109 protein-coding genes (1 of these 109 only partly in view) are annotated in these 115,343 nt (G+C 38.8%); 52 read left to right on the top strand and 57 right to left on the bottom strand.

Features of this window, described 5'->3' with window-relative positions:
* The 3 genes from IEE83_RS14985 to IEE83_RS14975 all read right to left on the bottom strand — a co-directional run.
* Nucleotides 1–591, bottom strand: partial view of an oxidoreductase gene (locus IEE83_RS14985; protein ID WP_194121354.1) — the 5' portion only. The gene continues 258 nt to the left of window position 1, outside the view; 591 of the gene's 849 nt are visible here — the first part of the coding sequence; the start codon lies at nucleotides 589–591; the stop codon falls past the left edge of the window.
* A 139-nt stretch (nucleotides 592–730) separates the two neighbouring features.
* Nucleotides 731–1,291 carry a flavin reductase family protein gene (locus IEE83_RS14980; protein ID WP_194121353.1) on the bottom strand — a complete coding sequence of 187 codons (561 nt, stop codon included), beginning with the start codon at nucleotides 1,289–1,291 and terminating at the stop codon, nucleotides 731–733.
* Nucleotides 1,292–1,385: 94 nt separating this feature from the next.
* Nucleotides 1,386–2,288 (bottom strand): helix-turn-helix domain-containing protein, encoded by a 903-nt coding sequence (locus IEE83_RS14975; protein WP_228101821.1) that lies wholly within the window; start codon nucleotides 2,286–2,288, stop codon nucleotides 1,386–1,388.
* A gap of 186 nt (nucleotides 2,289–2,474) precedes the next feature.
* Between IEE83_RS14975 and IEE83_RS14970 the strand changes: the two genes are divergently transcribed.
* Nucleotides 2,475–4,406, top strand: coding sequence for an AAA domain-containing protein (locus IEE83_RS14970; RefSeq protein WP_194121352.1), 1,932 nt, complete (start codon nucleotides 2,475–2,477; stop codon nucleotides 4,404–4,406).
* Here the strand turns inward: IEE83_RS14970 and IEE83_RS14965 are convergent.
* From IEE83_RS14965 to adhP, 3 genes are all read right to left on the bottom strand, one after another.
* Nucleotides 4,401–5,204 carry a TspO-related membrane protein gene (locus IEE83_RS14965; RefSeq protein ID WP_194121351.1) on the bottom strand — a complete coding sequence of 268 codons (804 nt, stop codon included), beginning with the start codon at nucleotides 5,202–5,204 and terminating at the stop codon, nucleotides 4,401–4,403. The two genes, IEE83_RS14970 and IEE83_RS14965, sit on opposite strands and share 6 nt — an antisense overlap.
* A gap of 103 nt (nucleotides 5,205–5,307) precedes the next feature.
* Nucleotides 5,308–5,916 (bottom strand): 2,3-bisphosphoglycerate-dependent phosphoglycerate mutase, encoded by a 609-nt coding sequence (locus IEE83_RS14960; protein WP_194121350.1) that lies wholly within the window; start codon nucleotides 5,914–5,916, stop codon nucleotides 5,308–5,310.
* Between the two features lie 197 nt (nucleotides 5,917–6,113).
* Nucleotides 6,114–7,148 carry an alcohol dehydrogenase AdhP gene (gene adhP / locus IEE83_RS14955; RefSeq protein WP_194121349.1) on the bottom strand — a complete coding sequence of 345 codons (1,035 nt, stop codon included), beginning with the start codon at nucleotides 7,146–7,148 and terminating at the stop codon, nucleotides 6,114–6,116.
* A 207-nt stretch (nucleotides 7,149–7,355) separates the two neighbouring features.
* Between adhP and IEE83_RS14950 the strand changes: the two genes are divergently transcribed.
* The 10 genes from IEE83_RS14950 to IEE83_RS14910 all read left to right on the top strand — a co-directional run bounded on the left by IEE83_RS14950 (nucleotide 7,356) and on the right by IEE83_RS14910 (nucleotide 16,575).
* On the top strand, nucleotides 7,356–8,261 hold the full coding sequence (locus tag IEE83_RS14950; protein WP_194121348.1) for a magnesium transporter CorA family protein: 906 nt from the start codon (nucleotides 7,356–7,358) through the stop codon (nucleotides 8,259–8,261).
* Nucleotides 8,262–8,415: 154 nt separating this feature from the next.
* Nucleotides 8,416–9,261, top strand: coding sequence for a ThuA domain-containing protein (locus IEE83_RS14945; RefSeq protein WP_194121347.1), 846 nt, complete (start codon nucleotides 8,416–8,418; stop codon nucleotides 9,259–9,261).
* Between the two features lie 63 nt (nucleotides 9,262–9,324).
* Nucleotides 9,325–10,002, top strand: coding sequence for a response regulator transcription factor (locus IEE83_RS14940; protein ID WP_194121346.1), 678 nt, complete (start codon nucleotides 9,325–9,327; stop codon nucleotides 10,000–10,002).
* Entirely contained in the window at nucleotides 9,999–11,252 is a 1,254-nt protein-coding gene (locus IEE83_RS14935) for a sensor histidine kinase (RefSeq protein WP_194121345.1), read from the top strand. The genes IEE83_RS14940 and IEE83_RS14935 overlap by 4 nt, the downstream gene beginning before the upstream one ends.
* Before the next feature lie 169 nt (nucleotides 11,253–11,421).
* Nucleotides 11,422–11,796 (top strand): hypothetical protein, encoded by a 375-nt coding sequence (locus tag IEE83_RS14930; protein WP_194121344.1) that lies wholly within the window; start codon nucleotides 11,422–11,424, stop codon nucleotides 11,794–11,796.
* A 6-nt stretch (nucleotides 11,797–11,802) separates the two neighbouring features.
* Nucleotides 11,803–12,033: a hypothetical protein gene (locus tag IEE83_RS32950; RefSeq protein ID WP_228101820.1), complete on the top strand. Its 231-nt coding sequence runs from the start codon at nucleotides 11,803–11,805 to the stop codon at nucleotides 12,031–12,033.
* Nucleotides 12,034–12,054: 21 nt separating this feature from the next.
* Entirely contained in the window at nucleotides 12,055–12,423 is a 369-nt protein-coding gene (locus IEE83_RS14925) for a hypothetical protein (RefSeq protein WP_194121343.1), read from the top strand.
* Between the two features lie 182 nt (nucleotides 12,424–12,605).
* Nucleotides 12,606–14,120: a Do family serine endopeptidase gene (locus IEE83_RS14920; RefSeq protein WP_228101819.1), complete on the top strand. Its 1,515-nt coding sequence runs from the start codon at nucleotides 12,606–12,608 to the stop codon at nucleotides 14,118–14,120.
* Nucleotides 14,121–14,323: 203 nt separating this feature from the next.
* Nucleotides 14,324–14,899 carry a DUF4136 domain-containing protein gene (locus IEE83_RS14915; RefSeq protein WP_194121342.1) on the top strand — a complete coding sequence of 192 codons (576 nt, stop codon included), beginning with the start codon at nucleotides 14,324–14,326 and terminating at the stop codon, nucleotides 14,897–14,899.
* Nucleotides 14,900–15,072: 173 nt separating this feature from the next.
* A complete protein-coding gene (locus IEE83_RS14910) occupies nucleotides 15,073–16,575 on the top strand; it encodes a hypothetical protein (RefSeq protein ID WP_194121341.1) in 1,503 nt (500 codons plus the stop codon).
* Between the two features lie 73 nt (nucleotides 16,576–16,648).
* Here the strand turns inward: IEE83_RS14910 and IEE83_RS14905 are convergent, their stop codons facing one another.
* The 4 genes from IEE83_RS14905 to IEE83_RS14890 are packed head-to-tail and all read right to left on the bottom strand — an operon-like array spanning nucleotide 16,649 to nucleotide 22,857.
* Nucleotides 16,649–17,353: a hypothetical protein gene (locus tag IEE83_RS14905; RefSeq protein WP_194121340.1), complete on the bottom strand. Its 705-nt coding sequence runs from the start codon at nucleotides 17,351–17,353 to the stop codon at nucleotides 16,649–16,651.
* Nucleotides 17,354–17,375: 22 nt separating this feature from the next.
* The gene (locus IEE83_RS14900) at nucleotides 17,376–20,486 is read right to left on the bottom strand and encodes an efflux RND transporter permease subunit (protein ID WP_194121339.1); all 3,111 of its coding nucleotides are present in this window, start codon (nucleotides 20,484–20,486) and stop codon (nucleotides 17,376–17,378) included.
* A 4-nt stretch (nucleotides 20,487–20,490) separates the two neighbouring features.
* Nucleotides 20,491–21,573, bottom strand: coding sequence for an efflux RND transporter periplasmic adaptor subunit (locus IEE83_RS14895; protein ID WP_194121338.1), 1,083 nt, complete (start codon nucleotides 21,571–21,573; stop codon nucleotides 20,491–20,493).
* Between the two features lie 12 nt (nucleotides 21,574–21,585).
* Nucleotides 21,586–22,857 (bottom strand): TolC family protein, encoded by a 1,272-nt coding sequence (locus IEE83_RS14890; RefSeq protein WP_194121337.1) that lies wholly within the window; start codon nucleotides 22,855–22,857, stop codon nucleotides 21,586–21,588.
* Between the two features lie 458 nt (nucleotides 22,858–23,315).
* On the opposite strand from IEE83_RS14890, the gene IEE83_RS14885 reads away from it, so the two are divergent.
* The 5 genes from IEE83_RS14885 to IEE83_RS14865 all read left to right on the top strand — a co-directional run bounded on the left by IEE83_RS14885 (nucleotide 23,316) and on the right by IEE83_RS14865 (nucleotide 27,564).
* The gene (locus tag IEE83_RS14885) at nucleotides 23,316–23,993 is read left to right on the top strand and encodes a response regulator transcription factor (protein WP_194121336.1); all 678 of its coding nucleotides are present in this window, start codon (nucleotides 23,316–23,318) and stop codon (nucleotides 23,991–23,993) included.
* Nucleotides 23,990–25,255, top strand: coding sequence for a sensor histidine kinase (locus IEE83_RS14880; protein ID WP_194121335.1), 1,266 nt, complete (start codon nucleotides 23,990–23,992; stop codon nucleotides 25,253–25,255). The genes IEE83_RS14885 and IEE83_RS14880 overlap by 4 nt, the downstream gene beginning before the upstream one ends.
* A 71-nt stretch (nucleotides 25,256–25,326) precedes the next feature.
* Nucleotides 25,327–26,157 carry an HAEPLYID family protein gene (locus tag IEE83_RS14875; protein WP_194121334.1) on the top strand — a complete coding sequence of 277 codons (831 nt, stop codon included), beginning with the start codon at nucleotides 25,327–25,329 and terminating at the stop codon, nucleotides 26,155–26,157.
* 62 nt (nucleotides 26,158–26,219) lie between these two features.
* The gene (locus IEE83_RS14870; protein WP_194121333.1) at nucleotides 26,220–26,660 is read left to right on the top strand and encodes a PepSY-like domain-containing protein; all 441 of its coding nucleotides are present in this window, start codon (nucleotides 26,220–26,222) and stop codon (nucleotides 26,658–26,660) included.
* 262 nt (nucleotides 26,661–26,922) lie between these two features.
* Nucleotides 26,923–27,564: an HD domain-containing protein gene (locus tag IEE83_RS14865; RefSeq protein ID WP_194121332.1), complete on the top strand. Its 642-nt coding sequence runs from the start codon at nucleotides 26,923–26,925 to the stop codon at nucleotides 27,562–27,564.
* Between the two features lie 84 nt (nucleotides 27,565–27,648).
* Here the strand turns inward: IEE83_RS14865 and zwf are convergent, their stop codons facing one another.
* The 5 genes from zwf to tkt form a co-directional block, all read right to left on the bottom strand.
* Complete coding sequence (zwf, locus tag IEE83_RS14860; RefSeq protein ID WP_194121331.1) at nucleotides 27,649–29,163, bottom strand: glucose-6-phosphate dehydrogenase; 1,515 nt, start codon at nucleotides 29,161–29,163, stop codon at nucleotides 27,649–27,651.
* Between the two features lie 39 nt (nucleotides 29,164–29,202).
* The gene (gene gnd / locus IEE83_RS14855) at nucleotides 29,203–30,627 is read right to left on the bottom strand and encodes an NADP-dependent phosphogluconate dehydrogenase (RefSeq protein ID WP_194121330.1); all 1,425 of its coding nucleotides are present in this window, start codon (nucleotides 30,625–30,627) and stop codon (nucleotides 29,203–29,205) included.
* A complete protein-coding gene (locus IEE83_RS14850; RefSeq protein ID WP_194121329.1) occupies nucleotides 30,624–31,253 on the bottom strand; it encodes an HAD family hydrolase in 630 nt (209 codons plus the stop codon). Before IEE83_RS14850 ends, gnd begins: the two co-directional genes overlap by 4 nt.
* Nucleotides 31,254–31,263: 10 nt before the next feature.
* Nucleotides 31,264–32,367: a transaldolase gene (gene tal, locus IEE83_RS14845; RefSeq protein ID WP_194121328.1), complete on the bottom strand. Its 1,104-nt coding sequence runs from the start codon at nucleotides 32,365–32,367 to the stop codon at nucleotides 31,264–31,266.
* Between the two features lie 85 nt (nucleotides 32,368–32,452).
* Complete coding sequence (tkt, locus tag IEE83_RS14840; protein WP_194121327.1) at nucleotides 32,453–34,465, bottom strand: transketolase; 2,013 nt, start codon at nucleotides 34,463–34,465, stop codon at nucleotides 32,453–32,455.
* Nucleotides 34,466–35,044: 579 nt separating this feature from the next.
* Between tkt and IEE83_RS14835 the strand changes: the two genes are divergently transcribed.
* Nucleotides 35,045–35,470, top strand: coding sequence for a response regulator (locus IEE83_RS14835; RefSeq protein WP_194121326.1), 426 nt, complete (start codon nucleotides 35,045–35,047; stop codon nucleotides 35,468–35,470).
* 59 nt (nucleotides 35,471–35,529) lie between these two features.
* Here IEE83_RS14835 and IEE83_RS14830 read toward each other — a convergent pair whose 3' ends face one another.
* The 3 genes from IEE83_RS14830 to IEE83_RS14820 all read right to left on the bottom strand — a co-directional run bounded on the left by IEE83_RS14830 (nucleotide 35,530) and on the right by IEE83_RS14820 (nucleotide 37,441).
* A complete protein-coding gene (locus IEE83_RS14830) occupies nucleotides 35,530–36,378 on the bottom strand; it encodes an aldo/keto reductase (protein ID WP_194121325.1) in 849 nt (282 codons plus the stop codon).
* Nucleotides 36,379–36,556: 178 nt separating this feature from the next.
* Nucleotides 36,557–36,895 carry an NIPSNAP family protein gene (locus IEE83_RS14825; RefSeq protein WP_194121324.1) on the bottom strand — a complete coding sequence of 113 codons (339 nt, stop codon included), beginning with the start codon at nucleotides 36,893–36,895 and terminating at the stop codon, nucleotides 36,557–36,559.
* 234 nt (nucleotides 36,896–37,129) lie between these two features.
* A complete protein-coding gene (locus tag IEE83_RS14820) occupies nucleotides 37,130–37,441 on the bottom strand; it encodes a hypothetical protein (protein WP_194121323.1) in 312 nt (103 codons plus the stop codon).
* A 221-nt stretch (nucleotides 37,442–37,662) separates the two neighbouring features.
* Here IEE83_RS14820 and ku point away from each other — a divergent pair, with 221 nt between their 5' ends.
* Nucleotides 37,663–38,436, top strand: coding sequence for a non-homologous end joining protein Ku (gene ku, locus IEE83_RS14815; RefSeq protein ID WP_194121322.1), 774 nt, complete (start codon nucleotides 37,663–37,665; stop codon nucleotides 38,434–38,436).
* A 2-nt stretch (nucleotides 38,437–38,438) separates the two neighbouring features.
* On the opposite strand, the gene IEE83_RS14810 is transcribed toward ku, so the two are convergent.
* Complete coding sequence (locus IEE83_RS14810) at nucleotides 38,439–38,927, bottom strand: DinB family protein (RefSeq protein ID WP_194121321.1); 489 nt, start codon at nucleotides 38,925–38,927, stop codon at nucleotides 38,439–38,441.
* A gap of 204 nt (nucleotides 38,928–39,131) precedes the next feature.
* On the opposite strand from IEE83_RS14810, the gene IEE83_RS14805 reads away from it, so the two are divergent.
* The 3 genes from IEE83_RS14805 to IEE83_RS14795 all read left to right on the top strand — a co-directional run bounded on the left by IEE83_RS14805 (nucleotide 39,132) and on the right by IEE83_RS14795 (nucleotide 41,382).
* Nucleotides 39,132–40,511: a Gfo/Idh/MocA family protein gene (locus IEE83_RS14805; protein ID WP_194121320.1), complete on the top strand. Its 1,380-nt coding sequence runs from the start codon at nucleotides 39,132–39,134 to the stop codon at nucleotides 40,509–40,511.
* A 144-nt stretch (nucleotides 40,512–40,655) separates the two neighbouring features.
* Nucleotides 40,656–41,129, top strand: coding sequence for a Dps family protein (locus IEE83_RS14800; protein WP_194121319.1), 474 nt, complete (start codon nucleotides 40,656–40,658; stop codon nucleotides 41,127–41,129).
* A 67-nt stretch (nucleotides 41,130–41,196) separates the two neighbouring features.
* Nucleotides 41,197–41,382, top strand: coding sequence for a hypothetical protein (locus IEE83_RS14795; RefSeq protein WP_194121318.1), 186 nt, complete (start codon nucleotides 41,197–41,199; stop codon nucleotides 41,380–41,382).
* Between the two features lie 141 nt (nucleotides 41,383–41,523).
* Here IEE83_RS14795 and IEE83_RS14790 read toward each other — a convergent pair whose 3' ends face one another.
* The 4 genes from IEE83_RS14790 to IEE83_RS14775 all read right to left on the bottom strand — a co-directional run bounded on the left by IEE83_RS14790 (nucleotide 41,524) and on the right by IEE83_RS14775 (nucleotide 48,887).
* On the bottom strand, nucleotides 41,524–41,883 hold the full coding sequence (locus IEE83_RS14790) for a DUF488 domain-containing protein (protein ID WP_194121317.1): 360 nt from the start codon (nucleotides 41,881–41,883) through the stop codon (nucleotides 41,524–41,526).
* Nucleotides 41,884–42,200: 317 nt separating this feature from the next.
* Complete coding sequence (locus tag IEE83_RS14785) at nucleotides 42,201–42,593, bottom strand: glyoxalase (protein WP_194121316.1); 393 nt, start codon at nucleotides 42,591–42,593, stop codon at nucleotides 42,201–42,203.
* A 112-nt stretch (nucleotides 42,594–42,705) separates the two neighbouring features.
* Nucleotides 42,706–43,314, bottom strand: a complete 609-nt coding sequence (locus IEE83_RS14780; RefSeq protein ID WP_194121315.1) for a hypothetical protein — start codon at nucleotides 43,312–43,314, stop codon at nucleotides 42,706–42,708.
* 191 nt (nucleotides 43,315–43,505) lie between these two features.
* Entirely contained in the window at nucleotides 43,506–48,887 is a 5,382-nt protein-coding gene (locus tag IEE83_RS14775; RefSeq protein ID WP_194121314.1) for a S8 family serine peptidase, read from the bottom strand.
* 243 nt (nucleotides 48,888–49,130) lie between these two features.
* On the opposite strand from IEE83_RS14775, the gene IEE83_RS14770 reads away from it, so the two are divergent.
* Together IEE83_RS14770 and IEE83_RS14765 are read left to right on the top strand one after the other, a co-directional pair.
* Nucleotides 49,131–49,436: a hypothetical protein gene (locus IEE83_RS14770; protein WP_194121313.1), complete on the top strand. Its 306-nt coding sequence runs from the start codon at nucleotides 49,131–49,133 to the stop codon at nucleotides 49,434–49,436.
* Between the two features lie 199 nt (nucleotides 49,437–49,635).
* Nucleotides 49,636–51,375 carry a PQQ-dependent sugar dehydrogenase gene (locus tag IEE83_RS14765; RefSeq protein WP_194121312.1) on the top strand — a complete coding sequence of 580 codons (1,740 nt, stop codon included), beginning with the start codon at nucleotides 49,636–49,638 and terminating at the stop codon, nucleotides 51,373–51,375.
* Nucleotides 51,376–51,452: 77 nt separating this feature from the next.
* Here IEE83_RS14765 and IEE83_RS14760 read toward each other — a convergent pair whose 3' ends face one another.
* A complete protein-coding gene (locus IEE83_RS14760) occupies nucleotides 51,453–52,712 on the bottom strand; it encodes an Hsp70 family protein (RefSeq protein WP_194121311.1) in 1,260 nt (419 codons plus the stop codon).
* Nucleotides 52,713–52,955: 243 nt separating this feature from the next.
* Here IEE83_RS14760 and IEE83_RS14755 point away from each other — a divergent pair, with 243 nt between their 5' ends.
* Nucleotides 52,956–54,134 carry a Gfo/Idh/MocA family protein gene (locus IEE83_RS14755; RefSeq protein ID WP_194121310.1) on the top strand — a complete coding sequence of 393 codons (1,179 nt, stop codon included), beginning with the start codon at nucleotides 52,956–52,958 and terminating at the stop codon, nucleotides 54,132–54,134.
* A gap of 61 nt (nucleotides 54,135–54,195) precedes the next feature.
* Here the strand turns inward: IEE83_RS14755 and IEE83_RS14750 are convergent, their stop codons facing one another.
* The 6 genes from IEE83_RS14750 to IEE83_RS14725 all read right to left on the bottom strand — a co-directional run bounded on the left by IEE83_RS14750 (nucleotide 54,196) and on the right by IEE83_RS14725 (nucleotide 58,351).
* A complete protein-coding gene (locus IEE83_RS14750; RefSeq protein WP_194121309.1) occupies nucleotides 54,196–54,792 on the bottom strand; it encodes a TetR/AcrR family transcriptional regulator in 597 nt (198 codons plus the stop codon).
* 213 nt (nucleotides 54,793–55,005) lie between these two features.
* Nucleotides 55,006–55,209 carry a hypothetical protein gene (locus IEE83_RS14745; RefSeq protein WP_194121308.1) on the bottom strand — a complete coding sequence of 68 codons (204 nt, stop codon included), beginning with the start codon at nucleotides 55,207–55,209 and terminating at the stop codon, nucleotides 55,006–55,008.
* 49 nt (nucleotides 55,210–55,258) lie between these two features.
* Nucleotides 55,259–55,552 (bottom strand): hypothetical protein, encoded by a 294-nt coding sequence (locus IEE83_RS14740; protein ID WP_194121307.1) that lies wholly within the window; start codon nucleotides 55,550–55,552, stop codon nucleotides 55,259–55,261.
* A gap of 58 nt (nucleotides 55,553–55,610) precedes the next feature.
* Entirely contained in the window at nucleotides 55,611–55,883 is a 273-nt protein-coding gene (locus tag IEE83_RS14735) for a hypothetical protein (RefSeq protein WP_194121306.1), read from the bottom strand.
* 498 nt (nucleotides 55,884–56,381) lie between these two features.
* Nucleotides 56,382–57,680 carry a sensor histidine kinase gene (locus tag IEE83_RS14730; protein ID WP_194121305.1) on the bottom strand — a complete coding sequence of 433 codons (1,299 nt, stop codon included), beginning with the start codon at nucleotides 57,678–57,680 and terminating at the stop codon, nucleotides 56,382–56,384.
* Complete coding sequence (locus IEE83_RS14725; protein ID WP_194121304.1) at nucleotides 57,677–58,351, bottom strand: response regulator transcription factor; 675 nt, start codon at nucleotides 58,349–58,351, stop codon at nucleotides 57,677–57,679. Before IEE83_RS14725 ends, IEE83_RS14730 begins: the two co-directional genes overlap by 4 nt.
* Before the next feature lie 137 nt (nucleotides 58,352–58,488).
* Between IEE83_RS14725 and IEE83_RS14720 the strand changes: the two genes are divergently transcribed.
* From IEE83_RS14720 to fabF, 4 genes are all read left to right on the top strand, one after another.
* Entirely contained in the window at nucleotides 58,489–58,872 is a 384-nt protein-coding gene (locus tag IEE83_RS14720) for a hypothetical protein (protein ID WP_194121303.1), read from the top strand.
* A 227-nt stretch (nucleotides 58,873–59,099) separates the two neighbouring features.
* Nucleotides 59,100–60,335: an alkaline phosphatase family protein gene (locus IEE83_RS14715; RefSeq protein WP_194121302.1), complete on the top strand. Its 1,236-nt coding sequence runs from the start codon at nucleotides 59,100–59,102 to the stop codon at nucleotides 60,333–60,335.
* 42 nt (nucleotides 60,336–60,377) lie between these two features.
* Nucleotides 60,378–60,959: a TetR/AcrR family transcriptional regulator gene (locus IEE83_RS14710; RefSeq protein ID WP_194121301.1), complete on the top strand. Its 582-nt coding sequence runs from the start codon at nucleotides 60,378–60,380 to the stop codon at nucleotides 60,957–60,959.
* 148 nt (nucleotides 60,960–61,107) lie between these two features.
* Nucleotides 61,108–62,370: a beta-ketoacyl-ACP synthase II gene (gene fabF, locus IEE83_RS14705; protein ID WP_194121300.1), complete on the top strand. Its 1,263-nt coding sequence runs from the start codon at nucleotides 61,108–61,110 to the stop codon at nucleotides 62,368–62,370.
* A 182-nt stretch (nucleotides 62,371–62,552) separates the two neighbouring features.
* Here the strand turns inward: fabF and IEE83_RS14700 are convergent, their stop codons facing one another.
* The gene (locus IEE83_RS14700) at nucleotides 62,553–62,891 is read right to left on the bottom strand and encodes a hypothetical protein (RefSeq protein WP_194121299.1); all 339 of its coding nucleotides are present in this window, start codon (nucleotides 62,889–62,891) and stop codon (nucleotides 62,553–62,555) included.
* 303 nt (nucleotides 62,892–63,194) lie between these two features.
* Here IEE83_RS14700 and IEE83_RS14695 point away from each other — a divergent pair, with 303 nt between their 5' ends.
* The 6 genes from IEE83_RS14695 to IEE83_RS14670 all read left to right on the top strand — a co-directional run bounded on the left by IEE83_RS14695 (nucleotide 63,195) and on the right by IEE83_RS14670 (nucleotide 69,500).
* Entirely contained in the window at nucleotides 63,195–63,776 is a 582-nt protein-coding gene (locus tag IEE83_RS14695; protein WP_194121298.1) for a porin family protein, read from the top strand.
* 493 nt (nucleotides 63,777–64,269) lie between these two features.
* Complete coding sequence (locus IEE83_RS14690; RefSeq protein WP_228101818.1) at nucleotides 64,270–64,530, top strand: hypothetical protein; 261 nt, start codon at nucleotides 64,270–64,272, stop codon at nucleotides 64,528–64,530.
* Nucleotides 64,531–64,622: 92 nt separating this feature from the next.
* The gene (locus tag IEE83_RS14685) at nucleotides 64,623–65,738 is read left to right on the top strand and encodes a redoxin domain-containing protein (protein ID WP_228101817.1); all 1,116 of its coding nucleotides are present in this window, start codon (nucleotides 64,623–64,625) and stop codon (nucleotides 65,736–65,738) included.
* A 146-nt stretch (nucleotides 65,739–65,884) separates the two neighbouring features.
* Nucleotides 65,885–66,247: a BlaI/MecI/CopY family transcriptional regulator gene (locus tag IEE83_RS14680; protein WP_194121296.1), complete on the top strand. Its 363-nt coding sequence runs from the start codon at nucleotides 65,885–65,887 to the stop codon at nucleotides 66,245–66,247.
* Nucleotides 66,248–66,278: 31 nt separating this feature from the next.
* On the top strand, nucleotides 66,279–68,207 hold the full coding sequence (locus IEE83_RS14675; RefSeq protein ID WP_194121295.1) for a M56 family metallopeptidase: 1,929 nt from the start codon (nucleotides 66,279–66,281) through the stop codon (nucleotides 68,205–68,207).
* 159 nt (nucleotides 68,208–68,366) lie between these two features.
* Complete coding sequence (locus IEE83_RS14670) at nucleotides 68,367–69,500, top strand: glycoside hydrolase family 5 protein (RefSeq protein WP_194121294.1); 1,134 nt, start codon at nucleotides 68,367–68,369, stop codon at nucleotides 69,498–69,500.
* An 83-nt stretch (nucleotides 69,501–69,583) separates the two neighbouring features.
* On the opposite strand, the gene IEE83_RS14665 is transcribed toward IEE83_RS14670, so the two are convergent.
* Together IEE83_RS14665 and IEE83_RS14660 are read right to left on the bottom strand one after the other, a co-directional pair.
* Nucleotides 69,584–69,961, bottom strand: a complete 378-nt coding sequence (locus IEE83_RS14665; RefSeq protein WP_194121293.1) for a nuclear transport factor 2 family protein — start codon at nucleotides 69,959–69,961, stop codon at nucleotides 69,584–69,586.
* A 241-nt stretch (nucleotides 69,962–70,202) separates the two neighbouring features.
* Complete coding sequence (locus tag IEE83_RS14660; protein ID WP_194121292.1) at nucleotides 70,203–71,675, bottom strand: aminotransferase-like domain-containing protein; 1,473 nt, start codon at nucleotides 71,673–71,675, stop codon at nucleotides 70,203–70,205.
* 77 nt (nucleotides 71,676–71,752) lie between these two features.
* Between IEE83_RS14660 and IEE83_RS14655 the strand changes: the two genes are divergently transcribed.
* From IEE83_RS14655 to IEE83_RS14615, 9 genes are all read left to right on the top strand, one after another.
* Nucleotides 71,753–72,382 (top strand): pyridoxamine 5'-phosphate oxidase family protein, encoded by a 630-nt coding sequence (locus tag IEE83_RS14655; RefSeq protein WP_194121291.1) that lies wholly within the window; start codon nucleotides 71,753–71,755, stop codon nucleotides 72,380–72,382.
* Between the two features lie 171 nt (nucleotides 72,383–72,553).
* Nucleotides 72,554–73,138: a DUF4202 domain-containing protein gene (locus tag IEE83_RS14650; protein WP_194121290.1), complete on the top strand. Its 585-nt coding sequence runs from the start codon at nucleotides 72,554–72,556 to the stop codon at nucleotides 73,136–73,138.
* 36 nt (nucleotides 73,139–73,174) lie between these two features.
* Complete coding sequence (locus IEE83_RS14645; RefSeq protein WP_194121289.1) at nucleotides 73,175–75,523, top strand: PAS domain-containing protein; 2,349 nt, start codon at nucleotides 73,175–73,177, stop codon at nucleotides 75,521–75,523.
* Between the two features lie 510 nt (nucleotides 75,524–76,033).
* Nucleotides 76,034–76,423 (top strand): response regulator transcription factor, encoded by a 390-nt coding sequence (locus tag IEE83_RS14640; RefSeq protein ID WP_194121288.1) that lies wholly within the window; start codon nucleotides 76,034–76,036, stop codon nucleotides 76,421–76,423.
* A gap of 20 nt (nucleotides 76,424–76,443) precedes the next feature.
* Entirely contained in the window at nucleotides 76,444–77,667 is a 1,224-nt protein-coding gene (locus tag IEE83_RS14635; protein ID WP_228101816.1) for a sugar transferase, read from the top strand.
* A gap of 108 nt (nucleotides 77,668–77,775) precedes the next feature.
* Nucleotides 77,776–78,447, top strand: a complete 672-nt coding sequence (locus tag IEE83_RS14630) for a TolC family protein (protein ID WP_194121287.1) — start codon at nucleotides 77,776–77,778, stop codon at nucleotides 78,445–78,447.
* A complete protein-coding gene (locus tag IEE83_RS14625) occupies nucleotides 78,444–80,630 on the top strand; it encodes a GumC family protein (RefSeq protein WP_194121286.1) in 2,187 nt (728 codons plus the stop codon). The genes IEE83_RS14630 and IEE83_RS14625 overlap by 4 nt, the downstream gene beginning before the upstream one ends.
* Nucleotides 80,627–81,790 carry a glycosyltransferase gene (locus tag IEE83_RS14620; RefSeq protein WP_194121285.1) on the top strand — a complete coding sequence of 388 codons (1,164 nt, stop codon included), beginning with the start codon at nucleotides 80,627–80,629 and terminating at the stop codon, nucleotides 81,788–81,790. Before IEE83_RS14625 ends, IEE83_RS14620 begins: the two co-directional genes overlap by 4 nt.
* 172 nt (nucleotides 81,791–81,962) lie before the next feature.
* Nucleotides 81,963–83,435 carry an O-antigen ligase family protein gene (locus IEE83_RS14615; RefSeq protein WP_194121284.1) on the top strand — a complete coding sequence of 491 codons (1,473 nt, stop codon included), beginning with the start codon at nucleotides 81,963–81,965 and terminating at the stop codon, nucleotides 83,433–83,435.
* On the opposite strand, the gene IEE83_RS14610 is transcribed toward IEE83_RS14615, so the two are convergent.
* The 4 genes from IEE83_RS14610 to IEE83_RS14595 are packed head-to-tail and all read right to left on the bottom strand — an operon-like array spanning nucleotide 83,422 to nucleotide 87,139.
* Entirely contained in the window at nucleotides 83,422–84,540 is a 1,119-nt protein-coding gene (locus IEE83_RS14610) for an acyltransferase family protein (RefSeq protein ID WP_194121283.1), read from the bottom strand. The two genes, IEE83_RS14615 and IEE83_RS14610, sit on opposite strands and share 14 nt — an antisense overlap.
* A gap of 21 nt (nucleotides 84,541–84,561) precedes the next feature.
* A complete protein-coding gene (locus tag IEE83_RS14605; RefSeq protein ID WP_194121282.1) occupies nucleotides 84,562–85,320 on the bottom strand; it encodes a glycosyltransferase in 759 nt (252 codons plus the stop codon).
* Between the two features lie 6 nt (nucleotides 85,321–85,326).
* Complete coding sequence (locus tag IEE83_RS14600) at nucleotides 85,327–86,217, bottom strand: glycosyltransferase family 8 protein (RefSeq protein WP_194121281.1); 891 nt, start codon at nucleotides 86,215–86,217, stop codon at nucleotides 85,327–85,329.
* A 58-nt stretch (nucleotides 86,218–86,275) separates the two neighbouring features.
* Entirely contained in the window at nucleotides 86,276–87,139 is an 864-nt protein-coding gene (locus IEE83_RS14595) for a glycosyltransferase family 2 protein (protein WP_194121280.1), read from the bottom strand.
* Nucleotides 87,140–87,434: 295 nt separating this feature from the next.
* Here IEE83_RS14595 and IEE83_RS14590 point away from each other — a divergent pair, with 295 nt between their 5' ends.
* The 3 genes from IEE83_RS14590 to IEE83_RS14580 are packed head-to-tail and all read left to right on the top strand — an operon-like array spanning nucleotide 87,435 to nucleotide 90,512.
* Nucleotides 87,435–88,319, top strand: coding sequence for a hypothetical protein (locus tag IEE83_RS14590; protein WP_228101815.1), 885 nt, complete (start codon nucleotides 87,435–87,437; stop codon nucleotides 88,317–88,319).
* A 4-nt stretch (nucleotides 88,320–88,323) separates the two neighbouring features.
* A complete protein-coding gene (locus IEE83_RS14585; protein ID WP_194121278.1) occupies nucleotides 88,324–89,694 on the top strand; it encodes a flippase in 1,371 nt (456 codons plus the stop codon).
* A 5-nt stretch (nucleotides 89,695–89,699) separates the two neighbouring features.
* The gene (locus IEE83_RS14580; RefSeq protein WP_194121277.1) at nucleotides 89,700–90,512 is read left to right on the top strand and encodes an alpha-1,2-fucosyltransferase; all 813 of its coding nucleotides are present in this window, start codon (nucleotides 89,700–89,702) and stop codon (nucleotides 90,510–90,512) included.
* Nucleotides 90,513–90,516: 4 nt separating this feature from the next.
* Here the strand turns inward: IEE83_RS14580 and IEE83_RS14575 are convergent, their stop codons facing one another.
* Together IEE83_RS14575 and IEE83_RS14570 are read right to left on the bottom strand one after the other, a co-directional pair.
* Nucleotides 90,517–91,617 carry a glycosyltransferase family 4 protein gene (locus tag IEE83_RS14575; protein ID WP_194121276.1) on the bottom strand — a complete coding sequence of 367 codons (1,101 nt, stop codon included), beginning with the start codon at nucleotides 91,615–91,617 and terminating at the stop codon, nucleotides 90,517–90,519.
* Between the two features lie 38 nt (nucleotides 91,618–91,655).
* On the bottom strand, nucleotides 91,656–92,642 hold the full coding sequence (locus tag IEE83_RS14570; protein WP_194121275.1) for a WaaS/CpsH family glycosyltransferase: 987 nt from the start codon (nucleotides 92,640–92,642) through the stop codon (nucleotides 91,656–91,658).
* A gap of 248 nt (nucleotides 92,643–92,890) precedes the next feature.
* On the opposite strand from IEE83_RS14570, the gene IEE83_RS14565 reads away from it, so the two are divergent.
* Nucleotides 92,891–94,108, top strand: coding sequence for a glycosyltransferase (locus tag IEE83_RS14565; protein WP_194121274.1), 1,218 nt, complete (start codon nucleotides 92,891–92,893; stop codon nucleotides 94,106–94,108).
* Between the two features lie 2 nt (nucleotides 94,109–94,110).
* On the opposite strand, the gene IEE83_RS14560 is transcribed toward IEE83_RS14565, so the two are convergent.
* From IEE83_RS14560 to IEE83_RS14545, 4 genes are read right to left on the bottom strand one after another with little or no spacing between them, the layout of a single operon-like run.
* Nucleotides 94,111–94,680: an anti-sigma regulatory factor gene (locus tag IEE83_RS14560; RefSeq protein WP_194121273.1), complete on the bottom strand. Its 570-nt coding sequence runs from the start codon at nucleotides 94,678–94,680 to the stop codon at nucleotides 94,111–94,113.
* Entirely contained in the window at nucleotides 94,681–95,022 is a 342-nt protein-coding gene (locus IEE83_RS14555) for an STAS domain-containing protein (RefSeq protein ID WP_194121272.1), read from the bottom strand.
* Nucleotides 95,023–95,027: 5 nt separating this feature from the next.
* Entirely contained in the window at nucleotides 95,028–96,185 is a 1,158-nt protein-coding gene (locus IEE83_RS14550; RefSeq protein ID WP_194121271.1) for a response regulator, read from the bottom strand.
* Nucleotides 96,182–96,733 carry a hypothetical protein gene (locus tag IEE83_RS14545; RefSeq protein WP_194121270.1) on the bottom strand — a complete coding sequence of 184 codons (552 nt, stop codon included), beginning with the start codon at nucleotides 96,731–96,733 and terminating at the stop codon, nucleotides 96,182–96,184. Before IEE83_RS14545 ends, IEE83_RS14550 begins: the two co-directional genes overlap by 4 nt.
* Nucleotides 96,734–96,914: 181 nt before the next feature.
* Here IEE83_RS14545 and IEE83_RS14540 point away from each other — a divergent pair, with 181 nt between their 5' ends.
* Both IEE83_RS14540 and IEE83_RS14535 read left to right on the top strand, forming a co-directional pair.
* On the top strand, nucleotides 96,915–97,835 hold the full coding sequence (locus IEE83_RS14540) for a glycosyltransferase family 2 protein (protein ID WP_228101814.1): 921 nt from the start codon (nucleotides 96,915–96,917) through the stop codon (nucleotides 97,833–97,835).
* Between the two features lie 3 nt (nucleotides 97,836–97,838).
* Entirely contained in the window at nucleotides 97,839–99,011 is a 1,173-nt protein-coding gene (locus IEE83_RS14535) for a glycosyltransferase family 2 protein (protein WP_194121269.1), read from the top strand.
* 73 nt (nucleotides 99,012–99,084) lie between these two features.
* Here IEE83_RS14535 and IEE83_RS14530 read toward each other — a convergent pair whose 3' ends face one another.
* From IEE83_RS14530 to IEE83_RS14500, 7 genes are all read right to left on the bottom strand, one after another.
* Nucleotides 99,085–99,453, bottom strand: coding sequence for an Hpt domain-containing protein (locus IEE83_RS14530; RefSeq protein ID WP_194121268.1), 369 nt, complete (start codon nucleotides 99,451–99,453; stop codon nucleotides 99,085–99,087).
* Nucleotides 99,454–99,662: 209 nt separating this feature from the next.
* Nucleotides 99,663–100,691, bottom strand: coding sequence for an MlaD family protein (locus IEE83_RS14525; RefSeq protein WP_194121267.1), 1,029 nt, complete (start codon nucleotides 100,689–100,691; stop codon nucleotides 99,663–99,665).
* Nucleotides 100,691–101,455: an ABC transporter ATP-binding protein gene (locus IEE83_RS14520; protein ID WP_194121266.1), complete on the bottom strand. Its 765-nt coding sequence runs from the start codon at nucleotides 101,453–101,455 to the stop codon at nucleotides 100,691–100,693. Before IEE83_RS14520 ends, IEE83_RS14525 begins: the two co-directional genes overlap by 1 nt.
* 6 nt (nucleotides 101,456–101,461) lie before the next feature.
* The gene (locus IEE83_RS14515) at nucleotides 101,462–102,250 is read right to left on the bottom strand and encodes an MlaE family ABC transporter permease (RefSeq protein ID WP_194121265.1); all 789 of its coding nucleotides are present in this window, start codon (nucleotides 102,248–102,250) and stop codon (nucleotides 101,462–101,464) included.
* 440 nt (nucleotides 102,251–102,690) lie between these two features.
* Nucleotides 102,691–103,683, bottom strand: a complete 993-nt coding sequence (locus IEE83_RS14510; protein ID WP_194121264.1) for a glycoside hydrolase family 43 protein — start codon at nucleotides 103,681–103,683, stop codon at nucleotides 102,691–102,693.
* A gap of 58 nt (nucleotides 103,684–103,741) precedes the next feature.
* Complete coding sequence (locus IEE83_RS14505; protein ID WP_194121263.1) at nucleotides 103,742–104,884, bottom strand: hypothetical protein; 1,143 nt, start codon at nucleotides 104,882–104,884, stop codon at nucleotides 103,742–103,744.
* The gene (locus IEE83_RS14500; RefSeq protein WP_194121262.1) at nucleotides 104,881–105,849 is read right to left on the bottom strand and encodes a DUF2157 domain-containing protein; all 969 of its coding nucleotides are present in this window, start codon (nucleotides 105,847–105,849) and stop codon (nucleotides 104,881–104,883) included. The genes IEE83_RS14505 and IEE83_RS14500 overlap by 4 nt, the downstream gene beginning before the upstream one ends.
* Before the next feature lie 91 nt (nucleotides 105,850–105,940).
* On the opposite strand from IEE83_RS14500, the gene IEE83_RS14495 reads away from it, so the two are divergent.
* Nucleotides 105,941–107,026, top strand: coding sequence for a zinc-binding metallopeptidase family protein (locus IEE83_RS14495; protein WP_194121261.1), 1,086 nt, complete (start codon nucleotides 105,941–105,943; stop codon nucleotides 107,024–107,026).
* Nucleotides 107,027–107,037: 11 nt separating this feature from the next.
* Here the strand turns inward: IEE83_RS14495 and IEE83_RS14490 are convergent, their stop codons facing one another.
* Nucleotides 107,038–107,814: an O-methyltransferase gene (locus IEE83_RS14490; protein WP_194121260.1), complete on the bottom strand. Its 777-nt coding sequence runs from the start codon at nucleotides 107,812–107,814 to the stop codon at nucleotides 107,038–107,040.
* A gap of 56 nt (nucleotides 107,815–107,870) precedes the next feature.
* Nucleotides 107,871–108,257, bottom strand: coding sequence for a Co2+/Mg2+ efflux facilitator ApaG/CorD (apaG, locus tag IEE83_RS14485; RefSeq protein ID WP_194121259.1), 387 nt, complete (start codon nucleotides 108,255–108,257; stop codon nucleotides 107,871–107,873).
* 149 nt (nucleotides 108,258–108,406) lie between these two features.
* On the opposite strand from apaG, the gene ung reads away from it, so the two are divergent.
* Nucleotides 108,407–109,072 carry a uracil-DNA glycosylase gene (gene ung / locus IEE83_RS14480; RefSeq protein WP_194121258.1) on the top strand — a complete coding sequence of 222 codons (666 nt, stop codon included), beginning with the start codon at nucleotides 108,407–108,409 and terminating at the stop codon, nucleotides 109,070–109,072.
* 72 nt (nucleotides 109,073–109,144) lie between these two features.
* On the opposite strand, the gene IEE83_RS14475 is transcribed toward ung, so the two are convergent.
* A complete protein-coding gene (locus tag IEE83_RS14475) occupies nucleotides 109,145–109,549 on the bottom strand; it encodes a Dabb family protein (RefSeq protein WP_228101813.1) in 405 nt (134 codons plus the stop codon).
* A 313-nt stretch (nucleotides 109,550–109,862) separates the two neighbouring features.
* Between IEE83_RS14475 and IEE83_RS14470 the strand changes: the two genes are divergently transcribed.
* On the top strand, nucleotides 109,863–110,927 hold the full coding sequence (locus tag IEE83_RS14470) for a zinc dependent phospholipase C family protein (protein WP_194121257.1): 1,065 nt from the start codon (nucleotides 109,863–109,865) through the stop codon (nucleotides 110,925–110,927).
* Nucleotides 110,928–110,932: 5 nt separating this feature from the next.
* Here the strand turns inward: IEE83_RS14470 and IEE83_RS14465 are convergent, their stop codons facing one another.
* The 4 genes from IEE83_RS14465 to IEE83_RS14450 form a co-directional block, all read right to left on the bottom strand.
* On the bottom strand, nucleotides 110,933–111,844 hold the full coding sequence (locus IEE83_RS14465) for a sugar phosphate isomerase/epimerase family protein (protein WP_194121256.1): 912 nt from the start codon (nucleotides 111,842–111,844) through the stop codon (nucleotides 110,933–110,935).
* Between the two features lie 65 nt (nucleotides 111,845–111,909).
* Complete coding sequence (locus tag IEE83_RS14460) at nucleotides 111,910–112,755, bottom strand: sugar phosphate isomerase/epimerase family protein (protein WP_194121255.1); 846 nt, start codon at nucleotides 112,753–112,755, stop codon at nucleotides 111,910–111,912.
* A gap of 105 nt (nucleotides 112,756–112,860) precedes the next feature.
* A complete protein-coding gene (locus IEE83_RS14455) occupies nucleotides 112,861–113,397 on the bottom strand; it encodes a DinB family protein (protein WP_194121254.1) in 537 nt (178 codons plus the stop codon).
* A 75-nt stretch (nucleotides 113,398–113,472) separates the two neighbouring features.
* Complete coding sequence (locus tag IEE83_RS14450; RefSeq protein ID WP_194121253.1) at nucleotides 113,473–115,293, bottom strand: DEAD/DEAH box helicase; 1,821 nt, start codon at nucleotides 115,291–115,293, stop codon at nucleotides 113,473–113,475.
* Nucleotides 115,294–115,343 lie beyond the last annotated feature (50 nt).

Here is a 115,343-nt window from a genome sequence, read left to right as displayed (position 1 = left end):
AACCACCATAGACTCACTTGATAAAAAATCTGTACGGAAATAACCAGGGTACACAACAGTTGCCGAAATACCTAATTCTTTAACTTCTGATGCCAATCCCTCGGTGAAGCCTGCGACTGCAAATTTGGTTGAACAATAAATTCCTGCGCCGGGAAAATCTGCCCTAAAACCTCCGACCGAAGATATGTTAAAGATTTTTCCTGAACGTTTGGCCCTCATATAGGGAAGTGTTTGGCGAATTACATTTAATGAACCAAATACATTGATGTCGAAATTTTGCCGAGATTCTTCGTCGCTCAATTCTTCCACAGAACCAAATAATCCATATCCTGCATTGTTTACCAAAACATCAATCGTACCAAATTTTTCAATTGTTTTTGAAACTGCGTCTTTTACACTTTGCTCGGAAGTAATGCTAACTTCCAGTGGCAGAAAGTTTTCAGATTCTTCCGACTCCACAGCTTTACTAAGTGAATCCACGGTTCTGGACGTTGCTGCTACGTTATATCCAGCTGATAATAATTGTTTTACAAGTGAAAGTCCAAGGCCTTTTGAAGCGCCAGTAACGAACCAAACTTTTTTATTATCCATTGTTTTCATGTTTTAAGTTGATGAAACAAAGGTAGGGCAACTGGGAAAGGGCAGTCTTGCGGAAGACAAACCAATGATTGCGAAATTCAAACAATTGGTTTTAATGAAGAGTGGATTATTTGAATACCGAAGTTAAAACTTATAAATTTTCAGGCTTAAACTTTTCCGGGAATGCTATGTGACGACCGGACACCATAAAAATTCCTTCACCCAGATAATGTACTGTTTTGGGATATTTTGAAGAAGTGGCTACATGCGCTTTTACCACCTCGAAGATAAAAAAGTTGTATTTAGATAAAAGTTGTTTGTCAACCAGTTTGCATTCGTAATTGGCAAAACATTCCTTTATTAATGGTGCTTTTATGATACTCGCTTTTTCAGCCGTCAAACCGAATTTATTGAATTTGTCAGTATCGGCACCTGAGCTGTTTCCGATGCCAATAATTTCGTCGATCAGATCAACCGTTGGAATATTGATGACACATTCACCACTTTTTTCGATCATATCAAAACTGTGATTTTCTGCGGTGATCATGCATCCGACCAATGAAGGAGAAAATTCGAGGACGGTATGCCAGCCCATGGTCATGATATTTTCCTTTCCTTCCCAACGAGAACTTACCAATACAATTGGGCCAGGTTCAAGGAATTTTCTGATTTTTTCTGTTGGGAAGTCAACTTTCTTATATGCCTTTTTCATATCTATATCTTTTGTTTAACAGGTTAAAAAAGAAATGCCAGCCTGACACATCAGACCGGCATTCAATAATTTATCATAAAAACATTCACCTGTTTTAGATCGAACGATAAGCGGTTGGCGTGATTTCAGTTTGTTTTTTGAAAAAGTTATTAAAATGCGCTGCTTCCTCAAAACCAAGGCAATAACTGATTTCTGAAATATTCCAGTTAGAATGTTTTAACAACGCTTTCGCCTCATTTGTAATTCTTTCTGCAATATGGTGTGAAGTGGTTTTTCCTGTCGTGGCTTTTAACGCCCTGTTCAAATGGTTGACGTGGACCGAAAGTTTTTCGGCATAATCCTGCGCTGAGCGCATGGTGAAACGCTGTGATGGTGATTCGATAGGGAACTGTCTTTCAAGTAATTCTGCAAAAATGGAAGTAATTCTTGCATTGGCGTCTGCGTGTTCATAAAGTCTTTCTGTCGGTTCCATTTTCATGGCGTAATGAATCAGTTCCGTTACGTAATTGCGGATCAGATCGTATTTGAATCGGTAGTCGGAGTCCAGTTCTTGCTGCATTTTCTCAAAAATCTGGGTAATATATGTATCCTGTTCAGGCGTAAGCGAATATGACGGTTTGTTGCCCGGTGCAAACATGGGAAGGTCACCAATACTGCCTCTCATTTTTTCGGTAAAAAAGAATTCTTTAAAAATGCAGAAGTAGCCGGTCAGGTGTTCGGGTGTGTTTTCAGAAAGTAACGTATAAGGTATCTTTGGATTGAAAAAGATCAACGTACTTCCATCTATTTCAACACTTTTATCGGCATAATGATAAACATTTTTTCCTCTGACAAGTGTGATTTTGTAGAAATCGCGTCGGCTGTATTTCACCGGATGCGCTATACAGTCTTCAAGACGAAAAACATTAAAATGGCCGGCTTCATGTTGCAGATTATCGGGTAAATAATTGAATTTACCTTTATAAAATTCTTCTATTGATTCAGTGTTCGATATCATGGCCAAATTAGTTTAACAGGCAGATTTTAGAATTGACCTTTTAAGTCATTTCATCATTACAAAAGTAACAGGTAGAAAGACGAATGAGTTGCTAAAATCAAACGGAAGATTGCGAAATTCAAACAATTGCAGGGTCATTGGTTTAAAATCACTAACAATACTTTTACGATTGTTTACCTTTACGGCATGGAGTATTTTAAAAAGCTGCTTGATTTACTGAAAATCGAAAGAGAGGAAGACCGCCAATCTTATCTCAAACTTACTGAATCGACTTCCGTTTCCGAACGCAGGGCAAACGGACTTGCATGGTATCCAATTGCAATTCGCGGACAGGAAATGAGTCGGGGTGATTATGTTACGGTTGAAGTGGAGCGCACAACGCATCAGGATATCTCACATCAGCTCCGTTTTGGAATGCCGGCTGTTTTGTTTTCTAATCATGATCCTAAAAAAGACAGGGTTGAAGGCACGGTAACGTATCAAAGCGGGAATCGTCTGAAAATTACCTTGCGAACCGACGAATTGCCGGACTGGTCCCGCGACGGGAAATTGGGAATAGACCTGCTTTTTGATGACAACAGTTATGACGAAATGCAAAATGCGCTTAAAAATGCATCTGCTGTCTACGAAAAGACGGATGAAGGGCGTCTGGTGAAAATACTGATCGGTGAAAAAGAGCCGACTTTTAAAACAGAAATTTCTCCTTATGTTTTTTCTAAATTAAATAATTCCCAGCAATCTGCGGTTAACAAAATACTGGCGGCAAATGAACTTGCTGTTGTCCACGGTCCTCCAGGAACCGGAAAAACGACAACATTGGTAGAGGCAATCAAGGCGCTGATCAAGCAGGATAAAAAGCAGATTCTGGTTGTTGCGCCGAGTAATACTGCTGTTGATTTGTTAAGTGAGAAACTTTCAGATCAGGGTTTGAACGTGCTTCGTGTTGGAAATCCGGCTCGTGTTTCGGAGCGACTAATGTCTCTGACACTGGATAGCAAAATGTCTGCACATCCAGGCATGAAGGAAATGAAGACGCTGAAAAAACAGGCGAATGAGTATAAAAATATGGCTCATAAGTACAAGCGAAGTTTTGGAAAAGCGGAACGTGAGCAGCGCAAAGCCTTATTTGATGAAGCGCACAGAATAATGAAAGATGTCGGTAAATCCGAGCAATATATCATTGATGATCTGGTTGCGAAAGCGCAGGTAATTACGGCCACACTTGTCGGATCAAATCATTACACGGTGCGTAATTTGAAATATAATACTGTTGTAATTGATGAAGCCGGACAAGCATTGGAGCCCGCATGCTGGGTGCCGATTTTAAAAGCGCAAAAGGTGGTTTTAGCCGGTGATCATTGTCAGCTTTCACCAACTATTAAATCAAATGAGGCTGCGAAAAAGGGTTTGGCCACAACCTTACTGGAAAAATGCGTATCACTGCATCCGGAATCAGTCACTCTTTTGGAAGAGCAATACCGTATGAATGAGCAGATTATGGGTTACTCTTCAAAAGTTTTTTACGAAGATAAACTGAAAGCCAATAGTGCTGTTGCTCACCATGTTCTGTTTCCTGAATCCACTCCGCTTAATTTTATTGATACGGCTGGTTGTGGTTTTGATGAAAAACTGGAAGGAACAAGCTCTACAAATCCTGAGGAAGCGGCTTTTGTTTTCAAACATTTAAGCCAGCTGGTTTCTGAACTTGCTTCTCAAAAAGGTGATGATGGTAACCTGTTGTACACAATAGAAAATTTTCCAAGCATCGCCGTAATTTCACCTTACAAACAACAAATTTATATTTTGAAGGATCAGTTGCTTCATCATCCGGCGCTCCAAATTTACGGTGACAAAATCTCAGTCAACACCATTGACAGTTTTCAGGGCCAGGAGCGTGATGTTGTGTATATCAGCATGACCAGAAGTAACGCGGAAGGAGACATTGGATTTCTTTCGGATATCCGGAGAATGAATGTGGCGATGACCCGCGCCAGAAAAAAACTGGTTATAATAGGGGATAGTGCCACCTTATCTTCTTTGCCTTTCTATTCGGATTTTATCAACTATGCAGAAAAACTGGATGCTTATCAAAGTGCTTGGGAATTTGCAGATTTATGAAAGAGCAACTTCGACGTTGTCCGTGATAAGCTGCTCTTTCAATTTATTACCAACAATACCCAAAAGATAGGTTGCTAATGTGCTGGCCAAAATGCTGATTTCTTTATTGGTATCTTTTTGTTTGACGGCAATTCCGGTCAGCGCAGCGATGATTGTAACCAGATAATAAGGATCATTCAATCGGTTTGATATCACAACGCCAAGGCCGGTGGTAACAGGGAGAAGTCCCAGTGTCCAGTGTTTTGCATCATCCGGTTTTATCATATAACCTGCTTCCTGGACCAGCGTTGTGGCGCTCACAGCCGCTGCCGCAGTCAGCCAGCCAGTATATAAACTAATTGATTTCCGGATTATATTTTCAGCTCCGTTTACTTCCGTTTGACCGATTTCCAGTGCGCGATGAAGAGCAATGGCAGCCGGCAGCATACTGATCGTTGTTACCGCCGCCCCGATTCTACTTGTTTTATCAGATTTTGAAAAGAAATAGCCAAATAAACCGGTCAATAAATAACTGATTCTAAGCCACGGCTGTGCTTTTTGATAACGAGGATTTATAATTTGCGATGGTAAAGCCTGGTGAATTGCTAACGCCAAAGTTCCAATATATATCGTTGACCAAACAATGCCAAAAGTCTCATTTGCAGGCGTTACCAGATTTCTGTCAACCTTGTCCTGACGTTTTTTATCAAAGGGTGTATCAATTACTTTTTTTCGCGGACGGCTGAAAAAGTAAGTTCCTAAGATGCCACCAATAACAATGGCTGCTGTAATGTAACGTCCAGTTTTAATGTCTTTCATCTTGCAAAGTGTGTAAAATCATGGATTACTAACAAGCTTACTTTTCTGAAATAAGTCTTCCAAAAAATAAAATTATTGTGCCACAATTTTAACGCGATGCGGGTTAATGAATGTAAGAAACCTGTGAAAGTCCCAAGCCCGAATCAAATTCATACAATCTTGGAACTCCAGTTGCGAGGTTAACATCTGAGATTTTCGCCTCGCTAATTTTTTCAAGATACATCATGAGTGCGCGTAGGCTGTTACCGTGTGCTACAATAATAATGTTTTTGTTGGCTCTTAATTTAGGTTCAATTTCTTTGATGTAATATGGCACTACGCGGTCATACGTATTTTTCAAACTTTCACCGTTCGGTGGTACCACATCATAACTTCTTCTCCAAGTCTGAACCTGAGCAGGGCCATATTTTTTAGTCATTTCAAGCTTATCCAGCCCCTGCAAATCGCCGTAACTTCTTTCGTTAAATGCGGCCGTTTTTGTAACAGGCATTGAGGTTTTGTCAATTTCCTGGAGAATGATGGTAAGTGTGTGAATGGCTCTGACCAAAACCGATGTATAAGCCTCATCAAGCGGGTATTTTTTTATTAATCTGCCGGCGTTTCTAGCCTCCATTTCACCGGTTGAAGTCAACTCAATATCGGTACTGCCTGTAAATCTGTTTTGTAAATTCCATTCGGATTGGCCATGTCTGACGATTATTAAATTCGGCATAAATTAAAATTAGGGTTGCAGAAATCATTTACAAAGTCGTCTCATTAAATCTTTTACAGAATAATGTAGGGCTCCTTGTAAATGTAACGCAAAAGCCCGGCTTCCGGTGCTCCAATTTTGTGGTTTGTATTTCGTTTTGGTCTAAAAATGAGAAAAGTAAAGTCTTTTCACCGGAAAATATCAAGCTTACGAAAGGTTCAGGGATTTGCGATTGTCATAACCACTCTTCCGTCAACCTTTCCTGCTTTCATTTTGTCAAAAACAGAATTGATGTCTTCCAGCTTGGCGGTATGTACGGTCGCTTTTACTTTTCCATCCAAAGCAAATTCCACGGCTTCCTGAAGATCTTTTCGGGTTCCTACAATGGAACCTCTTACCGTATACCGGTTTAAAACGGTTTCAAAAATCGGTAAGTCAAAACTTCCCGGAGGCAATCCGTTCAAAGCAATTGTTCCTTTCCTTCTCAGCGCTGCAATTCCTTGTTTAAACGCAATAGGAGATACAGCTGTTACCAGAACTCCGTGCATGCCGCCGGTTTCTTTTTTCAAATATTCTCCCGGATCAGTCTCCAAAGCATTTACAATTAAATCTGCACCCAGACTTTTTGCGAGATCCAGTTTGTCCTGACTGATATCGATTGCGGCCACATGCATTCCCATCGCTTTTGCATATTGCACAGCCAAATGTCCCAGTCCGCCAATTCCCGAAATTGCAACCCATTCACCAGCTTTGGTTTCTGTTTCTTTTAAGCCTTTGTAAACAGTTACGCCTGCGCAAAGAATCGGCGCCATTTCGATCATGTTGGTGTTGGCCGGCAAATGTGCCACATATCTTGCATCCGCAATAACATATTCGGCGTAACTGCCATCCACGCTATAACCACCATTTTGTTGGGTTTCGCACAAAGTTTCCCAGCCGGTTATACAATATTCACAACATCCGCAGGCACTGTAAAGCCATGGCACTCCAACTATATCTCCTTCTTTAACCTGATTAACATCCGGTCCAAGGGCAACCACATAACCAATTCCTTCATGTCCGGGAATCAGCGGCATCTTTGGTTTTACCGGCCAGTCGCCTTCGGTTGCATGCAAATCGGTATGACAAACACCGCTGGCAATTACTTTGACTAAAATCTGATTTCTTCCCGGCTCTTTAACTGGCATTTCTTCAATTTGTAGCGGTTTTCCAAATTCACGGACAACGGCTGCTTTCATCTTCTTTGGTAACATAACGTAGGCGTTTAAGGATTTTTTGAATATCGAATCGTAAAGTTCGGCTTACAAAAACGCTGTTCTTATGACCATTGTCATTTATGGTTATGATCTTCGGACATTCAATTCTTGGTTTTATTACGCTCTGGAACAAAAGTTGTATGAGATGGGCAGGAAAGGTATTTCTTCCAAAATCCTCTTTTTTATTTGAAACTGATTTAGTTTATGATCAAAACATTTGCAGATAAGTCCGAACATCCTTTTGAGTGGCTGGACGTTACCGACCCAAGTATGGACGAGTTGCATGAAATTGCTAAAAAATACAACCTTCATGAATCTTCGGTGAACGATTGCCTTCAACCGGACCATCTCCCGAAATATGAAATTGTTGGTAATGAAGGCGATGTCTTTATTATTTTACGTTTGCATACCAGCGAAGTAGCAAACCAGGCAGATACAGTCAGAGAACTGACGGACAAGATTGCAATTTTTATGAAAGAGGAACGCGTAATCACAATTCATAAAAAACCATGGCCGGAATCTGAAAAGATCAAAGATGAATATATCAAATCGGATTACTGTAAATCAGCTCATCATATTCTCAATGAAATCGTAAAAACCGGATTGGCAACTTACGATCAACACGCAGCTCGCCTGAACAGGGAAATAGAATTTTTTGAAACCAATATGTTTTTAAAAAATAGAAAACGTTCGCTTCTGGAAGGTTTGTACTATTTAAAAAGAAAGGTTGACGTAACGCGCAGAATCCTGATTCTTACTTTTGAAATCGTAGATAAAATTGATAACCAGCCGGGTAATACCTACACGCGTGACACACGAGATCTTTATGTGAAATTGCACAATATCTACGATACACTTTTTGAAAACACAAATCATTTATTAACAATCTATTTCTCACTTTCTTCTCAAAGAACCAATGAAATTATCCGGGTCCTGACTATTTTTTCAGTCTTTTTCATGCCGCTCACATTCATTGTTGGCATTTATGGGATGAATTTTGAGCATATGCCGGAACTGAAAATGAGGTTCGGCTATCCGGGTGTTATGCTGTTGATGGGTGTAGTGACGGGTTGTATATATTATTGGTTTAAAAAACGGGAATGGCTTTAATTCTGATAAATTCATTGAAATAGATCTATCGTGTACTATATGCCAAAGTAATATAATGGTGCAGAAATTTGTAAGATTGTTAATTTGGGAAACTTGAATCATATTTGTTTTTCCATGCGAATATTTTCGATTCCTAAACCTTCAATTCTGTAATATGGTAGATTTTTTTAAAAGGGCGTTAAGTATCTTTTTGTGTTCAGTGTCTCTACTTTTTGTTGTGCCATCTGTACAAGCACAAAATAAAAAGCCAAAATTTAAGGTCATCGCCTTCTATACAGGCAAAAATGATCAGGCACATATCAGTTATATGCATGAGGCGAATAAATTTTTTCCAAAGATCGCTGCTCAGTATAATTTCACCTACGATTCTACGACCGATTGGAGTAAACTGAATGCTGAATTTCTTTCAAATTATCAGGTCGTTCTTTTCCTGGACACACGTCCCGAAAAACCTGAACAAAGAGCCGCATTTCAAAAGTACATGGAAAACGGGGGAGCCTGGATAGGCTTTCATTTTGCAGCATTTGCATTGACTCCGTCTGCTTTTAACCAGGATTGGGATTGGTATCATGAAAAGTTTTTGGGTTCAGGACAATATGCCAGTAATACCTGGCGGCCAACTTCTGCTGTTTTGAGAGTTGAGGATAGAAAACATCCGGCCACAAAAAACCTTCCTGAAACATTTAACTCTTCACCAAATGAATGGTATCGCTGGGAGCATGATCTTCGTAAAAATCCGGATATCAAAATTCTTCTATCAATTGATTCCACCAGTTTTCCATTAGGAACTGGTCCCAAGCAGCACGAGATTTGGCACAGCGGATATTATCCTGTGGTTTGGACAAATAAAAATTTCAAAATGCTTTATCTGAATATGGGGCATAACGATATTGACTATGAAAATAAAACCAATAAAACATTGTCATACACATTTGCCAATAAAACTCAGAATCAGTTGATTATTGACGGTCTTTTGTGGCTGGGATCTGGGAAAAAGTAATTTTAAGCGCAAGTACAGAATTGCAACAAAATTCATGCTTTCATTTGTACAAAATATCAGGCTATGAAACTATTACTCATAGAAGACGAGAAGGCGCTGGCAACGAGTATTCAGAATTATTTCCAACGCGAAAATTTCATTTGCGAGTGGGCATCTGATTATGAATCGGCCATTGAAAAAATAAATATATATAAGTACGATTGTGTGCTTGTTGATATAATGCTTCCGGATGGTGATGGACTGAATGCTGTTCGTGAACTGAAACGCAAGAATCCGGAAACGGGTATCATTATCATTTCTGCAAAAAATTCACTTGATGACAGAATTGAAGGTTTGAATTTGGGTTCTGATGATTATTTAACCAAGCCATTCCATCTCTCCGAGCTTAATGCAAGAGTGCAGGCTGTGATCCGCAGACGGAATTTTCAGGGAAATCAGCAGATACGTTTTGGTAAAATAAATATAGAGCCTCAAGAGCATTTTGTAGCTGTGGAAGGCCAGGAGATAATTTTGACAAGAAAGGAATATGACTTGTTGATTTATCTGATCGCTAACAAAAACCGGGTTTTAACCAAGGAATCCATCGCTGAGCATTTATGGGGAGACGATGCGGATTTGATGGATAATTTTGATTTTATCTATACGCATATTAAAAACCTGAGGAAAAAACTGATGGATAAGGGTTGTCCGGATTATCTGAGATCAATTTACGGAGTAGGATATAAGTTTAGCGAGCAATGAGATTATTACTCCGGATACTTCGCTACCAATTGGTAACATCGATGATCGTTCTATTTTTGGGAGCGGGGTTATTTTATGTTTCAGTAAGGTATCTGATTGACAGGGAGGCTAATAAAGAATTATTTCAAAGTCAGGTGAAAGTGCGATGGCAGTTGAGGCATCTGGATACTTTGCCGGTGTATATTTTACAGTTGGGTGATAGTTTACAGCTTCAACCAGTTCAGTATCCGGGAAGACCTTTTATGCGGGAGACTTCGATGTTGAATCTTGCTGAAAATGAGTATCAGCCTTACCGCCAATTGGTTTTTTATGAGAGATCATTGGGGCAATGGTATAAAATAACAATCAGTAAAATGCTTTTACAACGGCAGCGGTTACTGGAAACGGTTGTAATGACGATTACATTTATTGTTGCGTTGTTATTGGTTTCTTTGCTGTTGTTAAATAGTTGGTTGTCAGAGCGTTTGTGGAAACCTTTCTACAAAACTTTAGGAAAACTGGATCAATACCAGATTCAGCAGCACGAAACTCTGGAGTTTAAGAAAGAGGAAACTTTGGAATTTGATCAGCTCAATCTGGCTGTTACGCAGCTTACGGAAAGAATTGCTGCGGCGTATCAAAATCTCAAAGAATTCACTGAAAATGCATCGCATGAAATACAAACGCCTCTGGCAGTGATCCTTTCAAAAATTGAAGGATTGTTTCAGGATGAAACTTTAACGGAATCACAACTTGTTACATTGTCAAGTGTCAGTGAAGCTGCTAATAGATTGGGGCGTTTGAATCAGGCATTATTATTGCTGACAAAGATAGAGAACAGACAATTCCTGGCAGGAACGGATCCGGTGAATCTGGTTCCTATTATAAATGGGAAGTTGCAGGATCTGGAAGATTTGATTGTCCAACGAAAAATATCGATTCAGACAGACATGGAATCTGTTGGTTTGGTAATACATCCGGCGCTCGCAGAAATATTGGTTAATAATTTATTGACAAATGCGATCCGCCATAACGTTGAAAACGGAAAGATTATTATTACCTTACGTGAAAGATTTTTTTCGGTTAAAAATACAGGAAAAATGCTGAATTTGAACCCGGAGCAGTTGTTTGAACGTTTTAGAAAAGAAAGCACAGTTTCTGCCTCACTTGGACTTGGTCTTGCGCTGGTTAAAACCATTTGTGAAGTGAACGGACAAAATTTAAAATATGAGATAGACCACGAATGGCATACTTTGACCGTTAGTTGGTGATATAAAGATTTTTCATGGCTAATAAAAAGAGAAAGGGGGAGGTTTATGACCTTCCTTTTTTTATGTTTTAAGCTGATTTTGAATATCTTAATCAAATATGTGTTAGGATTTGGGTATCGAATAATATTGTTGTAGTTTTTGGCATTATTAAAATTTAATGCTGTAAACTATGAGCAAAGAACTAAAAGAAGATGGTGTTTTTTACCATCAATCTTCACCAAAATCGATTTCTACAAGAAACAGAAAAACATCGGTTGTAATTTACAAAGCACCTGTTTTAACAAAGCTGGATTCGTTTGGAAGTACTATGAAATTAGGGAAAGGTGTAAATTTTTCGCAAACCAGAAATATTAACACGGGGCATTGGATTAAAAGGGATGAAATTTCTGGTGAGCTGACCGTTGGTATTGGAACGAAATCTTTCCCTGGAGTTCCGGTACGCAGGAAATTTAGAGCAGCGGCCAATCCTTCAATTAGCAAGGAAACTGCGGAAATGGCTGAAAAGGCGGTTTTGGCAACTTTAAACAGGTCTTTGAAAAAGTAAGTTTCTGTGGTAGTTAGTCAAAATAAAATAATTAAAAGTCCTGTTTTTGAAGAAAGTGTTTTTATAAATTGTCCGTTCGATGAGCAGTTTAAAAAGATCTTTCATGCAATCATTTTTACAATTCATGCCTGTGACTTTACACCCAGATGTACGCTGGAATTTGAAGGTGATGAAAACCGATTACAACGAATAACCAACCTGATTCAGGAATGTCAGTTTGGTATTCATGACGTTTAGCATAAAGATGGCAGGCTCAACATGCCGCTTGAACTTGATTTATTTATTGGTTGTCAAAAATATGGAAATGGTAAACAAAAAAAGAAAAGCTATTTATTTCTTGAAGGAAACAGATATTCTTCTAAAATATATCTTTCTGACTTAGCTAGTCAGGATCCTATGGCGCATGAATTTAAGGTCATGTCGGTAATAGGTTGTGTCAGAGATTGGCTTACTTCCAGATCCAAAGAGCCTGATCAGATTGCTCATCTTCCTTTCCTGATGTCTAAATACCGCCAATTTCAGCAGGAACTTCCCAATATGTGTGCTTATAATAACTGGTCGGTAAAGCGTTTACTATTTCCCAAGTTTTCCAGTTTGGCGTCTTCATTTATTTGCGTCAATTTTTAATTTGAGGTAATTTTTAAAACTTCAAAATCTCTTCAGAATTCCCACAAGATTACAACAGGATCATGTTGCAATTTTGAATTAACAAACGAGGCAAAGTAGCTGATAAGGTTTTCAGCTGGTCTTAATTCAGGCACTTTAATCGTCGGTTAATCCATCGTTCAACTTAATCATCTTTTATAGTCATGTTTCAAAAACAAAATATCAAAAAACTTGCTCCTGTTGCTTTGGCGTTTGCTTTTTTGGGAGGTTCTTCTTTTGCTGCATATGAACATTTTAGCAAGCCTGATACCATTTCAAGCTGGGTTGAAAACAACATGCCTGTTGTTAAAGCCCGTTTGGATGAAAAAAATACAGGCGCCAATGTAGCCATGATTCCAGCCGATTTTTCTTTTGCCTCACAAAAAGCCACAGCGGCGGTAGTCCATATAAAATCAACACTAAAACCAGAAAGAAATGTTAGCCAAATGCAGGTTCCGGATGAACTGAGGGACTTTTTTGGTGGTCGCAGTCCATTTGGTCAGGAGGGGCCGCAGGGACAGGGAAGAGGTGAAAAAGCACAAGCTTCCGGTTCAGGCGTTATTATCAATCCGGATGGATATATCGTCACAAACAACCACGTAATCCAAGGGGCAGAATCTTTGGAAGTGACTTTGGCCGACAAAAGGGTTTTCAAAGCAAAAGTTATTGGCTCTGACCCAAACACGGATATTGCCCTGATACAAATTGATGCTAAAAACCTGCCTGCATTATCTTTTGGTAGTTCGGAAAATGTAAAAGTAGGACAGTGGGTTTTGGCAGTTGGTAATCCTTTTAATCTTACTTCAACCGTTACAGCCGGGATAGTAAGTGCAAAAGGTCGTAGTATCAATATTTTAGGAGAAAATTCAAAAGCGCCGGTCGAATCATTTATTCAGACGGATGCAGCTGTAAATCCAGGTAATTCAGGCGGCGCACTGGTTGATTTAAATGGAAATCTGATTGGTATCAATACAGCGATCGCGAGTCAGACGGGACAATTTGCAGGATATTCATTTGCTGTTCCTTCAAGTATCGCCCATAAAGTTGTAGAAGATATTTCAAAATTTGGTTCAGTTCAGCGTGGTTACCTGGGTGTAGGAATCAGTGAGGTGGATGGCACAAAAGTGAAGTCTTACGATTTGAAAGTGAATGAAGGCGTCCGTGTTGAAAGTTTTGCAGAGCAAAGTGCCGCTCGCGAAGCAGGGATAAAAATCGGAGATATAATCACAAAAATTGATGGACATCAGATTGAAAGTGTTCCTCAGTTACAAGAATCCATCGCGCAGCATAAACCCAGTGATAAAGTAGTTGTGAATGTGAATCGTGAAGGTGTTGAAAAAGAGTTGACCGTTACCCTAAAAAGTAACACAGGCACGCTGGTTGCAGAAAAATCTGCTCAGACACTTGATAATCTCGGAATCGAATTACAGGATTTAACAACTCAGCAAAAAAGAAACTGGGATGTTGAACAAGGCGTAATTGTGAGCCAAATTAATGCAGGAAAAGTCCGTCAGAATACGGATATGCAGGATGGTTTCGTTATTACTAAAATAGATAAAACACCTGTTGGAAACGTGCAGCAAGCGATGAAAGCATTAGAAGGTAAAAAAGGTGGGGTAATGATTGAGGGAGTATATCCTGGAAGTCAGGAAACACAATATTATGCGATTGGTTTGTGAGATGGTAGGGGCGGGCCTTGTGTCCGCCCAAACAAATGGCGTGTTCATCCAAACGAATGGCGGGTCCGCCCGAACAGAAAGATGAATTCGTCCAAATGGATGGCATGTCCGACCAAAAGACAGCATGCAACCAAAACAGATGAAAAGTTTATTTTTAATAAAAACCCAGTTTTAGTTATTAAAAATTTAATCATCGTAAAAAAATGAAAAAGAGCCTGATTCTATTGGCAGTGCTAAGTATTTTCAGCACAATGGTTTTTGCAAATAATTCAAAACCAAGAACAATGAGTTGCGTAACGGCGCACACTTACAACTGGATTGTACCGGATATGAAAAAAAATCAGAATCCAATGTACAGCAGCACATATTCCCGCCAACGTATCCAACAAGCGTTTGACGCAGCTTTAAATGGTAAAGGTTTAGTGAGAGAAACGCAGAATCCTGATTTACTTCTGCAATTTCATACCTATACCCAGCGTGTTCGTAGAAATTATTATGGTGGTGGTTACCCTATGATGGGCTATCCGATGATGGGTTTTGGCAGATTCGGTTACGGAATGCCTTACTATGGCGGGTATGGTTACGGTGGTTACGGCGGATATCCATCTTCCAGCAATAATACAGACGGAACATTAATCCTTGATGTTGTTGATACAAAAACCGGAAACATCATCTGGCAAAAGGCAATCACGGGTGATGTAACCAATCCAAACCATCTGGAAAAAAGAATCAATAAAGGAGTGAAAAAACTTATGAAAGATTTCCCCGTTCAGGGATAATCTGCTGAATTGAATTAATAAAACAGGCATCAAAAAGATGCCTGTTTTATGCTTGAAAAAATAAATTATTATTATTTCATTCTTGTTCTCTAACTACAATATTTCAACAGAATGTCATTGTAATTTTGAAATGTTAAAGGTTAAGAAAGTATTCAAATTTAACACATCAGCTCATGAAATCGCATAAAAAAGGTAATTCCGATATCGTAATAAACGGGGTGAATACCTTTAAACCTCGTTTATCAACAACAGTGCTTGCAGCTACCTTTTTAGTAACTGCATCGATTACAGGTTACAGCCAAAATTATCAAAATAATTATGGCAGTCAGCAATACGGAAATCAGCAGCAATATGCTAATCCGCAGCAATATGGTAACCAACAACAATCATATACTAACGGACAATCGGCCAGTTCGCAACAAAGTCTTGAGTCTTTGGTTGCCCAGTATAATGACGATGTCAGAAATGACATTTTGATTGCAACGCAGTATCCGGATATTTTGAGCAAACTTGCCCAAATCCGGGATAATACATCACAGGCTTTTCAATCAACCATCCAGGATTATCCTCAGAAAAAACAAAACTGGTTTTACGAGGTTTCCCGTTATCCGGATTTGATGCATCAGCTTGCTACATTGCCACGTCGACAATCCAGAGAACAGATCGATGGATTGGTATCAAATGTTCCGAACGCATCTGCGGATTTAAAAGAATCTGCCTGGAAATTATACAATAATCATCACAGTGATTTGGTAACGGTTGATAATTTAAATCAACAAGCCATGAATTCTTTTGAAGATATGGTGAGCCCATTAAACAGTGATGCTCAAAGTGCTTTCAGAAGTTTGCAGGAAATGCCGGACGTATTGTCTATTTTGAATGATCACAGTGATCTTACAGCCCGTTTAGGACGTGAATTCAGAAATGATCCGGATGGAACTCGTCAAGACCTTGCCGATCTTCATAACAAACTTGAAGCTCAAAACAAACAGGATTTAGCAGATTATCAACATGATCTGGCTCAGGATCCGCAAGCCCAACAAGAATATAATCAGGCGCAGCAACAATATGCTTCGGCTAATAATGGTTACAGCTATCCTGCACCAACCGGTGATAAAGTTGTCAACATCTACAATAACCCTTACCCATACTGGTTTGGTTACCCTTCATGGTATGGTTCGGCGATGTGGTATCCTGGTGCATATGGTTTCGGTGGCGGTTTGTATTATGGAATGGGCTTATATGGATTTCCTAGTTTCGGATTTTCAAGCTGGTTCTTCGGTGGGGCTTACAGATATTATCCGCACTTATATCGTACTTATGGTAATTTCTACCGTAATAACTATTTGTCAAGAGGGCGTTTTATTTCGCCTCGCAGCAATGGTTTCATAGGAGCAGCAGGAAGACATTACAGTCCAAATATGGGTATGGCTCGTTCAAACTGGTTGTCATCACCTAATCGTGGCGGAGGTTATAATCAAGGACGGATTTATTCACAAGGCTCACGTTCAATGGCGCCAAGCCAAAGTTATGGAAACAGAAGTTATGGCGGAAGCAGTTTTAGCAGACCATCCAACGGCGGAGGTTTCAGCAGAGGCGGTGGTGGATTTAGTGGCGGTGGTTTCCGTAGCGGCGGAGGCGGTGGTGGAATGAGAGGTGGCGGCGGACGTCGTTAATTAGTTGATGTGTTTATATAGTTTGAAGCAAAAGAGGCAGTCGACATGACTGCCTCTTTTTGTTATAAATGAATTATAATTTCCTTCTTTTGGCCCGCCAGTTTTTTAGATCCTTGTAAATAGTCTCAGGATACAAAGTCAGCCCGTAACTATAATACATCCCGCCGAAATGATGATCAATATTTCCACTTTTTATCGCATTGCGATACCCGGTTTGTAAATAAAGTCCGGCCCAAGGTGTTAGCTTATGTTCAGCGTAGACACCAATCTGGAAAGGTTGGAAATATCGTTCTTTTCTTCTCATCAAAATGTCTTCAAAAAAATCTTTATAATGTGAAGATTGCTTACCAATTCCAAATTCTACGGGAGCAAGTAGTGTCCATTTTTTTGTTTTTAGGACAGGATACCAATACGCCAGACTTAGAAACTGAACGTCTGTCTGGGTTAGGGAAGACATGTTGATTCTTGGTGACAGCACTTTATGCCAACGTAAAATCGATTTGGTAGCGTCATATCCCATCCAGTAATATCCCAAAGTAATGCGATGTGATTTTTTTCCAAAACTCAAACCGGCGCGCAATCCCCAGATATTGAAATGTTTATTTTGGATGTAGGTATTACGGGAGTCAAAATTAAAAAGCAGCCCTACTTTTGGAGCAGAGGAAGTATCAGTATCTTTTTCTGCACGAAGCGTGCACGAAATCAAAACAAACAAAAAGCAAAGACAAACAGATTTTAATCCTGTAACGTATTCAGCCTTGCGCATTCTGATTTTCATACTCGATACTTCCTCTTTTTAATTATTTTAAAAGATTTTTTCGTTTTTCCCTGCTGCTGTAAATGAATTCATAAATCGTTGGCAGGATCAAAAGCGATAATAACGTTGCTGTCATTAATCCTCCAATCACTACAATGGCCAAAGGTTTCTGCGTTTCAGACCCTATTCCGGTACTAAGTGCGGCTGGCAAAAGTCCAAGGGATGCCATTAGTGCCGTCATGATTACCGGCCTCAAACGTGACCTTGCGCCGTCTTTAATCGCTTCAACCAATGGCATTCCAGCTTGTAAATTGTGTCTGAACTTATTTACGAGAATTACACCATCCTGCGTTGCCACACCAAATAAAGCAATGAAACCAACACCTGCTGAAATACTAAAATTAACACCTGTGATCAGTAAAGCTGCGATTCCACCAATTAACGCAAAAGGAACGTTTAACAATACAAGTACCGAATCCAGCGTATTTCCGAATGATGCGAAAAGTATAAAAAATATCAATAAAATACTAATTGGTACGACGATCATTAATTGTTTTTCTGCCCGTTCCTGATTTTCAAATTCGCCATTCCATTTTATTTCATAACCTTTTTCAAGTTTGACATGATCTTTAACTTTTTGACGCGCTTCATCCACAGCACTTCCCAGGTCGCGACCGCGCACAGAGAACTTAACTGCGATAAATCTCGCATTATCTTCTCTGTAAATAAAGGCAGGGCCAGCCTGGTTTTTAATGGCTGAAATTTCTTTCAGCGGTATTTTTCCTCCATTTAAAGTTGGAACAAGTAAATTTCCAATCTGATCAATTGATGAACGATAGGGCAGGTCGTATCTTAAACGCAGATCAAATTTTCGTTCTCCTTCATAAACCTGGCTTACTGCCTTACCACCAATGGCCATTTCGATAACGGCATTGGCATCCGCCGCATCTACGCCGTACTGTGCCATTTTATCAGGATTTAAGGTAATCCGTAATTCCGGTTGGCCCAGGTTTCGAAAAATTCCCAGATCTTCAATCCCACTAACCGTTTTAAGCTGAGCAAAAACCTCATCCGATTTTTTGTCAAGAAGATTTAAATCATTACCTGTAATTTTGACGGCAATGGAGCCTTTGACACCTGAAACTGCTTCTTCCACGTTATCAGAAATAGGTTGTGAAAATCCAAAGTCAATTCCTTTGTAAACAGCCAGTTTTGCCTGCATCTGGGCAATTAATTCTTCCTTGGAAATATCCCGTTTCCATTCTTCCTTTGGGAATAAATCAACAAAAAATTCCTGGTTGAAAAAGCCCGTTGCATCGGTACCATCATTTGGTCTTCCGGTTTGTGAAATGACACCTCTTACTTCGGGAAACTGTTCAAAAATCTGACGAAATTTCCGGGTATAATGATAACTGTCTTCCAGACTTACGGAAAGCGGCATACTTGCCCGTACATAAATAGATCCTTCATTTAAATGCGGAAGAAATTCTGAACCAACCCAGCGGAAGGAAAAGATCGCGATCGAAAGTGCTGCCACAGCCGTGATAACCGCTCTTTTGGGATGGAGCATCACGTGGTTAAGCAGAGGTGAATAATTTCTGTTAAGCCATTCGATAATTGGATTATGGCGTTCACGAACATTTTTGTTTAATAAAATGCTGCTCATTACCGGCACAAAAGTCAGGGCCAATAATAGTGCTCCCAAAAGTGCAAAACCCATCGTAAATGCCAGCGGACTGAAAAGTTTTCCTTCCACTTTTTGGAAAGAAAAAATCGGTAATAATGCCGTAATGATGATCAGCTTGGAAACAAAAATGGATTTTCCCATTTCCACCGCCGTTTTGAGAATTTTTCCAAGCTTAGCACGTTTGTTAAATTTCTCCATGCCTTCGGTTTCGGCCCAGTGGGCGAGCATTACAAAGAGTCCTTCGACCATTACAACGGCTCCGTCAATGATAATACCAAAGTCAATAGCGCCAATAGAAAGCAAGTTAGCACTCATGCCTTTTGCGCGCATTAGTATAAAGGCGAATAATAGCGCCAATGGAATTACCAGTGCAACGGTTACAGTGGTGCGCCAATCTGCAAGGAAAATCAAGAGAATTACGGTAACCAGCGTAATACCCATTGCTACATTTTCTCCAACGGTTCTTAACGTGTGACTATTCAATTCAGTCCGGTCGTAGAATACTTTGATTTTAACATCGGAAGGAAGAACGATAGTGTTTAAGTAGTCTACTTTTGCTTTCAAAGCAGGTAAAACTTCTCCTGGATTTTCACCTTTTCGCATCAATACAATTCCTTCCACAGCATCATCATGGCTGTCGCGACCGACAATTCCCAGTTGAGGCAAAGCAGATTCATGTACGGTTCCAATGTTTGTCATTCTCACAGGAACGCCATTGAGATTTTTGACAATAATTTTTTCGATGTCCGCAACACTGGTCACAATCCCGATTCCACGAACTACAAAAGCCTGCTGTCCCTGTCGTAAAACATCACCGCCAACGTTCACATTTGCTCTTTGCAAAGCGCTGTAAATATCAAGTGCGGTCAGATTGTATTTAGCGAGAAGATTAGGATTTACGCTAACTTCAAATGTTTTAATATGACCACCGAAACTCACCACATCTGCTACGCCAGAAACCGCTTTCAGGCTTTTTTCAACAACCCAGTCCTGAATTGTTTTCAACTCGGTATTTGTTTTAGTATCCGATTCCAATGTGTAGCGGTAAATTTCCCCGGTAGGTCCTGCTGGCGGCTGAATTTCTGCGTCTACACCATCTGGAAGATTAACATTGGCGAGCTTTTGAGAAGCTTCCATTCTGGCATTGAATCCATCGATCCCATCTTCAAAAACAATTTTGATAAAGGATAATCCGAATAAATTAATTGAACGCAAAGCAGATTTATGACTGATTGAATTCATTTCTGTTTCAATCGGAACAGAAATAAAACGCTCTACTTCTTCGGCGCTTCTTCCAGGCCACTGCGTGATAATCACCACTTCCGTATTGGTAACGTCCGGGTAGGCTTCAACAGGCGTAAAATAGAAACTAACCGCGCCGGCCACTACTACGAGAAGTGTTATAAAAAAGATAATCGCCTTGTTTTTGAGCGAAAATCCGATGATGCTTTTTATGAGCTTATCCATAGAATCAATTATTGGTTAATTCGCTGAATAACATTAATGCACCTTCTGTAACGACTTTATCCCCATGTTGTAAAGCTCCTTTTACATACATGAATTTGGAAGTGTTTTTCAATATTTCCACAGGAATAGCTTTGTATTCGCCCGCTTTCACTTCCTTAATTACAAAATAACTATCCTGACTAAAAATCACAGAAATCGGATTTACTGCCAATAATTTTTCAGGTTTTTCGATATGCAGTTTTACGTTACAAAACATATCAGGTTTCAGCAATCCGCCTGGATTTGCAAGAACGACTCTTGCCTGTAAAACTTTGCTGTCATTATCAATGACCTGACTGATATTGGAAATTGATCCTGTGAAAACTTTGTCGGGATAGGCCAGCGTGGTGATATTAACCTGTGCTCCTTGTTTCACTGCCTGAATATCAGATTCATAAATATTGATCAATACCCAGACATCTGTTAAATCGGAAATGGTGAATAAAGGATCAGAATTATCCGAACGGATCTGCATATCTGCATTGACATTTTTTTCAACCACATATCCATTTTCAGGTGCTTTAACCGTGAAAACCGGTTGTTTACCCGGGCCTCCCGTTCCCCCATAAAGTTTCAAAACCTGATTGGAACGCTCCAATTCCGAACTGGCAATTTCCAATTGTTTTCGCGCATTTACCAGATCATTTTCAGACGAAAACTTGGTTTTATAAAGTTGCTCAACATTTTCTGCATTACGTTTGGCGATATCAAAATTGGCTTTGGCTGTATTTTGATCTTTTAAAAAATCACTTACATCACCACTTTGAAGCGTAGCTAAAATTTGTCCTTTTTTTACATAAGCACCCAGATCTGCTTTTACTTCCAGCACATTTCCGCTAACGATCGGAAAAACTTTATCCACTTTTTTCTGGTCAAAAGAAACTTGTCCGGTGAATTGAAGTTCTTCTTCAAAATTTCTCAATTCTACGGTATCCGTCCGGAATGTCGAGCCGGTATCTTTTGTTTCCGCTTCCTTTGGTTTTTCCGAGCGGTTGCACGCTGCCAGCCATAAAAAGGCCAGTGGGACGAATCCTATCAATATTTTCATGAGGCGAGAATTTTAGAAGGTTTTAGTATTGGTAACAAAATTGAGTAGTTGCTGTGCCTGGAAAAGATCATTTTGAAGATCAATCAGATTTGTCTTCGCATCTTTGTACGCTCTGATTTTGTCAATAAAACTGACCAGATCAATAATCCTTTTTGCATAATCTTCCGTCGCATTTTTCGAAATTTCCTCTATGCTTTCAAGATAAGCCTGAGAAATTTTTTGTTGCTGAATTAATGCCTGCTGATATTGCTGGGATGCTGAAACTACATCCTGTTCAACCTGCAAATGTGTCAGATCAGAGGTTGTTTTAGACTGGTCGATACCCACTTTTGCACTTTGAATATTTCCCTGATTTCTGTTTTTTACAGGTAAGTCAATTAATGCCTGGACACCTACATAGTGCGGAAATGCAGATCCGACACGCTGGTAATCCGCACCAACTGTAAGTGTTGGAGTTGCCAAAGAACGCTGATAAGTCAGATTATTCTGGTTGTACTGGATCTGTAACTGTGCGGCTTGCAAATCAGGTCTGTTGGCATAGGCAAGATCCAGAAGCTGCGTTAAAGCGGGAGTCGTATTTGTAGTTGGGGATGAAGCTGATGGTACAATGTAAACCGTTCCGCTTTCTGCCAGTAAAACCCGCATGATGGCTTCATCCTGAGAAATCTGAACATTCAGATTGGCAAGATCTCTTTCGAAATTCTTTTGTTCAAGTTCAAGTCTTGTAACCTCATAAGGGGCGATTACGCCAAGTTTCAGTTGTGCCCGAAAAGCTTCCAGCAAATTTTCCAAACGCAGACGCTCTTCATTCAGCATTCGTAATTTGGCTTGTTCATTGACCAGATTTCCGAAAGTCTGCGATAAAGTGTAACGCGCATTGCGCATCACATCCTGAAATGCAGATTGTTGCAAAGCCACGTTGGATTGCGCCAGTTTAACCAGTTTACTTCTGCTCCCGGTCAAACTTAAAACCTGTTGAAGCTGCAAATTGATAACGCCGCCCGTTGGGTTGATTAAATCTTCCTGTTTTCCGTAAGGTAAAAATTTGTGCGTGTAGCCGTTGTAAAGATTTGTCTCTACAAAAAGATTAGGATTGTACCATAATTTGGCCTGCTCAACGCCTGCTTCTGCAATATTGACATTGAATTTTTGGGCAATCAGCGCAAAGTTTTTTTGGACAAACCGCTCCTGGGCCTGTTCCAGTGTGAGCCTTAATGTGTCCTGCCCGGAACTGGGAAGAACGGAAATCAGGTTTAAGCTTAGTAATAGTAATGTTTTCTTCATATCAAGGTGAGATAGTTAATCTGAACCTAAAATAGAAAAATATTTTATAGTTTAAGTATACTTTAAGGATAAGAAAGTTACCTCGACATTTCTCTTCGATTGTAGCTTTCTGAAAAGATCAAAATGTAATGCATGTTCATCAGAACATTTACTGATACCAAAGACGATAAAAACTTAGTAAATTGGCTCTTATGCCTGTTATGCCTATAATCTAACATTGTTATTTTAAATATGGATGTAAGAAATTACATTGATCCAACTCAGTTTAATATTAAGAACTTTAATTCTGATGGTTTAATCATATTCGAAAAGGAATAAAATAGGCACAATTTTAATCCACTAAAAATGATGAGCTGATCCGGAAAGTTCTTGATACCATTCAATCATTCTATCATTCAAAATTCATTCATTAACAAATTCCAGTTTCTTTCCAGTTTTGTTTTTGAACTTTGTTTCTTATGAAGATACTGATAATTGAAGACGAAGCGGAATTGCAGGAAGTGATACGCCAGTCGCTGGAAAAGGAAAGTTTTCTTGTTGAAACGGCATCTGATTATTTAAGTGCTTTGGACAAGATTATTTCCTTTGATTACGATTGTATTTTACTGGATATCATGATTCCGGGCGGCAGCGGACTGGATATTCTTCAGGAACTTAAAGACCTCAATAAATCTGATAACGTCATTATTATTTCGGCAAAAGATTCCTTGGATGATAAACTTACTGGCCTGGAACTTGGCGCGGATGATTATCTGACCAAACCTTTTCACATCGCAGAATTAAATGCCAGGATTAAATCTGTTCTGAGACGAAAATCATTCGGCGGAAAAAATACCGTTGAACTGGCGAATGTTAAACTGGATCTTGATGACCGGACAGTTCATATTGATAACGAATTGTTAGCACTAAACCGTAAAGAATTCGATATTCTGACCTATATGGTTGTTAATAAAAACCGTCTCGTCAATAAAACTTCTCTGGCGGAACATGTCTGGGGCGATCATATGGATGAGGCGGACGATTATGAATTCATTTACTCGCAAATAAAAAATCTGCGCAAGAAATTGAAAGACAGTCAGGCTGGTGCGGAAATTCAGGCGGTTTATGGTTTGGGTTATAAACTGGTGGTATTATGAAACTGCTTAACCATACGCTTAAATATCTTTCGATCACCCTGTTTGTAATCATAAGTGTCTGGGCTGCCATTTTTTATATCAATATGCTTGATGAAGTATATGATAGTCTGGATGATGGGCTGGACAACTATAAACTTCTGATAATTAAAAAAGCGCAGGAAGATTCGACGATTCTTACCAAAAATGATTTTGCAGAAAGTAATTATGAAATCAGAGAAATTGCAGAGTCTTCGGCATTGCCACAAAAAGATATTCACGTAGACACGCTCATGTATATGCTGAATGAAGAAGATTTTGAGCCGGTTCGTATGCTTACTTCTGCTTTCAAACTTAATAATCGGTATTACGAATTGAAAGTAATTTCGTCGATGGTTGAGGAAGATGACCTGATCGAGGATTTATTTTATTCGTTGATATGGCTTTACATAACGTTAATTGTCAGCATTATTATTGTTAATAATTTTTTGCTGAAAAAAACCTGGAAGCCGTTTTACCTTTTGCTCGAACAGCTCAAACAATTTAAATTAGGAAAAGATCCGGTCATTAAACCCGCTGATACACAAGTCAAAGAATTTAAAGAACTGAATGAAGCAGTTGGTTTGCTAATAAACCGTTCTTTGGAAGCTTATAACGGACAAAAACAATTTATCGAAAATGCTTCTCACGAACTGCAAACGCCTCTTGCGATCAGTATTAACAAGCTGGAATTGCTGGCAGAAAAAGAAGATCAAACCGAAACAAATCTCGTAGCGATTGGCCAGGTTATTCAAACTTTGGAACGACTTACGAAGCTCAATAAATCCTTATTGTTGTTGTCAAAAATTGAGAATAAACAGTTTCAAGATAATGAGCAGGTTAATATCAATTCCGTTTTCAAAACCATTATTGAGGAATTTACAGATTTTGCGGACTATAAAAATGTAACTTTTTCATTCCAGGAAAACGGTCAGTTGTTTGTCGGAATGAATAAAAATCTGGCTGAAATACTGGTTACCAATTTTATTAAAAATGCCATTGTACATAATATTCCGAATGGATTTGTGCGGGTAACTGTAAATCCGTCTTCGTTTACTATTCATAATTCAGGAAGTGAGGTGCCTCTGAACCAGGAATATATTTTCAAAAGATTTCATAAAAAGACCAATGAGAAAAATTCCACAGGTTTGGGTTTGGCAATTGTTAAGGCGATAGCTAATTTGTATGATTTGTCGGTGGGATATGCTTATGAAAACGGACATCAGATGACAGTTTCTTTCAAATAAAACCTGTGCCGGAAAATTACCAAGTCTTTCCGGTTTTGACTTTTAACATTGTATCAACAAACGTTAAAAGTATGAAACACGTCATCACAACACTGATATTCCTGGCTATTAATTCAGTCGCTTTTAGCCAAACAGACTCTCTGACAAAAAGACTTCCGGCGAAAATCCATCACGCCGAACCAATTTATATGGACCTGATCCGTGATCTTGGCGCTCGAAAAGGAGAAAAGGAATTGAATCTGGGCTGGGGTTTGGAAAACAAAAGCGGATACATAGCAAACACTGGATTTTTTGAATATGAATTTTCTCCGGTTAACCGTTTGGGGCTTGAAGTTGAAGTTCCGTTTACTTTTTACAAACCCGCATTTGAACATAAAGAAGGTGACGAAATGCCAAGAAACAGAATGGAAGGTATTAAACTTGCCTCTCAATATACTTTTCTGGTAGCACCGAAATATGGAATGTCTATGGCAATCGGATACATTCACGAGTTTAAGGCACATTCTTTTTATTCGTTAAGCCACGGCTCGGCTCCGTTGAAAGGACATAGCATGAGTCCGTTTTTTGTCGTTGCAAAAAGATGGGGAAAACATGTTCATTCTATGATTTACACAGGTCCTGAATGGGAATTTACCGCGGGAGAAAGCAAGCCCGAAAGGTATTATCAGGTGAATGCCAGTATGCATTATGAATTTGGCGGAACCGGAAATTTGCTGGGTGTGGAAGTGAATCAGGAATATTTGGGAATGAAGGCTGAAACGGTGGTTCGTCCGCAAATTAAATTGGCATTAACTCCCAATCTTGCGTTAGGAATAGTGACCGGAATTCCATTAAATTTAAAAGATCATGGCGTCAGCATTCTGGCCCGTGTGATTTACGAACTTCCGAGACGAAAAAGGTAATTTTTACCGGCTATTTTGATTAAAACCGGATTTTTGATTTTATAAACTAAATTTAATCTATTATGAAAAAGTTGATTTTTGTTGCCTGTATAATGTTTTATGCTGCTGTAAGTTTTGGCCAGGATATTAAAGAAGCAGATGTGCCTTCAGTAGTACTTAATACTTTCAAACAGCAATATGCAAAAGCTGAAAAAGTGGAGTGGAAACAAAAGGCGGGATTGTATAAGGTTGAATTTAAAATCGTAAAAGATGATCATGAACTTTGGCTTGACAAAACCGGAAAAGTTGTAAAACATAAACAGGAAATAAAAGCTGATCAGTTACCAAAAGAAGTGACAGCCGCCATTGTTAAAGACTATAAAGGATATACAATCCACGATCCGAAAAAAACGGATAATGCAGGTGTGGTTACATACAAAGTTGAATTAAAAACGGCAGGATCAGAAATGCATTTGACCTTTGACAAAACGGGTAAAGTTGTCAGCAAAAAGAAGGAAGACTAAATTTTTGTTTGATCTATTTTTTGTAATATTATTAGACGGAATGTTAACCGCGGGAAGCGTTTCTATGGCATTTGGTCTTTTTTTCAAAATTTTGAGTTGTAAATACAGAAATAGGAAATTTTTTTTCGGAAAGTCCGTTCTCTATTTGTAAATTCAAAATGAATTCGAAATTGATCTGTAATTTGGTACAGGTTTTGTAAGGATCATTAGAATTCGTGTCAAACCCGATTTTATCAAAAGTGACAATTTTTATTTCCAGCATATGAGGTATTCGGAAATTCTTGAAAATGTTCAGCACTACGTGGGGCATTTTTTCGGCGCAAAAGAGGACAGGACGTTAACGTTCCATAACTTTGCGCATACCCGGGATGTTGTTATGCATGCTACCAAAATGGCCCGCCACTACGGGCTTGATGAGAGAGAAACTTTTATTCTTACGACAGCTTCCTGGTTTCACGATACTGGTTATTTTACAGGTGAGCCCTGTGGGCATGAGCAAAGAGGTGCAGATATGGCACGCAGTTTTCTTTCAAAATTGGGTATTGAAGAATCCCTGATTCTGGAAGTGCAGAAGTGTATCATGGCAACGGTTATGCCTCAGAAACCTGAGAATTTGTTACAGCAAATTATGTGTGATGCCGATTTGTATCATTTTGGCACCGAACAATTCTCGGCACGTGATATGCTGATGCACGAGGAAGTTGAAAGAAAAACCGGATGTAAAATTGACAGCAGCCATTGGAGAAAAGCGACGATTTGTCTTTTGGAATCACATTTTTTCAAAACTGATTACGGACAAAAATTGCTTGAATTCGGTAAAAAGAAAAACCTGGAAAGGTTGAAACGTAAAGAATCGAGAGGAATGATGGCAATGTCTCACCAGCCAAACAGATGTGCTGAATAATTGTTGCATTTCTTTTTAAGAATATAAAAATAGGGGAGAGCTGATTTCAGCTTTCCCCTATTTGCTTTTTGACTCAATATTATCTTATTTTTTTCCTTTGATAGGCAAGGTAAACCAGTGGAAGCCATCTCTTGCGATAAGTGCTTCTGCGATTTCCGGTCCCCACGAATCAGCAGAATAATTCGGGAAGTTGAGACTCTTTCTTCCCTGCCATGCATTCAGAATAGGCATGATCAGTTCCCAGGCTGTTTCAACCTGATCGCCGCGCATGAACAAAGTCTGGTCACCAAGCATGGTATCCAAAAGCAAAGTTTCATATGCTTCCGGTGCTTCTGTTGTGTAAGTTCCTTTATAATCAAAAACCATATCAACAGCATTCAGGTACATATCCAATCCCGGACGTTTTGCCTGGACTTGCAAACGTATGCTCATTTCAGGCTGAATGCTGATAATAAGTCGGTTTTGCTGCCAGCTCTCGTTTGCCTCTTTGGGGAAAACCATATGCGGAACGTCCTTGAACTGAATCGTAATGACCGAAGCAGACTGGTGTAATCTTTTTCCGGTACGTACATAAAAAGGAACGCCCTGCCACCGCCAGTTGTCTACAAAAAACTTGATCGCAGCAAAAGTTTCCGTATTGGATTCTTTGTCTACGTTTGGTTCTTCACGGTAGCCCGGTACTTCTTTTCCTTTCATCCATCCGCTTCCATATTGTCCGCGAACGGCTGATAAACGTACGTCTTCCGCGGTGAATTTGCGCATAGCTTTTAATACATCTACTTTGCGGTTACGGATTTCGTCAGCATCAAAACTTACAGGCGATTCCATCGCCACCAGACAAAGCAGTTGAAGCAAGTGATTCTGGATCATGTCACGCATCGCGCCTGAGCCATCGTAATAATCACCGCGTTCTTCTACGCCCAATTGTTCGGTCACGGAAATTTGTACGTGTTCTATATAATTCCGGTTCCAGATTGGTTCCAAAATCGCATTGGCGAAGCGGAAAGCCATGATATTCTGAACCGTTTGTTTACCCAGATAATGGTCAATACGATAAATCTGTTTTTCATCAAAAATGCCTGAAAGCAATTTATTTAATGAAACAGCAGATTCAAGATCGTGACCAAATGGCTTTTCAATAACAATCCTGGTTTTTTCAGGATCTTCGGCCAGATTACTTTTTGAAATATTCTCAGCAATAATCGGGAAGAAATTCGGAGATACGGCCAGGTAATAAATTACGTTCGCTTCTGTTCCCCATTCTGCATTATGTGCAGCAATTCTTGCGCCAAATTCCTTATATGTTTCGTGATTGTTAATGTCAGAAACCTGGTAATGAAGATGCTGGGAGAAATCCGCCCATTTGTCATCTTTTACCTTTCCACTTCTTGAAAAAGAATTAATTCCTTCAAGAAGTTTTCCTTTGAAATCTTCGTCAGAAAGAGGCGTGCGGCCCGTTCCAATGATAGAAAATTGATCAGGCAACCAACCTTCCAGATATAAATTATATAAAGCGGGGGCCAGTTTTCGTGAATTCAGGTCACCGGTACCGCCAAAAATTATAAATATGGTCGGCTGTGATTTAATTGTTGAATACATGATGTCGTTAGTTTAACGGACTACTTTTAATATTTCCGGTTAGTTTTTTGGAACCCATTGCGTATGGAAAACACCTTCTTTTCCAATCAGTTCGTAGGTATGCGCGCCAAAGAAATCCCGCTGTGCCTGGATCAGGTTTGAAGGCATTCTTTTGCTACGGAAAGCATCAAAATAACTTAGCGAAGCAGCAAAAGCAGGAACCGCGATACCACTGGAAACCGAAGTGGAAATAACAGACCGCACACCGGAAATTGTTTCATTTACAGTTTTGGCAACACTTTCGTCCAAAAGCAAATGAGCCAGCCCATTGTCTTTTTCGTAAGCATTGTAAATATCATTCAAGAAAGCGGAACGGATGATACAACCACCACGCCAGATTTTAGCGATTTCCGACAGATTTAAACCATAATTATATTCAACCGATGCGTTCGAAAGCATTTGCATTCCCTGCGCATAAGTGATGATCATAGCAAAATAAAATGCTTCTTCAAGTTCAGCTAAAAACGCTTCCTGATCTACATCAAGTTTTGCAGTTTCAGTTGTACTGTATAAAGTCGCTGCTTTTTCACGAAGTGCCTTATATTTTGACAAATCGCGCATCGCGACAGCCGTATCAATGGTAGGAATTGGTGATTGTAAATCCATTGCAGCCTGGGAAGTCCATTTTCCGGTTCCTTTTGCTCTGGCTTCATCCTTAATATCATCCAGAAGCAAGTGATCCGTACCCGGCGCTTTGTATTTGAAAATATCGGTTGTGATATCAATCAGGAAAGATTGCAAGCGACCTTCGTTCCATTTTACAAAAAGTTTCTGAATGGAATCGTCATCCAGTTTCAAGCCGGTCTTTAGAATTTCATAAGTTTCCGAAATCAACTGCATTAAACCATATTCGATACCATTGTGAACCATTTTAACAAAATGACCAGCCGAACCTTGTCCGATATACGTGACACAAGGTGCACCATCCACTTTAGCTGCTATCGATTCCAGAATTGGTTTCATCACATTGTAAGCATCTTTATCGCCACCAGGCATAATGCTTGGTCCTCTGCGGGCACCTTCTTCGCCGCCAGAAATTCCCATGCCGAAGAAATGGTAACCCAGGTTTTCAAGATATTCAACACGGCGGTTGGTATCAACAAAATGTGAATTTCCGCCGTCGATCAATATATCACCTTTGTCCAAAAGAGGCAAAAGTTCTTCAATTACGCTGTCTACAATCTTACCTGCCGGAACCAGCATCATGATAGCACGTGGTGTAGTTAGGCTGGCGACAAATTCCTTAACATCACTAAATCCTTTCACTTTTATATCCTTGCCTTCTTCTTCAAGCAAGACTCCTTTTGATGCATCTTTATCATATCCTGCACCGGCAAAGCCATGGTCGCCGATATTCAGTAGTAGATTTCGGCCCATGGTACCAAGGCCGATCATACCAAAATTATATTTTTGCTGATCACTCATGATTGTGGAAATGTTTCTTTTTTAAGATCTTCAAGAATTTTTTTCGTGGATTCGAAACCGGTGTGGTGAAAGGCGCGTATTCCTAATTTCTGTGCCGTGGTGGTAAACATGATCCTGTCGTCAAAGTAGATGCATTGCTGTGGAGTTGCCTGAGCAATACCCATTGCAATATTGAAAATTCCAGGATCAGGTTTGCGGATCTTTACTTCACAGGAAGAAATAAACGCGTCAAAACACTGGTGTAATTTAAATTTGCGAACCCGGTAGTCATTCAATTCTTTTCCTTCATTATTAATGGAAATAACACGAAAGCCACAGTCTTTTTTCCATTCTTTAAGCCATTGGAGCATATCAGGCAATTCGACAGATTGCGAATAAATGAATGCTTTGAAATCTTCGCGGGCAAAATCGCGGGGATGATTGAAAATTACGGTGTCAAGATATTCGTCCAAGGTAATACTGCCAATTTCATAAACATTGAAAATGAAATTATGCAGCACATTCACCTCGTCATAGTCAAGTCCGAATTTTTCTGCTGCCATTTTGCGGGATTCGTGCCCCCAGCCATTGCTGAGGAGCACGCCACCGATATCAAAAAACAGTATTTTAAGATCAGTTCTTTCCATTATTTACAAATTAGCTGACTTTGGATTTTTGTTCTTCAATAGCTTCCAATAATTTATGGAATGGCTTATTGAATTTATCAATTCCTTCTTCTTCCAGCTGTTTTGTAATGGCATCGATGTCGATACCGGCTTCTTTAATTTTTTCAAGGATCTCAGTCGCACCTTCAAGATCATCTTCCAGACGGCTTGCAGGATCGCCATGATCACGGTATGCTTCCAGTGTTTCCAAAGGAATCGTATCAACAGTATCAGGACCGATAAGTGCCTCTACATATTTTGTATCCTTGAATGCAGGATTTTTGCTGCTTGTACTTGCCCAAAGCAAACGCTGAGGAACAGCACCTAAATCAGCCAATTTTTTCCAACGCTCTGTGCTGAACACTCTTTTGTAAATTTCGTATGCTTTTTTGGCAGAAGCGATTGCCACTTCACCTTTCAAATCGCCAAGTCCTTTTTCATCCAGAAGCGGATCAACCAAAACATCGATACGGCTGAGGAAGAAACTAGCAACCGAAGAAATTTTATCAACCGGCAATCCTTTTGCAGCTCTTTCTTCCAAACCTGAAATGTAAGCCTCAGTAACCGCTTCGTAACGATCAAGTCCGAAAAGCAAGGTAACGTTAATGTTTAAACCTTCGCTGATTGTTTTCTGGATGGCAGCAAGTCCTGGCTCAGTTCCAGGAATTTTGATCATCACGTTTGCTTTGTCAACTTCTTTCCAAAGTTCAAGTGCCTGTTTGATCGTTCCTTCGGTATCAAGGGCAAGGAATGGGGAAACTTCAAGACTTACATAACCATCAGCTCCTTCGACACCTTCTTCATCATAAACCGGTCTTAATAAATCACAAGCCAGTTTAATATCTGCTACCGCAAGACCGAAAAATATTTCCTCGTTTGTTTTATCACCTTTTGCTAACTCACTAATATCGGCGTCATAGTCAGAACTGCTGCTGATCGCTTTTTCGAAAATTGCAGGATTGGAAGTAACACCTCTTACGCCATCGTCTTCAACCAGTTTTTTCAAGTCACCTGAAAAAATAATCTTGCGATCAATAAAATCCAGCCAGATGCTTTGACCGAAGTCGTGTATTTGTTTTACCTTATTAGTAGCCATAACCAACTTTTATTTGAATTATTAAATTTACTGTTCAATGATATAATCAAAAACAGCCAAAACCGGCTGTTTTTGATGTTTTAGCCTATTTACCTAACAAAGCTTTTGCCTTATTAATTACATTTTCTGTTGTAAAACCGAAAACTTTATATAATTCTTCTGCGGGTGCCGATTCGCCAAATGTATGCATGGCGATGATATCACCCTCATCGGTAACATATTTATGCCAACCCAAAGGTGAGCCGGTTTCTACTGCCAAACGCTTTCTGATCGCTTTTGGAAAAACTTCTTCTTTGTACGCATCACCCTGTTTTTCGAACAATTCCCATGATGGCATACTCACTACGCGCGCTGCAATTCCTTCTTCTTTAAGTTTTGCCTGCGCTGTCATAATCAGTTCAACTTCTGAACCTGTGGCGATCAAAATTACTTCCGGTGTTTCGTCTGAATCAGAAAGGATGTAAGCACCTTTTTCTAACTGTGAAGCCTTACCATATTTTGTCTGATCAAGAATTGTTAAACCCTGACGGGTGAAAACAAGTACAACAGGACCGTCCTTATGTTCCAGCGCAACGCGCCATGCCTCAGACGTTTCATTGGCATCAGCCGGACGAATTACTGTGATATTTGGAATAGAACGCAGCGAAATTAGTTGTTCAACAGGCTGGTGTGTTGTTCCGTCTTCTCCAAGTCCGATACTGTCATGGGTGTAAACAAAAATCGGTCTGATTTTCATAATTGCCGCCAGACGGATAGGAGGGCGCATGTATTCGGAGAACATCAGGAAAGTTGCACCGAAAGGAATCACACCTTTTGTCAAGGCCATTCCATTTAAAGCAGATCCCATCGCATGTTCCCTGATTCCGAAATGGAAATTACGTCCGTCTCTTTTTTCAGGTGTGAAGGAATCAAATTCTTTTAGATTCGTATCCGTGGAAGGAGCCAAATCCGCCGCGCCGCCAATAAAATTCGGAAGACTTGCAGCGATGGCATTCAATACTTTACCAGAAGCCTGGCGCGTTGCCATTTTCTTATCAGAAACTTCAAAAACTGGTAAATTATCTTTCCAGCCATTCGGCAATTCACCCGTTTTTGCCAGTTCGTATTCCGCAGCAAGTTCAGGGAATTTCTCTTTGTATTCGCTGAAAAGCTCATTCCATTTCTTTTCCAGTTCGGTTCCTTTTTCACCAACTGATTTATAATATGCAGCTACCTCGTCAGGAACTACGAAGGATTGTTCAGGATCAAATCCGAAGAATTCTTTAACCAGTTTTACTTCATCGGCTCCTAGCGGTGATCCGTGAGAACCGGCAGTGTTTACTTTATTCGGACTTCCGTAAGCAATCTGAGTTCTTACTCTGATCAATGAAGGACGGTTTTTTTCAGCTTTTGCATTTCTTACCGCGATAATTAATGCATCCACATCGTTGCCATCTTCAATAACCTGCACGTGCCAGTTATATGCTTCAAACCTTTTGCTAACGTCTTCTGTAAAAGCAATATCTGTCGCACCTTCAATAGAAATGTGATTGTCATCGTACAGATAAATCATATTTCCCAATTCCAAATGTCCCGCCATTGAAGCGGCTTCCGAAGTCACACCTTCCATCATATCACCGTCGCTGCAAATCGCATAAACGTTATAATCGAATATTTCATAACCCGGTTTGTTATAACGGGCAGCCAAATGTTTTTGCGCAATTGCAAAACCTACACCATTGGCAAAACCTTGTCCAAGCGGACCCGTTGTAACGTCAATTCCCGGAGCCAAACCATATTCCGGATGACCGGCAGTTTTACTATTAAGCTGTCTGAAATTTTTAAGGTCATCGAGCGAAAGATCGTAACCTGTGAGATGTAAATAACTGTATTGAAGCATACAGCCATGACCTGCTGATAAAATAAACCGGTCACGATTTGCCCAATCAGGATTTTTGGGATTGTAATGCATGTAATGCGCCCATAACACGTGGGCCATCGGTGCTGCGCCCATCGGCATTCCCGGGTGCCCGGAATTCGCTTTTTGTACTGCGTCTACGGATAAAAGTCTGGCGGTGTTAATACCCAGCTGTTCAATTTCCTTCGTATCTGATCCCATTTTATACTATTCTATTGGTTAAATAAATCGATGAAATGGTAGCTTCCCGCTTATTAAAATAAGTGCTTCAATCTTCCGTATTCATCATTTTAAGGTTAATTTTAGTTATGTTGTCAATAAAAAATCAATTTACCAGACTTGCTACGGAATTCCTATCATAATTTGCAAAGACTTTATCAGGAATTCCGAAACCGGGTAATACATACTGTTATTCAGTTGGATAAGAAATTTTTGATCAGATTATATATTGATTAAAATAAAATCTTTGAAATATTGACCGATGTAAAAGCGGAAAATTTAATTTTCAAAATTGATGTATTTCTGGCTTTTCTTAAATAGCTGATTAGCGGAAAATGTTGTATAGATCCTCGAATATAGATTTATGATCATCATTTTGAATTTGAATTTTTTCGAACTTTTACAAAAACATTTTAGGTTCAGAAATTGAATTTGTAGCGCCTTATTTTTTTGAATGTCAGTTTTTGAATAAACTGAGTCTTTACCTAAGTTTTTTGATTAAAATAAAATCACTAATTTAACCTCCATCTTCACAACAAGCCATCAATCAGAATACAGTTTATGTCAAAAAAGGGCCCTATAATTTCCATAGAAGATGATCCGGACGATCAGTTTTTACTCAAAAGTGTATTGGAAGAAATGAATCTTACCAATCCGGTTTACTTTTTTGAAAATGGTTTGCAGGCATTGGAATTTCTGGAAAAAACACCGGAACAACCGTTTCTAATATTATGTGATATCAATATGCCTGTCATGAATGGTCTGGAATTACGGAAACGAATTGATCAAAATCCATATTTAAAGAAAAAAGCAATTCCCTTTATATTTCTGAGTACCTCCGGCAGTTTACCTTTGATCGAAGAAGCTTATAAATCTACAATCCAGGGTTTTTATAAAAAGGGAAACAGCTTTAAGGATTTCAAAAAACAAATTGAATTAATTGTAACCTATTGGGAGTCTTGTCTTCATCCTAACACAAAACTTTAATCACCTCAGGCATAAAAAAAAGAAACCGCCAGAACTATCCAGCGGTTTCGGTAACTTATTTATTTTGAGAGCTCGGCGAATTCTTCATCGCTCAGTTTAATTTCTCCTGCTTTCAGATTTTCGTGTAAATGTTCCACAGACTTTGTCCCTGGAATAAGCAAGATATTCGGAGAACGTTTCAGTAACCAGGCCAAGGCAATTTGAGCAGTTGTCGCATTATGGTCTGCTGCAATTTTGCCTAACTTCTGAGCCAGTTTTTGCGGGCCGGAAGCAAGTGGGAACCAGGGAATAAATGCCTGTCCTTTTTTTGCAGTGTAGTCAACAATTTCTTCCCATTGTCTGTTGCCCAGATTGTAAAGATTTTGCACCGAAACAATTGGAACTACTCTTTCAGCGCGTTCAATCTGCTCAACATTAACCTCTGAAAGACCCACATATTTAATTTTACCAGCTTTTATCGCTTCTGCCACAGGTGCCAGGGTTTGTTCAACCGGGACATTCGGATCAAAACGGTGCAGCTGCCAAAGATCAATAGTATCAACTTTTAATCTTTTCAAACTCCCTTCAATATTCTGACGGATAAAATCAGGATCACCATTTGGAACCCAATTATTTGGTCCTGGACGATTAAATCCTCCTTTTGTGGCAATAATGACGCCATCCTTGTATGGATGCAGCGCATCAGAAATAAGACTTTCGTTGAAATGCGGTCCGTAAGCATCAGCTGTATCGATAAAATTTACACCGGATGCCACAGCTTCCTGCAATACTTTGATAGCGTTTTCTCTGTCTTCCACTTCGCCAAATACGCCGTGACCCGTCAGCTGCATGGCTCCATATCCCAGCCGGTTGATTTCAATATCGCTACCTAACTTAAAAGTTAGAGATGTGTTTGTACTAGTTGCCATTTTAATCTCTTATTAAATTTAATGATTAAAAGATTCATGATCTTAAATATTTAAGATTATCGGTTTTTTGAAATTGTTAACCGATTTTTACATGGAACCGTTCAATTTTTGTGCCAGTAAATGATCTTGATTTAAGATTTTGCCGGAATGTTAATTAAACGGATAATTCTCCGACCGATCATTTTAATGATGAAAAATCAGCAGCTTTTAAATAAACGGATTCTTTATTTGCAAGCAGGTCGCCGTTGGCATTACTGGCACCTCTCGCCGCAATCCATTCAGGATCATTCTGAAACTTTTCCCAGTATTCTTCCCGGGCTTGCAAACTGGGATAAGATAAGATATAAACCAGTTTAAATTCCGGATTGTCAACAGGTATCCAGAAACCCTCGATCTTCATGCCGTGTTTTTCAAAAAGCCGGATTGTGTAGTTTTCAAAACGACTTAACAAATCATCCAGTTTGCCCTCAAAGGCAGTATAAGTTCTTAATTCGTATAATCGGCCAGTTGTATTCATTGATCCGGTTTATTAATCCGACTCTTGCCGGAATGGTCTAAAATGTATTTAAATATTATAAAAATCAGGAAAAACCTTAAACAATATGATCATAAAATCTGCATCCTGCCCCTTGAAACACGTCTGATCTTTAAATCTTACAAGTTTCTAGTGTACAAATTTTCTCAAATTGTGAAAAGCCTTTTAGCTTAAAACAAAAGGTGCTCTGTAAACAAAACAGAACACCTCAGTTTATCATTTAATTTGTTTTACCAGCACTCGGATCTTGTTATCAAGATGAATAGTATCGCCTGACAAGGCAACATTATCCCCGACCTTTAAAACTTTATAGTCCTTTTCCATGCGAACACGGCTAATGACTGCGTCGAAATCTTTCCCGTTTTTATCTTTGAGATAGGCCGTGTAGCCGTCTTTTCCATATTCAATATTCTGAACTGTTCCTTTTTGTGAAAATATTTTGCTTCCTGAGCAAGAATTCAAAAAGGTAAGACCGAATAATGCGGTGGCAAAGAAACCGGCTGCAATTAAAAACTTTTTACTTTTCATGTTAAATGCTTAATGAATAACTAACTTTCTAAAAGATGGTATTTGTAAATAAAAAACCTGCCGTCAATATAGAATAGCCTGATTTATGAACAACAATTGAAAGCTTTTTATTTAAAAGAAATAAATATTATTGGTGTCCGGTATCGATTTGCACCAAACACGGCACAGAATTTTTCCCATTGGTTAAAAGATTTACAAATTTTCAACTAAGCTGAATTATTATGCGGGCAATATGGACAGGCGCTATCGGTTTTGGACTGGTCAATATTCCGGTCAAGTTATTTAGCGCAACACAGCAAAGTGAACTGGATTTGGACATGCTGGACAAAAAAGACCACGCCAATATCAAATTCCAGCGCGTGAACGCCAATACGGGTAAGGAAGTGGATTGGGAAAATATTGTCAAAGGTTATAAGGTAGATGACAATTATGTCATTCTGGATGACTCTGACTTTGAAAAGGCAAGTCCTGAACAGAGCAAAATCATCGAAATAGCCGAGTTTGTGGATGAATCGGAAATTGATAGTATTTATTACGAGACGCCCTATTACCTGCAACCCGAAAAATCGGGAACCCGTGCTTATGCTTTGCTTCGTGATGCCTTGAAAAAGACAGATAAGGTTGGTTTAGGTTCCTATGTGTTAAGAAACCGGGAAAGTCTTGTGGTGATAAAACCGCTGGATGATATTCTTCTTTTGAATAAAATTCGTTTTCATGATGAGATCAGGGCTACGGATGAACTTGAAATTCCGGATATTAAAATAAAACCGGCAGAATTGAAAATGGCCATTCATTTAATTGAACAGCTCACAACCGATTTTGACATTACCCGTTTTAAAGATTCTTATACCGATAAATTGCTGGAACTCATTAAGGCAAAGGCAAAAGGCAAGAAAAGCACTGCTGCGCCAATGAAAATTGTTCATTCACGCAGCAATGATTTAATGGCTCAGTTGAAGGCCAGTCTGGAATCAGGAAAACGAAAAGCTTCCTGATTTCAGGAATTTTTCCAGCATTTTAGCAAGCGGCGCAAAACCAGAATTTCCCCAAGGTGGTAGGAGGTATGATCTGCGATCAGCAGGGCCTCCCGAAAAATATTTTGTCCGTCTCCATGCGCCAGCGGAGCGTATAAATCTGTGTCCTCATTTTTTAGTAAATCAAAAAAGCGTTTTCTGTCTTTTTTGATTTGTTCAATTGTTTCTGTCCACTTTTCATCACTGACAGAATCTGTCTTTTCTGGCCAATACTCATCCGGCCATTGTGGTGATTTGTGATCAGGTGAAAGACAGAATTCCACAATATCCCATTGTGTGATGCGGATATGTTCCAGCAATTGCCAGATACTGTAAGGCAAACTTGGTGGAATTTCGGCTCTTAAATCAGCAGGTATGTCGTTAATTGTTTCTTCCAGAGAAACGTGTGCATTGCCTGTTTCGATTAAGGTCGTCAGTTCAGAGACAATTGTTTTTCTTTCATTTGTTTGCATTGGATAAGTGTTTAGATGGATTTATTGATGCTACAAATATTGCGCTGCAATTTTAAGGCCATCAGGATTTGGAAAGCTTTATAAATAATTGATATCAGGCTCAAACGTCATTTCAAAGCTGAATATTTCTTCCTGAATTATCGAATCCTGTTGATTATTCACTATTTTAGGGCATTCAATTTTTTATTCCTTATTCCTAATCTCATGAATTCAACGCGCCGGAATTTTATTAAAAGTGTGACAGCGGCTTCCGCTCTGATTGCTACGGGAAGCGCAGCAAAACCTTTCAACATAATCCGTGATCTAAAAAAAATAAGTCCTAATGACAAAATACGTTTTGCCACTATCGGAATGGGAATCCAGGGAAATCAGGATACAAAAGCTGCCATGCGAAGTACACCAATGGCGGAATTTGTTGCAGCAGCCGATTTGTATGACGGCCGCCTGACCCACGTGAAAGAGGCATACGGTAAAGATATTTTCACAACACGCGATTATAGAAAAATTCTTGAACGGAAAGATATCGATGCCGTTTTAATAGTAACTCCGGACCACTGGCATGACCACATTACAAAAGCTGCTTTGCAGGCGGGAAAACATGTATATTGTGAAAAGCCCATGGTTCAGCATATTGATGAAGGCGCGTCGGTCATTGAAGCCTGGAAGAAATCAGGCAAAACCATGCAGATCGGAAGTCAACGGGTTAGTTCGGCATCTTTCAGGGAAGCGAAAAGATTATTTCTAGCAGGTGAAATTGGGCAGATTAATTTTGTGGAATCCAATTATGACCGGTTTAATTCACTGGGCGCCTGGAATTATTCAATACCTGGTGATGCGTCTTTAACCACGCTTGACTGGGAAACTTTTCTGGGTGACGCACCGAAAGTGCCTTTTGATGCCAAAAGATTTTTTCGATGGAGAAACTATAAGGACTACGGCACCGGCGTAGCGGGTGATTTGTTCGTCCATCTGATAACAGGCGTTCATTTTGTGACAAATTCCTTAGGCCCGGAAAGAATTTATTCTTCGGGAGAACTTAGCTACTGGAACGACGGACGCGACGTACCGGATATGATGGTATCAATTCTGGATTACCCGAAAACGGACTTGCATGCGAAGTTTCAAATGGTGCTGCGCGTAAATTTTGCAAATGCCGGCGCCATTAACAACAACACCAGAATTGTTGGAACAGAAGGACAGATTGATTTTACAGACGATAATCTGATCTTGACCAAAAAGAAATTAGCCAAGGCTCCCGGATATGGTGGCTATGACAGTTTCGGAACCTTTTCTGCAAGTGAGCAAAAGGATTTTGAAAAGAAATATGATGCACAATATCCGTCTGATACCAGAAAAGCGGATCCGGTAAAGGAAATAAAATTTGAGGCGCCCAAAGATGATGATCCTCATGCTCAGCATTTTCGGGACTTTTTTGAAAATGTAAGTAAAGGATCCTTGGGTACAGTTGAAGATCCGGTTTTTGCGTTTCGTGCGGCTGCGCCTGTTTTGGCTTGTAACAAAAGCTACTTTGAAAAGAAGGTAGTAACCTGGGATCCGGTGGCAATGAAAATCAAGAAAGGTTAAAAATAACAGTAAAAAGTACATCAAGGGGCAGGATTGGTACAATTATAATAACTTGGAGTTATGTAGTTTTGCCAATTGATCTGCAAAGATTTTTTCTGATATTGGGAAAAATATAATGAAAGTTTAAACCTAAAATAAGACAAAATGAAACCAGGAATCGGAATTTCTGAGGAAAACAGAAAAGTAGTATCGGATCAACTGGCCATATTATTGGCTGACGAGTTCATTTTATATACGAAAACATTAAATGCGCACTGGAACCTTGTAGGGCCAGATTTTCACTCGGTGCATTTGTATTTTGAAGAACTTTATAAGGAATCGGCTGAAATTTTAGACAGCGTTGCTGAACGTATCCGTCAGCTGGGCCATTTCGCACCAGCGAAACTTAAAAACTATTTACAGATCACACACCTTACTGAACAATATGAAGGTGGAAATGATAGTTTAAGTCTGATCAAATATCTTTTGGCAGATCACGAAAGCATCATCGAATTTATTCGTGGAAATGTGGATACATTTGCTGATGAGCATAAAGACGCAGGTACAAGCGACTACGTAACGCAGCTTATGGAGCAGCATGAAAAAATTGCATGGATGCTAAGAGCACACGTTCAATAATTCTTAAAAATATCATAACGGGCACTCGAAGTCATTCGGGTGTCTTTTTTTATCCTTACCGTATCAAATGAGCAAGTTCAAATTAAAAGATAACGAAGAAGAAGAGGTTGAGATTTCAAAAGATGAAATAGAAGAAATTGTACCCGATGCAGATTTTCGATTCAGTCTTGTTGTGCTGAAAACCGGAGAAAAACATTTTGTGGCAGGCACAAAAAAAGATATACAAGAAGCAGTGGGAATAGCGTACGAATAAACTGTATTGATAATCTAATAAGTAACCACTTGATTCGTATAGGTTACTTTTTTTTTAAATCAATCCGAGTATTTGTTAATTATTGAAAGCAATAATTACTAAAAAATCTGTGAGTAGTAAGTTTTAAAGAATTATGCTCCGTTATTGAAGCAAATTATTTATAAATTTTTCCAGGACTACGACATGGTTATACTTCTCATCCTGAGCGGCATATAACAAAGTTACCTTCTTATGTTTTTTTACTTTATCTACCAGGTCGTGCACAGCAGACATGCAATGTCTTAATTCAAACGTATAATCTTGTCTGAATTCTTCCCATTTTTCCGGGTCATGATCAAACCATTTTCTTAAATCCGTTGACGGTGCCACCCCTTTAAGCCATTCATCAACTTTTGCCTCTTCTCTTTTTAATCCACGTGGCCATAAACGGTCAACAAGTATCCTGAAACCATCCGATTCATCTTTCGGTTCATAGATTCTTTTTATTTGTACGGTATTCATAGTTAGGGTTATGTAATTCTTAGACTAAATAAAAACTAGCTGATTCGAAAAATAGTTTCCTGAATACAGGATCTTATTTAATTTTATCTTATCTATTTGTTTAACAGGTCATTACAATGTCACCACTGGATTATTAAAGGTAACAACACGTGTATTGTGCTCGCACTACTGTTAAAATCAGCCAATACAATTTTTATAATTGATATTCCCATTTTTATTTTTTGCACGGATATCCAACAATTGAGAATATTATCTCTGCTGAGGATAATGTGGATTTTCAAACTGAATTTGGTCTCATAAAATAAATTACAATATTTTTAAACCAGACTTTTAAATTCAGATAAGTTGCTGATGAGGCGTTGTTCGAGCAGGTTTGATAAACGTTTGCTTATTTCCTGTTCATGGATTGTAAATTGATCAAATTCTTCATCCGTAAAGTGCCCGATGATTATTCCTTTTAAAAACTGCTGAAATTTCTGATCCTGTTTTACTGAATGCGTAATGAAAGTGAGCTGATCAGGTTCGCCCAATTTATAAAATGTATTTTTCCGTTGATGAATGTACTGTTTAAAGATGCGGATCAGCAATCCGTTTTGAAGTTTTAGTATGGGTCTAAGTGTCAGATTTTGAAAATTTTCGGCAAATCCTGATGTAGCTGAGGTCGTAATTTTTGGTCGTAGGGAAAGTAATAAAGTCGATTTGTCGGGCATGAGTACAAAATTAAAGCGATGACTAAAGAATTTCAAATTATTACCACCTTGATAAAAAACCAAGGCGGATCCCAACAATATTTGGAACCCGCCTCATTATATATTTCGAAAACTATTTTTTCTTACCAAAAATATAAGTGATTCCACCGCTCGCGGTAACGGCTTGATTGCTGTTTTTAACCTCGTATTTTTCGTTACCTGGTTTCAAAGGGTCCATAAGAATCGAATTGGCACCACCGATGATTATATTGTAAGCGAGTTCTACTGTAAAACTTAATCTTCTACCCATAGGGAGGACAAGACCAACTTTTGGAGCAACGCCCGGGCGAACCACATTTTTATCGATCTGAATATTGTACCCTTCAATTTTTAAAATATTTGCGCCAGCTTCCAATCCGGCATAAGTGCGAATTCCTTCTGTTTGGAAATAATATTCAGCAAATAAATTGACAGGTATGGTTGTCGCTTTTCCTCTGATACTTTTGGATGACAAATCACGTTTGATTTCTTCCATCCAGTATTTTCCGGAAATCCCCACGGCTATGTTGGGTTTTATAAAATTACGGTATTGCAATCCACCTCCGTATATTCCTTTTGATATGTAAGTCTGGTTTGTAAAACCATAGGTACCCTGTACGGTTAGTGTTGATTGCGCAAATGTTTGGTTGGAAAAAAGGAAACTGATTAACGTTAAGGAAAAGACGACTAATAACTTTTTCATAAATTTTAAATTTTATTTACTCGGGATTGTTTAAGATCCTATACGCACGAAGGTATTGTTTTGTGGAAAATTAGGGCTTTTTGTTCGCTAAAATCTTACTTTTTTCAGCCTTGGGATTTTTATAATATAATTCTAATCTGAAAAAACGAAGGTTTTTATTTTTAATTAATTGAAAAGCACATATTTATATATCACAATTTCATAATTCTGAAAGCTTTCTTTTGTCGTTGTGAAGTTACTTCAATCAGGTATAATCCTGAGGGAAATTGAGATCCTGACAAGTCAATCGGTAGCTTTTGTTCAATTCCGGTCGCGTTTAAATTTGTATTAAAAACGATATTTCCGACCAAATCAAATGTTTGTATTTGTACGGAAGTTCCTGGATCTCCCTGAAATGTTACATTGATTATGCCTGTCGAAGGATTTGGAAATGTTTGCCAATCTGCTTTGTTGTCGAAATACACCGACTGGATTCTTGAATATTGAAAACTTCCATCCTTATCGACCATCTTCAACCGATAATAATTTGTCGTCGTCTGATCACGAGATGTGTCGGTAAAACTATATTCCTCCTGCGTGACAGAATTGCCGGCAGCCAATACTTTTCCAATCATTTTAAACTGGTTTAGATTGAATGCATTGAGTCCCTGAACCCGTTCTATTTCAAAATAATCTGTATTTGTTTCGGTTGTCGTCACCCAATTCGCAATCACCTGAGCCGAATTATCGTTTCCGGTTTTTTTTGTTACATTAAAGCTTAGCAGTTCAACAGGAAGCGCACCATTTTGAAGACCTCCGCCTGTATTAAACCAGAATTCGGAGAAATCTTTTATTTGTATTTCAGCATAATACCCTTTGTCAAAAGGAACTTTCACAACATTTGCAGCTGTGAGATAATCCCAGCTTCCCCCGCCGTTATTGCTCAGAATGCCGTCCTCATTGTTTGCGTTAGCGTCTGTGTATTTCGAAATTCCCAGATCATACGCCGACGCAGGTTTTGAACAACCTCCACATCCTGTTGCATTAATAAGTTTTTCTGATTCTGAATCCAGAAAATAAATGCGGACAGTAGTGTTGGCTGCAAGCGAGCGGTTTGCTGGTTTAATTGTAATATTTCTATCCAAATAATATTGCAACTGATTATTACGTACCGCACTGGAATTGATAAAGGTTTGAACAGCCGTCGCGCCAAGAGTTTGGCTGTTAGGATTTACAGATGCCACCAGCTGACCATTTTGTACAAAATTAATCCAGCCGGAACTGGTTGGAGCGTTTTGTGTTACGGGTGATGCAGTGGTAGAGCCGTCGTAAATACCGTTGGTGTTGTCATAAATATGGATATCATCGATGGCAATTCCTTCTCTTGTCGTTCCGCTATCTGCCCTTAAAACAAATCGGAGACGGATATTGGTTGCTGAGGGTAACGGCATTGTGCCCACATGCCAGCGGGTATAATCCTGAACACTCCATCCCTGATTATCCTCAGTGATTTTATTATACCAGTTGATTCCCTGGCCCTTATCTCCCAGACGAAACCATGTATTTCCGTCGGCAGAATATTCGAGATAAGCAAAATCACAATCCTCCGAAGCACAAAATTCAATATCCAGCGCCAGGCTGAAACTGACAGTTGGATTGGTCATACCTGTTAAATCAAAACAAGGTGAATACAAATAGGAAGTTTCCTCATTGTTATAATTTCCTGATAAATTCGTTTTCCACGCCGTTGTCCCGCTCGCAGCTTTGTTGATTTTACTGGAAGCCGGCGTTCCATAAGCCCAGGAATTTGACGTTCCGCTACTATGCCAGTTGCCACTACTGGTTTCGAAATTTTCAAGATAAGGAAAGGATGAAATCTGTTGGTTGTTGTAAATATCAATCTCAATTGTATTGTTATCCGAATAAGAATCGGATGCCAGGCTGGTCCAAACTTTCAGATGATATACTCCAAAAGCAGCCATGTTTTGTGTAGTAGTAAATGTAAAGGCTGTGGTTGTTCTGGCATCTATGGACGGAATTATTTCGTGAACCTCCGAGCCGTTACCCAGTTTATAATTTACAGGAATATTAGTAATGGTATGGTCCGAGCTGTTTCGCACCGAAATCGTAATAAGTTGATTATTACTCAACCCGCAGCTTGCCTGTGAAACGCTGTTCAGGCTTATCAATTGAATGTCATCGGTAACAATGCTTAACTGAATATCATCAAAGGAATAACCCGCACCACTTTTTGGATCTGCTGTTATGATATCTCCATGCTGTCCCCAACGGATTTGCGTACTGGTTGAAAGCGTCTGGCCATTTTCTCTGAGTTTGTTGCTCACCTCAATACTGGAAGATAACTTATAAGTTGCGCTGACCGGATTTTGGTTGGCAAAAAGATTATAAACCAGAATCCATGGGTCATTGTAATTTCCTCTTAACCATACACTATTATCCGGATCACTTTTCTGTCCATGATTTTTGTATCTGAAATTAAGGCGGATATCCTGTGAAAGATTGTAATTCGAAAGGTTGAAAGTTCCGTCTAAGAAATTGGTATTGCCGGCAGGGTAATACTGGTCCGTATCCAGTGTCAGCGCCTTGCTTCCTGAGTAGGCAATGCCTGTATTGACAAAAGTTCGTATGCGGCCTGCATTTGTTGAGTTTGTGAAATCATAACGGCTTAGATTTTGAAGTCCGGTTTTGTCGATAGTAACTTCCTGTACAGATGCCGATTCAATGTTGTCCAGAAAAGGAAGTGTGATGGGCGCATTATTTAACTGATCAAAGATTTGTGAAATCTTATTATTTCTTTTTGCGGTATCAGCGGGTGCGTTGGCAAATGCCTCAATCAAATATGAACCTTCGGCGGCAAGATTGGCTTTATCCGAAAAAGTGTAATCAAAAGACGCCTGCGCCGGAATTGTTAATGATGCCGAAACAGAAGCGACAGCAGTTCCATTTACAGAATACCCAACAGAAACCGGCCCTGAAAATGGCTGGTCATCAAGATTTTTAATTCTGATCGTAACATTGTTCTGATTGGTTAATGCTTTTGATGTCAATAATCTTCCGGACGAAACCGGGTTGACAATGGCTTCAAGAAACAAGTCATTATCTGAAATTGTCCCGGAGCAATTCCCGGAATCCGGTTTTCTTGAAATGGCGATTGATCGTATTCCGGGACTCGCATTTATCCTGGCACGAACAGCAAACCAGTAAGTAGAATCTCTGCTAAGTCCGTTGAAAGTAAAACTGGTGTTTGAAGTAATACCTGCCGAAACCATTTCTCCGCCTTTTAAAATCATAACCTCGTAATCACTGGCGCCGCTGATGGGCGTCCACTCCAAGGCTGCGTAACCTTCGCATTGAACTGAGGACAAGCTTAACACGGGACGACCAGTGATGGTAAATGCTTCGCTGACACTTTCTGCTCCGGTTGCGTTCTGAATTACTTTTACCCTTGCTTTATCAGTAGAAACATTCGGAAAAACCCATTTGAGCTGACGACCGTTTGCAGTCAGATTCCCTGAAATCGGATTCCATTGTGCTCCGTCATTGGTAGAATATTGCACAGAAAAATCGTTCGATGAATTCCCAAAAGAATCCCAGGCTACGTAAATCGAATCTGCGGCAGCATATCGTTCTTTTCCAATAGGATTTGTAATGGTTGTTGAAACCGGAATAATATCATAAACAACGAAATATTCCTGAGTACCATTCTGATTAACGGCGGTTCCTTTAACATTGATCTGATAATTTCCTGCAACGGGCGCGTCAATTATAACCTGCTCAATGTTATTAATATGGTCTGCCCCGGTAGTTGCCGGATTGTTAGTGTTAGCAGGCGTAGGGTCTAGTAATTTTGGAAAGACAGTTTCGGCAGAAGGTTTTGTAACCGTCAAATCAAGGTCGTTAACAAGATTTTTCCCGGATAAAACGGAAGGGGCGGGGTCGTTCCAGTATAGCATTACTTTAACCTTTGCAGTATTAGCAGGAATCTGAATATCATAAGTTTGAGGAGTGGGCGAAGAGGCGATGGAGGCGGTTTTATAACTTTCACTTTCAATCATTTTTACTGAGCGCAAAAGATTCATCCATCCAAAACCATATTTATAGTCCGGTCCGTCATTTCCCTGATCCGTTCCGCCATTGACCAAAATAGCTTTCATTAATCCGTTTTTAGGATTTTGCTGACTATGAAGTTCCCGGTAACGCTGATAAAGTAGCGTGAGTCCGCCGGCAACTGCCGGTGAAGCCATGCTGGTTCCGGTTGAAGAGACATAATTATTTACTGGAATAGAAGAAATTAAACTTGAACCCTGAGCACTGATCTCGGGTTTAATTCTTCCATCTTTTACCGGCCCCCTGCTTGAACTGGTTGCGATAATACCCTCAACTGTTGTATTTCCCACACTAATTACATTTTTGGCCGTCTGATATCCGCCAACTATATTTCCAAAACCGGAAGGATGAGGGCTGCAAGTCATTGTTCCACTATTCCCCGCGGCGAAAACATGTTGCAGGTAAGGCATTTGAAATGCCTGTTGATCCAGAATATAGGATTGCAAATTGTAAGCGCCAAGTGAAGAACAATCTGTGACGTCATTGCCGTAGGAATTGTTGGTGATCACCATTCCAAAATCCTGTACATATGTTGAAGCGTAAGTCAGAATGTTGGAATAATATTGTGCTATGATTTTTGCTTTCGGGGCGTAACCGGTATATTTTTCGTTAACAATTCCTGCTCCTGCCAACGTCCCCATCACGTGTACACCATGCCCACCAGCCTTTATTGCAGCCCGGTTAATAATGCGATTGCTCAAATCCACATGAAGCAGCGGATTTGCCTCATCACCCACACCAACTATTACGCCTTCCCCATGCAGATTTCTCCCTGACGGCAAAGAGGAATTAAGCACATTTGCCCGGCCATTGCCAGTACTGTTGATATTGTTTGGCTTGTCGGGAGCCGGCACCGGTTCTACGTATTGAACATAATTTTTAAGAGCCAGCTCATTCAACCGATCTTCCGGAACTCTTATTTCCAAAACCTGATAAGTCTGGTGAACAGTTGAAATAATTTCGAACTGATCGGTTTTTAACTGCTCTTTTATTTCGTCAAATGAAAATGATTTAGGAAAATTAATCCAGACGTCAACTTGTCCTTTTACTATTCTGGTTTGCTCAGGAAACGGTTTTTTTAATAACGAAGGATGCAATTTTTGACTTGCTGTCAAGGAAATAACGGCCCGGGCTTTTGATCTTTTCAGAGAAATTTCGGACAGCGATCCGGTAATTGTTGCCGTATAAGCATTATTTGGTATGTATTCCAGCAGGTCAATTCCTTCTGCTTTCAACCGTTCACGTTCAGCAGGTCCGGGGATTTCTTCAAACTGGATGACAACAAAAATCTTTTTGTCAGGTATCAATCTGGCATTAATCGATTCGACTTTACCGGTACCAACATTTTTTTCAGGCGTGAAAGAACCGCTTTTTAATTCGATCTGATAATTCTGATTGTTCTGTGAGATCACACTTAGTGGAAGAACAAGAAGAAAGAGGATTTTTAAGAGTAGCGTTGATTTCATATAGATGAAGTATAGTGGGATGAAAAATCAATTTCTATAATTTAATTCATTTTTCAATGTATTTTATGAATTCGGAATTGAAGATTTATTCAACAAGATGGGGACGTTAAGAACATTTCGGGCAATAACCGGATTTCATGAATGTTCTGATTTTCAAGGAATTTAAGGTTTGGCATGATACTGGTTGGTTACAAATCACGGTGCGGAAGCACAGAAAATAGATTCTCATTAAAAACACAGATCATGAAAAAGTTAATAATGTCGGCAGTAGCCTTAACACTTATCTCTTTCGCCTCTGTTCAGGCTGCTCCTATAACGGAACCTAATCACGCTGTGACATTAACCCAGGAAAAAATTTCGGTAAAACCGGAAGATTTACCGGCAGCTGTTAAAGCAACTATTAATAGTGACGCATTTGCAGGATGGAAGGTAACCACTGCATACCTGGTCACCAATGATGACAAAACTCAATACTATGACTTATCCGTTAAAAAAGGTAGTGAAAATGCCAGAGTAAAGCTGGATAAGAATGGTAAAAATGTAGAATAGATAGTGCCTTACTTTACTCAACGTGATAGCACCGGAGCCTTGGCTCCGGTTTTTTTATGTCGTATCAATTATGTTGACGCTGCAATCATGGCAAATCATTATAATAATCGTCTTCTGATTAAAATATGAGTAGAGTTTTCTATAAAAGAGATTTTACTAAAAATGGCCTGATTTATTAAAACGCCCGGATAATCTGTTTATGCTTAAATCTCTTCTTTCTTTATTTTGCTTTTTATTTTCGATAACAATTTCAATCAATTGCGCTGTCGGCCAGAAAGCTCCTGCCAGATACCCGACTGATAAAAAAACACTCGCTACCGGAATGCGATTATTCAATACCAATTGTGCCTCTTGTCATGCTATCGACCATGAAGAGATAGGTCCACAACTTGGTGGAATTACGCAGTTGTTATCAGCAAAGGCACTGACCGAATTTATTCAAAATCCGGCAAAAGTGATAGAATCGGGGGAGCCAAGAGCTGTAAGTCTTCATAAGAAGTATAATATGATAATGATGTCTTATGATTTTCTGAAACCGGCTGAAATAAACTCGATTTTGGCTTACATCGATCATGAGACAAAACTTAATAAAATTCAGCCACTTGTTGTCAAAACTGAAAATGCGGTATCACAATCCAGCGAAAGATTTGGCACGCCGGTTAAAAAATCCGGTATTCAGATAGAGCTCGAAGATTTTGTACAGATTCCAGCCTCGTCGGACAAACCTCCTTTAACCAGAATTGCTAATATGCGTCCGCATCCCTCGTCTGACGGGACACTTTATGTCAGTGATCAGCGTGGTATTATTTATAGAATTGAAAAAGGAAAGGCAGAAGTTTTTCTCGATATCAGAACGAAAATTGATAAATATGTGAATACCCCAGGTCTGGGAACCGGACTGGGAAGTTTCGCTTTTCATCCTGATTATTTGAATAATGGCCTGATTTACATTACCCACACGGAAGAACCCGCTGGTAAAAAAGCGGATTATGAATTTCCCGATTCAATTAAAGTGGCACTGCAATGGGTTGTGTCTGAGTGGAAAATCAATGATGTGAAAAGCAAAACTTTTGAAGGTACAAGAAGAGAATTATTACGTATCAACGTTCCGGGAGTGGTGCATGGCACTCAGGATATTGGTTTTATTCCCGGAATCAGTAAAAACGATCCTGATTATGGAATGCTGTTTATTGGAACTGGTGACGGTGGCTCCACGATTGGAAAACATCCGGAAATCACGCATACTTTAAATTCTCTTTTGGGCACGATAATCCGCATTAATCCACTTGGGAATAATAGTAGAAACGGTCAATATGGTATTCCCGCCGGTAATCCTTTCGTCAATAATACTGATCCTAAAACATATAAGGAGATTTATGCTTTTGGATTCCGGAATCCCCACCGGATGTCCTGGGATCTTACCCATGGAAAAATTATGTTTAGCGCGGAAGTAGGAGAGTCCAATTTTGAGGAAGTCAACGTGATCGTAAAAGGTGGAGATTATGGCTGGAATACGCGTGAGGGAAGTTTTGGAATTTCTCCTTCCGATCTTAAAAACGTTTATAAAATCAATAAATCGGAAAAAGATAATTTTATCAAACCGTTTGCAGCTTACGATCACAAGGATGGAAACGCGATCAGCGGAGGTTATGTATATGAAGGAAATCTCACCGCTTTGAAAAATAAATACGTCTTTGGTGATATTGTCAACGGCCGGATTTTCTGTATCAACATCAATAAACAGCTTTCAGATTCGGCCGTTTATGAAATCAATATTGTAAAAGATTCTAAGCCAACGGATTTGCAGCAAATGTCAGGTTCCAAAAGGGTCGATCTTAGAATTGAGTATAATCCTTTCACAAAGGAAATGTATGTGATGACCAAAAGTGACGGAAAAATCAGAAGAATAAAAAACGCAGCAGAGGTTTCGGGTAAGTGAGACACCGCATGTACACGTGGTTAAAAAAAATCCATTATACAGCTGATGTATAATGGATTTTTTAATTGGAATTAATGCTATCTTCCAAACTTGTTTTGGCTGTCGTAAGCCAGACCTAAGCCAACGCTTGAAAGCTTGTTTTCATCAGCCAAAGCCGCATTGGGAAACAATTTTTTAAATTCAGTTTGTATAAGTGGTACTTCGGTAGAGCCTCCGGTTAGAATTACCAGATCAATATCTTCTTTTTGTACGCCTGCATCGCGCAGACATTGCAGTGCAGATTCTGAAATTTTATCAATTTTTTGAACGATCGCTTCGTCAAACTGCTCACGCGTCACCCTTGTGGTGAGTCCGTCTTCCAGAAAGTCAAAAGGCGCATCATATTCGGATTGAGAGGTTAATGCAATCTTGGTTTCCTCCGTAGTGGCCAGCAATGTATGTCCTGTTTCCTGTTCCAAAACCTGCAACAATCTTTTGTAACGCGTTTTGTCATGTGCTTCAAAAAGGATCTGCTTGGTTTGGGAAATAATTTTTGTTGTATAAAGAAAATTTACCTTACTCCATTCTGAAAGATCAAAATAGTGATAAAGCGGAACTTCCAGATTTTTCGTTCCGTATGTACTCCGGTAACCAAGTTCAGGCATAATGGCTGCCAGACTCAAATCTTTGTCAAAATCATTACCTCCAACACGAATACCGGTATTGGCCAGAATATCAGAAGAACGGTCAGCTTTGTTGATATATTGATTGGAAAGTCTGATCACCGTAAAATCTGAGGTTCCTCCACCCAAATCCACAACAATCGCAAGTTTTTCTCCGCTGATATTAATCTCGTGGGCAAAAGCAGCGGCGATTGGTTCAAACTGAAAATCAATATTTTTAAAACCTAATTGCTTGGCAATCAGTTTAAGTTCATTCTCTGCCCGACTGTCAGCTGCGTGATCATTATCAACAAAATGAACCGGACGGCCCATCACCACATTTTCGATTTCCAAACCTGCATCTTCGTCTGCTTTGTCTTTGAGATTTTTTAAAAAAGAAGTGATGATCTGGTCGAAGCGCATAAGTTCACCATTAACCATTGTGCCCTGGCGCATCACAGGAGTTCCCAGAACACGTTTCAAACTTCTCATAAAACGTCCCGGATTTCTTTCCAGAAACATATTTACCGCTGCTCTTCCATAAAACGGAATATTGCCTTTGCGAAGAAAAAACATGGCGCTTGGCGTGGTTGTACTCGAACCCTCTACGGCTACGAGGTGAACATTGCCTTGGTTTGCTATTGCTATACTTGAATTGGAAGTTCCAAAATCGATACCGCAGGAAATACTGGTCATTATTAATCACTAAAAATTTGGGGGCGCAATTTCAGATTATTTATGATACTTTGCAATTTCCGGGGGCAGTAATCTGAGAGTAATTTTAAAAGTTGGCGTAAATATTTCGATTTAATGGAATATTAATTTTTATTTGGACAAAAGGATTAATAAAAATAACATTTAAGGGTAAGTATTGCGTATTGAAGTCTTCCATTAAAAGTGAAAAACCTGAACAGGAACTTAGTTTTTAAAATTGAAAAGATGAAAAAAGCAGAAGATAACCGCCGCGATTTTATACGTAATACGATGAGTAAAGCCGCCGGACTCGTCATGATGTCAGCACTTCCGGGCGAGGCTGGGAACATACTGGCCGGTAGTAAAAAAGACGAAGTAGTTGAACCAAATGATAATTTTGTAGTGGAACCCGGTCGTATAAAATTTGCGGTTATCGGTATGAATCACGGTCATATTTATGGACAGGTTGAGGCCGTAACAAGAGGAGGCGGGCAGTTGGTAGCCTATTATGCCAAAGAAGCCGATCTTACCGCAGCATTTGCAAAACGTTTTCCGGATGCAAAACTGGCCGCAAGTGAAAAAGAAATTTTAGACGATAAATCTATACAGCTGGTTTTAAGTTCAGCTATTCCTGATGAGCGCGCACCAATTGGCATTCGCGTTATGAAGGCTGGAAAAGATTATATGGCAGACAAACCGGGTATAACTTCTTTGGAACAATTGGCACAGGTGCGGAAAGTTCAAAAGGAAACTGGTAGAATTTATTCTATCATGTTCAGTGAAAGACTGGAAAATCGTGCGACGGTAAAAGCAGGAGAGCTGGTTAAGGCGGGTGCGATTGGAAAAGTAATCCAAACCATCGGTTTGGGGCCACACAGAACGTCGTTAAGTACCCGCCCTGACTGGTTCTTTGATGCCAAACGTTATGGCGGCGTTATCTGCGATATTGCCTCACATCAGTTCGATCAGTTTCTATTTTTTACCGGATCCACAAAGGCGGAAGTTGTTGCGTCGCAGGTAGGAAATGTGAATCATCCGCAATATCCTAAGTTTGAGGATTTTGGAGACTGCATAATCCGGGGAAATGGAGGCACTGGATATATACGGGTTGACTGGTTCACACCAGATGGTCTGAAATCATGGGGTGACGGCAGGTTAACTATTTTAGGTACAGAAGGTTATATTGAAATTCGTAAAAATATTGATATCGCCGGGCGCGACGGAGGAAACCATTTATTTCTGGTTAACAAAAAAGATACTCAGTATATTGATTGCAGTAAAGAGCCACTACCTTACGGAAAACAGCTGGTTGACGATGTATTGAACAGGACAGAAACTGCCATGTCCCAGGAGCATTGCTTCCTTGCCACTGAGTTGTCTTTAAAAGCTCAAAAGCAAGCCCAAATGATTAAACTTACCGTTTAATTGTGTTTAGATTATTCCATTAAAAAGCTGAACCGGATGCAAAAGCGGCTTGTTCAGCTTTTTAACTTTCACTGCTCAATCCATTTATAAGCTTTTCCACTGATTTCATAATCATTTTTAAATAATTCAGTTTTCCTGTTGCCTGTGTAATCATCACGCCGCCTTCAATGGTAGCAATGATCGTCAGTGCAATTTGTTCAGGATCAATGGAGGATGGAAATTCTTTTTGTTCAATTCCCTTTTCAATTACACTTGTTATTCTGTTTTTCCAGTCAACAATTCCGGCAACTACTTTTTTGCGCAGTTCCGGATGAGTATCATCTGCTTCAATAGCTGTGTTAAGAATAGGGCAGCCTCCAGGTGGAAAAGGATTAGACAGAAAATTCATATAAACATGTACAAATACCAAAAGTTGTCCTTTTGCAGTATCCTGCTGGCTCATTTCTGATGCGAAAATCTTTCTGATTTTTTGCAAGTTATAATCAAATGCCGCCAGGGCAACCTCATCTTTATTGGAGAAATTCCCATAAATGCTGCCCTTGGTAAGTCCGGTTGCATCCGTCATATCATTGATAGAAGTTCCGGCATATCCCTTCCTGTTAAAAATTGGCGCCGTTTTCTCTATAATGAATGCCTTCGTTTTTTCAGCTTTTGACATGTTTGTAATTATTTTTCACAAATTTATACCATTCGGTATTATTTGCCAAATTTTATACTGTCAATTTGATAGGCTGGATTTATATTAAGTGCTTTGCTAGATTTTGGTAGTAGTCTCAATGAATTCTTAATGTTGGATAAGGATACAATAATTTTTGATATCCACCTCCGTATCCACATGATGGAAATAGGGTATTTTAAATCAGGTTGACAATCATTCCTTGCTGTAAACCCCGAGAATTATATACTTGGATCCGTTGTAATCGTATTCATTCATTAATCGTTCAATTACTTTTTCGGCATGGCGTTCAGATAGAAATTCTTTATACCATTTTCCAACTTCATTTTGAACATCAATCGGTTTTGGAAGTATGCCTTTTTCGGGATCCAGAATAAAAATACTGAATGTTTTTTCCATAGGGTAAATATCGTGAGGAATAATTTTCACTAATTTAATAAAAATAATACTATTCCGACAGATTCCTCTTTCGCAGTGCTTCGCTGATGCGTGTACTTTCAGACGCCCTGGTAACGGTTTCAATAATTTGATATAGATCGTTAGCCGCTTCTCTTTCCGTCTCAAAGCTTTCGTCATGAAAAAACAGAATATTGCTTTCTCTGTCGGGATATTCACCTAAAAGCACAATTTCGCCGATATAGCCTGAGTCAGTTTTGATAATTCTGGTAATGATGGATTCAGGATGATCGGCTATGATTTTCAAGTCATTAAATTCTATCCGAAAAATATCAAAGTAGCTCATGGATTTCCTGGTAAAGGTCGTTTGGAAAGTTTAGTGGTAGTACCAAACCGCAATGTAGTCAGGCTTCCTGATTTTTTACGAGTTCAGGTTTTAAACTTTCCCAAAACTCATGCTGCACTTCGAATGCTTCTTCGGGAGTAACATAATCGACATAATTTTCTTCTCTGCCCTGGCTTTTCGCACGAAGGACAGGATCAACCCAGCCATCCAGTTCATACGTTTCAACCCGGTATGCCCACTCACAGCCATCCTGACTTACGTTTGCAGATACAATTACTTTCAGTTTTTCACCCACAGGACGGTGTAGAATCTTTTCAAAGCTAATTTCCATTTTGTAAGAGTTTTTATGGTTGGCTACGGTTACCCCTAAATGATTAAATCTCTTTCCATATAAAAGTAATGCCACTGCTCAATAAAAACGTGTAAAATGATCATTAAGGTTTGATTGGTGATATGACCATAGATTGCCAAATATATAATTCTGTTTTTAAGTATAAATTGAATATTTTTAATAGGTGATTTGGCTGATTTCGAAAAAAAAATCTATATTTGTTCATTATACCAAATTACACCCCACAATAGAACAAATTTGTATTGAAAAATATGTACAAGAAAATTGAACAATACGGAGATAGGATTTTTATTATCTCATTGTTAACAATGGTTATGATTGTTGCACTGGTATTCAAAAAACCAGTGAGCAATAAGGTGCTGGAGGATAGAATTTTTTCGAGTGTAGAATATAATTCCTCACAGTCAGGCGTCACTAAAAGCAGCAAGCTATAAATTTCGGATTTTAATTTCCATTGGATACATAAAGGTTGTTCATTCAATCCTGAGGTCTAAAATGTATTGAAAACTGATGGAAATAATTGACGAACTGGTATTCAACCTGCCAGTTGTAACGATATGCAATTTCTTTTACAATAGCCAGGCCTAATCCGCTGCTAGGTGTGTTGCTGGAAGAGGTTATAAATCGTTTGAACAATGTATCCTTATTTAAAGGATTGTTTCCCGTATTGCTGATTATCAAATCTTTATCGGTTAACTTTATCCTGATGGTTCCATTTTCCTGACTGTGGCGAATGGCGTTGAGAAGTAGGTTAACAAGCATAATTTCCACAAGGCTTTTGTTTGCAGTTACGGAAGAATCTTCATCAATCTCCATTTCCACAGTATTATTTTTTGCAATCAAGTGTTCTCCTAAAAATTCCAGGTTCTGGTTTACAAGTTCGGTCATATTGATCAGTTCATCCTCTGCGAATTGTTGATTTTCAATTTTGGCAAGTAATAACAGATTCTTATTTATTCGGGAAACTCTGGAAAGCGGCATATTCAATGAGGCAATCAGTTCAGACTGACTCTCTGTAAGCGACTCGTTTTGCATTAATAAATCAATTTTTGATTTTAGGACCGCAAGCGGTGTTTGAAGCTCATGAGAAGCATTTTCTGTAAATTCTTTTTGTTGACGGAATACAGAAATGTTCTTAGCTATCAATTGATAGAGTGCCTGATTCAGCTGTTCGAATTCCTGAATATCTGATTTTTCGAGATTTATATTATTCTGGCTGTTCAGATCAAATGATTTTAAACGGTCCAGTGTAGAATGAAACGGTTTCCAGATTTGTGTGGCAATTCTGCGGTTCAAAATTACAAAACCGGCTAGCAGAATAATAAAAAATAATACGGTTACAGCTGCAATGGCAAAAACCGTTTCGTGCGCTTCTTCGACGTTGATTTCAATCGTGAGATGATAAAGTTCACCCTGTACTTTTATGTATGACGACAATCCCCGGTACCTTTCCAGATCTTCTTCACTAGCACTTTGTTTTCCCCGCATAATCGTATAAATACTATCGGGAGGGCTTACTCTCAATAAAGATTTTTCGATTTTCGTACCCGGCTGTGTTTTGTTCCAGAGCGCAATTGTTTTCTCCCATTCATCTTTATGAAGGCTTAATTTGTTCAATCCTGACTCGATCCTGCTTTTTACAATTTCGTTATATTCATCCAGTTCACTGCGCCAGATATAGTCAACAATAAAGTAATAAACGGGAATACTGCACGCCAGAACCAGCAAAGCATAAAGAGTAAAAGCTTTCAGAGGCCTGTTTAAAAGTTTGTTCATGCTTCCCATTTATAGCCTGTTCCATAAATCGTTTTGAGGTAATTCCGGTATCCTGCATCTACAAGTTTTTTCTTCATATTTTTGATATGAGCGTATACAAAATCATGGTTATCAAGCATATCCGCAATGTCTCCGGATAAGTGTTCAGCCAAAGCACTTTTGGAAATTACGCGGTTTTTATTGCCAATAAACAGCAAAAGCAGATCGAACTCTTTTTTTGTCAGAATAACAGGCTCATTGTTGACAAGAATTGTTTTTGCCAGTAAGTCAATTTGAAGTTCGTGCAGTTTGATAATATTGGAATTCCCGAATTGTTTTCTTCTGATGACCGAATAAATTCGAGCGGCTAATTCTGACAAATGAAATGGTTTGGCCAGATAATCATCAGCTCCGATTTGTAATCCGGCGATTTTATCATTTAGAGAATCTTTGGCAGAAATGATAATAACGCCATCCTGCTTATCGTGTTTTTTGAGCTCTTCCAGGATTTTCAATCCGTCACCACCGGGAAGCATCAGATCCAGTAAGATGCAGTCGTAGTTATATACCTCAATTTTATCCAAAGCCTGTTGAAAGGTTTCAGCAAATTCACACAAATAATTTTCATCCGATAAATAAGCGGAAATATTCTGAGCAAGCTCCTTTTCGTCTTCTATAATAAGGATTTTCATAAGGCTAATTTACAAATTCAATTCCGAATTAATTTTGAAGATCGTATATCTAAAATGATGGCATAGTATTTGAAGTATGAGTGCTACACAAGATGAAATCAAATTAACAAACCACGACATCCTTACCAAATAGCATTATGGAAAATAACATCACCACGAACGAGTCGGATTCTAGTCCTAGGATAACAGAAATGGCTACGCTTTCTCACGTTTTGGAAAAATTACGTTTGAAAAAACTTGATAACGAATTCAGATGGACTGAGGACGGTTTTACAGCCGGAAAGGGGAAAAGTTATAATCCGGAAGATTTAACTATTATCAAAACATATCGTTTTGAAGGTGAATCTGATCCTGCTGATTCTTCAATTTTGTATATTATTGAAGCAAATGATGGCCTGACGGGTTATAGTCTTGATACTTACGGCGTTTACAGCGATCATGGCGGAGAAGAAGGTTATGATAATTTCATCAGAAAAATTCCTATTTCCGACCGCGATGAACAATTGATTTTTGAAGTTTAGAATAAAGAAATAGCCATAAAAATAAAATAGAACTGAGATCAGATTATTGATCTCAGAGAAGTGAAAAGTCAAAACGGGAAAGTTTATATGATGCCACCAGGTGCGTATAAGTTTTCCCGTTTATTATGTTATCATAAAATTAATTGCATTCCCGGCCAGGATTTTTGCGCTGTGATTTTAATGATTAATTTCGGGTGATATCCTAAACTTAATTTTTAAATTCTAACATGAAGTCAGTATTCGTTGGTGTTTTTTCGCTGCTATTAACTTTTCAAAATTTTTCAGTTTCCGCTCAATCCAAGGTCAAAAAAACGGTTTTTGTAATAGTTGACGGAATTTCGTCTGATGCATTGGAAAGTATTCCGAGGCCGAATATTGATGCTATTTCAAAAACAGGAGGATATACCCACGCACATGTTGGTGGTGATAAAAATGCATATTCACAAACTCCGACCATTTCCGCAGTAGGTTATAACAGTTTGCTGACGGGTACCTGGGTCAATAAACACAATGTCTGGGACAATGATATAAAAGATCCGAACTATAATTACTGGACTATTTTCAGATTTTTCAAAGAACAGTATCCGAACAAACGCAGCGCAGTTTTTTCTTCCTGGCTTGATAACCGGACCAAGCTTGTCGGTGACGGTTTGCCCCAAACGGATAAGCTAAGAACTGATTTTCCGTTTGACGGTTTTGAACTGGACACCATTCATTTTCCGCACGACAAGCTGAAAGCTTACATGCATCAGATTGACGAAAAAGTGGTTGAAGAAGCTGCTAAAACCATTAAAAATAATGCGCCGGATCTGTCCTGGGTTTATCTGGAATATACAGACGATATGGGACACCGGTATGGCGACAGCGACCAGTTTCACGAAGCGATTAAAATGATGGATAACCAGATGGGGCGTTTGTGGGAAGCAGTTAAATATCGCGAGAGAAATTTCGGAGAGGATTGGCTGATCGTGATTACAACAGATCATGGCCGCGATCCAAAAACCGGAAAAGGACATGGCGGTCAATCAGACAGAGAAAGAAGCACCTGGATTGTTACTAATGCAAAGGATCTGAATACTAATTTTAAATCAAATCCGGGAATTGTTGACATTATGCCGACTGTTGCCCGTCACATGGACGTGAATTTTCCAAAAGAACAGGCTTTTGAAATTGATGGTGTTTCGTTGACAGGAAAAATTTCCATCCTTAATCCGGCAGCAAAAAAAGAAGCTGGCAAGATTAATGTGAACTGGAAAGCCTCTGATAAAGAAGGAACCGTTAAAATCTGGCTTACAACGACTAATCACTTTGAAAAAGGAGGGAGGGATCTCTATTTTTTTATGGATGAGGTTCCCGCAGCAAGTGAAAAAGCAGATATTGATGTATCCAAAATTCCTTCGAAATTTTACAAAATCGTGTTGGAAGGAAAATACAATAATTTAAACCGCTGGATTGTAGAGTAAAAATTATTTAATTTTACCGAACAATCGGTAAAAGGAATAATTATGCCAGTGACCAAAGTTTTTCCAAAAGATGTAGACCGAAAGTTATCCGACGTATTTACGCGTTTCGGGTATGACGGCGCATCTATGGAGTTATTATCTCAGGCTACGGGATTAAAAAAAGCCAGTCTTTATCATCGTTTTCCAGGTGGGAAAAAAGATATGGCGGCGCATGTTTTGAAAAAAGTAGAGATATGGTTTTTGGAAAATGTTCAGTTTGTTATTGAACAGGAAAACCTGCCCGTTGAAGAAAGACTTCAAATAGCTTTACTGGGAATCAGCAACTTATTTGAGGATGGGGCAAGGAATTGTTCGCTCAGGATGTTGTCCGCCTGCTCTGAAACGCCTTACTTTCAATCTTCAATTGCAAGTTGTTTTACTATTTTGAGTGAAAGTTTTACAAAAATAGCTGTTGAAAATGGTATGGATGAGCGTATGGCCAAAACGAAAGGAATGCAGGCAATTGTCAATATTCAGGGTTCACTGGTTATTTCAAGAGCCATGAACGATAATGATATTTTCAAAACAAGTATTGCGGCTATTCCACAGCTTCTTGGATTTCCTGAAAAGAAAAGCGTAAAATAATTTTTATTTTACCGATCGTTCGGTAAGTTTGTTTTTTATTTCAGCAAATTTATTTTAAAAGGTATTAGTGCAAACAAATTTTAATTTCGCCTTTTGAAATTGTAAAACTAACCAGGAAGCTAATATTTTTAATCAATCGAGTTCAAAAATGAAGGTTAATAAAGAATTAAACCGGGTGGTGATTACGGGCCTTGGCGCTTTAACACCAATCGGAAACAACGTGGATGATTTTTGGAAATCATTAGTAAACGGTGTTAGCGGTTCAGCAAATATTACAAAATTTGATACAACACATTTCAAAACGAAATTTGCCTGTGAGCTTAAAGGCATTAACGCCCAGGATTTTTTTGAAAGGAATGAGGCCAGAAAATACGATCCTTTTACTCAATACGCATTAATAGCGGTTGAGGAAGCGGTGAAAAATGCAAATATTAATTTTGATACACTTAACAGAAACCGCATTGGCGTGATTTGGGGAAGTGGTAACGGCGGTATCCAGACTTTTCAGGAGCAAGTATCCGAGTTCGCAAAAGGAAATGGAACACCACGTTTCAATCCCTATTTTATTCCTAAAATGATTGTAGATATCGCATCTGGTGTCATCTCAATAAAATACGGTTTGCGCGGACCGAACTTTACAACCGTTTCGGCATGTGCAAGTTCTAACACTGCTATAATAGATGCTTTCAATTATATCCGTTGGGGTAAGGCGGACATGATTATTACCGGCGGCTCTGAGGCGCCGATTAATGAAACCTCAATCGGAGGATTTAACGCGTCAAAGGCTTTGTCGACTTTTAACGAAGATCCTGCAAGGGCATCTCGTCCATTTGATGTGAACAGAGATGGTTTCGTAATGGGTGAAGGCGCGGGTGCGTTGGTTTTGGAAAGTTATGAACACGCCATAAAACGCAATGCACAGATTCTTGGTGAGGTAGTTGGCGGCGGAATGGCTGCGGACGCCTATCACCTGACAGGTACGCATCCGGAAGGTGAGGGAGCTTATCTTGGTATTTTGGAGGCATTGGCAGAAGCAAATTTGCAGCCGCATGAAATTGATTATCTGAACGTTCACGCAACTTCGACACCGATGGGTGATGCAAGTGAATTGAAATCAGTTGAACGCGTTTTTGGTTTCAATTCCGGCCTTAATATTAGTGCAACAAAATCCATGACAGGTCACTTACTGGGCGGAGCGGGTGCAGTTGAGGCCATTGCGTGCATTATGTCCACCATCCATGATATTGTTCCTCCAACCATTAATACTGTTGAAATTGAACCTGAACTGGAAGGGAAATTTAATTTGACTTTGGGTGAAGCGCAGAAAAGAACAGTTAATTATGCGATGAGCAACACCTTTGGTTTTGGCGGCCATATTGCCACAAGTGTCTTCAAAAAGTTTGCAGAATAGATTAAAGCCTCGTTGGCTGAATAGAAAAAAATGGATGCAGGATATGGAGTTTTTCCTCCCAGCATCCATTTTTTAATTTAGAATTTAATTTTTTCCGGGCGGCGGAGCTGTGACCTGGGTTATTTATAATTTTGAACGGGACCGCCCGTTGCTGTTCAGGATTTTGTTGCCATTTTGGTAATTTATTGCCTTACCAGAAAAGGACCGTTCAACAATATTTTGTCTTTGTCAAGGCTTATGACCGTTAACTTTCCCAAAACTCCTTTGTCAGGATCCACAACGTAACCTTCCGTATCATTTACTGTATAAGCCAGAACAATTTTGTGGGCGGGATTAAAATCAGTTTCCTGGTTAAGACTGATATTTTCCGGGAAAATAATTCTCAGACTTGTCTTGGCATTGTCTGAATCCTGCGTTCCGACTACGGTCACAAAACTTTGAGCAAGCACAGCAGCTACGGTTGTGTTGACACTGTTTGTAGTATTTGCAATACAATTTTTATCGCAGATTTGAGCGAACAAATAATTCTACGGCAGGGCATTATCATCTTTATAAGGCGACAAACAAAGGATACAGATCAGAAGTAAAATAAGCTGTGGCATAATCATCTCTTATGTTCAGTCAAATTTTGCCTATGTATAAAATAGGTTAAATAATTAATTCTAAACACTTTACAGATTCAACCGGAAATGAAACCTTGCAAGTCAAATTTTGAAACTGTCGGCTGTTGAATTTATTGTGTAAAGGGTAATTTTGTAACTGGCATAATTTTTTCTCAGTTCCTCAAAATCTATATTCTTTTTACACTTTTAATTAAAAACCACATGAAAAAATTATCGTTAACACTGATGATGCTTTGTGCTGTTAGTACATTCACTTTTGCGCAATCTTTCAGTTTTGGTCCGAAGGTCGGAGTTAATGTCAGCAATTACACAGGAGGAAATATTGAATCTGATGCGCTTGTAGGTTTCCATTTGGGTGGACTTTTACAATTTGGGATTGGGCAGCATTTTGCCATTCAGCCGGAAGTACTTTTTTCGACACAAGGAGCAAAACTGAATAATGGTAATTTGGACGGGGTAAAATATAAGACCAATTATGTAGGTGTGCCTGTCATGTTTAAATTAAAAACAACTGGTGGATTTTACATTGAGGTGGGACCTCAATTTTCATTCCGTACGAGTGAGGACATTCCTAATCAAACCTTTGATCATTTTGCAAAAAATCTTGACCTGGCCGCAGGAGCTGGCTTAGGCTATCAGTCGCCGATCGGATTGGGTATAGGTGCCCGTTATATTGCTGGTTTGTCTAAGGTTGGGGATTTTTCGGGCAATAACATCGACCCTGATTTTAAAAGCAGCGTAATTCAGGTTAGTTTGTTCTGGGCAATACCCGTTATTAAATAATACTTCTACACTTCATACACTGTTAAAGTGGGCATTTTGTCCACTTTTTTTGTTTCACACCAGCGAAATTTACCACAAAATGGGATAACCGATGCGGTAAAAAATAAAAAGCCTTGATAATATCAAGGCCCTTTTGCTCATTTTAACCCTCCTCTACACTTGTAAAATAAGTGATGTAAAAGTAGAACAGGAAAATTAAAAAACAAAGGAAATTATAGAATTAATATTACTGACATGTAATATTAATTCTATAATTTAATTCGAATTTTCGTCAAAATCCACATTTATATATTAATAGAAAATTTATATCAACCGCTTTTGCTTGATAATTAGTATTTTAGATAAATCAGCCCGCTTGAAAAACTTTTCGAATAATAGAAAAATTTTGAGAGACTGGTATGATATTTTCTTTTACGTCGTTAGTATCATAAATAAATTCGACGTTAAGAGAACTGTTATAAGGGGTAGCACTTAAACTAAAAACCTTTATATCATGCTATTTAATCCTAAGTACATCAAAGACGATTGGGTAAAAAAGAAGGGCAGCAGCCAGTTAATGCAAATTGACGAATATCAAACCGAAGTAACAGAAGGAGTAACCACCGGTTGGGGAATTAACACCGCGCCAAGAAAGTACAATGGCAAGGTCTGGTGTAACTGGATCAATAAAAACAACGCCCTTGTCACAGAACCTTTCCTTGAATCGGAATTGGAACCTGTAAAATGGCCAGAAGAAACTGCAAAAATCAGATAAAAAAAGCTTAAACTTTGATATAATTATATCAGTAAATACTTTAATTAAAAGTGTTTATTGATATAGTAATATCAAACTTAATGTCTGGCTTTATGCGTATATATCTGAACGTTGCAATTTGTGTTGTATTACTCGCCAATCTTGCTGTGGCACAGGGCGCTAAAACATTGGCCATAGGTTCTGCCGCACCTGATTTTCGTTTGAAAGGTGTGGATGACAAAATTTACTCCTTGAAGAGTTTTGCGGAAGCACCTATCCTGGCCATTGTCTTTTCGTGTAATCATTGTCCTACGGCGCAGGCTTATGAAGACAGGATTAAGGCGCTGTCATCTGATTTTAAAGCTCAGAAGGTTGCAGTTGTTGTCATTTCTTCCAATGATCCGAAAGCGATCAGGCTTGACGAACTTGGCTACACTGATATGAGTGATACTTTTGATGAAATGAAGTTACGGGCCAAAGACAAGAGTTACAACTTCCCATATCTTTATGACGGAGACGACCAGGCAACGGCGCTGGCTTACGGACCAGTGGCAACGCCGCACATTTTCATTTTTGATAAAGATCGTAAACTCCGGTACAATGGCAGGATTGATGATGTTGAAAAACCAACCGGCACACCTAAGAATAAAGATGCATACAATGCTATTCAGGAATTGGTGAGCAATAAGCCGGTGAGTGTGCCTGCAACAAAGACTTTTGGCTGCTCTATGAAGTGGATCACCAAAGAACATGGTGTACAGGATGAGGAAGCTGCCTGGGCAAAAGAACCAGTAAGTATTGAAACCATTGATGAAGCTGGGTTGAAAGAGCTTATTGCAAACAAATCGGACAAGCTTAGACTTATAAATGTGTGGGCTACCTGGTGCGGTCCGTGTGTAACTGAGTTTCCGGATTTTATGCAAATGCATCATATGTACCGCAATCGTGATTTTGAATTTGTTTCGGTAAGTGCGGATAATCCTGACAAAAAAGAAAAGGCTTTGAAATTTCTTCAGGGAAAACGCGCTTCGAACAAAAACTATATTTTTAATACCGAAGACAAGTATAAACTAATTGAGTCCATAGACCCGAACTGGCAAGGCGCATTGCCCTATACTATTTTGGTTGAACCGGGCGGAAAAATCGTTTATGCGAAACAAGGCCCGATTGATCCGAAAATGATGAAAAAGGCCATTGTGGAAAATAAATATATAGGCCGTTTTTACTGACATAATCAAAAAATATTTAAGACCGAAAGCCGCTATCCAGCGGCTTTTTTGTTTTTCAAAAATTTATTTTGAAAAAATAATACCTAAACATTTGTTCGTACGAAAAATTTCCTACCTTTGAAATGTGATCAGTAAATAAGTGTTTTATGGAGCCTACAAAATCTGAGTTAGAAATCTTGCAAGTACTATGGCAGCACGGGCCGTCGACAGTCCGTTTTGTGAATGACAAATTAAATGAAGAGAAACGGTCTGTGCAGTATTCTTCAACCTTGAAACTCATGCAGATCATGGCTGAGAAAGGGATTGTGAAACGCGATGAAACAAGCATGAAACATATTTACAGTCCTGCCGAGGAAGAAGATAAGACCAAAAAAGTTTTGCTGAAAAAATTTGTGGATACGATGTACAAGGGCTCTGCAAGCAGCCTGGTGATGCAGCTTTTTGGTAATAAAAATACCTCAAAAGAGGACTTACAGGAAATCAGGGATTTTCTGAAAAAGTTGGATTAACGATTAAAATTCAAATTTTAACTTATTAGCCATGAAATTTTTTGTTCTGGATTCCGGATTTGTATCTGTAATAATTCAGTCGATTTGCCGCACTTTGCTGCATTCGGTTTGGCAGGGATTGATCCTTGCGGTTATTACAGGAATTATTTTAACCAGTACCAAAAAATCAAAACCAGCCGTACGTTATAACCTCTTGTCATTGTCACTTTTGGCATTTGTTATCGCTACCAGTTTCACATTCTATACCGCCTTTGATCAGCAACAAAAGGTAAAATCATTTTCTGAAATAAATAATTTGGGAATAGTCAAACCCTCCCAATCTCTACTTGAAACTCCGTTTGGTACATTAAGAAAAATATCGAAACTCGAAAATATCGAGCAATTTTCAGATCAATTCCTGAGAGAAAACGCCACGGTTTTAGTCGCAATCTGGTTATTGATTTTTAGTCTGAAATCAGTGAAGGCACTAGGCGGACTTCTTTATATTCATAGACTCAAACGGGAAGATAACACCGTACCTGATCACGTTTGGATAAGATTGATCAGCGATTTGGCAGTCAAACTTAATATTCATACAAAAATACAGCTGCTGGAATCTGAAAGAGTCATGGTGCCCATGGTAGCAGGAGTTTTAAAACCGATAATTTTTGTTCCGGTCAGTTTCTTTTCACTACTGCCACCTGCTCAGATTGAAGCTATTTTACTGCATGAACTTGCACACATCAAGCGGAGCGATTATGCCATTAATCTGATCCAGAATTTTTGTGAAAATGTATTCTTTTTCAATCCTGCCGTGTTATGGATTTCCGCTTTAATCAGAGAAGAACGAGAGCATTGCTGCGATGATCTTGCGATATCTGTGATGGAAAACCAGACTTCTTTTGTTGAAGCACTCGTATCATTTCAGGAATATAAACTGGCAGATCAATCGCTGGCGATGGCATTTCCCGGAAGACGAAATTTCCTGCTCGACAGAATAAAACGCATTATCTATAAACATAATAAACCGTTAAATGCCATGGAAAAAATATTTGTAACAGCCAGTTTAATTACTGCAACTTTAATGACTGCCGCATTTTCTCCGGTCGTAAAAAAGGATCTTCAATTGCTGAAACCAAAACTTGAAAGGGTTTTAGAAGTTAGTAAGCCTGAATCTTCTTTTCTTCCGATTACGATGGAAGACACCTTACCGAAGAAAAGTCACAGCTCTATTTATTCAGAATCAGGCAAAAGCACAATTGAGTTAACGAAGGATAACAAGCACTATGAAATTGAAAAAGTTAACGGAAAACTTACGTCGCTTAAAATAAATGGGCAGCAAATTTCAGAGGATAATATGACCTCTTATAAAGATGAAATTGATGCCATCATGCTGGATGTAAAAAGGGAACATGAAAAAGCAGACAACGCCAGAGCTGAGGCGGATGTTATGAGAAAACAAGCGGAAGGAAATAGAAAGGAAGCCGACAAAATGAGAGTTGTTGCAGACAAAATGCGCGCCGAGGCAGATCAGTCACGGTTGCTGGCAAATGCCGGAAGAGAAAAGGCAGATGAAGTGCGTAAAGCTGCCGAGAGTAACAGGCTGGAAGCAGAAAAACAGAGGGGAGTGGCTGACAAATTAAGAGGAGAGGCAGAAGTGCTTCGTCTTCAGGCTGAGGAAAACCGGAAATCGGCCGATGAATTAAGAAAGCAAGCAGAAATTTCAAGAAAAGAAGCAGATAAAGCCAGGGTGGCTTATGAAAAATTGCAGAATAATTTGATTGAAGATTTAATAAAAGAAGGAGTTGTTAAAAGCAAAAATAATCTCTCGTACAAACTTAATAGTGAGGAGCTTGTAGTAAACGGCGTGAAACAACCGGCCGCTTTGCATCAGAAAATTAAGGAGAAATATGTTGAAGGTCCGGGATGGGAAGTCATTTACAATTTTAGTGGAAGAACTGGTATTTCAATTACAAAATAAATATCAGTTTAGCCATCCAAAAAAAGGTTCGGAAATAGTAAGAAATATGAATGCCTGTCAAGAATAATTTTGGCAGGCATTTTGTGTTTACGTGTTTTTAGTACAGTAAAATACGATGTGCTGCTGTTTTTAAATAGGACGATATTTAAATTGCTTCCTATGTACAGAAGAACATTCATTAAAAATACCGCGCTGGTTACAGCACTTGGTATAGTAGTTCCAGAAACCTTTGCTGCACCAAAAGCCAAAAACAAATTGCCAAAGTGGAAAGGATTTAATTTGCTCGACTTTTTTTCTCCCGATCCCAAGCCAGATCGCCGTCTTACTGTTGAGGAACATTTCAAATGGATGCACGATTGGGGTTTTGATTTCGTGAGGTTGCCGATGGCTTATCCTTCCTATATTAAATTTGACAGAAGCAAAAATATAACCCCGGCAGAAGTTTATAATATTGATGAGCCCTCTGTTGAAAAGATAGAAAAACTGGTTTTTCTTGCCCATAAGTATAATATGCACGTGAGCCTTAACCTGCACAGAGCACCGGGTTATTGTGTAAACGCAGGTTTTCATGAGCCTTATAATCTCTGGACAGACCATGAAGCTTTGAATGCTTTTTGCTTTCACTGGAATATGTGGGCAAAACGTTTTAAAAATACCTCCTCCAAACTGATCAGTTTCGATCTGTTAAATGAGCCAAGTCTGAGAGAAGATATGAACGACCAGCTTTCCAAAAGAAGCTCAGTCCCCGGTGCTATTTACAGGAAAGTGGCAATTGCAGCTTCGGAAGCTATACGGAAGGAAAATCCCAAGCATTTAATTATTGCAGATGGAAATGATGTTGGATCAACCGTTATTCCGGAAATTACGGATTTGGACATTGGTCAGAGTTGTCGTGGTTATCACCCAGGCGTTATATCTCACTATAAAGCACCCTGGGCTAACAAGGATCCTGAACATCTACCAGATCCAAAATGGCCGGGACAGGTAGGAAATCAATATCTGAGCCGTGAAATGCTGGAAAAATATTATAAGCCGTGGATTGATCTGGTCAATCAGGGCGTAGGCGTGCACTGCGGTGAATGCGGAAGCTGGAATAAAACACCGCATGACGTTTTTCTGGCCTGGTTTGGTGATGTGCTGGATATACTGTCATCCAACGGAATTGGTTTTTCGTTATGGGAATTTATTGGGGATTTTGGAGTCCTGGATTCAAAAAGAACTGACGTGGCTTATGAGGATTTTCATGGCCATAAACTTGACAGGAAATTATTGAACCTGATGTTGAAGTATTGATCAGATTAACGTCGATAGGCAATTGGCTTTCGTGAGGGAAGAATTTTTCGACGGAAAGCCAATTGCTTAAGATTTATAATTGATTAGTAGAAGAATTGCTCTGATACAATCTGGCCATTTTTTACTTCATAAAGCATAATCTGATTGATCTGAATTCTTCCAAATTTTTCTATGGTTATATCGATTTCTCTGCCAACGGCAAAATGATCGCCGCCAACAACTGGCTCGGTCGTGTGTGCTCCGTGAAATGCTAAAATTGTTTTTATGAAATCCTCACCCTTTTTACGAACAGCGGCTTTCCCTTCCGCATATCCGAAATATGGAGAATTAACCGGATCAGTACTTTTAACATCATCCGAGAAAAATTCATCCTGGATTTCAAACCATTTTTCCTGCTTTGCAAGCTCATTGAAACGGGCTGCTACTTCAAGAGTTGTTTTTGCTTTGTTAATTGTTGACATAGACATCTTTCTTTAGGGTTTTCAAGGTTTCCATTTTTTTATCATTAATCGGGCCATTTCTTTTAGTATTAGTGTATGCAAAAGTAACGTCCGGATATTGCTTTATTAAGGTGTAAAATGGACTTTGTACAGGGGCGTTTTGGACAGAATTTCTGAAAGCCTATCGGTTTTTTAAAAATGATTCTGCACTCATAATTTCTATATTATGCTGCTAAATATTCCCTGAGACTTTTGACAGGTATCATCCCGTTAAAAGTTTTTTCAGGATTCCAACGCAAGATTCAAGTTCTTCAATGGTTGAAGAAGCAAAACCTAACCGGGTGGCATTACGGATTTCAGCAGGAGAGTTGTTTTCTGATCCGTCCGAAAAAAACAGGTCGTTTTGTATTGCTTTTGCTGATAATTCTTTGAGATTGATGTTTTTGTCAAATTCTCCCCAAACGGCCATACCGCCATCCGGCTTTTGAAAATTCAGATAATCGCCTAGTTCTGTTTGTAAAAGATCACAAAAATAATCTCTTCTTGTACGGTAAGTTCTTAATGATTTTCGCAGATGACGCTGAATAATACCATTTTGTAAAAGCTCCGCCATTGCATTTTCAAGCATCATATCTCCCTGACGGTCAATGATTCTGCGTAGCTGGGCAAGATAGGTAATCACATTTTCTGATCCCACCAGATATCCTACCCGAAATGCGGGTGAGATTGCTTTGGTAAAAGAACCGCAGTATAAAACCATTCCTGACCGATCGGCTCCTGCAAGCGGAAGCAAAGGTTTGCTTAGATAATGAAAGTCGTAATCGTAATCATCTTCAAAAATAATAAATCCGTATTTCTCAGAAAGTTGCAGCAAATGTATCCGTCGATCAGCCCGGAGTGCGACCGTAGTAGGGTAGTGGTGATGAGAAGTTACATAAACCATTCGGACGCTCTGTTTTTGGCAGATTTTTTCCAGTGCATCCGTATTGATGCCAAATTCATCAACCGGCACTTTTATAACCTTTGCTCCGGCCTGTAAAAAATTATTGCTGGCACTGGACCAGCTCAATTCTCCCAAAACAACAGAATCTCCTGATTTAAGCAATCCTGTACTTGCCAGATATAAACCCATCACAGTCCCGCGCGTGATCAGAATATTTTCCGGAGATGTTTTCAATCCTCTTGTTTCATTTAAATACAAAGACAATTCTTTACGCAGCCAATAGGATCCGGCCGTGTCGCCATAACCCAGTCTGGTGTATGGATTTCCGGTTAGCAGCTGTGTACGGTACGCACGTGAAAGTTCTTCCAAAGGTGCAAGTCTTGGATCCGGAAAACCATCGTCCAGGTGTAGTTTAATATTATTTTTGATTACTGCCCGGTTCAAATGAGGCTTTTGGTCGAAGGTAAAACCAGCTTTTTTGTTCGAATCAATATGCCCCATAGTTTCATTTAAAGGAGACTGGGGTATAATTTCAGGAAGGTGAGCGGCAACAAAAGTACCGGTACCAATGCGACTTTCCACCCAACCCTGGGCCAGCAACTCCTCATAAGCACGGACGACTGTTTTGCGATGTATGTTTAACGAATCAGCCAGTTGTCTGCTGCTGGGCAACTGAAAACCGGGTTGTAAAAAACCTTGTCGGATTAATTCCATCAACTGGTTTGCGATTTGAATATAAACCGGCTGTTTAGAAGTTTTGTCCGGCTTGATCAGTGAAGCGAATGGTTGCATGAGTGGACTACTTGTTTTGTCAAAATTGGATGATTGCAGCGATCCAATAATCCGACAAATTTGTAAAAAAACAAAATATGTCAGCACCAAAATCAAAACTTATTCCGAGCCGCTCGGCAAAACGTGCTCATTTTGATCCTGAGTCAATTTACCCGATTCTCGACGAAGCACTTTTCTGTACCATTAGTTATTCAGTGGATGATCAGCCATTTTCTATCCCTACCTCTTTTGTTCGATATGAAAACAAAATTTACATTCACGGATCAGTGGGCAGTCATTTCATTCGGGAAATTGAAAAGGGAATTCCTGTTTGTATCACGGTTATGTTAGTAGATGCACTCGTGGTTGCAAAATCGGCATTTAGTCATTCGGTGAATTACAGGTCAGTAGTCGTTTTTGCAAAAGCCGAAGTAATAGATGATATAGATCTGAAAATAGCGTCATTCGAGTGGCTTACAAATAAGATTGTTCCGGGAAGCTGGGAGTACCTGAGACCTGTAAAACTGAACGAAGTAAAGAAAACAACAGCGCTGGCTTTTACACTGGAGGAGGCTTCGGCAAAAATAAGAACCGGTATGCCCATTGATGAAGAAGAGGATAAGGAACTTCCGATATGGTCGGGTTTGATCCCTTTAAAAACAAGCCGTTTGACTCCAATCGCCGATAGTTCAAGCGAAAATATAATATTGCCGGAGCACTTGCTCTAACAGGATAAGCAGGCCGCAAGCACTATTCCTTACGTTCATTGCAGTCCCTTGGGGGATTGCGGTGAACGTTTTGTTTTGAATGGAAATAAATGCCGTATTCCCCGAACACAAAATAGCAAAATTTTAAGTTTTGTTCTTTCTTTGTTATCTTGTAGTAATGATACGACGCATATGAACAAATTAGAACAAGCATTTCTTCTTTTTGACGATTATAACAAACAATCACCAGAGCACGTAATCTGGAAAGGTGAGGAATTTCCTTCTGAATATTTTTATGCGTTGAAACTATATGATTGGATAAATAAACTTGAACCTGACGCACCGGAAGCATTATTGCTTGCATCAAGAAGTCAGCACATTGGGCGTTGGGAAATAGCAAGGAAATCATATCCTGAGGGCCGTATGGGTTATCTTAAATGGAGAAGCGATCTGGGCAAATTTCACGCACAGAAATCGGCAGAATTGCTATCAGAGGCGGGATATGATGAAGAAACGATCAGCAGGGTTAAGCAAATTATACTCAAACAAAGAATAAAGGCGGACAAGGATGTGCAGACTATTGAGAATGCACTTTGCCTCGTATTTCTGGAATTTCAGTTTGATGATCTGATTCAAAAGCTGAGCGAAGAAAAAATGATTGATATTTTGCAAAAAACCTGGGCTAAAATGAGCGCTCCCGGGCAAGAAGCCGCCTTGTCAATGCATTATAGTGAAGAAGGTACGGCATTGTTAAAAAAAGCACTGAACGCTGATTAGAGAATACAAAAAAGCAACACACTTAGGATATAAAAAATGAAAACAAGCTTCCTCAATGAATCTTTGGAAATGGTTATTTCCGGCATTGACGCCGGAATGTGGGATTGGAATTTAATCACAGGCCAGCAGATTTGGTCCGACAGATTATATACAATTTTAGGATATGAACCAGAAGAGTTTGAGCCAGACTATCAAACATTTCTGAATTTACTGGTTCATCCGGATGACCGGAAAATTGTTGAAAGCGAGATTGACAACCAGTTAAAAAATCGTGTTCCATATAAAGTTGAAATTCGTTTAAAGACTAAAACGAATGAATACAGATACTTTCAATGCTCTGCTACGGCTAAGTTCGAAAACGGAGAAATAGTTAAAATGGCAGGCTCGATCCAGGATATTCAGGATCGCCGTATTTTGGAAGAAAAACTGTCCAAAAGTATAAAAAAAGACCAGAAGCTTGCTGAGGAAAAACTGCGGGTCATTTTTCAATATTCAACAGATGCTCATTTACTTTTTGATGAAACAGGAATTGTAGATTGTAATGAAGCGGCAATTAAAATGCTTCGCTGCAAGGATAAATCAGATTTACTTTCTTACCATCCGGCAATTTTTTCTCCCGAGTTTCAACCGGATGGAAGGCGCTCTGATGAAAAATCCAGGGAGATGGACAGGCTTGCTTATGAAACAGGTTACAATCAGTTTGAGTGGATTCACAGAAGAATTGGCGGAGAAGAATTTCCCGTTGAAGTAACGCTTAATCCGGTCAGTATTGCCAATAAACTTGTTTTGCTCGTTGTATGGCATGATATCACGGAAAGAAAACTCGCCGAGGAATTAATAAGAAGAAATGAAGCCATGCTGGCAGAATCCCAGGAACTTACCCATAGCGGAAGCTGGGAAGCCGATTTACTGACTGGCAAAAATTACTGGTCGGCGGAGACGTTCCGGATTTTTGGAATGGAACCGACGGATAGTACACCGAGGACAAAGGAATTTACGAGAAAAATACATCCTGCTGACCGGGACTTGTATCGGACACAAATTCAGAAAGCAATTACTGAGAAGACATCATCAAGTTTTGATTTACGTATTATTCTGCCGGGTGGACAGGTCAAGTATATTCATGCAATAGGAAAAGCAGCAACGGATAAATCTGGTAAAGTGGTAAAACTTTACGGAGCAATTCTTGATATTGACGAACACAAAAGAGCGGAGAGAGAATTGGTGCAGGCAAAAGAAGAGGCAGAATTGGCAGCCATAGCAAAGTCACAATTTTTGTCTACCATGAGCCACGAAATCCGTACGCCGATGAATGCGGTAATCGGGTTTACACATTTGCTTTTACAACAAAGTCCAAGGCCGGAGCAAATGGAATATCTGAATATTCTCAAATTTTCAGCTGAAAATCTTTTGGTGTTAATCAACGATATTCTTGATTTCAGCAAGATTGAAGCCGGAAAGATTGAATTTGAAGAAGTAGACTTCAATATCCATAATCTGGTGGAAAATATCCGGCTTGGCATGGTTCACAAAGCCAAGGAGAAAGGTATTCAGCTGAAATTAATGATCGACAGCGATTTAAACCGTGCTGTAATCGGTGATCCTGTTCGGATGGGACAAATTTTGACCAATCTTATCAGCAATGCCGTCAAATTTACCAATGACGGAAAAGTTATAATTTCCGCATCCCTGGCTAAACAAGAACCTGACCATATTATTATCGATTTCGAAATTTCTGATACGGGTATCGGAATTGCAGCTGATAAAATCAACAATATATTTGAGAGCTTTACGCAGGCCAGCTCGGATACTACCAGGAAATTCGGAGGGTCAGGGTTGGGACTTACGATCACTAAAAGACTACTTGAATTGCAGGGAAGCAAAATCGAGGTAAGGAGCACTATTGGTAAAGGCTCCGTTTTCTTTTTCAGTATGCGCTTTAAGACAAGTTCGAAACAACTGATTGACCAGGCGAAAGCGGATCTTCCAAAAATACAAAGTTTGAAAGGGACAAAAATTCTTATCGCTGAGGATAATCAAATCAACGTTATTCTAGCCAAACAGTTTTTCAGGCAGTGGGATGTCGAGTGTGATGTTGCAGAAAACGGACTTCTGGCCTTTGAACTTGTGCAAACCAACGATTATGATCTGGTGTTGATGGATCTTCAGATGCCGGAAATGGATGGATACGAAACGACAGCTAAAATCAGAAGCCTGGGTGGTGTAAAGTTTGTAAATCTGCCGATCATCGCACTAACTGCTTCCGCTATGTTAGATATAAAGGATAAAGCATTTGATGTTGGCATGAATGATTATTTAAGCAAGCCATTCAATCCAAATGAATTGTATTCTAAAATTTCCTATTACAGGCAATTTGTCCATTAGTCAGGTTGAATTTGGTTAAGATATTTTGTCGAAATACTTTTATTGAAATCGAACTTTCGGACGCTACCAGCGCAGTATCGGGTTATAACATTGTTTGAATTTTGAAAAATATAACTTAATTAATAAGTATATTTTTTTTAACGAAGCTAGTATACGTTTCTTTTGACAAAGTGCTTCATATCGCTGTAAATGCTATATTAGCGACTTATATAAAATATTATCTGTCGGTTTTTGGTGATTGTAGCTATTGTTCGTAATTTTACTGAGTAACTTTTCGACAGGAATATTATAAAATTTTTTACAAATTAATTGCGAAATAGATTTATATTCGCTTGAACCCAACCCTCGACACATTCAACACTTTCATATTTTGACAAAAGCACAGAATCAAAATGTTTTTTTTAAGACTGAACTGATGATTTCTCAACAGTCCGGATTCTCTACTGTGCCATGGACTATACACTCATTACTTAAAATTGACAGTCACGTATATCCTATTTTACTCAACATATGAACCCACGAAAAACTCTACTGGTAATGGACGATGAACCAAGTATTTGTAAAATACTGGAACATTTTCTAAAAAAAGATTTTAATGTTTTCGTCAAAAGTGATGGCGCGGAGGGAATGCTTTGGCTTGAAGAAGGCAATGAAGTAGATTTGATCATCGCAGATTTGCAAATGCCAAACCTGAATGGCAAAGAATTTCTAAAAATCGCAAGAGCCAGTAATCTATATTCCGATATCCCGGTCATTATTCTTTCCGGATCGGACGAAAGCAGTGAGCGCATCCAATGCCTGAATCTTGGAGCTGATGACTTCATGGTTAAACCCTTTAACCCCGTTGAAGTGCAGGCCAAAGTGAACGCCATTTTGAGACGCAGCAAAAGATATTCCTGATACTATAAATCTATTTTAGCATGATGGAGTGGACAAGCCAGTCTGATGGAACTTCGGTTGATTCCAAAGTACCTCCTTCTTCTCAATATCGCATCGCCTATCTGAGCAAGGATTTTGAACAGTATCTTTGGTTCTCAGCCAATTATGGTAATTATTTACAAATTGAATATTTCGAAGAAAAGGATGATCTTCTAAAAGCCTTGCAGGAATATTTTCCGGCAGATGCTATCCTTGCACACGTTAAGAGTGGTGCCTGGGATTTACTTGATCAGGTCAGGAGTAGTCCGGGATTTGGCAATATTCCATTTGTTGTTCTGGTTGAAAATCTGAATCCCGCTGTGATCAGGAACGCAAGAGCAAAAAAAGCAGATGATATTTTTGCCACAGATTTTAGTGAAGGCGACCTTTTGACGAGGCTTCGTTATTTCACAAAACGGCAATGGTATGTTGCCAGCAAAGCTTCACAAAAAATACAGGCAGAAGAAAATCGGACTCCAATCTGGAAAAGGACCATTGATGTGGTGTCGACCGGTAGCGCAGTGATTTTGCTGTTACCTATTTTTATTCTCGTAGCCATTCTTATCCGCCTTGATTCAAAAGGACCTGTTTTTTATAAATCCAAAAGGGTAGGAAGCGGATATAAAATTTTCGACCTGTACAAATTCAGAACCATGCGTACGGATGCTGACCAGCTGATCCGAAAAATGGCTGCTCTTAATATGTACAATGCAAAACCTGCGGAACAGGAAGTAAAATCCGAAAATTCCAATTTCTGTGAAGAATGTAATAGCGGGGGTTTTTGCAATCGTCGTTTGTTTTTGGATGGGAAAGAAATCTGTGAAAAGGTTTATCAGACCCAGAAAGAACAGAAAGCGGCATTTATGAAATTTCAGAATGATCCAAGGATTACAAGAATTGGTAATTTTCTTAGAAATACCAGTCTGGATGAACTGCCCCAGCTGATCAATATTCTGAAAGGAGATATGTCCCTGGTAGGAAACCGTCCGCTGCCACTTTACGAAGCAGAGAAACTTACAACTGACCATGCAATTTTACGCTTTGCCGGCCCGGCAGGACTTACCGGATTGTGGCAGGTAACAAAACGGGGAAAAGGCAAATCAGACATGTCAGAAGAAGAAAGAACAGAACTGGATATAACTTACGCCAAAAACTTTTCCTTTAAAATGGACATGAAAATCATCCTGATGACTTTCCCCGCATTGTTTCAGTCTGAAAATGTATGAGTCGGCGACATGTCCGTTGTGATCAGCAGTATAATTCCCATCCATAGACAGTTCTCTTAAAAAGTACAATACAATTTTTTGTTATTGAAAGAATTATAATGAATTAAAATGAGGCAAATCTCTATATTAATCCTTTTATTTTCTCTTACCATTACTGTTTCATCCAAAGCCCAGGAATCTCTGCGCGACGAGATTTCGTATGAATATTTGGATAAGCTTATCGCTGTTGCGAAAAAAAACTATCCAAAAGTAAAAATGTATGAGGCCAGGATCGAAGGCGGACAAATTGGAATAAAACGCGCAAGGCTTTCTTATTTCGATATTATTTCTTTTTCGTATTTATTAAGTCCTTCTTCAACTTTTGCTGCAAATCCGAATTTATTGAATGGTTACCAGTTTGGTTTTTTTATCAATATTGGTTCTTTGTTACAAAAGCCATCCGTTATCAAACAAGCCAGAACTGAACTGGCTGCTCTTACATTTGAAAAAGAGGCTTATGATTTGAATCTTGCTTCTGAGGTTCAGAAACGATACTTCACTTATGTCCAGCACCTTATCCTATTGAGAATTAAAACCAGTTCATTGCTTGATTCGGAAAGTGCAGTGAAACAGGTTCGTTATAAATTCGAAAAAGGGGAGTTGGGTCTTGAAAATTACAACAATGCCTTAAATGCATTATCAGGTCAGCAGCAGGTAAAAATCACGGCCGAAACAGATGTGCTCATAGCGAAAAGCAGTCTGGAAGAACTTTTGGGGGAAAAACTTGATAATATAAAATGACAGAATTACTACTATTTTTTAAGTTATTGTACCGCAACCGTATTACACTTATTGCCATTCCGCTGGTAACTATTGTATTATGTTATTTTTTAGTCAAGGAATTGCCTGATGTTTACAAATCCCACGGTAGTATTTCAACCGGATTGGTTGATAAAACTGAGCAGGTTTTGTCCATGGGTGAAAAGGATCAGGATGCCGAAATTAACCGCAAATTTGATAACCTGATCCAGATGATGACCCTGAAAAAGGTGCTCGACCAGGTTTCTTATCAATTGCTTCTCCATGATTTGAAAGCTGCACCGGGCGACCGTTTTCGTAAATTCGGGAAGACAGCCGAGTCTATGGACAAGGCTACCGTAAAGCAATATATCGCGCTCATTACAAAAAAACATAGTATCCGCGAGGAATTGATGCCCGGAAGTAAACAGAATAATGTTATTATTGCTATGGTGAATGAGGCTGATTATGGCCATAGCGCTATTTCTTCAAAAATATCAATTTATCGTTTAAAGAGCAGTGATTACATAAGCCTGGATTCAGAGGCTGAAAGTCCTGAACTTGCTGCATTTTTGATTAATTCACTCACAACGGAATTTATATCATATTACGCATCCCGTTTGATCGATAATAATAAGCTCGCCATTTCCTTTCTTGCCAATTTTCTGGGACAAAAGAGATCCACGCTTACAGAAAGAATGAACGTTTTGCGGACGTATAAGATTAAGAACCGGGTTTTAAATCTAAATGAACAGGCGAGAAGTTTATATGGTCAAATAGCTGAATATGAGGCTAAAAGGGAAATAGCTGAAAAGGATATAGTTGCCTATTCGGCTGCAATCCGGAATATTGATAACAAATTTAATCCGGCCGACAGACGGTATCTGGAAAGCGCACTTGTCAATATCAATCAGGAAATTGTGGCGACAAAGTTGCAATTGAGATCTTTAAACGATACTTACGTCCGGAATAACTTTGATGCACGCTACAAACCGGGTCTGGATTCTCTTCAAACAAAACTTACCAGACAAATTGGAGAAGCCTCTGATCGCTACATTTATAATCCAATGGTAGCAAAGGATAATCTTGTCAGCCAAAAATTAAATCTTGAAATATCTCTTGAATTGTCTTCAAACAGTGTTTCTTCAATACAGCAGGAATTAAAAAGACTAAACCGCAAATTTGATGCGTTAGTGCCAAACGAAGCAGAAATACAGGAATTCGAAACTGGAATTGATATTGCCAGCAAAGAATATATGGAAGCACTCCAGAGGTTCAATGATGTATCGCTGGCTTCGAGTTTTCCTGTGTTCCTTAAACAATCTGAAAAAGGAATGCCTGGCTCAATTCAGCCTTCAAAGAAAATGGTTTTGTTGATTCTTTCGGGAATCATCAGTATCACTTTTTGCCTTTTTGTATTTTTTATACTTTACTATTTTGATAAATCCATTCGTTACCCGTTGCAGCTTGCAAACGAGACGGATATTCCTGTTTTGGGATATCTCAATCAGGTATCAGGTGGTATGGATCTTGGAAAAATTCAGAATGAGTCTTCCAGGGAAAAATCAATTATTCTTTTCAGAAATCTGATCCGGTCAATTAGATATGAGTTGGATTCCGAATATCCTGATCCCAAAATGATTGTGATTACCAGTCTGGGAGAAGGAGAGGGGAAAACGCTTCTTACGATTAGTCTGGCATGGGCATTTTCCAAGGTGAACAAGAAAGTACTGGTCATTGATGGAAATTTTAGCAGTCAGTCAATAACAGGTTTGAATATCAATGCTGTATCGCTTGATGAAATTCTTAATGGTCAAAAGCAATTGTCTGCTATGACAGGTGAGGATGACATCAGTATCGTTGGGAATAGGGGACAAGATACTTCGTTAAATGAAATAGCACCTGCTAATCAGGTACGTGAGGTGCTTGAACAATTAAAATCGAATTTTGATATTATTCTGGTGGAAGCTGATTCTCTTGTAGCTATGAACAAGGCAAAAGAATGGATTTCTTATGCTGATGTTACTGTCGGCGCTTTTGCTTCGGGAAAAACTATAAAACCGGAAGACAGGTCAAAAATTGATTATTTTAAAAGTCTTGAAAACAAATTTAGCGGATGGGTTTTAACAGGTACAAGGGATATCCCGGAACAGGCTGGCAAGCTAAATAAAAAAATAAGTGTATGATCATATTAAAGTTCATATGGATATCAATACAAGTCTTTATTGGATTTCAGCTTGTGTTTCCATTATTGCTGGCTATAATCAAAGAGATCAGAGGCAGGGATAAGCACATTGTATTTACTAATATTTTACCTGATTATGCCGTAATTATCACAGCCTATGAACAGACTGATCAACTTCCGGAAGTGGTGGACTCCGTGTTGGCCATGGGTTATGACAATTATTTAATTTATGTCGTGGCCGACAATTGTGATATTTCCAATCTTAATTTTTCATCTGAGAAAGTAGTACTTCTTAGACCGGATCAGGTTCTGGCGGGGAACGTACGATCACATTTCCATGCGATAAAAAATTTTAAAAGAAACCATACACACCTGACAATTATTGACAGTGATAATTTGGTTTCTGCGGATTATCTTAATGTTTTGAACACGTATTTTCAGGCAGGCTACCAAGCCGTTCAGGGTGTAAGAAATGCGAAGAATATAGATACGATGTATGCCCGGCTGGACGCAGCAAGAGATATTTACTATCATTACTATGACGGGAAAGTCTTATTTGGTGCAGGATCTTCTGCAACATTGGCTGGCTCAGGAATGGCGTTCACAACCAGATTATACAGAGAATGCCTGGAAAATCTGGATATTTCCGGAGCAGGTTTTGATAAAGTTTTACAACATGCCATCGTAAGTAGAGGACATCGTATTGCATTTGCTGAAAACGCAATTGTATTAGACGAAAAAACAACTGGTTCGGAACAATTAGTCAACCAGCGCGCAAGATGGATCAATACCTGGTTTCGCTATTTTTCATTGGGATTTGGACTTTTGGGCAGCGGCATTACAAAATTCGACTGGAACAAATTTCTTTTCGGTTTGGTACTAATCAGGCCGCCGCTTTTTATTTTCCTGTTATTATCTGTACTGTTTATGCTGATAAATCTGATTTTTGAGCCAATTGCAGCTGTTTATTGGCTCATGGCAATGATCATTTTTGTGGCGGGTTTTTTTCTTTCTTTGGCAAAGAGCCAAACGGACCAGAAAATTTATCAGTCGTTAAAAGGTATTCCCCAGTTTATGTTCTTTCAGATTTTGTCTTTGTTAAAGGTAAAAAGAGCTAACAAGATCTCGGTTGCCACCAAGCATAATGTTAAAAGGGTTTAAATTGTTTTGTGATGAAAATATTCCCGACAAAGAAGATTCAAGAGCAAATTGAGGAGAGATCGTTGACCAAGGTAGAAACCATCACGCGACTTGTCTCCTTATTGTTAGCCGGTGTCAGCGTGTTCTTCTTTTTTCTTAAAATTTTATTCTTTTAAAAAATGTATCCAGTTCATTGAAAACTCTCCGGGATATACGTTTACAAATTAAAAGAGGATCGCTGTTAGGTTTTCTCCAGACACCGTTAGGTGCAATAACGATAATGCTGATTGCGGTAGCGTTGGGTGTCGTCACAATTAAGGGGGGAATCGTTACAGGACTTTTGCTTTTAGTGTTAATGATAGGAATTCCGGTAGTTTATGGAATGGTTGCTTATCCATTATTTGGAATTTCCTGTATCATCAGTACGGCCTTTTTGCTTTTCTTCATACTGAGATTAGGCGTAGATTTTCCCATGGGGACGATTCTGGATGGTATGCAGGCGCTACTTATTCTGGGATTTTTTATAAAGCAAAAAAATAATCCGGATTGGTCGATGTTTAAAGGACCTGTGGCCACGATGATTTTCATCTGGATAGGGTACAACTTGCTGGAGGTTATTAATCCGTGGGCAGAGTCGAGATTAGCATGGGTTTATACAGTCAGAACCATAGCGGTTATCACGCTTATGTACTTTGTTTTTGTATACCAGATAAACACGATAAAAGCTGTCCGTTTTGTTCTTACCCTTTGGCTGGCGCTGGCTTGCATAGCCATGCTTCATGCTTACAAGCAGGAATATATTGGCATTGCTCCCGCAGAGCTGGCGGGAATGGAAAGTGACCCACTTTCTGTCAGTTTGCTTTACATTGACGGGCATTGGCGTAAGTACGCTATTTTTTCCGATCCTGTTGAGTTTTCCTACAATATGGTCATTACAGCAGTTTTATGTATTGCCCTTATATCCGGACCGTTATTAAGATGGAAGAAAATTGTACTGGTTTGCTTTACTGTACTGATGCTGAATGCAATGCTTTTTTCCGGGACCAGAGGAGCTTATGTTTTAGTGCCTGCAACTTTAATTCTTTTTGCGGTGCTGCATTTTAGCAGGCAAATCATGATTTTTTCTGGTATTGCAGCATTTATTATTGCAGTAATGATCTACATGCCAACAGGGAATGCATCATTGGTAAGGTTTCAAAGTGCATTCAGGCCATCGGAAGATGCATCTTATAATGTGCGAAAGCAAAATCAAAAGCGGATTCAGCCTTATATCATTTCACATCCCATGGGAGGTGGGCTTGGTGCTACGGGTATGTGGGGTGTAAGATTTGCTCCCTATTCATTTTTGGCAAATTTTCCTCCGGATAGCGGGTATATGCGTGTTGCGGTAGAAACAGGATGGATCGGCCTGTTTATTTTCTGCTGGCTAATGTTTATTGTACTAAAATCAGGAATTGAAAAGTTTTATCAAATTCGAAATCCGGAGCTGCGAATGTATTGTCTGGCTATGACGCTCGTGCTTTTTGCCCTCAATATTGGTAATTTCCCGCAGGAAGCGCTCGTTCAGTATCCCAATAATCTTTTGTTTTATCTGGCGATAGCTATTATCCAGATATCATACAATTTGGATAAAAAAGCACAGCGTGCTGAAATCATTTCTTCGTAAATAATATCCTTAATCTGTTCTGAACCGGTAGTTCAAAATACACAAAGACCAATCGTCCAGTAACAAAAACACTTATCAGGTAGCTAATAAATATCACTGGCGAATAAAATACCTTATAATCAGTCGGGGCAATGATGAGGTAAAAGATGATTTGTACCGGGAAATGAGTCAGATAAGTTGAGTAGGTCATATCTCCAAAAAACTGAAAGAACTTGTCCGGAACTTTGTCAAAAATACTCAAATTGAAAATAGTTATAAATCCCCATACGATGAAGCAAGAAAAGGAAATTAGATCCGGATCCAGGAAGCCTGTTGCCCGCGAATATATGGGCTCAACAAGTGAGTAGACATGCTGAGTAAAAAACCATGACGCGAAAAGGATGCCAAGGATAAGGAATTGTGCAGGTTTATTATTTTTAAGTGTATCAAAACATTTAATTAAAATACATCCTGCAAAGAATAAATATATACTGGATGAGACATCATCGCTTTCAAATATAAGACCCCACTTTTTTATCATCATAAAAAAGAGAAAAGTTATCAGCAGCCCCTTGGCTTTTCGGATAAATCCGGAAGCGCAGACACAGAAAAAAATGAAATAAACGAATATTTCAATGGAGACACTCCACGTTGGGCCATTAAAAGAAGATTTATTATCCCCCCAGGCCTGAACAAAAAACAAATGCTGGAAAAAAGCCTGAACAGAATTGTGAGGATAGATAAAGTAGCTGTTATGTCTTTGAAAATAAAGATGTTGCAAAATAATAGTAAGCAGCAAGGTCAGGATATGAAGCGGATAAAGTCTGGAAAAGCGGTTTGTAATAAACTGTGAAAAAGTAATCTTTCCATCATTGATCCGATCCTGATATATCTTGTAAAAAATTACACCGCTTATCAGCCAGAAAACCTGGACAGCGTAGTATCCATCCGTGTAAAAAAACTTGAAAAAAGAAAAAAACGGCTGACTTGTCAGAAATAAGTCATGACTGGAATAAGGAATCGATGGATAAAAAAAATGCTGGTAGTGCCAAATTATAACTGAAACAGACAGAAAAAAACGTAGCAAATCCAATCCTTTTAAATTATTAAGATAAGATTTTTTCATATTCATGCGAGAATGAATTCTCTATCTCAGATAATTATAGTTGAATTTCACATTACGGTATAGATATCTTAAAAAGACCATTACCTTATTTTCATTTTCACGCCACATATTCCTCCGAACCGTACTGGGTTCTTCCTGAGAATTTTTTTGTTCAAACAAAGCGGTGTAATCTTCGTAAAACAACGCCTTGCCTTTTTGTTTAAGAAAGGAAATCATCATTTGATACTCAGTAGCTTCCAGTCTTATTCCTTCTCTATATCTGCCGAATTTTTCAAAGAAATTACTTCTTCGCAGGTGAGGGTGGTCGCTGTAATAATAAAATTTCTTATAACCAGGATTGGAAAGTTTAAATATCATTTCCGAAAATCCATCCCGGTATGGCTTCAAATAGGGATATTTGAAATACGCATAGAATCTGACCATATCCAGGTCTTTTCTTTCCGTGATAAAGGATACTGCTTTTTGTAAATTTGCCGGGAAAATTTCCTGAGGCACAAAATCTTCCTGTACGTATAACGTATATTCGGTATTAACCGCGTCCTGGCCTTTATTAATATTGTTACCAAGTCCCTTATTAACTGGTGTTGTAACCAAACGGAAGTTATAAGTTTCCCTTAACTGATTGACCCGCGCCAGATTTTCCGGTTTGCTGCAGTCATCAGAAACAACTATATCACCAAATTTACAATCAAGTTTTTCGAATGAAGCCAATAATCTTTCGAGAGAGCTGCTCCTGTTGTAATGAGTAATAAGAAGTGTAACGTTCGGAAAATTGAACATGTAAATTTATTTTAAATAGGCGGACATGATTTTTCTTACTTTGTTGATGGCCTTGCGGGACATTCTTACGTAATCCGGAATAGGCTTATGGTTTTTCCACGGCGTCAGCCTCAGATATTTATAAAATTCGTCCTGATACCGTGGGATGCTTTTGTAAGACCGGAAAATTGGTTTTATATCCAGGTAATGAATTAGAAAAGGATCTTTTGTATCGAGGATGGAAAAGGAATTCCATCTTGGGTCCAGTGCCTGCCACCTGTTCACCAGAATTACGTTGAGGCCATACTGGTCAGCAAAATTTACAGATTCAAGATTGTCGTGCAGGCATTGAATTACTTTATTAGTAATATCCTCTTTAAGCCATTGTACAACATCAACAATCATCATACCGGCGTTGAAGTATTTGGCTTCCGGCGCTATACCCAGCTCTTTGTAGTTAGGAATTCCGCCCCAGGGACTGCCGGCAGTTTCGGAAAGATCCTGAACCGCAGCAATCAGATTGTTGTTCAGATCAGTTTTCCATAAATCCGATATATCGGACAATACAATCATATCCACATCCAGATAAATGTATCGTTCGGTTCCTGCCGGTAAGATATATGGTGCGAAGAGCCTTAAATAAGTTGTAATCGGGAAGGCCGATTTGTCTACCGGGATCTTAATATTCTCAGGAATTACGTTGCTGGTTTTAAACCAGAAAATGCTGACAATTTCCGGGCTGGCAGAAGCACGGATCTTTTCCTGATTATCTTTTGAAATGCCATCATCAATCACATACAAATTTATTTTCTCACTTGTCTTGTGATTAACTTCAATGGATTTAATCAGTGCACCGAGTAATATCGCATAGTGATTGTCACTAGCCATTACAATGTTTATAGTATTCTCTCTATTCATAACGTTGAGTTTAAAATGGAATGTCTGTTACACTTATTCAATTCAGGTAATTTAAAAACTACATAAACTCACGGAAAATTTTCAATTGCAATTTTGCCCGGTTTATAAATGCATTCCATATACTACCGTCATCCATTAGACGCCTTGATGAAGTAAAAACACGTGCTTTGGGATGTGAAACAAGAGCCAACCTTCCTTTTGTCCGGAGATTTCTCGCCATGCGCCCGTCTTCTGCATCGTTAGCATAATCACTTCCGACAACACCTGCATACTGCCGGTCGCCGATTACGTTAAACCCTCCGGTACTAATCCCAACACTGGTGATAAAACCCATGTTAAAACCATATACATTTAAATATTCCCTTTTACGTTGCCGGACTCTTATTATTATTGAGGTCAGTAGTTCATAAAATGTCAGACCTAATCTGCTGCTTCCGTCTGGGGGAATGAAGGAATAACGTCCATAAACACCAGTTACCTCAGAATCCGTTGCCATGGGGCCTACCATTTGATTAATCCATTGCGGAGGATATAAAGTATCCGCGTCAGCGCAGAGATAGTATTTACCTTTTGCCTTTTCCAGTCCAAGCTGCCTCGCAAAAGGCGTACCTTGTTTCGGTTGAAGATAATTTATGACTCCAATTTTATCGATTACTTCCTGCGTTCTGTCTGTGGAATTGTTATTTATAACTATAATTTCAACCTGATAATCCGTCTTATTTGAGGATAACGAAGATAAAGTACGAAAAACATTATCTTGTTCATTCCAAACAGGAATCACGATTGAAACATCTGCATGATCAGAGCTAAAAGAGCTAATCCTGCTTCTGAGATCTTCAATTTCAGCCGTTGTCAAATCATCGAACCTTTTACCTGGATACAGGTGTGACTTGGACCACGCAGGAAGACTGAAAAGGGACATAAACTTTTAAAGCAATTGTTGAGTATATAAAGGAACTGATTTTTTACCAAAGTTATAGTTATTGAATAAAGAATAAAACGGTTTGATTCAATAACTGTAATATTTTATTTTTTTTTGACAAATTAATTCTACTTTTGAGATTAGAAGTCTATTGACAGTTTTTTTTGGAAAACTTTTAAAAAAGGCTTTAAATTTGAAGGCCCAGAGTGGTAAACCAGCTCAACGATATTTGAATATGTTAAATAAAGTTTTAAGTTTTATTGTGCGAATTAGGTATGGGCGTTTACCATTAGACTTGAAGTATTATTACCGGGATACCTATTACTGCCAGGTCGTGCAGTGGAAATATTTGTTAAAAGATTATCTTTTCAAGCCGAAATATAAAGACCTTTCGTTCAACGGAGAGTTTGCTCCTGAACTTCAATTTGTACTTCCGTTTGCGTACTGGCATTTTAAGAATGGTACTTTGAAAAGTACACATTCTTCAAAATATACAAGAGAAATGTACTTTTTCTCTGAAAACCATGAGGAACGTTTTGACACAAGAACGAATGAGGGCAATTACAATTTTGAAATGCCACGCATTTTGTACAGCCAGGATTACGATATGAAAAAGTGGCTGCCTGTGCCACTCAAAGAAGAATATAAAAACGAAATTTACGTATACGAGAAGCCGATCCTTATTATAGCAAATCGCTACAATATGGAATGGGACGGTCCGCCCATCAGTTTTTACAGCATAGAAATGCTTACGTATATACTTGACCTTCTGAAAGATAAGTACACGGTTATCTATAACAGGCCACGTCCGCAAAATATCACAATGGATAACAGTGATATCTATGATATGGATGAGTTCAGCTGGTTGGCTAAGGAGTATCCGGAAGTGATTTTAATGGAAGACCTGTATACTGAAAATAAGGCAAAAGCGCGTAATTTCAATCATTTGCAAATGATGGTTTACGCAAACGCTTCTCATTTTATATCCATACACGGCGGAACAGCCACATTGGCCAGCTATTTTGGCGGAATTAATCTGATTCTTTCCAAGAAAGGCCCGGAGCATCATTTTAAATGTTTTGAAAAGTTATACCCCAAGTTTTCCGGAGCAAGTATTTATCACGCTAAAACGGATGAGGACGTTAAAACTTTCGTTGATAAGTATTTTGTAAATCCCTGAAATAATGGAAGACAAGTCAAAAGGTCATTATTGGGTTAAATCAGGAATACTAAATGTTCTCCAGAACTTTTCAGGGGTATTTTTTGGATTTGCAGGTTTTTACATTTTAGTGCGTGTATTAAATAAGCAAGATTTCGGGGTTTGGACATTATTTATGTCTGTTACTACAATTCTTGAAGCAATCAGGAGTGGTCTTATTCAAAACGCTCTTATAAAATATCTGTCGTCTTCTGATAAAAAAGAACATCCTGAAATTATTGCGGCATCTACTTTTATTAGTGGTCTTGTTTCGGCTGCCAGTATTTTGCTGCTTGTCATATTCGCACCATATCTAAGCCGGATCTGGTCATCACCTCAGTTGATCGGGCTGCTTTATAGCTATGTGATTGTTTTTATTTTCTCTGGTATACTAACGCAGTTCAATGCGGTTGAGCAAGCCAATTTAAAATTCAACGGTATTTTTCTTAACAATCTTGTTCGCCAATCTACGTTTTTTGGCTTTGTACTGATTTGTTATCTGACAAATTTCAAGATTGAACTTGTATATCTTGTTTGGGTGCAGGCACTAAGTCTTATTTTGAGTCTGATTGTTGCCTACCGTTATGTAAGACACAACTTTACATTTTCTTTATCCATGGGGCGGCCATGGCTTGACAGGTTGTTTGGATATGGAAAATATGCCTTCGGTACTTCTGTCAGTTCGCTTTTGTCGGGTACAGTAGATCAAATGATGCTTGGAGCCCTATTATCTCCGGCAGCTTCGGGTGCGTTTAACATTGCAGTCCGGATCACTAACCTGATCGATATACCGGGTAATGCTATTGCCGTCGTGGTGTTTCCTCAGAGTTCAAAAAGGATGGAGGAGGAGGGCACAGGTGCAATTAAATATTTATATGAAAAGTCGGTAGGAACGACGCTGGCGTTGGTGTTGCCAGGGGTTTTATTTCTGTACTTTTTTTCTGATTTTGTAATACACTTTATTGCCGGTGAAAAGTATACAGATTCTATACCACTTCTTCACGTAACCTTATTGTATTGTTTATTAATTCCGTATGGAAGACAATTTGGTACAATTCTGGATTCTATTGGTAAAACAAAAATTACATTCCTGGTAGTTGTCGGCACTACCATTGTTAACCTTGGTCTTAATTATATTTTTATAAAAAAAATAGGAGTGATGGGTGCAGCATATGCCACACTGGTTTCCAATATCATAGGTTTTATCGTAGCGCAGGTGATCTTGAAAAAAGAAATAGGTGTCAGCTTATGGAATACTCTGGTCCACCTTGTGAAGTTTTACCCAGAATTCTTTGAAAAATATATTAAACCGGCATTGAACAGGAGATCTGGCCAGATAGATCACTTACAGAAATAATAAGCATGGTAGGAATAAAATTTAACGGTCGGCTTGGAAATCAATTATTCCAGTATTTTTTCCTTTTATATCTCAAATCAAGAGATAACAGCAAAATTTATTTTTTTACTAATCCGCACCATGCCTATCTGACCAAGTATTTTGACCTTGGGACCTATCATAATCTTACGCTTGGCTCCAAAATTTATTCCATTTTTGCGCGTGGGGTGCCTAAAATTTTAAGCTTTAAGGATATTTACGTGCATAACTTTTTTGCACCAAAAGAGCGCACTCCGGTTAACTTTACGATTTATAACGGCTTTTTTCAATCAGATTTTTACGTTAAACACCTGCCCGCAGGCGTTATACCTACTATAAAAAAAGAATTCACAGACCAGTTTGATAATAAGTTTGGAGAGATTTTCAAAAAAAATAAGACCGTTGTGGTCCATATACGACGCACCGACTATTTATCTTATGGTAAAAGAGACATTTCCTTGCCGATTGAATACTTCAAGAAGCAATTGAATTCAATTGAAAATCTTAACAATTATAAGGTTTTCTTTGTGAGTGATGACATGGATTTTGTCAGGAAAGAATTTCCCGAAAAAGACAATTATATTTTTTCGAGCAACTCAGAAATTCTGGATTTTCAGTTGATTCATAACGCGGACGTTGCCATTATTTCAAATAGTACTTTTGCATGGTGGGCTGCATACTTATGCCCGAAGAAAAATACAGTGATTGCACCGAAAAACTGGTTTGGTTTCAGAATTGGAAGAGAACATCCCATAGGGATCATGACTGACCGCTTTATTTGGCGGGATGTTCTTGAATAACGTTTTATACTAATGTTTTATACAAATCAAGTGTCTTTTGGATAGAAACATCCAGAGGGAAATCACGAAGCCTTTGCAAACCCTTTGCTATCAACATATCTCTTTTGGACGAATCTGTTATAAAAGATTCAATCTTATAAGCCAGATCCTCCATTTTGTAAGTCTCAAAATATTCTACTGCATCTCTTGCAATTTCTCGAAAGCAGGGTGTATCGCTTAACAAAATCGGACATTTTGCTTTAAAAGCTTCAAGGATCGGAAGCCCGAAACCTTCGTGAAGAGATGGATAGACAAAAAGTAAAGCATTTTGATAAAGAAAATTTAATTGCTCATCCGTGACATTAACGTGTTTCACTTTGTCCGTAATTTTAAGACGATACAGCAACTCCTGATCTGCAATTCCCAAACTCCCGCCGCCTGTAAGCACGACATTCAAATCCGGATATTTCGCAGATAACTTCTTAAATGCATCAATAAAGAGATAGAAATTTTTGTATCCACTTCGGTCTCCAACGTACAACAGGTAATTAGATGGAAGGTTATTAACCGGATTGAATACCAATGGCACATCCAAATCGATCCCGTGATAGATAACTGCGACCTTATCTTCACTTACATCATGATATTTAAGCAGGTCACTTTTAGTGGTTTCTGATATAGCAATGATGGCGTTAGCATTTTCTATGTGACGTCTTTTTTGAAAAGTCAACGGATCCTGAGCCCAGAAATATTCGGGGAATTTCTCATAAGTCATGTCATGGATAGTAGTCACAAATGGCTTTTTTATCTTCCCAATAAAATATGGATCGTAGTAGGTAGGATGAAAAATATCAAATTTATTCTGTTTAACGAGGTGGTTTGAATAGGCCTGGTTTAGTTCATAAAGCTTATTTAAAATTCTTTGATATTTAAGTGGTTTGGCCAGGTATTTATCCAGGGAAGAAAAATTATTTTTCAAGTAATGGTTTTGTGAATATATCAAACCTACTTCACTGGAAAAATCTTCCGAATTGTTAATCTGTTCAATAATATTGGCAAAGTACCTGCTTATGCCACCATAGCGCTGGGTGGTAAATTTCTGGTGGTCGAATAGCACTTTTGTCATAAATAAATTCGTTGAGTAATCTTTATAGGGGTTGGTAATTAATTGAAAATATTAGCCAGAAATTTGTCTATTGAATAATCGAGCTTAGGAAAGTACACTTCTTTTTTTACAAACTCCTGGTCGGCTGCAAATTCTTTTGGATTGAAAAATTGAACCTGGTCCGGTCTGAAACCTGGTTCCTGGCTTACAAATGTATTATTGGTGAGAATTTTTTTTCCGGCCATAAGTGTATCCAGTGTCCTCATGGTAATCCCAGCCTGATTATCTTTTGTGTAATCAATGATGACGTTTGATGCAATAAATACTTTAAGATATTCTTCCTTATTCAGATTTTTAAATGAAAGTAATGAAGGATCAATTTTGTTTCCTCCGGCAATTTCCCTGAGATAAGATTTCATACTGATTGCGAGATGAGAATAGAGTTTCAGGTTATTGTCTTTTGAATAATTTATAATTTGTTTCAAAAAGTCATATCTTGGATAAGTAAAACCTCCGGAATAAAATATATCGTACTTCGGCTTCTCTTCCGGCAAATTTGAATATTCATCACTCGAAAATGTAGGTACGTAAGGTAAATTCAGTTCTTCTGCATCCCGTGGATCAAAAGTTTTCACCACATCGAATGAAGAAATCATGTGGCGGTAGTCACATTCCCAATTGGAATAAGAATCCCATTGATACATAATTGTTTTTATTCCCGGATTACTATTTTTTATCTCCTTAACAAACCAGGGCTCCATCATATATCCCCGTATGACCAGCAGGTAATCAAATTTGGTATCCTTTACTTTCGCCAGAACATTTTGATAATGATTTTCTTGTAACTTATCTGCATAGTCAGAATTAAATGTTTTGGCAAAGGCAAATTTAAGTGAGGTATCACGCTCATAAAAAAATGTTACATCTGCTCCGTAATGCTTCATTTTAGCAATTACTTCATGCGTGAAATGATAAAACTTGACACCGATAAGTAGAATTTTTTTGTCATTCAGTTTTTGATTTTCATAATTTGGATTTTCAGCCATAACAATATGAGGGGCGTTGAGTTTGACGTGGTAAAAAAGGTTTATAATAAATTAGACTATCAGGTGTTAAAGTTTAGAAAAATCTCCTCTTCAAAAAGGAATTGATTGACACAATATCAAAATATTATTGATCTTTACCTGATGAACTCATTCTACAAGTTTGCCGAATGATATGTAGTATAAATGTAAGTATTTATTTATTTAAAGGAGTGTAGAGGCACTAATTTCTCTTATTCAGATTTTTAATAATGAAACTCAACGGACAACAGATTATCATTTTCGGATTGCCACGACTTGATTCAGAAATTGAATCGACTAATTACACCACCGCCCGTCTTCTTGCAGAAAATAATACAGTTTACTACGTAGAAAATCCTTATACGCTAAAAGATTATTTTCGTTTAAAGGGCACCGCTCAACACGGGCGGCGGAAAAAATACTTTTCATTATTCAATACAAACGTTATTGCTTCTGAAACTCCCGGATTGTCCATAGTTGTTCCGCCTGTGGTTTTTTCGATCAATTTCTTACCGGAAGGCACAATATTCCGTTTGGCTTTAAAAGTTAATGAATTCCTTATTGCTTATAAGATTAAGAGAATTGTTAGTAAATTTAAAATTCGTGATTTCATTTTTATTAACTCCTTTAATTTTCATTACCCGAACATCGGCCCTAAACTGAGTCCGATTCTGGAAGTTTATCACTGCCTGGATCCTCTGATTTTGCCATTTGACAGTCGCCATGGTATTGTTTCTGAGGAGATATTGATAAGAAATAGTGACGTGGTATTATGTAGCAGCAAACAGCTTTACACTGAGAAAATAGGACAAAATCCGCATACCTTTTTTGTGCCTAACGCAGCAGATCTTTCGCACAGCAGCAAGGCCTTGAACGCGGATTTACCAATTTCGGATTTGATTTCAACGATCAAAAAACCGGTTATCGGATATTTCGGAGCCATTGAAAGACGGATGGATTACATTCTTTTGGAGGAAGTTATAAAACAAAATCCGGACAAAAATTTTGTGTTTGTGGGACCCGTTTCAAAAGAATATGTACCGGATACGTTTTTCAGTTTTTCCAATGTCAAATTTATTGGTTCTGTTCCTTATGAGGCAATGCCGTCTATAATTAAAGGATTTGACGTCGCCCTGATCCCTTTTAAGAAAGATGAAGTAAGCCGTACCATTTTTCCGTTGAAATTATTTGAATATCTGGGAGCTGGAAAGCCTGTTGTAGCCACAGATTTTAATCTGGATTTAAAAGATTTCACGGGCAACAGTGTAGCTTACTGTGATAATGCAGCCACCTTTTCCAACGCAATTGATCACGCACTTTTAAACAGCGGCGCTGATAAGATCAGCGAAAGGATCGCTATTGCAGCTAATAATACATGGGAGAAAAGGGTCAATGAAATGGCTGAAATAATGAATAACAGGATTTTGCAAAAACAGTCGGGCAGATAATATTACCCACTGTAATCAAATTGAATGCTAAATATATTTTTCCCCGTTTTGCTTTCAAATGCATAGGTAAACCGGCTCGAAGCTTTTGCAATAATCATTAATCCGAAATGCTCACTCGTATTGACCAATAAGAGTGGCATTTCTTCATCTTCCATTTCTTCTACTATAAAAAATGCGCTTTTTTCATCCTCGGTGTAAACACGCAAGGAATCCATACCATTCCGATAGACTTCGAATTGCTGATTTAAGACATTTTCTGGCAGCGGCCACTGCAATCTTCTGGTTCCTTCATCCACTTTTAAACCAAGCGGATTGCCATAATCTTCCTTTTCAATAGTCAGGGAGGTTTCCGTAAATATTAAATTGAGCCGGCTTTTTTCGGAGCCGGAATGTTTGGCACCGTTAATTAATAATTCTGTAATTGCCCATTTTATTTTAGAATGCATTGCAATCGGCACACCCAAGAACTCATTTTGTTCCTCAATATACTCAACACAGCTTCTTACAACCGAAGCTAACCCTTCTGCTTTATTATGGAATATGAATGACTTCTTGTGATTGTATGTTTTCATCTACAAATTAAATGTTTCCATGGCTTGCTCGTAATTTGTGAAAATTTTGAAAACTTTATCCATTCTAATCAAAGTGAGCAGATTTTTGACATCTGGTTTCAGCGCTACCAGGTAAATATCTGTTTTTCTGGGCATTGCATATTTTAATGCCACCACAAGACTTCCGAGGAATGAACTGTCTATATAGTTCACGTTTTCAAAACTGACTATGATCAGCCTGGCACCGTTGGCAACAAGCGTAATCATTTCTTCCTTAAACATGTCAGCGTTAGCCAGACTTGCTTCTTCCGGCAAAATCGTTGCCTGTACAATATTTCCGATGTCGTTAACTTTTAGTATCATGAGGGTTAATGTTTTTCTATAAAAATGATGCTGGCGTCGTCCATTTGATTACTGTCATCAATTCTTTCTAAAACGTTGGATTTTATTAATTCAAAACTATTTATGTTACCTAAAAATGGGCTAATTTTTTCAACAAAAAATGGGTAATCGCTTTTCTTGGAACCGTTTGACGGGATATCAATCATTCCATCGGTGAATATGACCAGTTGGTCGCCGGTTTTCATGTTGATGATTTGCTTGTCGTACATTCCGTCTTCAAGTAAGCCAAGCAGCAAGCCAGACGAGAGCAATGTTTGCGGAACTAAATCGGCCGGTTTAAAATAAATAAGCGGTAAGTCGCCCGCTCCGGTGTAATGTACTTCGCCGGTTTCGCTGTCGAGCAATATAAGAGACAGGCTGGATAGAATATTCTGAAGGCTTTCATCCAGATAGACAAGTTTGTTTATTTTGGTTACGATCGAGTCCAGTGTAAAATCATTATCCAAAACGCAAAACCGGATTGCAGCACGTATGTAGCTTAAAAATCCAAAAGTGAAGAACCAGGCTTTCCACTTTTTCCCCATAATATCGCCAAGAAAGGCAAAACAATAACGCTCATCGACCTGGACAAAATCTATAAAATCCCCTCCCGGATAGCCACGGTAACCTTTATGCCAGAAATGAATTCTGAAACCTGCGGTCGTAGGGCTTGCAGTCGGAATGGATTTTACGTTGAGTGTTTCAGCAGCAATTCGAAGTTCCCGGATTGATCGGATATGCTCGTTTTCAAGCGATTTTATGATATTGTTTAACTTGGATATGATAACCGGCAACGGCGTTTCCTTATTAATATAATCCAGGGCATTCATATTCAAACCTTCAAGAACCAATGAATTGTCCGTAAATGAAGTAAGAAATACAAACGGAATATCACGAATTACAGGGTTGAGTAGTACTGCCTGACGAAAGTCGAAGCCGTTTATTTCCGGCATATCGTAATCTGAAAGGATCAGGTCTGGTGTTTCGTTCTGCAATAAAAGTAAGGCAGCGGAGGCAGAATCACATAATACGCACGTGTAACCGGCTTTTTTCAGGGATGCTTCCATCACTTTCCTGAAAAGAAGATTGTCTTCTACCAGAAGTATTTTTTTTACTGATGTAGGAGATTCCGGAAGCGCGATCATTTTTTGTTAAAATTTAAAACAAAGACAAGTACTCCACCAAAAATAATGAGTAAAGAAACCAGATCCATGATTGTTACTCCGTCATTTGCATTAAAATAGAAAACAGTAAAAATCTCAAAGCTTGGCGGAGCTGGCATGATGATCATGGCAAATCCTACCACGATGAGCAGAATGGCCAGTATAAACATCAAACCTTTCTGAAGTGTATTTTTGCGCTGATATGTTTTGCTTACTTCACTGTCAAATGTATTTTCAGAAAGCAATTTTTCCAATCCTTCAAGTAGTTCTTCCCGCGACAAATTGTTGTCCTGATCCAGTTCTTTGAATGGCAAAAGTTCTTTTGGCGTTTGTAGAGATTTTTGGAATGCTTCGGAAATCCTTTTTTGATATTGTTTCGAACTTTGGCTGGTTACGGTAGAAACTTCAATAGCTTCAATAAGTTCCTGAATCTTTTTTTCTAATAACTGATTTTCACGACTGAGCTGCTGAACTTCGTCAGGAATATTTTCAGGAATTTTATTTGAATCAAGCAGACGAGGGATTTTCACTTTATCTATGATAAATTATATTTTAACTGTATCCTGTAATTTTTAAAATATTATTTAATTGAAAATTTCCTTCAATGTCCATATTTTGTTTAAAGCTATATTTTTATTGTTAATTTTGAAATAATTCTACAAAATCAATAAAATAAATTCCTGTTTTTGCTGTAAAATACTCGTCTTATTTATGATGAAAAAAGTTTCCGTCGTTACAGTAAATTTTAATCAGCCAAAAATTACAGAAGATCTGCTGCGGTCGTTACAGGAAGTCAATTCGTATCAGAACCTCGAAATAATTGTTGTAGATAATGGGAGCAAAGAGAACCATGTACTAACCTGGAAGTTAAAATACCCTGACGTTATTTTTATCCGCTCTGAGGCCAATACCGGTTTTGCAGGGGGCAACAATTTAGGTATAGAGCAGGCAACGGGAGATTACTATTTTTTGATTAACAATGACACGGAAGTTACTGAACTGCTTATAGAAAAACTGGTTCAGGCACTTGACAATAACCCGGTTATCGGTGTCATTTCGCCCAAAATCCATTACTTTGATCAGCCGGGAATGTTGCAATATGCCGGCTATACTCCAATGAATTATTACACTGCCCGCAATGCTTGTGTCGGTCAGTTTGAGGAAGACAAAGGTCAGTACGATTCACTTACCGGGCCGACGGGTTATGCGCACGGTGCGGCCATGATGATCAGAAAAGAAGCGATCGAAAAAGCGGGATTAATGGCAGAAAATTATTTTCTGTATTTTGAAGAACTGGACTGGTGTGAGCGTATCAGAAAAGCAGGTTACGAAATTCACGTTGACCTTCAGGCATTAATTTTTCACAAAGAATCCATCTCGGTTGGAAAAAGATCAGCCTTGAAGGAATTTTTTATGACAAGAAACAGAATCCTATTTATTCGTAAAAATACTTCGACAGCAACCTTTGCTATCTTTTGCTGCTATTTCATGGCGACAGTATTTCCGAGAAATATACTACACTACCTGATATATAAGGAATACAAATTTATTCCTGTATTTATCAGCGCCATTACCTGGCATTTTTCTAATAACACAGACAGCACAAATCTGGGCTATACCCTAAAACCTTAACGTATGGAAATTCTTTTCTGGATCAGTTTATTTATCGTTTTTTATACCTTCCTCGGTTATGGGATTGTGCTTTATATTCTGGTAAGAATCAGGAGAATCATTAAAGGAGCGCGCATTTATCCAGGCCTTGATCAGAATTTCCCAACACTGACACTTGTTGTCGCCGCATATAATGAGGAATCTTTAATTGAAGAAAAGATACAAAATACGTTAGGTCTGAATTATCCGCAGGGAAAGTTACAGATCCTTTTTGTTACGGATGGTTCCACAGACCGGACGCCGGATTTGATAGCACAGCATCCACAAATAAAATTAATGCATTCTGCGGCAAGAAGCGGAAAAATAATGGCAATCCATCGCGCTATGCATGAGGTTGATAGTGAGGTAGTTGTTTATACAGATGCGAATACTTTTTTAAATAAGGATGCACTGCTGCTCATCGCCCGTCATTACGCAGATCCTACTGTCGGTGCTGTTTCAGGGGAGAAAAGGGTTTTGCAGGATGAGGTTTCGGATGCAACGGCAGGAGAGGGATTTTACTGGAAATATGAGTCAAAATTAAAAGAATGGGATTCAGAATTGTATTCAGTTGTGGGTGCAGCGGGAGAATTGTTTAGTGTCAGAAGATCACTTTATAAGGAAGTTGAACCAGATACAATTCTTGATGATTTTATGATTTCCATGCTTATCGCCCAGCAGGGATACAGAATTATATATGAACCTGACGCGTATGCTTCAGAACTTTCATCCGACAATATCAAGGAAGAATTGAAAAGAAAAGTACGTATAGCGGCTGGCGGAATTCAATCGATTTTACGCCTTAAAAAGCTGATGACGCCATTTGAGCATCCGCTTCTTTGGTTTCAGTATGTCAGTCACCGTGTTTTGCGCTGGACTGTAACACCGTTTCTTATGATTCTGGTATTGATTTTGAATTTTGTTATCTGCCTTGAATCTGAAAATCCGATTTATATTATTATCCTTTTTGGCCAGGTTTTATTTTACGGTGCCTCTTTGGCAGGATGGTTGCTGGAAAGGCGAAAGATAAAAGTAAAGGCGTTATTTGTGCCATATTATTTCTGTGTGATGAACTACGCAGTCATCGCAGGCATAAACAGGTATTTTAAAGGAAGTCAAAGTGCAGCCTGGGAAAAATCAAAAAGGAAAACTGCCTGAGTTTCCTGAAAGCCTGAAAAATAAAAACCGCATATTCCTGAAAAGGGATATGCGGTTTTTATTTTTTTATATCTTAAAGTTTCCCCAACCGCTCAGCTTCCTGCTCCAAAATCGGTGTTATTGAATAAACATCTTCGCTGATTCTGTGGTAGTGTGCAATCAGATCATTTATTTTGGTTTCAGCATGAATGGCTTTTTCAAGCTCTTCAACTTTCGGTCTGATGTTAGTAAGCCCTGCCATGGTAAAAGAAGGCTTGATTCCATGAACAATACTCGCAGCTTCTGTAAGATTTTCATCTTCTAAAACTGTCTGCAAACCCTGCCAGCGTGGCAAAGAGTCAGCTAAGAACGCTTCAAAAATAATTTGAACTATCGACGGGTCGTCACCGTAAACCTGATTTAGGTAATTAACGTCGAGTGCAGGGTTAAGTTGGAGTGCCATGCAGATTTTATTACGGGTTAAAATGAGAGTTTATTACACTTAAATCGGTGAACCATATGTGATCCTTTTCCGAACTTATAAAAGTCTTTACCAACTACAAAGTTAGATGGAGTTCTTTTATTAATTTGTAGTATAAATTAATTTATCTTTTTTTTCTTAAAAAAGAGTCTCGCATTGTCTGGTTAACTATAAAAAATATCTTCTACTTTTTATTTAACAGACCCCGTATCTGCCTTCATTTCCTGCTTTTTTAATTCATCTTCTTGTTTGGCCTTATTCTTATCCTGTTTCTTAAAATATCTGCGGAACAGGAAGTTAGAGCGCAAAGCGATCATATTTTCATCCAGTTTCGACGTGCTCGTTTCAAGATTTAGAATGGTGTTTTTCAGATTTGATGCCGTTACTTCATCATGAAGCAGTACACCGATCGGACTTTTCGAATTTGAATTAATGTCTGCGCTAGCTGTTTTTAAATTGTTAACCATCTGATTAGCAGAGTTAACAGTTTGATCAAGACGTGCCATTGTGCCACGAACACTATGCATAATTGTTGTATCCGTTGCAAGGTCATTAGCCAGCCCACCTTTTTGGTTTAATTTGGCAGTGTAAGCAGAAAGTGAAGCTGTAAGATTTTGAGCGTTTACAGATGCTTTATTTAATCCTGCCAAAGTAGTTTCTACATCACGATACAGTTTTTCATCATTAAGCAGCATACCAACCGTTCCTCTTCCTTCCAGAATATTTTTACTGATTTTCTTGAAGGCATCTGTGATGGACAAAAGATTTTTGTTGTTTTCAGAAAGTACACTTAACATTTCATCGGTGCTTTCCACTTTTGCAACAGCCAGCTGATCACCGTCTTCAATGGATGGCACCTTTTGTGTTCCTCCATAAATAACGATAATTTTATTTCCAATCAGTCCATCCGTACCCACTTTGGCAAGGGCATCTTTTCTGACGAACTGCTGTGATTTTTCTTCAATATTCATCATTACTTCCACTTGTGAATTTGGAAGAAAACGAAGAGATTTTACTGTCCCGATTTTCACACCTGAATACCAGATATTGTTACCGGCTTTAAGACCGTTGACGTCTTCAAAGATTGTTTTCACGGTTATATTCGATGAAAAGACTTTTTTCATACTTCCTATCGTGAGAATCCCGACGAGTAAAATAATCAACCCTAATACTACGAACAGACCTACTACGATGGAGCGTTTTCTATTGCTTGTTTCCATTATTGAATAAAATTATAATCGTAAAAACTTTTAACCCTTTCTTCTTTCGAAGCAAATACCTCTTCAAATGTGCCTGTTTGCTGAAACTGGCCGTCGAGCAGCATCGCTACCCGGTCTCCGGTTTGTCTCGCGCAGGTCAAATCATGAGTAATAATGATAGATGTTGTTTTATATTTTTCCTTAACCTCATTGATCAGTTCGTTGATTTCAATACAAGTGATCGGGTCAAGACCGGCAGTCGGTTCATCATAAAGCATTATTTCAGGCTTTAAAATAAGCGTTCTGGCTATACCGATGCGTTTTCTTTGACCTCCCGAAAGTTGTGATGGAACCTGATTTATCGTTTGGGATAATCCAACCGATTCCAGTACAGACTCAACCTGCTCATTGACATCCGCCTTTGACAGTCCCGCAACGTTTCGAACCAAAGGAAATTCCAGGTTTTCGCGAACGGTCATACTATCGTACAAGGCACTATTCTGGAATGAAAAACCTATTTTTCTACGCAGGTCATTAAGCTCCTTTTCATTTAATTGTGAAACTTCATGCCCAAGTACATTGACCGAGCCTTTGTCTTGCTGTAAAAGACCAACAATAATTTTGATTAAAACCGATTTTCCTGTTCCGGATCTACCAAGAACTACAACATTTTCTCCGCTGTAAACTTCAAGATTTACTCCGTTCAGGACTTTCAAATCCCCGAAGGCTTTGTATACATCCTTGATGGAAATGATCGAATCCTTTTTTTCTGTATCGTTTTGCATATATTTCTAAGCTCTGAAATAATTTGATACCTGAACAATAATCACTTCCTCTATGAAAATCAGAAACATAGATAATACCACCGATGTATTAGCAGCCTTTCCAACGCCCTCAGTTCCTTTGGTAGCGTTATATCCCTGATAACAACCTACGATTCCAATTGTAAATCCGTAGGCAACTGCCTTGGCAACCGATGTTCCAAGATCAAGGAAAGTAATTTGCTCAAATGCCTTTTCTATAAAAGATCTTACACTTGTGCCCTCATTAAGATATACGTTTAAGAATGCACCCATCAAACCAACGAGCGTACAGTAAAACATCAAAAGAGGAATTGTGATTGTTGAAGCAAGAACTCTGGTAACCACTAAAAATTTGAAAGGATTAATGGCTGAAACTTCCATGGCATCAATTTGCTCCGTAACGCGCATTGAACCAAGTTCCGCACCAATACTGGAACCAACTTTCCCTGCACTGATAAGTGCTGTAACCAATGCGGCAAGCGCACGAACAATGGCAATTGATACCAGTGAAGGCAACCAGGAAGTAGCACCAAATTCAGCAAGAGAAGGTCTTGACTGTTTTGTAAAAACCATCCCGGTAATAAAACCCGTCATGCCGATAAGCAATAACGATTTATAACCAATTGCATAACATTGCTTTACAAGTTCCTGGAATTCCATGCGGCCGCGGAAGGCCTCTTTGAAAAATCGGATAAAAAATTTATAGCCATTGAATACGGATAGAAGGGCATGGTCTATATTTTTCGTGAAAACATGATCTTTTTGTTTCGTGCTCATTAAAAATTATTGCAAAGTTTAAATGACCTATATGTATAAATGTTTTGGTTTTCCTGCGGCTTCATTTTTGAACCTTCGTTTTAGACATCTTTTCCCCGATTTATTCTTTGTCGATTTGTAATAGCAAAAAGCATTCCATGTATTGCATTTGGAGGCATATTTTTTGAAATTGCCTAAATTAATATAAATCAAAATTTGGCAAAACGTATATTCTTAACAACAAGAATATCGATTTGGCGTTCCAAACCAGAGATATTCCTGGCAATAATATTTGCAAAAAATAATCCGGAAATGTTTCTACCGTATGATTTGAGAAGAATGTGGAAATGGTAGAATGTAGATTTTGAAAAACCTGTTAGTAATTTGCCTAAACGGGAGGAATTGATCTGACTATATTGTAACAGGACGTAATGTTACAATTACGTCCTGTTAAATTTACTTTATTTCAAGGGTTGTGGCTTTACACCTTCATTGGTAATAACCACAGGATTGATCATTCCTTTGTCATCAAATGTCATCACATCAACACAGGTAACACGGTGATTACCATCTGTTTCAGTTAATGGACGGCGATGGTATACAATATACCACTGGTCTTTTCCAGGTACTTTAATCACTGAGTGGTGCCCCGCTCCGGTACCAACTTTTGGGTCTTGTTGCAATATTTTGCCAATTCGTTTGAAAGGTCCAAACGGAGAATCTGCTATGGCATAAGCAACAGAATAATTAGGTCCAGTCCATCCGCCTTCCGACCACATAAAATAATATTTTCCATTACGGATAAACATAAACGGACCTTCAACATAACTTTCCGGTGTGATTTCTTTGAAGATTTTTCCATCTTCGAAAGGAATAAATCCTGTGAAATCATTTTTCAATTTCGCCACATTACAATGTTTCCAGCCACCGTAATAAAGATAGTATTGCCCATCTTTATCTTTAAATACAAATTGATCTATCGGCTGTGCACCATTGTGGAATTTATCAATCAACGGTTTCCCCAAATGATCTTTGAAAGGCCCTTCCGGTTTGTCAGAAACTGCCACACCTATGCCTCCGCTTTCGTTGTCACTTTGAATATCATTTGCTCCGAAGAACATGTAATATTTTTTATCTTTTTCAATAATAGATGGCGCCCAAAGTGCTTTTTTCGCCCATTTAACATTTAAAGTGTCCAAAACTTTTGGGTGCTTGGTCCAGGTGACAAGATCTTTGGATGAAAATGCATCCATAAAAACCTGGTCTTTGTAAGGAGCGGAAAATGTTGGATAGATCCAGTATTGATTTCCCCGGGGTTTGGAATTGAAAATAATGCCCTCAGGATCAGCGTACCATCCTGTAAACACAGGGTTCCCGGAAGTTTTTTTTGTGTCCTGGGCGTAGGCATTGGCAGTTAAAACTAAAAGAGAAAATAAAAGAAGCTGTTTTTTCATAGATCAGATTTTTATTGCAAGTTAAGCGGAGTAGGAGGGAAATCAAATTTCTCACCTCTCAATATGAAATTCCAGCTCCACCGCCACCAAAATCTCCGCCACCAAAATGTAATTGATCTCCTGCCGGCGATTGTCCAAATTGATGCGCAATAATTATCGCTTCCAGATTAGCAAAATTCTGGCTGTCATCTTTTTCATCAGAGACGCCAAATTTCGGAGTTTTTAGATAATTGATTAAGAATATTGTGAGCAGTATTAATGCTAAACCTGCCACAGTCAGAATAATTTCTACCGGGATGATGTCGAAATAATAGCAGTAAGTAAAAACTGAAAAGGCTGTTGTTAACAGACCGATAATCAACAAGATCCGATCCTTGTTTCTCAGCCCGAAAAAAATAAAAATTAGCGGAATGGCAGTAGTTAATATATAAAATAATAGGGAAAACGGAATTTGCGGAGCGATGGGTGTACGTAAATCCGAGAGTAACGCATTTCCTTCTCTGACCACATAATAATTCCCTCCCAAATAGAATACGACCAACGAAAATATTTTTATAACCGTTTGACAATTAGCATAATAAACTCCATAATTCACTTTGTTGAAGTAATATATGACAGCTGATATCAGCATAAGGAAAAAAGGTAAAAACGGCTTCAATTGCGGACTTGCAATAATAATGTTGGCAAACATCACATACAACGCTCCAACACTTATAAATGCAATTAAAATGTCAGCATAACGAATCAGAAGAACGCTGTTAACAACCAGTATAATCAGACAATACTGCCAGATTTTTAAATGTTCAAATGTTAAGAAAACAGGAATAAGCGTTGCAACTTCTGCCATATAAAGCAATGCGTTATCAATGCCGGAATGAAAAAGCTTGCGATCTTTAATTGAATATTCCAAGGCAAAAAAGTAGCTTACGGCACATACAATGCTTATTACGGTAAAAATTTTATCAGTACTGTTTTCCAGAAAAAACAGAGAAATGAAACCCGAAAAAAATGACCCAGCCAAAATTGTAAACAAAAAAAGACCGGTTTTAACAAATATTCCGGGCTTGTAAAATGCCTCGGGAAAATCGATGGTTATCTGTTCCAATTGTTTTGTAGTAATCAAATTTTTTCTATGCCATGACCGGCTAATATTTTGAATATTAAGATTGGTGATCCAGAGTTCGTTGTATGCCTTTTTCATTTTTTAAGTCCGAGGATTTTTTTTACGTTCAAAAGGAATAATAGCACGCCGACACTCGTAAAAAGAAAGTAGAATATGCTTAAACCGGCAAGAATGGAGTCGGGTAAGAAGATAAATGCTGCGTATGTTACAGCGATATATCCATAAATAACACCCATCAATAAGAATAGCAGAGATTGGGTTTTCCTGGCGGTTTGTATTAAAAATGTACACAAAGCTGCCGTAATTAAAAAATAAATGATTTTGGGATCATTATTGAACAATCCTGCCAATCCGGCAATCGCTGCAAGGTTTCCTCCAAAAAGAATATAGGTAAACCTAAAATGACTTTTCCAATCACTTTTCTCTGAAAGCCAGCTGATTACTACTAACAATACACCGAGAACAATGCTTGTAATAATGATACCTGGGGCAGTAAAATCATTCTTCTCTAAAACAGACAACGGTGAAATCGTCAACCCTAGCCAGGAAGCAAGACCGGTTATGGCCATGGAAAGTACGGCGCGGTTATCGAATCTGTATGCGCACAAAAAGAAAAGTACGGTTGGAATAAATATTGCAATACCATAACGGGTACCAAAAAATTCATATTGATATTGTAAGTATCCTTCAAGTAGCAGAAATAAAGTGCAGCCAAGAATTAACACGTATTCTGAAAATGGCTCCGTGTTTTTTATAATTCCTTTGCTGAAAGGTTGTGCATGCTTAAAAAGATAATAAAAGCAAGCAAGGATGGATACCGCAATCAATGCAATAATGGCCTGATGACCGATTGTATCAATGTTTTTATAAATCAGAATTCCTAAACCAGTCGTCAGCAGTGTGATGCCAAGATAGAGGATGGCGCGAAGTTCGCGGTGGATGGAAAAAGATTTGGTTCGTTCATATTCAGCAATCAAAATTGCTTGTTCTTCCGGTAAAATTCCTTTCTGAGTGAAACTTTCCAGAATTGATTTGGTCGTCATTGCGTGAGAAATGAGGAAAATGTGTAGAAATAATTTTTAAAGATAATTGATTCTTGGAATCTGTATATTGCCAGTTAATAAGTAGTAAAATATGAAGTTATTTAAATGCAGTAATTGCGGCCATGCCGTCTATTTTGAAAATATTTATTGTCAGCATTGCCATTCTTCTTTGGGCTTCGAAACACAAGAGCTTAAACTATACGCGCTTAAACCGGAAAATAATAAATCGTTTAAACTTATAAACCAAAACGGTAATCAAAGCTCCTATAAATATTGCCAGAATCACGGACATAATGTATGCAACTGGTTGGTTCCGGTAAATGGCAATTCCCCGTTTTGTGTAGCCTGTGAATTAAACAGAACCATTCCGTATTTAGGACAAAAGGATGATTACGATAAATGGTACCGGGTAGAAACTGCTAAACGCAGACTGATACATTCTTTGTTGAGATTCGGTCTGGAAGTTAAAAGTAAAAATTCTTTTGGGCTGGGAGGAATTATGTTTGATTTCTTATCCGATAGAAATGCTACGAATGGGCAAAGGATTCTGACCGGACATGATAATGGTTTGATAACCATCAATATAGCAGAGGCTGATGATATCTACCGTGAAATGTCAAGAAATCAGATGAATGAGGTTTACCGCACGTTGCTTGGTCATTTCAGACATGAAATCGGACATTACTATTGGGATATTTTGATAGGCAAAACAAACAAATTATTTCTTTTCAGAAATTTGTTCGGAGATGAAAGAGCAGATTACGGTTTTGCCCTGCAACAGTATTATTCTAATAAATCATCACAAATCTGGAAAAAACAGTTCATCAGCAAATACGCCAGCGCGCATCCCTGGGAAGACTGGGCGGAAACCTGGGCGCATTACATGCACATCGTCGACACACTTGAAACGGCTGATTCCTTTGGATTGAATGTCAGACCGCGTGTGGTGAGGCCGGAAGATGATATGAATACTTCCTTTGTCGACCCTTATACCGTTAACAATTTTGATGAAATCATTGACATGTGGCTTCCGCTGACTTTTGCGATGAATAGTTTGAACAGAAGTATGGGTTTGCGCGATTTGTATCCTTTTGTAATAAGCAGAACCATTAAAGAAAAGCTGCGATTTATTCACGAAATTGTGAAAGAGGCTGGCGGAAGAAAGCAATTAAGTTAGAATTTTTTCGATTAAAATCTTAATACGAAATCCTCTTTGACTTGTTCTTTTCTAAAAAAAACCAGACCTATCCAGAATAAGTCAACTGTGAGTGTTACTTGCGGATGCGATTTAATGTATTCCCAGGCTTGCGTCATTTCCTCTGACCAGTAAATGTCATCAAAAATAAAGATTGAATCATTTTTGGCATAGGGCAGACAATCCTCAAAATATCTGACCGTAGGCTCGTAGCGATGATTGGCATCAAAGTACGCATAATCAAGTCCGTTGGTAAATTTCTTTAAATGCTCAGGCAAAGTTTCATCTATGTTTCCCAAAACAATTTCTATGTTTTTAGAACCTGACTTTTTGAAGTTGCGTAAAGCTACATTAGCAGTTTCCGGACAACCTTCAAAAGAAATAATCTGTGAATCCGGTTTTGCTTTTGCCATGTAAAGCGTGGTGAGCCCAAGAGAGGTACCCAGTTCCAGCAAACTTTCAGGTTGGAAATGACGGATTAAACGATGAAAAAGTTTCCCAAATTTTTCAGGCTTTTCAGCGTTTTTAGCAATCGTTTTTATTTTTCTAAGATTGGATTTATTGATACGCGATCCTGCTCCAAGATCCAGAATCTCAATTTCTTCATTAGAAGCCAGCAGCTCTTTTCTTAATAACTTTAAAGCAGAATAATCAGGATGATTTTCTTTTTTGTCTTTTATAACCTTGGTATATAAATCAAAAAGAAAAGGAGAGTGAATCGAATGTTCATTTCCTGAACGCAAAAGGTACTTAAAGTAAGCAGTAATCAATTGAAGAAATTTTTATGAAATGTTGGCAGCAATAGAAATTGCAGGAATGAAAAATATCAGTTTAAGCGATAGGGAACTACCAGCGCAAAAGCAGGAATAATAACACGAAACTGCCGGCCATCCAAAACTCTTTCCATTAAATATGTACCGGCCATTTTACCAAGATCTGTACGCAAATTACAGCCTGAAACATAATCGTGAACATCGCCAGGCTCCAAAACAGGTTGTAATCCTACAATTCCTTCGCCTTCCACTTCGCGCACTGTTCCGTTGGCGTCATAGATAAGCCAATGTCTACGCAGCAATTTTACGGTGTGTTCACTATGATTTTCAATAAGAATCTTGTAGGTGAACACATAATGATCCTGCCTTGGATTTGAGTAATCAGGCTGATATTCTGTCAATACTGTGACTTTTACGCCATCTGTCACTTTCGAAACCATACGGATTGAGGGATAGTGTTGAATATCTTGATTAACAAAATTGTTGGTATGTCTTTTGTTAAACTTCACTATTAACGAAAATAGTCATCATTTACTGATAAAAGCAAATCAAAAATCAATTAATTTGGATTTTAATTAATAATAAAAGTATGGATGTTAAAATAGAAGAGTCGTGGAAAAAGCGCCTGGCGGCGGAATTTGAAAAACCATATTTCGCAGCCGTGACGGATTTCGTAAAAAGTGAGTACGCGACTAAACAAATATTCCCACCAGCGAAGCAAATCTTTAATGCTTTTAACTATTGCAGCTTCGATGCTTGTGAGGTTGTGATTTTAGGACAGGATCCGTACCATGGTTTTGGACAAGCAAACGGACTTTGTTTTTCTGTAAATGATGGTGTAAGAATGCCACCTTCTCTGCTGAATATTTTTAAAGAAATAAAAGACGATTTGGGCAAACCTATTCCAACAACCGGAAATCTGGAACGCTGGGCGTCACAAGGCGTTCTACTATTGAATTCGACTTTAACCGTTGAAGCCGGCAAGGCAGGTTCTCATCAAGGAAAGGGTTGGGAAACTTTTACGGACGCGGTTATCAAATGTGTTTCTGATGAAAAGAAAAATGTTGTTTTTATGCTTTGGGGGAAATATGCTCAGGATAAGGGAAAGGTAATTGATGAGAGCAAGCATTACGTATTGAAAGCCAAACATCCGTCTCCAATGGCTGCCAACTATGGTGGATGGTTCGGAACCAAACATTTCAGCAAGGCGAATGCTTACCTGGAGGAAAACGGATTGAAACCAATAAACTGGTAATGGATATAAGAAAAAAAGAGTCGGGAAGCCCGACTCTTTTTAATAATTTTCACTCCTATTACTATTAAATAATTACTTTTCGATATCGGAATTCATTTCCAATACTTTGTCCCAGTGGGACTCATTGCTTTTCACAAAATCATTGCGATATGCATTTGAAGCATATTGTTTAGCAGCTTCATCTGTGCGGAAAGTCAAATAATGAATAACATCGTATTCACTTTTGTTTCCATCAGTTTTTTGAACTCTGCCAGCTGAATAAGCAACTACGTCTTTCACATTATTTTTCAAAACTGCAAAATCACGCATTTCTTTTTCCATTTCTTCGCTTGTTGTACCAGGTTTAAATTTGATACAAACAATACGCTGTGTTTCAGCTGCTTTGTGAGGAACGTATGCTCCGTAAATGATAAGCATAAACACGCTTAGCATAAATACCGGTACTAAATATCCTATGGTTTTATTTTTAGTTCTCATCTTTTTTGGACTTATATAACAGTCATATCTTATTGTTAAACAAATGTAAAACAAATATTTATAATTGCATTATTTCTTTAAATAATATTAATAATATTGTTTTTGCAGTGTTTTTCAAAATTAATGATATGCTAATTCAATATGGATAGAATTTTATTTGGGTGTGTTTTACGGTAATGTTTTCGAGTTAACTAGGTACGAAGTATTTAAAAAGTATTGATTTGATAAAAAAAATGTGAAAAGCTGAAAAACAGCTTTCCAGCAAATATGGATTGGTTACTTTTTTTGGAAAATCCAGTATAAACGGGATAAAATGACATCTTTTTTAGCTCCCAAATTATCTATGGAAACCCACGTTGATTTAACCGAAATATTTTTGAAAAAAAATCACTTTTTTTTCAAAAAAGCGCTGATTTTCTTTCTGTTGGCATTTTTTCTATTCCCAAAATTGGGATTTTCGTCAACCTGGGGATTTTGGGCGCACAAGAGAATTAACAGATTAGCAGTTTATCGCTTACCTCTTGATATGCAATACTTTTACAAAAAGCATATTGATTATCTGACGGAGAATGCAGTAAATCCGGATCGGCGCAGATATGCTGTGGTTGGAGAAGCGGAAAGGCATTTCATAGATCTTGATGTTTATGGAGATAGTGCGATACAAAAACTTCCTCATTATTGGCCAGCAGCAATTAAAAAAATTGGAGAGGATAGTTTAAGAAAACATGGAATTGTTCCATGGTATGTGCAAACGGCTGCTTTTCAATTGACGGAAGCTTTCAAGGACAAGGATCCAAAACGAATTCTGATGATCTCTGCGGATTTAGGTCATTACGCAGCAGATTCAAATGTTCCCTTACACACTACAAGAAATTATAACGGACAGCTTACCAGGCAGGAAGGAATTCACGGATTCTGGGAAAGCAGACTGCCGGAGCTTTATGCAAATGACTATGATTTGTGGGTAGGCGAAGCTAAATACATAGTAAACCTGACGGATCAAATTTGGTTTTCCATGAACCGTGCGCATATAGCGGTTGATTCTGTGTTTCTTTTTGAAAAAGAATTGACCGAGTCTTTTGAGACTGATAAAAAATTCAGCTATGAACTTAGAAATAATATTCTGGTCAGAACCTATTCAGAAGAATTTTCAAACCAGTATCATATGAAATTGAAAGGGCAGGTAGAGAGGCAAATGAAAAATTCTATCGAGATGGTGAGTGACATTTGGTTTACGTGCTGGATCAACGCCGGACAACCGGATTTGAAAGAAATTGCCAATTTTTCTTTTGATGATAAAGATAAAAAAACAGAAGTCGCCGAACAGCAAGGCTGGTTACGGCGACTTCTTAATATCAGATCAGAAAGTGATCAGTAATAGTGTTATGATTTAAAAACAAGTTTTTTCATGTATTCGGCGTCGTTGCCAATACTTGTCAAGACGGGTCCTGGATATTCTTCCTGTTCAACGATGAATTGTGTAACTCCGCTGTCAGAAGCCACTTTCAACAGACTTGCAAAATCAATTTCCCCTTTACCCAAATCTGTTGAATGATTTTCCGGTTTGCTCACAAGATCTTTGATGTGCACAAGGTCATAACGGCCGGCATATTTTTTCAAATGTGCCGCTGCATCCTGTTTTGCGGCAACAATCCACATCAAATCCAGTTCATAGTGAACAAGCGATTTGTCTGTTCCGTCCAGAAGAATTTCCTGTGGAATTTTACCTTCAAGTTCTTTGAATGAATAATCGTGGTTGTGATATCCAAATTTGATACCCACTTTATTACAGATTTCTCCTCTTTTGTTAAATTCTTCTGCACGTTTTTTCCATTCATCCAACGTTTTCTGTGGACCGATGTATGGCTGCAAAATATAAGACAAACCAGCTTCCTTAGCTTCTGTTGCTGCTTTTTCAAGATCTTTGGTCGTGTCAGCATGCGTACTTACTGTCACGATGCCCAACTCGTCCATATATGCCTTGTATTCTTTTGGCGTCAATCCCCATAAGAAACCCTTGTCGCCGGCATAACTTTCAAGTTTTTTGTATCCTAAACCTGCGATTTGTTTTAATACACCTTTTGGATCGGCACCGATAATGTCGCGTACGCTGTAAAGTTGCAATCCAAAATCAGGAATTGATGGAGTTCCTGCGCCTGCGGATGCAACACCCGTAGAGTCGGTACCTTCGGAAGATTTTTCTTTTGATCCTCCACAAGCTGCTAGTGTCAAAACCAATGAGCCAGCGGCTGCGGCTCCTGCTGATTTTAAAAATAACCGGCGGTTATAAGTCATAAATGCTGTTGTTAATATGAAAAGGTAATATTTTGTTCAATTTTTAAACTAGCAATTGGGCCGTTTTATTTCACTTTTTGAAAAGTTGTGCGGAAATATTTAACGCTTTCTGCCACCTCAGGGCCATTATTTTCCCAATGGTATTCATATTCAACGGAAATAGGTCCTTTGAATTTCTGGCGTTTAAGTTCCGCGATAACACCATCCACTTTGCTGTCACCTTTTCCCCAAACTACGTCATGATATTTTCCGTCTGGTGTATCTTTAACTACATCCTTAAAGTGCAGTCCAAGCACATGACCGTTCAATTGTTTCAAACAAGCAACCGGATCAAGACCCGAACGTACCCAGTGACCAATATCGGAACAAGAACCAATAAATTTACTTTTGGCAGCATATTTCAGCACAGAATCCGGAGACCAGTAATGCGATGGTTTTGGGTGATTGTGTAGTGCAACATTAATTTTGTATTTATCTGCAAGCGGTGCAATGTAGGCGAATTGTTCAGGTTTTGGTTCTGTATCAATATTCAGAATGCCCATATCTTTCGCAAATTCAAATAGCGTTTTCCATTCTTCTTCGTTTGTAGCGTTTACTACGCCGAAAGCAGTGATTGTAATTCCGTATTTTTTTAGAAGATTTTTAACTTCCTGACGTTTTGCTGTATCCATTTTAAAATCCATATTGCCTTCGACACCGCCTCCAAGTTTTTGTCCCGGAAATGCTTCAACATATTTCAGGCCGCAACTATCGATTTTTTTCAGCGCTTCGGCAAAGGTGAAAAGGCGAAAAGTGTAAGATTGTGAACCAAGTTTCCAGCCGGATTTGTCTTCTGGCGCATTTTGTGCCGAAGCAGATAGCCCGCAGGCTACAAGTAAACTGAATAGCAAAGTAGATTTTAAGAATTGCATAGAATTAGTATTAGATAAGAAATAAACACTTAAAAAAGATAAAGTGCAATGTGAACTACTCGATAATACAATTAATCAATTCCAAAATGTTTGGCTGCTAAGGTTTTAGCTTTTACTATTTTTATCAATATCTGCTTCAAGAAATTTCAGTGTAACTAATAACTGGCCCAAATGGCGCATAGTATGCTCGGCTGCATGGAACAACAAACCTAAATGTGTGGATGGAACTTGTGCGCGCCCAACCATTCTTACTTCCAAAAGTGTTGAAGAATCTGTGTTTTCTATTTGCGTTATTGCAATCAAAAACTGTTTGTTCAGATTTTGTAATAAATCATCAAAACTACAACCTTCAAAAGGAGCTTTTCCTTCTGATCTTAAATATTCCAGTTGTTTATCTGTAAGCGATTCGCCTCGTGCATACGTAAGAAGCCTGTCGAGCACGCCTGCCAAATGCTGCATATGAAAACCAACGGAAGCTAATCCGGCAGGTTTTATCCATAATAAGTCAGAAGGAAAGTTTTGACCAAGTTTGTTAATTTCTTCCTGAGCCTGTAAAAGCGCGTGAGCAGCTGGCTGCAAATGGGGAGGGACGTTTGGAAGTGGTCCACGTAGCCAGACTTCCGGTTTTTCAATATTTTCCATGTGGAAAAGTAACAAAAAAAGGGACTCTTTTACAAGTCCCTTTTAATTCATATTTGGTGTCAGAAGTCTGACTGATTATTTTGCAATATCAATCTGTACTGCTTTTCCTTTGATTGTGTTACCGTCCATGGCACGTAGTACTGTGCGTGCATCACGTTCAGGAACATCAACGAAAGTGAATTTATCATAGATATCGATCGCGCCGATTGTTTTACCAGGAATGTTTGCTTCACCAGCAATTGCTCCAACGATATCACGAGGCATGATATGATCTTTACGTCCAAGACTTAGGAACAAACGAGTCATACCTGCTTCCGGTGCTGCTGTGCGTTTTGCTTCGCCATCACGTTCACGTGGTGCACGAGATTCGCCAGAGCGTTCTCTGCTTGCAAAACGGTCAGAGCTTGGTCCGCGACGATCTCCTTCGCGACTTCCGCTATCACGAGAACCTCTTTCAAAACGTCCGCCGGTTGATCCGCCGGATGAACGACGTTCGAAACGATCGCTTCCGCCTTCACGACGACCTTCTCCGCCACGTCTTTCTTCCCATGCCAGATTACTGTCTGAATATTCGTTTTTCTGAACACCCATAATTTGTTTAGCAAGAGCAGCTACGATTTGTTCGGTTGTGAAACCGCTGTGACGTAACATTTCCAATACATCTTCGTAAAGATCTGTGTCGCCTTCCTGGATTGTAGCAGAAATACTTTCTACAAAACGAGCTTTACGAACACCAACGATATCTTCGTAAGAAGGAATAACGCCTTTTTCGATTTTTACTTTTGTATAGTTTTCAATGGTTTTAAGACGGAATTTTTCGTCACGTGCAACCAGTGAGAAAGCTTTTCCGGACATACCGGCACGACCTGTACGGCCAATTCGGTGTACGTAATATTCTTCATCCAAAGGAATGTCGTAGTTGATTACGCCATCAAGTCCGCTTACGTCAATACCACGTGCAGCTACGTCTGTCGCCACAAGAATGGTAGTAACACCCGCCTTGAATTTGCTCATTACGTTGCTACGTTGTTGCTGGCGCAAGTCACCATGGATACCTTCTGATGCGTAACCGCGAAGTTGTAATTCTTCAACGATTTCGTCCACTTTGCGTTTTGTGTTACAAAATACAAGAAGTGATTTCAAATGGTACATATCAATCAGACGTGTCATTACTTCAACTTTCGCCTGAGGTTTTACTTCGAAACAAACTTGTTCGATATTAACATTAGTAAGCTCGTTACGAACAACTTTAATTAAAATCGGATCGTTAAGGAAGCGTTTTGTGATTGACATAATCGGCTTAGACATTGTTGCCGAGAAAAGGATCGTCTGGCGATCTTCCGGCATGTCAGCCAATATGCTTTCGATGTCTTCACGGAAACCCATGTCCAACATTTCGTCAGCTTCATCAAGAACCATCATACGAACTTCGTCAAATTTCAAAGTACGACGTTGCATATGGTCCATCACACGGCCAGGAGTTCCTACAACTATATGAACACCTCTTTTTAGGGAACGGATCTGGCGATCAATTGAATCACCACCGTAAATTGCTTCAATTCTTATTCCGCGCTGAAATTTCGCAAGTCTTCCTAATTCTTCGGAAACTTGTACAGCTAATTCTCTTGTAGGGCAAAGTATAAGTGCTTGAACAGCAGTATTAGAAAGGTCAATACGTTCAAGTACAGGTATTCCAAAAGCAGCAGTTTTTCCTGTTCCTGTTTGCGCCTGACCAATTACGTCAGAACCTTGCATTACAGCTGGAATTCCCTGTGCTTGAATTGGAGAGGGTTTCGTAAAACCCATTTCAGTTAAGGCTTTAAGGATGTTTTCTGAGAGTCCTAAATCAGCGAAGGTCTCAAAATCTTCAATTGTCTCAATTGTTTCAGTAGTCATCTATCTTGTTATTATTAAAATTCTTTAAAAATTATTTTATAAGAATTAGA

Origin of the sequence: Dyadobacter subterraneus, from assembly GCF_015221875.1 — a bacterium.
Taxonomy (GTDB): Bacteria; Bacteroidota; Bacteroidia; order Cytophagales; family Spirosomataceae; genus Dyadobacter; species Dyadobacter subterraneus.
This window is presented reverse-complemented; position numbering and strand designations above follow the sequence as displayed.

Excerpts from the sequence above, each read along its gene's own strand:
- IEE83_RS14980 (WP_194121353.1), bottom strand. The coding sequence starts at position 1,291 with ATGAAAAAGGCATATAAGAAAGTTGACTTCCCAACAGAAAAAATCAGA.
- IEE83_RS14975 (WP_228101821.1), bottom strand. The coding sequence starts at position 2,288 with ATGATATCGAACACTGAATCAATAGAAGAATTTTATAAAGGTAAATTC.
- IEE83_RS14970 (WP_194121352.1), top strand. The coding sequence starts at position 2,475 with ATGGAGTATTTTAAAAAGCTGCTTGATTTACTGAAAATCGAAAGAGAG.
- IEE83_RS14965 (WP_194121351.1), bottom strand. The coding sequence starts at position 5,204 with ATGAAAGACATTAAAACTGGACGTTACATTACAGCAGCCATTGTTATT.
- IEE83_RS14960 (WP_194121350.1), bottom strand. The coding sequence starts at position 5,916 with ATGCCGAATTTAATAATCGTCAGACATGGCCAATCCGAATGGAATTTA.
- adhP (WP_194121349.1), bottom strand. The coding sequence starts at position 7,148 with ATGTTACCAAAGAAGATGAAAGCAGCCGTTGTCCGTGAATTTGGAAAA.
- IEE83_RS14950 (WP_194121348.1), top strand. The coding sequence starts at position 7,356 with ATGATCAAAACATTTGCAGATAAGTCCGAACATCCTTTTGAGTGGCTG.
- IEE83_RS14945 (WP_194121347.1), top strand. The coding sequence starts at position 8,416 with ATGGTAGATTTTTTTAAAAGGGCGTTAAGTATCTTTTTGTGTTCAGTG.
- IEE83_RS14940 (WP_194121346.1), top strand. The coding sequence starts at position 9,325 with ATGAAACTATTACTCATAGAAGACGAGAAGGCGCTGGCAACGAGTATT.
- IEE83_RS14935 (WP_194121345.1), top strand. The coding sequence starts at position 9,999 with ATGAGATTATTACTCCGGATACTTCGCTACCAATTGGTAACATCGATG.
- IEE83_RS14930 (WP_194121344.1), top strand. The coding sequence starts at position 11,422 with ATGAGCAAAGAACTAAAAGAAGATGGTGTTTTTTACCATCAATCTTCA.
- IEE83_RS14925 (WP_194121343.1), top strand. The coding sequence starts at position 12,055 with ATGCCGCTTGAACTTGATTTATTTATTGGTTGTCAAAAATATGGAAAT.
- IEE83_RS14920 (WP_228101819.1), top strand. The coding sequence starts at position 12,606 with ATGTTTCAAAAACAAAATATCAAAAAACTTGCTCCTGTTGCTTTGGCG.
- IEE83_RS14915 (WP_194121342.1), top strand. The coding sequence starts at position 14,324 with ATGAAAAAGAGCCTGATTCTATTGGCAGTGCTAAGTATTTTCAGCACA.
- IEE83_RS14910 (WP_194121341.1), top strand. The coding sequence starts at position 15,073 with ATGAAATCGCATAAAAAAGGTAATTCCGATATCGTAATAAACGGGGTG.
- IEE83_RS14905 (WP_194121340.1), bottom strand. The coding sequence starts at position 17,353 with ATGAAAATCAGAATGCGCAAGGCTGAATACGTTACAGGATTAAAATCT.
- IEE83_RS14900 (WP_194121339.1), bottom strand. The coding sequence starts at position 20,486 with ATGGATAAGCTCATAAAAAGCATCATCGGATTTTCGCTCAAAAACAAG.
- IEE83_RS14895 (WP_194121338.1), bottom strand. The coding sequence starts at position 21,573 with ATGAAAATATTGATAGGATTCGTCCCACTGGCCTTTTTATGGCTGGCA.
- IEE83_RS14890 (WP_194121337.1), bottom strand. The coding sequence starts at position 22,857 with ATGAAGAAAACATTACTATTACTAAGCTTAAACCTGATTTCCGTTCTT.
- IEE83_RS14885 (WP_194121336.1), top strand. The coding sequence starts at position 23,316 with ATGAAGATACTGATAATTGAAGACGAAGCGGAATTGCAGGAAGTGATA.
- IEE83_RS14880 (WP_194121335.1), top strand. The coding sequence starts at position 23,990 with ATGAAACTGCTTAACCATACGCTTAAATATCTTTCGATCACCCTGTTT.
- IEE83_RS14875 (WP_194121334.1), top strand. The coding sequence starts at position 25,327 with ATGAAACACGTCATCACAACACTGATATTCCTGGCTATTAATTCAGTC.
- IEE83_RS14870 (WP_194121333.1), top strand. The coding sequence starts at position 26,220 with ATGAAAAAGTTGATTTTTGTTGCCTGTATAATGTTTTATGCTGCTGTA.
- IEE83_RS14865 (WP_194121332.1), top strand. The coding sequence starts at position 26,923 with ATGAGGTATTCGGAAATTCTTGAAAATGTTCAGCACTACGTGGGGCAT.
- zwf (WP_194121331.1), bottom strand. The coding sequence starts at position 29,163 with ATGTATTCAACAATTAAATCACAGCCGACCATATTTATAATTTTTGGC.
- gnd (WP_194121330.1), bottom strand. The coding sequence starts at position 30,627 with ATGAGTGATCAGCAAAAATATAATTTTGGTATGATCGGCCTTGGTACC.
- IEE83_RS14850 (WP_194121329.1), bottom strand. The coding sequence starts at position 31,253 with ATGGAAAGAACTGATCTTAAAATACTGTTTTTTGATATCGGTGGCGTG.
- tal (WP_194121328.1), bottom strand. The coding sequence starts at position 32,367 with ATGGCTACTAATAAGGTAAAACAAATACACGACTTCGGTCAAAGCATC.
- tkt (WP_194121327.1), bottom strand. The coding sequence starts at position 34,465 with ATGGGATCAGATACGAAGGAAATTGAACAGCTGGGTATTAACACCGCC.
- IEE83_RS14835 (WP_194121326.1), top strand. The coding sequence starts at position 35,045 with ATGTCAAAAAAGGGCCCTATAATTTCCATAGAAGATGATCCGGACGAT.
- IEE83_RS14830 (WP_194121325.1), bottom strand. The coding sequence starts at position 36,378 with ATGGCAACTAGTACAAACACATCTCTAACTTTTAAGTTAGGTAGCGAT.
- IEE83_RS14825 (WP_194121324.1), bottom strand. The coding sequence starts at position 36,895 with ATGAATACAACTGGCCGATTATACGAATTAAGAACTTATACTGCCTTT.
- IEE83_RS14820 (WP_194121323.1), bottom strand. The coding sequence starts at position 37,441 with ATGAAAAGTAAAAAGTTTTTAATTGCAGCCGGTTTCTTTGCCACCGCA.
- ku (WP_194121322.1), top strand. The coding sequence starts at position 37,663 with ATGCGGGCAATATGGACAGGCGCTATCGGTTTTGGACTGGTCAATATT.
- IEE83_RS14810 (WP_194121321.1), bottom strand. The coding sequence starts at position 38,927 with ATGCAAACAAATGAAAGAAAAACAATTGTCTCTGAACTGACGACCTTA.
- IEE83_RS14805 (WP_194121320.1), top strand. The coding sequence starts at position 39,132 with ATGAATTCAACGCGCCGGAATTTTATTAAAAGTGTGACAGCGGCTTCC.
- IEE83_RS14800 (WP_194121319.1), top strand. The coding sequence starts at position 40,656 with ATGAAACCAGGAATCGGAATTTCTGAGGAAAACAGAAAAGTAGTATCG.
- IEE83_RS14795 (WP_194121318.1), top strand. The coding sequence starts at position 41,197 with ATGAGCAAGTTCAAATTAAAAGATAACGAAGAAGAAGAGGTTGAGATT.
- IEE83_RS14790 (WP_194121317.1), bottom strand. The coding sequence starts at position 41,883 with ATGAATACCGTACAAATAAAAAGAATCTATGAACCGAAAGATGAATCG.
- IEE83_RS14785 (WP_194121316.1), bottom strand. The coding sequence starts at position 42,593 with ATGCCCGACAAATCGACTTTATTACTTTCCCTACGACCAAAAATTACG.
- IEE83_RS14780 (WP_194121315.1), bottom strand. The coding sequence starts at position 43,314 with ATGAAAAAGTTATTAGTCGTCTTTTCCTTAACGTTAATCAGTTTCCTT.
- IEE83_RS14775 (WP_194121314.1), bottom strand. The coding sequence starts at position 48,887 with ATGAAATCAACGCTACTCTTAAAAATCCTCTTTCTTCTTGTTCTTCCA.
- IEE83_RS14770 (WP_194121313.1), top strand. The coding sequence starts at position 49,131 with ATGAAAAAGTTAATAATGTCGGCAGTAGCCTTAACACTTATCTCTTTC.
- IEE83_RS14765 (WP_194121312.1), top strand. The coding sequence starts at position 49,636 with ATGCTTAAATCTCTTCTTTCTTTATTTTGCTTTTTATTTTCGATAACA.
- IEE83_RS14760 (WP_194121311.1), bottom strand. The coding sequence starts at position 52,712 with ATGACCAGTATTTCCTGCGGTATCGATTTTGGAACTTCCAATTCAAGT.
- IEE83_RS14755 (WP_194121310.1), top strand. The coding sequence starts at position 52,956 with ATGAAAAAAGCAGAAGATAACCGCCGCGATTTTATACGTAATACGATG.
- IEE83_RS14750 (WP_194121309.1), bottom strand. The coding sequence starts at position 54,792 with ATGTCAAAAGCTGAAAAAACGAAGGCATTCATTATAGAGAAAACGGCG.
- IEE83_RS14745 (WP_194121308.1), bottom strand. The coding sequence starts at position 55,209 with ATGGAAAAAACATTCAGTATTTTTATTCTGGATCCCGAAAAAGGCATA.
- IEE83_RS14740 (WP_194121307.1), bottom strand. The coding sequence starts at position 55,552 with ATGAGCTACTTTGATATTTTTCGGATAGAATTTAATGACTTGAAAATC.
- IEE83_RS14735 (WP_194121306.1), bottom strand. The coding sequence starts at position 55,883 with ATGGAAATTAGCTTTGAAAAGATTCTACACCGTCCTGTGGGTGAAAAA.
- IEE83_RS14730 (WP_194121305.1), bottom strand. The coding sequence starts at position 57,680 with ATGAACAAACTTTTAAACAGGCCTCTGAAAGCTTTTACTCTTTATGCT.
- IEE83_RS14725 (WP_194121304.1), bottom strand. The coding sequence starts at position 58,351 with ATGAAAATCCTTATTATAGAAGACGAAAAGGAGCTTGCTCAGAATATT.
- IEE83_RS14720 (WP_194121303.1), top strand. The coding sequence starts at position 58,489 with ATGGAAAATAACATCACCACGAACGAGTCGGATTCTAGTCCTAGGATA.
- IEE83_RS14715 (WP_194121302.1), top strand. The coding sequence starts at position 59,100 with ATGAAGTCAGTATTCGTTGGTGTTTTTTCGCTGCTATTAACTTTTCAA.
- IEE83_RS14710 (WP_194121301.1), top strand. The coding sequence starts at position 60,378 with ATGCCAGTGACCAAAGTTTTTCCAAAAGATGTAGACCGAAAGTTATCC.
- fabF (WP_194121300.1), top strand. The coding sequence starts at position 61,108 with ATGAAGGTTAATAAAGAATTAAACCGGGTGGTGATTACGGGCCTTGGC.
- IEE83_RS14695 (WP_194121298.1), top strand. The coding sequence starts at position 63,195 with ATGAAAAAATTATCGTTAACACTGATGATGCTTTGTGCTGTTAGTACA.
- IEE83_RS14690 (WP_228101818.1), top strand. The coding sequence starts at position 64,270 with ATGCTATTTAATCCTAAGTACATCAAAGACGATTGGGTAAAAAAGAAG.
- IEE83_RS14685 (WP_228101817.1), top strand. The coding sequence starts at position 64,623 with ATGCGTATATATCTGAACGTTGCAATTTGTGTTGTATTACTCGCCAAT.
- IEE83_RS14680 (WP_194121296.1), top strand. The coding sequence starts at position 65,885 with ATGGAGCCTACAAAATCTGAGTTAGAAATCTTGCAAGTACTATGGCAG.
- IEE83_RS14675 (WP_194121295.1), top strand. The coding sequence starts at position 66,279 with ATGAAATTTTTTGTTCTGGATTCCGGATTTGTATCTGTAATAATTCAG.
- IEE83_RS14670 (WP_194121294.1), top strand. The coding sequence starts at position 68,367 with ATGTACAGAAGAACATTCATTAAAAATACCGCGCTGGTTACAGCACTT.
- IEE83_RS14665 (WP_194121293.1), bottom strand. The coding sequence starts at position 69,961 with ATGTCAACAATTAACAAAGCAAAAACAACTCTTGAAGTAGCAGCCCGT.
- IEE83_RS14660 (WP_194121292.1), bottom strand. The coding sequence starts at position 71,675 with ATGCAACCATTCGCTTCACTGATCAAGCCGGACAAAACTTCTAAACAG.
- IEE83_RS14655 (WP_194121291.1), top strand. The coding sequence starts at position 71,753 with ATGTCAGCACCAAAATCAAAACTTATTCCGAGCCGCTCGGCAAAACGT.
- IEE83_RS14650 (WP_194121290.1), top strand. The coding sequence starts at position 72,554 with ATGAACAAATTAGAACAAGCATTTCTTCTTTTTGACGATTATAACAAA.
- IEE83_RS14645 (WP_194121289.1), top strand. The coding sequence starts at position 73,175 with ATGAAAACAAGCTTCCTCAATGAATCTTTGGAAATGGTTATTTCCGGC.
- IEE83_RS14640 (WP_194121288.1), top strand. The coding sequence starts at position 76,034 with ATGAACCCACGAAAAACTCTACTGGTAATGGACGATGAACCAAGTATT.
- IEE83_RS14635 (WP_228101816.1), top strand. The coding sequence starts at position 76,444 with ATGATGGAGTGGACAAGCCAGTCTGATGGAACTTCGGTTGATTCCAAA.
- IEE83_RS14630 (WP_194121287.1), top strand. The coding sequence starts at position 77,776 with ATGAGGCAAATCTCTATATTAATCCTTTTATTTTCTCTTACCATTACT.
- IEE83_RS14625 (WP_194121286.1), top strand. The coding sequence starts at position 78,444 with ATGACAGAATTACTACTATTTTTTAAGTTATTGTACCGCAACCGTATT.
- IEE83_RS14620 (WP_194121285.1), top strand. The coding sequence starts at position 80,627 with ATGATCATATTAAAGTTCATATGGATATCAATACAAGTCTTTATTGGA.
- IEE83_RS14610 (WP_194121283.1), bottom strand. The coding sequence starts at position 84,540 with ATGAAAAAATCTTATCTTAATAATTTAAAAGGATTGGATTTGCTACGT.
- IEE83_RS14605 (WP_194121282.1), bottom strand. The coding sequence starts at position 85,320 with ATGTTCAATTTTCCGAACGTTACACTTCTTATTACTCATTACAACAGG.
- IEE83_RS14600 (WP_194121281.1), bottom strand. The coding sequence starts at position 86,217 with ATGAATAGAGAGAATACTATAAACATTGTAATGGCTAGTGACAATCAC.
- IEE83_RS14595 (WP_194121280.1), bottom strand. The coding sequence starts at position 87,139 with ATGTCCCTTTTCAGTCTTCCTGCGTGGTCCAAGTCACACCTGTATCCA.
- IEE83_RS14585 (WP_194121278.1), top strand. The coding sequence starts at position 88,324 with ATGGAAGACAAGTCAAAAGGTCATTATTGGGTTAAATCAGGAATACTA.
- IEE83_RS14580 (WP_194121277.1), top strand. The coding sequence starts at position 89,700 with ATGGTAGGAATAAAATTTAACGGTCGGCTTGGAAATCAATTATTCCAG.
- IEE83_RS14575 (WP_194121276.1), bottom strand. The coding sequence starts at position 91,617 with ATGACAAAAGTGCTATTCGACCACCAGAAATTTACCACCCAGCGCTAT.
- IEE83_RS14570 (WP_194121275.1), bottom strand. The coding sequence starts at position 92,642 with ATGGCTGAAAATCCAAATTATGAAAATCAAAAACTGAATGACAAAAAA.
- IEE83_RS14565 (WP_194121274.1), top strand. The coding sequence starts at position 92,891 with ATGAAACTCAACGGACAACAGATTATCATTTTCGGATTGCCACGACTT.
- IEE83_RS14560 (WP_194121273.1), bottom strand. The coding sequence starts at position 94,680 with ATGAAAACATACAATCACAAGAAGTCATTCATATTCCATAATAAAGCA.
- IEE83_RS14555 (WP_194121272.1), bottom strand. The coding sequence starts at position 95,022 with ATGATACTAAAAGTTAACGACATCGGAAATATTGTACAGGCAACGATT.
- IEE83_RS14550 (WP_194121271.1), bottom strand. The coding sequence starts at position 96,185 with ATGATCGCGCTTCCGGAATCTCCTACATCAGTAAAAAAAATACTTCTG.
- IEE83_RS14540 (WP_228101814.1), top strand. The coding sequence starts at position 96,915 with ATGATGAAAAAAGTTTCCGTCGTTACAGTAAATTTTAATCAGCCAAAA.
- IEE83_RS14535 (WP_194121269.1), top strand. The coding sequence starts at position 97,839 with ATGGAAATTCTTTTCTGGATCAGTTTATTTATCGTTTTTTATACCTTC.
- IEE83_RS14530 (WP_194121268.1), bottom strand. The coding sequence starts at position 99,453 with ATGGCACTCCAACTTAACCCTGCACTCGACGTTAATTACCTAAATCAG.
- IEE83_RS14525 (WP_194121267.1), bottom strand. The coding sequence starts at position 100,691 with ATGGAAACAAGCAATAGAAAACGCTCCATCGTAGTAGGTCTGTTCGTA.
- IEE83_RS14520 (WP_194121266.1), bottom strand. The coding sequence starts at position 101,455 with ATGCAAAACGATACAGAAAAAAAGGATTCGATCATTTCCATCAAGGAT.
- IEE83_RS14515 (WP_194121265.1), bottom strand. The coding sequence starts at position 102,250 with ATGAGCACGAAACAAAAAGATCATGTTTTCACGAAAAATATAGACCAT.
- IEE83_RS14510 (WP_194121264.1), bottom strand. The coding sequence starts at position 103,683 with ATGAAAAAACAGCTTCTTTTATTTTCTCTTTTAGTTTTAACTGCCAAT.
- IEE83_RS14505 (WP_194121263.1), bottom strand. The coding sequence starts at position 104,884 with ATGAAAAAGGCATACAACGAACTCTGGATCACCAATCTTAATATTCAA.
- IEE83_RS14500 (WP_194121262.1), bottom strand. The coding sequence starts at position 105,849 with ATGACGACCAAATCAATTCTGGAAAGTTTCACTCAGAAAGGAATTTTA.
- IEE83_RS14495 (WP_194121261.1), top strand. The coding sequence starts at position 105,941 with ATGAAGTTATTTAAATGCAGTAATTGCGGCCATGCCGTCTATTTTGAA.
- apaG (WP_194121259.1), bottom strand. The coding sequence starts at position 108,257 with ATGGTTTCGAAAGTGACAGATGGCGTAAAAGTCACAGTATTGACAGAA.
- ung (WP_194121258.1), top strand. The coding sequence starts at position 108,407 with ATGGATGTTAAAATAGAAGAGTCGTGGAAAAAGCGCCTGGCGGCGGAA.
- IEE83_RS14475 (WP_228101813.1), bottom strand. The coding sequence starts at position 109,549 with ATGAGAACTAAAAATAAAACCATAGGATATTTAGTACCGGTATTTATG.
- IEE83_RS14470 (WP_194121257.1), top strand. The coding sequence starts at position 109,863 with ATGACATCTTTTTTAGCTCCCAAATTATCTATGGAAACCCACGTTGAT.
- IEE83_RS14465 (WP_194121256.1), bottom strand. The coding sequence starts at position 111,844 with ATGACTTATAACCGCCGGTTATTTTTAAAATCAGCAGGAGCCGCAGCC.
- IEE83_RS14460 (WP_194121255.1), bottom strand. The coding sequence starts at position 112,755 with ATGCAATTCTTAAAATCTACTTTGCTATTCAGTTTACTTGTAGCCTGC.
- IEE83_RS14455 (WP_194121254.1), bottom strand. The coding sequence starts at position 113,397 with ATGGAAAATATTGAAAAACCGGAAGTCTGGCTACGTGGACCACTTCCA.
- IEE83_RS14450 (WP_194121253.1), bottom strand. The coding sequence starts at position 115,293 with ATGACTACTGAAACAATTGAGACAATTGAAGATTTTGAGACCTTCGCT.